Raw genomic sequence first — 115,343 nt, forward strand, 5'->3', positions numbered from 1 at the left:
GGGGGGGGGGGTGCGGCTGCCCCCCCCCCCCCCCCCCGCGCCGCCCCCCCCCCCCCCCCCCCCCCCCCCCCGCGCCGCAAACCTTGCTCGCTTGCCGCGATCTCACGCGCGAATGATGCGCAACCATCCCGCCGCGCTTGCCGGTACGCCAGGCGATAGGCTGTCGCTATGGCTTACCTGGTAACGGGGGCGACTGGGTGGATCGGGCGGTTTCTCATCCCCGAGTTGCTGAAGCGTAGCGGCGATATCCACGTGCTGGTGCGACCCGGGGCCGATTCGGCGTATCGGTTCGACCGGTGTGTGCGGGAATGGGCCGGCGGGGATCGGGTGCGTGCGGTGCGCGGGGATATGCGGGCGCCCGGACTCGGTATCGACCCGGATTGGCTTGGCCGCCATCGTGGTTCGATCGACCACATCTTCCATCTGGCGGCCGGATACGATGCGGGCGCGCTGGGCGGGGACACCTCGAATCTGATCGAGGTTGCCGAGCGGCTGGAAGTGGGTGCGCTGCACCATGTTTCGACCGTCGAGGTGGCGGGTTCGGCCGAGGGGCTCTACACCGAGGATATGTTCGACGTGGGCCAGGTGCTGCTCACGCCCTATCAGCGGGCCTCCTTCGAGGCCGAGCGGGCGATCCGCGACCAGGATCGGGTGCCGTGGCGAATCTATCGGCCCTCCATCGTGATCGGCCATTCCCGCACCGGCGAGATCGACCGCATCACCGGGCCGTACTACTTCTTCCGCCTGCTGCGCATGGCCGCCCAGCTGCCGCGGCTGCTGCCGCTGGTGGTTCCCAAACTCGGCGAAACCAATATGGTCCCGGTCGATTTCGTGACCCGCGCCCTGGACCATATCGCCCATCTGCCCGACGCCCGGTCCGCCACTTATCATCTGGTCGATCCGCGCCGCCAGACCGCGGCCGATGTGCTCAACCTGTTCGCCGATCAGGCCGGGGCGCCGCATCTGGTGGAGGTGATGCCCAAGGAGACCCTGGATGTGCTCATGCGTGTGCCGGGTGTGAGCTGGGTGCTGCCCCGCCTCGGCGTGCCGCGGGATGTGCTGGAGCACAGCGAATTCGGCTGCTGGTTCGACTGCCGCAACACCACGACCGCCCTGACCGGCACCGATATCAGCGTGCCGCCGTTAGCGGCCTATGCCCCGATCGTCTGGAAGTACTGGATCGAGAACTGGGTCTGACGGCGTGTATTCATAACCCACCCAACGATTCCGATGCGTCCAGCCCACCAGATCGAACCGCCAGCGGAACGGCCAGGTGCGCGCCACTGTCAGGAACAGCACCGCCCCCAGCGCCGCATAGTCGTCGTGCGCGGACAGCAGCGCGCGCTGCTGCCGGGGTGAGGCGGTGAAGAACGCGTCGAACATCGTCGTCGCCTGGGCTGTGGTGAGCCGGCCCAGTCCGAACATCCCGCGCTCGCGCATCCAGTACACCAGCCGCGCCCGCGCCGGCCACAGCTCGCGAATCGGATCCGTCCCCGCGCGCACCGCCTCGATCGCGGTGTCCACCAGGGTCAGCGACGCGGCCACGCTGTAGCCGGTGCACGGATGCATCATCCCGCCCCGCGCGCCGAACGGGATCACCGGCGCGGCGCCGGGCCGCGGCGGCGGCTGATCCAGCGGATAGTGCGCGGCCTCGGTCCGCTCGTCGCCGCGCAGCCGAATGCCGTGTGCGGCAAGCCGATTCAGCGTCCGGCGGCGCAGCTCGCGCTGTGGCATCCCGCCGCGCAGGCCCAGGCTGGTCTCCTCGAAGATGACCGTGCCGTCGCCCAGGGGCACCGCGTACAGGAACGATGGCGGCTCACCGGGTCCCGCGCCGTTCTCGGCACGCCAGTCCAGCAGCAGCCCCTCGCCCTCGCTGATCATGGGCGCGGCCCGCTCGGCGTCGACGAAGATGCCGTGCGCGCTGGCGCTGCGCCGCGTGCCGGGCAGGGGGAGACCGCGGGTGTCGAAGACCGTAGCGGCCGTGATGACCGTATCGTCGTCCAGCTCGACCCGATGCGCCCCGACCGCCGTGGCCCGCCCGCGCAGCACCGTGGCATCGTCGAGCGGCAGCGCCTCGCGCAGACCCCGTTTCGACAGCACGCAGTAGGGCCGTTGAATTCGATGCTCGGCATTGGTCCATACCGTCGGCGCCGCGATCCGCGAGGCGATGGCCGTCCGGGGCACCCAGCCGGGCAATTCGTCGGCCCAGCAGGAGTACGTCGGCACCCACGGACGCTCGGGTCGCGGATCCACGGCCGCCACCTCGAATCCGGCCAGCATCGCCCGATGCGCCAGCGCCCGGCCGGTGGGCCCGAGCCCTACCACGCATACATCCACCCGGACCTGCCGCCCTGTCATGCGTCACATTCAATCAAGAACTGGTGATCGGGTCGGTACCGCCTCGCGTTACGCCCCGAAAGATCCTGTCCCAGCAAATCCTGTCGTGAAATCCCTTGGGCACGTTCATAACCTGATTCGGGACGCCGAGTAGGCGTCGTGGACGAGTATGGGCACGCCCGGGAGAGTGGATATGCACAAGACTCGGTACGGGCGCCGGCGGTATCGGTCCGCTCGGCTGGGGGCCGTGGCCGCGGTGATCGCGGCCGCCGGGGTGATGACGGCGCCGGTGGGATCCGCCGAACCGGGCGAATCCTCGATCGTCGAGGTGCGAACCGATGATTCGAGACATCAGACGCTGACCGTGCATTCCGCGGCAATGGATGCCGATATCCCGGTCCAGGTGCAGCGCGCCCCCGATCAGGGCGCGCCGCGCCCGGTGCTCTACCTGCTGCTCGGCGCGGGCGGCGGTGCGGACGGCGCGACCTGGGCGACCAAAACCGATGCCTGGCAATTCCTTTCCGACAAGAACGTGAACGTCGTCACACCCATCGGCGGCATGTTCAGTTATTACGCCGACTGGGAGCGCGACGATCCGCGGCTCGGCCGCAACAAATGGCGCACCTTCCTGACCCAGGAATTGCCGCCGCTGGTGAATGGATATCTGAACGCCAACGGCCGCAACGGCATCGCGGGCTATTCCATGTCGGCGACGACCACCCTCGCGCTGGCGGCCACCACGGCGAATCTGTATCAGGCGGTCGCCTCCTACAGCGGCTGCGCGCAGACCAGCGATCCGATCGGCCACGAATTCGTCCGGCTCACCGTCGAGGAGTGGGGCCTGTCGAACGTGGCGAACATGTGGGGTCCGCCGAACGATCCGAACTGGGCCCGCAACGATCCGTACGTGCGGGCGGAGGGCCTGCGCGGCAAGGCGATCTACATCTCCAACGGCAGCGGGCTGCCCGGGGTCTACGACGTCTACAACGGTAAGTATTCGCTGCCGGGTCCGTGGGGGTTCGCCAATCAGATCGTGCTCGGCGGCATCATCGAGGCCGGGACGGACTACTGCGCGCACAACATGCGACAGCGGCTCGACGACCTCGGTATCCCGGCCACCTACAACTTCCGGCCCACCGGCACCCACTCCTGGGGCTACTGGGAGCAGGACCTGAAGAACTCCTGGCCCGTGCTGGCCGCGGGCCTGGGGGTCTAGGCATGGACCCCACCGTCCGACGGCTCCTCGCCGTGCTGTCGATCCTGACAGCGGCGATACTCGCCCTGGCCTCGACCGCGACCGCGCGGCCCGTGGAGATACCCGACCTGCCGGGCGCCAACGACTTCGCCTGCCGCCCCGCGCCGGATAAACCGGATCCCGTTGTCCTGGTGCATGGTTCGGCCACCGACGCGGTGCGCAGTTTCGCGGTGCTGGCACCCACGCTGCGGGAGCGGGGCTACTGCGTCTTCGCCGCCGATCTCGGCAACGCGCCGGTGCTGACGACCAGTGCGAGCGCGACCCCGAATCCGGCCTGGCCCGGCCTCGGGCCGATCGGCGCCGCACTGTCGGGCCAGACGCTCTACGGCGTCGCCGATATCGCCACCTCGGCCGCCGAACTGGCCGCCTTCGTGACGACCGTGCGCGCCGCGACCGGGGCCGAACACGTTGCGCTGGTGGGCCATTCGACCGGCGGTACCGTCATCCGGGCCTATCTGAAGGCGCATCCGACCGCGGCCACCACGGTCGTCACCCTCGGAACGCCCTATCGCGGTTCGACATTCGCCGAACTGCCCGCGAAGTATCCGGACCTGGCGGCGCTGGGCCTGGACGGTCCGCATATCGCGGCCCAGGTGTTCGGCAATGCCGGAATACAGCAGACCGTCGGCTCGCCGGTTCTGGCACAGCTCAATCGGCCCGCCGAGACGGTGCCCGGCATCCGCTACACGGCCATCGCCAGCCGCGACGACGAGGTGATCACCCCGCCCGAGACCGCCCTGCTGGCCGCGCCGATCGGCCCGGACCGCGATATCTGGGTCCAGGACGGCTGCCCCGCCCGCACGGTCGACCACAGCTACCTGCTGGCCGATCCGCACGCCATGGCCCTGGTCGCCGCGGCCCTCGCCGACGCCCCGCCGCCGCCCTGCTGACGAGCGCGACCCCTACTTCGGCGTCACCCAGGTGGTGATGTCGGCGTGGACCACCTCGCGGCCCGTCTTGTCGTAGACCGACACCGGAACGGTCAGATCCCGCCCCTCGGTGATCGTGGCGAAATCCGGCACCTCGGGCAGCTGGGCGACCGCCCGCAGGCCCGTCTCGGCCTTGGTCAGGTACTGCACGTTCATCGACTTGGGGATCCAGCGATGGCTGGTGGGAACCGTTGCCTCACTGAGCATTCCCATCGCCGCCTCGGCCAGATTGCAGGCCGCGATGGCGTGGAAGGTGCCCAGATGATTGTGGATGCCGAACCACTTCGGCGCGGTCACCTCGCACAGCCCGGGTTCCAGGCGCACGACGGTCGGCAGCACGGTGCCGAAGTAGGGCACCCGGGCGACCATGGCCAGCGAGAACAGCGTATGTCCCAGCCGGTTGTCGGGCAGCTTCCGCCAGCCGCGGAGGGTGGTGGTCTCATTCGTCATGAGCGCATCTTACTGCGGAGTAAGTTCGGTGGCGATCTCCCGGGCATCCCGCAGGTCCCGGCGCGCTTTTCGCCCGGATCGTTGCTACGTTGAGCGCGCACGTCGTGCAGGCGTCGCCGGGGGCCGACGCCGTACGGTCGGGGTGTTCGGGGAATTGGAGTTCGAGTTCTCATGCGTATCCGTACTGTGGCCGCGACGCTCGGAACGGCGGTGGTCGGCGGCGCGATCGCCGCAACCGTCACCGCGGGTCCGGCCGCGGCATTCAAGCCGGTCATCAACGATCCGAGCGGGATCATCGTCGGCATCGGGCTGGACCACAACGAAACCGTCGCGGTCGCGGGCGGTCCGATTCCCGAGCTCCTGCAGCGGGTCTTCCCGTCCACCCAGTACTGGGTGGATCCGCATTCGCAGCTGCCGCAGGATGATCACTACGTCTACGCGGATCTGCCCGCGGTCTTCACGGAAGCCGCCCGCGCCCCGCGCGGCCAGATCGGCTTCGCCCTGGTGAATCCGGGGATGTACCAGGGGCACAACACGATCATCGTGCAGGGCCTGGGCTGATATCCGGAGTTACCCCGAATTCCCCCGAGGGAGAATCACTCTCGCGGGGGAGTCGGAATCACCTCGCGGTGTGATGTTTTCGCGGTCCGATCGTTTCTAGGATGAGCCCGTGACCGCAGCCAGACGAATCGTCCGATGCGGCCTTCTCGTTGTCGCCGGACTCCTGCCGGCCCTGACCGTCATGCCCGTCGCGGCGGCCGATTCGCCCTCGTTCGGTGGCGATATCTCGGTCGCGCAGACCCTCGGCGATCGCGAACTCACCGTCATGCTGCGCCGGATCACCTCGATTCCCGGGCCGCTGCGCGTCGACGTCGTCACCCATACCGGAACCGCGGCCGGGCGGCTCGCCGTGACCGCGATCCCCTACGGCGCGGCGAAGAATCTGCCCGCCCCCGGCGCCGCGACGGCCCACGGTGATATCGAACTCGCCGCGACCGCGGGCATGTACTCCACCGACCTCGCCGTGGACCGCGCGGGCCCCTGGGAACTCACCATCGACGACGGCGTCCGCGTCGCGCGCATCCCGTTCGCGGTGCCCGCCCAGGTCACCTCGCCGCCGGAGCGACTGGTCTACGGCGGTTTCCTGATCGCCGGTGTGCTGCTGCCGATTTCGGTGCTGATCGCGGTCCGGGCGCGCCGGACGGCCTGGGCGCTGATCCCCGTCGGCGGCATGGTCGCCGGTGTCGCGGTGGCGATCACGGCGGCCCTGCTCTCCTCGACACTGCCCCTGCCACCGCAGCCGGGCGTGCAACTCGATCCGAGCACCGACAATCTGACCAACCCCTACGACCTCGGCCAACCCCAGCTGTCGGACTACTCCCGCCAGCCGGTCCTGCTGACCGTCGGCAACGATCCCCTGACCGCCGGGCGTCCCGGCGACCTGCGCCTCGAACTCACCGATGCCGCCACCGGTGCGGCCGTGGACGATCTGATGATCCACGACAGCGCCCTGATGCATCTGCTGGTGATCGGCCCGGGCGGCGATCTGCGTCATCTGCACCCCATCCGCATCGCGCCCGGCCGCTACGAGGCGCATCTGATCCCGCCGGCCCCGGGCCGCTACGCCCTGTCGGCGGAACTGGCCCGGCGCGGCGGCGGGGTCCAATTGGTCCGCGCGGTAACGGGTTTCACGGTCGGCGCCGGATCCGTCGGCGCACCGGTGAATCCCGTTCGGCTGGGCGGGAATACGACGGCCTCGACCGTTCTCGGCGATACGCCGGTCACCGTCACCGCGACTGCGGCCCGTGCGGGTGCGCCGACCACCCTGTCCGCGCGCTTCGGCGACCGGTCCGATCTGCAGCCGTGGCTCGGCATGGTGGGCCATATGATCGTCGCCGGACCGATCACCGACGACTCCGATATTGCTGCGGCGGTGCAGAATTCGCCCATCTGGGGTCATGCGCATTCGATGGGCGGAATGCCCCCGATGCCGGGCGGCCACGATATGGCCGCCATGGGGGATATGCCGGGCATGTCCGGGCATTCGTCCGAGGGCGCCATGCTGATGCCGCCCGTCAACGGCGACAGCGCCCCCGACGAGACGGTCGCCGCCTACGGCCCGGATGTGCCGTTCACCTACACCTTTCCGGCTCCCGGACACTATCGCGTCTGGATCCAGGCCGAGCGGAACTACACCGTCCTCACCGTGCCGATCGTGCTGGAGGTTTCGCGATGACCACGGCCACCGAATCCTCGCGCGGCACACCATCGTTGCGCGTCGCCATGGTCGTCGCCGTGGTGGCCCTCGTCCTCGCGCTGGCCGGATGGCTGCTGTGGCCCAGCCCGCCCTGCCCGCTCACCCTGCGCTCGGGCACCGCGCGGCACCTGGTCACGGTCATCGTCGCCCACCCCCGCCTCGGCGACAGTGCGGTGGATATCGAGGTCACCGACCGCGACGGCCGCAGCGCCGACCCCATGGTGCATCTCGAGGCGATCGAGCCGCGCATGGGTTACGCCGCACCGCTGGTCATGGCGATGCCCGTGCGCCCCGGCCGTTTTCACGCCCCGGCGGTGTCGTTCATGTCGACCGGCCCCTGGGAGCTGCGGCTGTCGCTGAGCACCGCCGACGGCGAGGATCGAATCAGTCTGCCCCTGTGGATATCCGGCTGAACCGGATGCGCGAACACTGGAAGGAAAGCACCGCATGAGTACCTCCGTTCCATTCGACGCGACCGCGGCCCGCGCGAGCGCCCCGACGACCGCCGCCGTGCCGATCACCGTGGCCGAGACCACCGGAACCGCCGCCCGCCTCGGCGCATGGATCGTCCTGCTCGGCACCGTCATCACCACGGTGGGGGTGAGCTGGGATATCCAATGGCACGACGAGGTCGGCCCGGACACCTTCTTCACCCTGCCGCATCTGTTCCTGTATTCCGGCAGCGCGGTCAGCGGATTCGCGAGCCTGGCCATGGTGATCATGGCGACCGCGGCCCAACGCGCCGGGCGGCCCGTGCCGCGCGCGGGCGGCGCTCCCGTGCGGGTGTTCGGCGGTGCGCTGACCGTGCCGCTGGGCTTCATGATCTCCGGCGCGGGCGCGGCGTCGTTCCTGCTCTACGGCCTGATGGACCTGGAGTGGCATTCCATCTACGGCTTCGACGCGGTGCTGTACACGCCCTCGCATGTGGCGCTGTTCCTGTCGATGACCATCACGATGATCGGCGGCGTCATCGTCTTCGCCGCGCATCGCGACGAGCTGTGGGGGCGAATCGGTCTCGTCGCCGCCCTCGCGGTGCTGGTGTCGCATATGCCGATTCCGTTCGTCGCGCTGGCGCAGCTGCAACTGCCCGTCGATCCGATGTTCTGCGGCATCGTGCTGTGTTCGACGATGCTGCTGCTGATCGGCGCGCTCGTGCTGGGCCGCCCGGGTTCGGCGCTCGTCGTCGCCGCCGCGGTCGGGGTACTGCAGGCGGTGCTGTGGTGGTTCTCGCCCTGGGCCGCGGAGGCCTACGCCTCGGCGATCGGGCTGCCGCTGCGCGACGGGCTGCAGCCGGGGCCGCCCGCCTTCCCGGGCCTGATGCCGATGTTCCTGGGCGTGGCGGCGCTCGTGGTGGAGGCCGTGTTCTGGTGGGCGCGGACCCGCGGGCTGGATGCTCGGAAGGTGTTGCCGCTCACCGGCATGGTCCTCGGCGTCATCGTGGCGGTGAGTCTGCCGCTGCAATTCCTGCTCACCCAGGCCCAGGCGCATTTCCAGACCACCGAGGTCGTCCTGACCGCCGCGATCGGCATACCGCTCGGACTGCTCGCCGGCTTCCTCGCCGGTCGCTTCGCCACCATGCTGCGTACCCTCGCCCCCGCCAAGGAGATTCGCTGATGTTGCGCCGAGCCGTCCTCGCGATCCTGACCCTGACGGTGCTCTCGCTGTTCACCGCGGGCCCGGCCGCCGCCTATACCCCGGTCGACATCGTGCACACCGAACGCGTGCAGGCGGGTCCGTACGCCGTGACCGTCGGCTTCTCCACCTGGCCGATCCGGGCCATGCACTCACTGGATTTCGTCTTCATGCCCGACGGCGGCATCGCGGGCAAATCCGGCGAGCTGACGGTGAAGGGCCCGGGCGTGCGCCACGGCGAGCGCAGCACACCGCTCGTACGCCACCCGCGCAAGCTCGACTCGTGGGGCCTGGACGTGAAGGCCTACGACGATCCGGGCGCCTACAGCTTCGGCTTCGCCATCGACGGACCGCAGGGCCACGGCGAGGGCGTCCTCGACAACGTCCGGATCCTCGACCAGCCCGGCCCGCCCCTGCCCCTGAGCTGGACCATCGGCTCGCTGCCACTCATCGGGCTGCTCGTATTCCTCGCGGTAGTGTGGCGACGGATGCGCCCGGGGCGCGCGGCGCCGGCCCTCTGAAAAGCGGACCCTGCGTGCTGTTCGCAGCGTCACAGCACCCCCGATTTGGTGCGGCATGAGGCCGTCGGGCATACTGTTCGGGTTGCCTGCACCGGGTGGCGTATGTCCAATGGATATACGGCCTGATCGGAGCGGGCGAGCAGTACCCACTTTGTATCCCGTCGAGTCCGGCGCGGGTACGTCCGGGACGATGTTCCGAGGCTCATGGAGGTATTCCGGGGCCGGAGAATGAGCGGCGAGGCGACACGCCCGACCGCGTGGACCGGAAGAACCATGACAGATGAACAGCGGCGATGGATCGGGTCGGTAGTTCCCCGGTCGTTGGTTAGAGACGGATTGCGTCTGCTGTGACTTCTTCGGGTTCGGGCATGCAAATGAGGGTGCTTCGGGAGGTAACTCCCGGAACACGACGAAAGCGGAGAAAAGGACACTCAGCGTGGCGGGACAGAAGATCCGCATCAGGCTCAAGGCCTACGACCATGAGGCGATCGACGCATCTGCGCGCAAGATCGTCGAGACGGTGACCCGCACCGGTGCCCGCGTCGTCGGGCCGGTGCCGTTGCCGACCGAGAAGAACATCTACTGCGTCATCCGTTCGCCGCACAAGTACAAGGACTCGCGCGAACACTTCGAGATGCGCACGCACAAGCGGCTGATCGACATCCTCGACCCGACGCCGAAGACGGTCGATGCCCTCATGCGCATCGATCTGCCGGCCAGTGTCGACGTCAACATTCAGTGACGGGGACTTCGAATATGACTGACAACAAGAGTCGTCCGGCCGCGGGCATCCTGGGCACCAAGCTCGGCATGACCCAGGTCTTCGACGATAAGAACCGCGTCGTTCCCGTGACCGTCGTCAAGGCCGGTCCGAACGTCGTGACCCAGATCCGCACGATCGAGCGCGACGGCTACTCCGCCGTCCAGGTCGCCTTCGGTGCCATCGACCCGCGCAAGGTGACCAAGCCGGTCACCGGCCAGTTCGCCAAGGCGGGCGTCACCCCCCGTCGGCACGTCGCCGAGCTCCGCGTCGCCGACGCCTCGCAGTTCGAGGTCGGCCAGGAGATCAGCGCCGACGCCTTCGAAGAGGGTGGCTACGTCGACGTCACCGGTACCTCCAAGGGCAAGGGCTTCGCGGGCACCATGAAGCGTCACGGCTTCAAGGGCCAGGGCGCCTCGCACGGTGCGCAGGCCGTGCACCGTCGCCCGGGTTCGATCGGTGGTTGCTCCACCCCGGGTCGCGTGTTCAAGGGCATGCGCATGTCCGGCCGGATGGGTAACGACCGCGTCACCACGCAGAACCTCTCGGTCCACAAGGTGGACGCCGAGAACGGCCTGCTGCTGATCAAGGGCGCGATCCCGGGTCGCAAGGGCGGCATCGTGATCGTCAAGAGTGCAGTGAAGGGTGGTGCCCGGGCATGAGCACCGAGACCAAGACCAACCTGACGCTTACGGTCAAAGAGCCGGGCGGCAAGACCAACGGCACCGTCGAGCTCCCCGCGGAGATCTTCGACGTGACCGCCAACATCGCGCTGATGCACCAGGTCGTCGTGGCCCAGCAGGCCGCGGCTCGCCAGGGCACGCACTCCACCAAGACCCGTGGCGAGGTGTCCGGCGGCGGCAAGAAGCCGTACCGCCAGAAGGGCACCGGTCGCGCCCGTCAGGGCTCGACCCGCTCGCCGCAGTTCGCCGGTGGTGGCATCTCGCACGGCCCGAAGCCGCGCGACTACTCGCAGCGTCTGCCGAAGAAGATGAAGGCCGCCGCTCTGCGTGGCGCCCTCTCGGATCGTGCGCGCAGCGAGCGGATCCACGTGATCACCGAACTGGTTGCGGGACAGGCTCCCTCGACCAAGGCCGCGAAGAACTTCCTGGCCGAGCTGACCGACCGCAAGAAGCTGCTCGTCGTGGTGGGCCGCGAGGACCTCGCCGCGTGGAAGAGCGTCGCGAACCTGCAGAACGTGCACCCGATCGCGCCGGACCAGCTCAACACGTACGACGTGCTGAACAGCGACGACGTCGTGTTCAGCGTGGAGGCCCTGAACACCTTCGTGCACGGGCCCGCTGAGGCTGCACAGGAGGAGAGCAAGTGACCACCATCGCCGACCCCCGCGACATTCTGCTGGCGCCGGTCATCTCGGAGAAGTCCTACGGACTGATCGAGGAAGGCACCTACACCTTCCTGGTGCACCCGGACGCGAACAAGACGCAGATCAAGATCGCCGTCGAGAAGGTCTTCGGCGTGAAGGTGACCAGCGTCAACACCGCCAACCGTCAGGGCAAGCGCAAGCGGACCCGCTTCGGTTACGGCAAGCGCAAGGACACCAAGCGCGCGCTCGTGACCCTCTCGGCCGACAGCAAGCCCATCGAGATCTTCGGAGGCCCGGTCGCGTAAGCGCCTGGGAATCCAGAAAGTAGAGAAGAACTCATGGCTATCCGTAAGTACAAGCCGACTACGCCGGGCCGTCGTGGCGCCAGCGTCTCGGACTTCGCCGAGATCACCCGGTCGACCCCCGAGAAGTCGCTGCTGCGCCCGATCACCAAGTCCGGTGGTCGTAACGCGCACGGTCGCATCACGACTCGTCACCGCGGTGGCGGTCACAAGCGTGCCTTCCGCATCATCGACTTCCGTCGTCTGGACAAGGACGGCATCCCCGCCAAGGTCGCGCACATCGAGTACGACCCGAACCGGACCGCGAACATCGCGCTGCTGCACTTCAGGGACGGCGAGAAGCGCTACATCATCGCGCCGAAGGGCATCAAGCAGGGCACGGTCATCGAGTCCGGCCCCGCGGCCGACATCAAGCCGGGCAACAACCTGCCGCTGCGCTCGATCCCGACCGGTACCACCATCCACGCGGTCGAGCTGCGTCCGGGTGGCGGCGCCAAGATGGCCCGTGCCGCCGGCATGAGCATCCAGCTGCTGGGTAAGGAAGGCGCCTACGCCGTCCTGCGTATGCCCTCCGGTGAGATCCGTCGCGTCGACGTGCGCTGCCGCGCCACCGTCGGCGAGGTCGGCAACGCCGAGCAGTCGAACATCAACTGGGGCAAGGCCGGCCGTATGCGCTGGAAGGGTCGCCGCCCCACGGTCCGTGGTGTCGTGATGAACCCCGTCGACCACCCGCATGGTGGTGGTGAGGGCAAGACCTCCGGTGGTCGCCACCCGGTCTCGCCGTGGGGTCAGCCTGAGGGCCGCACTCGTAAACCCAACCGTCCGAGCGACAAGCTCATCGTCCGCCGCCGCGGCAAGAAGCGTTAAGGAGGAGGTTAAAGATGCCACGCAGCCTCAAGAAGGGCCCGTTCGTCGACGAACACCTCCTCAAGAAGGTGGACGTCCAGAACGAGAAGAACACGAAGCAGGTCATCAAGACCTGGTCGCGTCGTTCGACCATCATCCCCGATTTCATCGGGCACACGTTCTCGGTGCACGACGGCCGCAAGCACGTGCCGGTGTTCGTGTCGGAGAACATGGTCGGCCACAAGCTCGGTGAGTTCGCGCCGACCAGGACGTTCAAGAGCCACGTCAAGGAAGATCGGAAGAGCAAGCGGCGATGAGCACTGACACTCAGATCACGACCGCGCGCGCGACCGCGAAGTTCGTTCGCGTGACGCCGATGAAGGCTCGTCGAGTCGTGGACATGGTCCGCGGCAAACGAGTCGAGGACGCACTGAACATCCTGAAGTTCGCGCCGCAGGCCGCGAGCGAGCCGGTCGCGAAGGTCGTGGCCTCGGCCGCGGCCAACGCCCAGAACAACTTCGGCCTGAACCCGGACACCCTGGTGATCTCGACGGCCTACGTCGACGAGGGCGCCACCCTGAAGCGGTTCCAGCCGCGTGCTCAGGGCCGGGCATTCCGGATTCGCAAGCGCACCAGCCATATCACTATCGAGGTCGAGAGCGTCGCCAGCGCCGCCCCGGCTCGCAGCCGCCGGAAGGGAGGGGCTGAGTAAATGGGACAGAAGATTAATCCCCATGGCTTCCGCCTCGGTATCACCACCGACTGGAAGTCGCGTTGGTACGCCGACAAGCAGTACAAGGAATACGTCGGGGAAGACGTCAAGATCCGCAAGCTCCTCGCCACGGGCATGGAGCGGGCCGGCATCTCGAAGGTCGAGATCGAGCGCACCCGTGATCGCGTCCGTGTGGATATCCACACCGCGCGTCCGGGCATCGTGATCGGCCGTCGTGGCGCCGAGGCCGATCGGATCCGTGCCGAGCTGGAGAAGCTCACCAAGAAGCAGGTTCAGCTGAACATCCTCGAGGTCAAGAACCCCGAGTCGGATGCGCAGCTGGTTGCTCAGGGTGTGGCCGAGCAGCTGTCGAACCGTGTGGCGTTCCGTCGCGCGATGCGTAAGGCCATCCAGTCGGCCATGCGTTCGCCGAACGTCAAGGGCATCCGTGTGCAGTGCTCGGGCCGCCTCGGCGGCGCCGAAATGTCGCGCTCGGAGTTCTACCGTGAGGGTCGGGTGCCGCTGCACACGCTGCGCGCCGACATCGATTACGGCCTGTACGAGGCGAAGACCACCTTCGGTCGCATCGGCGTGAAGGTCTGGATCTACAAGGGCGACATCGTCGGTGGCAAGCGTGAGGTCACCGCGACCGCTGCCCCGGCCGGTGACCGTCGCGAGCGTCGTGAGCGGCCGAGCCGTCCCCGTCGTTCGGGTGCCCAGGGCACCACGGCGACCAGCACTGAGGCCGGGCGTTCGGGTGCCGCGACTGCGGTCGCCGACGCTCCGGCAGAGAACCAGGAGGGCTGACCCATGCTGATGCCCCGCAAGGTCAAGCACCGCAAACAGCATCACCCCGGTCGTTCCGGTATGGCCAAGGGCGGCACCGCGGTGTCGTTCGGCGAGTACGGCATCCAGGCTCTGGAGCCGGCCTACGTCACCAACCGCCAGATCGAGTCGGCTCGTATCGCGATGACCCGCCACATCAAGCGTGGCGGCAAGATCTGGATCAACATCTACCCGGATCGCCCGCTCACCAAGAAGCCCGCCGAGACCCGCATGGGTTCCGGTAAGGGTTCGCCGGAGTGGTGGATCGCGAACGTGAAGCCCGGTCGGGTGATGTTCGAGATGAGTTACCCGAACGAGGAGACCGCTCGTGAGGCCCTGCGCCGCGCGATGCACAAGCTCCCGATGAAGTGCAGGATCGTGACGAGGGAGGAGCAGTTCTGATGGCTACCGGAACTCCGGCCGCAGACCTGCGCGAGCTCACCGAAGAAGAGCTCGTCGCCCGCCTGCGCGAATCGAAGGAAGAGCTGTTCAATCTGCGCTTCCAGATGGCGACCGGTCAGTTGCAGAACAACCGTCGCCTGCGCGTCGTCCGTCACGAGATCGCGCGCATCTACACGGTCATGCGCGAGCGCGAGCTCGGCCTGGCCTCGGCCCCGGCGGACAAGGGAGATGCGGCATGAGTGATGCCAAGGGTCCGGCCAAGACGCCGGCCAAGGTTGAGGAGCGGGGCCAGCGCAAGGTGCGCATCGGCTACGTTGTCTCCGACAAGATGACCAAGACCATCGTGGTCGAGCTGGAAGATCGCGTGAAGCACAAGCTTTACGGCAAGATCATCCGCACCACCTCGAAGGTCAAGGCCCACGACGAGAACGAGATCGCCGGCATCGGCGACCGCGTCCAGCTGATGGAAACCCGCCCCCTGTCCGCCACCAAGCGCTGGCGCCTGGTGGAGGTCCTGGAGCGGGCGAAGTAAGCCCCATCCACGGCTGACAAGTCGAATAACGAAGGCCCGCTTCCCGATTGGGAGGCGGGCCTTCATCGTTGTCGCGAGTTCCGCACCATGCACCGAGTCGCGATCGAGTAACCATCGTGATCGACGACACGATACCTACTGCGTATTGGCGCGCAGGGTGTCCGATTCGCTAACGTAGTCGGGCTATGAGTGGGGCAGCAACGATGACTTCCGGGGCCTGGCAGGCGAGCGATGGGACAGTGGTGTCCTTTCGGGATGCGACCGTGGCGTGGGCCTTGGCCGCGCACGAGGCGCTTGTCGAGATCGCAAGGGATTACGGGCATTTCGTGACCGTCAACGAGTTGGCGGCACAGGTTCAGGAGATGTCGGGGGTGCGCACGAGCGCGCCGACCCGGACGTGGGTCGATGCCGTGCTGCGCAAGGTCGCGCGCCGGTGTCATTCCGCGGGCGAGCCGCCGCTGACGGCGCTGTGCGTGCGGCCGAACCACACCGTCACCGAGAGCTACAAGTACGTACTCGAACTCGCGGCGCTACCGGTTCCGGACGATATCGAACTGCATGCCGCCTATGCGCGGTGGCAGTGTTATGCCACGCACGGCACCGATGTGCCCGCCGGCATCCCGCCGCTCACCCCGAAGGTCGCCGCCCGCCGCGGTCAGACCCCGGCCCGTCCCGAACCGAAGCCCGAACCCGTCCGCGCCCGGATGTGCGAGGAATGCTTCGTCCAGCTGCCGTCCAGCGGAATCTGTGGATTCTGCAATCCCTCTCGGTAGGCGCTGCGCCGCCGCCGTTCATCACCCCGCTCTGACCGGAGCCGTTGGTTCTATCTCTGCCTCGATGCCCGTTCCCATACCAACTCGCCTGCTTCGGCGGATGGTTGGTAACGGAGAAATTCCGTGCCTGTTTCGAGGCTGTCGGCGAGGTCGGTGAGCATCGCGGCGAGCGAGATCCACAGCGGCCCTTCGTCGTCGGCGCCTTCGTCGGTGTATTCGGTGACGCAGCCGAAGAGTTCACCTGGGCGGGTGTCGATGAACAGTGTTGTTGCGGCGAGATCGGCGATCGGTACGAACTGGGGCAGGAAAATACCCGCCGGTGTACCGGCCGGCATCGCTGCCGATACCTCAGGATTGAACGCGGCAGCCATTTCGGGGTGCCGTTCCCGCAGATCGGTCATGGTGTCGAGCCAGAGGCGCCGGATGTCGTTGCTGCCGTCCAGTGGCAGCAGATCGTGGACCGGCAGGATCTGCAGCTGCGAACCATCCGCGTGGGTGAACAGCTCCAGCAGCTCCTGTGGCCACAGCTTTCCCCATTGTTGTGCTGCTGCCACCGCAGTGGCGTCGGCTGCGGGTAAGAACGCCGCACGACCCAGGTGTGTCTGTGTCCAGGCGGTGATGCGGTCGAGTTGCCCGCGGACCCCGCCGGATCCCGGGCGGGTGCTGAGCCGGGCGCGTGCGGTGGCAGGAGTGCGGCTGGTCTCGGCTGGCGTTTCGGCGCGGCGCTTGGCGTCCGCCAACGCGGAAAGTGTCTGAGCGACCAGCGAATCGGCGGACACGGGGCATCGGTGAGGCCGACGATTTCGAGCTGGAAGACAGCGTCGATGAGCACGATCGATAGATCTCCATATTCTTCTGCTCGCCCATGCAGGAACTCCCGGGCTGCGTCGACGAGCTCGCGTGCCGCTTGCTCCGGTGAATCGGCCTTCCCCGCAGGCCTCTCGACTCGGCTGAATTTCTGCGTTGGAGCCCGACTTCCCATCGCACCATTGCTGTCTCCTCTCATTGTTCCTGACCGGACAAGGGTGCTGCGGGGTGTTGTGGTACCCCGCAGCACCCTCGAGTTTCACTGCTGACAGTTGGTGGCGGCTGGGCTCATGGTGCCGGGAGGGATCCGTTGAGTGCCCTGAGGGCAATTCGACAAATCAGGCCCAGGCGTTACCTGTTGCAACACAGGATCCAGATTCGGAAGGATATTCTTTCAGCTGTGGCTAATAGTTGTAACGGCCATCGCCCGGGGTCGTTCCCGGAAAACCCAATTCATGGTGAACCGAATTAGACTGTGCCGGAGAGGGAGCGGATATGGCAGGTTCGAAAACCGTTATCGCACAGTAGACGCCGCAACTGCGCAAGGCGGGAGGTTCTTCTTCCAAGATCGGTGAGCAACTCGGTGTTTCCGAGGCTCGTGCCTACGATCTGGTGACCAGCGCGCTGCGGGTGCGGGTCCGCGCCAAGATTGCCGCGCTCGCCTCGGCCGCAGCCGCTCGTGTCGCGCCGCGCAATGGTCGGGATTAGGATCGGGCCTTGTCCGGGTCGAAATTCGAAGGGATATCGAAATGCGTGCGCTATGGACAATGGTTGTGGCCGCGGCGGCCGCATTGATCGCCCTCTCCTCGGGAACCGCCACTGCGGATACTGGAAGTAGCGATGCCGATGGGCACTGTGTGATCGACCCGTCGAATCCGGCGATCACCGTCGACTCATTGCGCTTCCACTGCACCTCCGAGCAGGCCGATCGACTGTTCCTGGACGCCGCGCCCGGCCCGGCTCCCGAGGGGCATCAGCGGTTCTGGGTGCTGCCGCATGTGCGGGTGGCGGGGGAGCGGCTGGACTACGGTCTCGGCCGTGCCTGGGCGGCGACCGAGGGCCTGCTCGGAAATGGCCTGACCTTCGTCCCGGGGCCGGACGGCACGATCGTGCACAAGAACTATCAGATCGGCTCCTCGCCCGGCGGTCCGCTGCGCTCCGGCGTTTCCTACGGTGACGGAAAACCGGCCTGGACCGTCGATTTCTCGCGCGATTCGGCCGGAATTCCGGTGAGCTACCATGAGTTTCGGGAAATCGCGCCGGGTGTCTGGTTGGGCTGGTCGTATTTCCTGCAGCAGTGGAATCCGATGCCGTCGCGCCCGGTCCACGGTAGCTATGTGATCACCCGATAGCCCGATCGATCTGCGCACGCACCGCGGGCCAGGCCGGGGAATCGGGATCGGTCAACTGGAAATGATCGATACCCTTCAGCTCGACCAGGTCGGCATCGGTTTTCGCGCAGTATTCCCGCGACAGGTGGATCGGCACCCGCTGATCCCGATCGCCGTGCACGACGACAACGGGAATCGGCAAGCGCCCCAGGGTGATCGGATCGCCGAAGGCATAACGTTCGGCGAACTGATCCGGGCCGCCGCCGAGGAATTCCGCCACCGCATTCTCGCCACTGCCGAGCCGATAGGCCTCGGCGAGATCGGTGACCGGGGCGAGGGCGACGACACTCGAGATCCGCGGCGGCTCATCCCGATACCAGGAATGGGTGGTTGGCAAGCGATCCCGCAGCATTGCCCAGAGCGCGAGCTGGCCGCCCGCGGAATGCCCGACCGAAATGACGCGGTCCCGGTCGATTCGCCCGGGTTCGGCGCGATCGATGAGATCGGGCAGCTCGTCCACGGCCAGGGCGATGTCGGTGAATGTCAGCGGCCACCCACCGCCCCCGCCCATGCGCCGATATTCCACATTGGCCACCGCATATCCGGCCTCGGCGAGCACCTGCGCGATGCCCGTCGTATAGTCCCGCCCGACCCGTTCCCGCCAGAATCCCCCGTGCAGCAACAGAATCAAGGGCGCGGGCCCGCTTCCGGGCAGATACAGATCGGCCACCTGATCGGGATGGGACCCGTAGGCAAGGGTTGTCATCGTCACGCCCTATAGACTGCCCGAGTTCTCTCTCGGTAATGCGCTTTCGGAATACCTGTAACCCCCCGACTGAACGGATGGCGATGGTATGGCTGATGGATTAGTGCTGGTGACCGGCGGTACGGGCTTTCTGGCCACGCGATGCATAGCCCAGGCCCTGAGTGAGGGTTACCGGGTCCGGACCACCGTGCGCGATAGTGATGCGGTCGAACGGATTCGGGAACAACTCACCGAGGCGGGCGCGCCGGATGCGGCCGGACTCGAGGTGGTGATCGCCGATCTGACCGCCGATGCGGGCTGGCCGGACGCGGTGGCCGGTTGCAGCTGGGTGCTGCATCTTGCCTCGCCGATGCCGGCGGCGCAGCCCGAGGACGAGAACGAGGTGATCGTCCCGGCCCGCGACGGCACGATCCGCGTACTGCGCGCCGCGCGCGACGCCGGGGTGCGCCGCGTGGTCGTCACCTCCTCCTTCGGCGCCGTCGCCTACGGCCACAAGGAGACCAAACGTCCCTTCACCGAACAGGATTGGACCAACCTCGGCGATTCGACCATCCCGCCCTCCATCAAGGCGAAAACCCTTGCCGAACAGGCGGCCTGGGACTTCGTCACGCGCGAGGGCGGCGATCTGGAGCTGACGGTGGTGAATCCGGTCGGCCTCTTCGGTCCGGTGCTCGGCCCGGCCTATTCGAGCGCAATCCCGCTGATCCTCAAGCTGATCGACGGCACGGCGCCCGCCGTGCTGCCCCTGTCGTTCGCGGTCGTCGACGTGCGCGACGCCGCGGATCTGCATCTGCGCGCGATGACCCACCCGGCCGCGGCCGGTCAGCGTTTCATCGCGGCCGCGGACGACGCGGTCGGGATGAACGAGGTGGCGGAGATGCTGCGTGCCGCGCTCGGACCCGACGGCGAACGTGTGCCGACCAAACAGGTGCCGCTGTGGATGGTCAAGGCGGCGGCCAAGCTCGTGCCCGGAATGGGCGAGGTCAGCGCCAACCTCGGCAGGGTCCGGCATGTGAGCAGCGCCAAGGCCGGCGAAACCCTCGGCTGGACACCGCGTTCCACCGAGGAGACCGTCATCGCCACGGCGCGCAGCCTGTTCGATCGGGGTCTGGTCGGGGTCGCCGCAATCATGGGATAAATCCGTGGCGCCGCGGCCGGTGACCTGCCACGCTCCCAGGTGTGCGGTCCTATCGGGAGGTTCTCAGTGCCGCGGCGGTGCGCAATGTGCTGCTGCTGGGGGCGCTGGTACGCATCCCGTTCTTCGCCGGCGCCGTCCTGCTGGCCGTGCATGTGGTGCAGACGCTGCACGGCTCCTATGCGCAGGCCGGGGTGTTGAGCACGGCCGTCACCCTGTGCACGGCCGTGAGCGGGCCCTGGCGTGGGCGACTGCTGGACCGGTTCGGGCTGCGGCGCACGATCGTGCCGTCGATCGTCGTCGGCGCGGTCTGCTGGTCGATCGCGCCGTTCGTCTCCTATGTCCCGTTGCTCGTACTCGCCGCTGTCGCAGGGCTTTTCGATATTCCGATCTTCACCGTGGTGCGGCAGGCGGTGATCGCGGCGACCTCGGAGCACACCCGGCAGTCGGCGCTGGCCCTGGAGTCGGTATCGGTGGAGGCGGCGTTCATGGTCGGTCCGGTCGTGGGCGTCGCCGCGACCACGATCGGATCGACCTCGACGGTGCTGTTCGCCGCGCAGTGGGCCCACATCCTGGCGGGAGTGCTGGTGTGGGTGCTGAATCCGCCGCTGCGCTCGGACGCCGAGCGGGCCGCACCAGCGGTGCCGCGCCGAGAATGGTTCCGGATCGAATTCGTCGCGCTATGTCTGGGCGCCAGCGCGGCGGTCGCGGTGGTCGCCGGCTCCGAGCTCACTTTCGTCTCGGCCGTGCGGGAATTCGGGGCGGCGCAGTGGCTCGGCGTGGTGATGGCGGTTTGTGGCCTCGGCTCGGCGGTGGGCGGGCTCGTCTACGGCGCCATGCGGCGATCCGTATCGACCTTCCTGCTGCTCGCCGGGCTGGGCGCGGTCACGCTCCCGATGGCCTTCACGGCCGGGCCGCTCGCGCTCGGGATCACCGGCTTCGTGGCGGGGCTGCTGTGCGCGCCAACGATTACCGCCTCCGTCGACCAGATGAGCCGGATCGTTCCCGACGGCGGGCGCGGGGAGGCGTTCGGCTGGCACGGCGCCGCGCTGACGCTGGGCAACGGCATCGGCAGCTCCATCGCGGGGGTGGCCATCGACGCCGGTGGATTCGCGGCCGGATTCGGGGCGGCGGCCGCCCTCGGAATCGGCGCGGGCGGCGGGTTGGCCGCGGTGGTCGCGCTGGTCGCGCGGTCACGGGCGCGAGAGTACGTGTCCGCATAGTGAATTACGTGGGCGGCGATTTGTTTCGATCGGCAATTGCCGGGGTATAGGGGAGTCGACGCGCGGATACCGGATCGTCGGATGCGGTTCACAGGGCGTTAAGATGGCCCGACTCGAGTTCGGCCGAGATCGAATCGAGATCTGTCCGATCCGGGCTGTGTCGTTTTGTCCAAGTTTCCGGCGCGTCGACCGCGCGTAGCGGTAGCAGGATGCCACTGCGTCGAATACGCTTCGCGCGGAGAAATCGCCTATTGGAGGGACATTGACCACCACCCCGAGCACGCTCGAGCGCGGCGACGGGGGAACCGATGGCCGGCGAACGGTGCCCCTGACGCAGCTGATCCGTCTCATGGCCGAGTACGAGAAGCTGGGCGCACACCGGCAGACGTTCCCGCCGACGCCGATCAGCAACGACACGGTCGTGCGTGGCTGTGCCCTGGTGGCGGGCGGGCTGCTGATCGTCGGTGTCATCTGCGCCGCAGCGGGTTCGCTCGTCGGCAGCGCGGCCGTCGGCGCCCTCGCCCTGGCCCCGTTGGCGGTCATGGCCCTGCGTGGCCAGCACAATCGGCGTAGCCGCGGGGCCCGGCTGGACCTGTTCGATCACGGCATGACGGTGTTCCACGTCGGTCAGGAGATCGTCGCATTCCGTTGGGACAGTGTCGAAGTCCGGCAGCTGGTGGTCCCCTTCCGCCTCGCCGACGCCGCGGCGACCGACTATTCCTTCGCGGTCAGCGGGCCCGGTGGTATGGCGACCGAATTCGACGAACATCTGTTCGCCGATGCCCGTGAATGGGGTCCGCACATCCAATCCGCCGTGACCGCAACGCAATTACCGAACGTGGTCGCCACCATCGATGCCGAACAGACGGTGAATTTCGGCGAAATCGCTGTATGCCTGGACGATCTCAGATATCAGGATGCCTCCTATGCGTGGGAACACGTGCAGACCATCGACTCCCGCGACGGCATGGTCCGCATCAAGGTCGACGGCCGGTGGGTCTCGCTGGCCCCGGTGGGCACCATCCCCAACTTCTACATCTTCAACGAGGTCGCCGAGCGGCTGCGCATCGCGGCGGCCATGGATCAGGTGCCGCTCGAGGCGGTGGTCTACGAGGACGAGCCCGACGATCCCGCCGCGGAGGCCGACGAGCCCCCGGCGGCCCGCGAGGTGTCCTGAACCGCGGTGCGGCTCAGCGTAAAACGGGGAGGACCGGCTCGGTGGATCGCCCGGTCGCTGACTGGATGAAGGCCACGGGATCCGGTACCGCCGAGAGGATTTCGGCCGTACGGCGCAGCGCCGCATCCGGGACCGGTCCGCCGCCGACGGCCGCGATCAGGTCGAGCAGATGGACCGTCGCCTCGACCACGATGACCTGGACCAGGGCCCCGAAGCTGACCGTGCCGATCGCCGGATGCGGATGGGCGACACCGACATTCGGGTCGGTGCTCCGGAATTCGGCGATCACCTCGGGCCCGTCGTCGGTGAAGTAGGCGATCAGCGTCCGCGGCCCAGCCGTCGCCGCATCCCGCGCCGATTCGGCGTTCTGTTCGGCCGCGGCATGGGCGACCCCGCCCGGCAGGTTGTAGATCCGCAGCATCTGCGCCCCACTGGTCACCGCGGGCGTCTCGACCCGCGGCGACCGCAACAACTCCAAAACCCGCTTGTCCGGGGCCAAATGCGCCACCAGATCCTGTACGGTCCAGCCCGGCAACCGCGTCGGCGCGCCCCACTGCTCCGGCGTCAGGGCCGAAACCCGCTCGCTCCAAGCCGTGAATATCTCCGCCAAAATCACGCTGTCCATCCCCGTCCCCTCCCGCTATCCGGAATCTGCCGTACCTCCATGTCAGCATCCATCCGGGCACCACGCAACGAGTCGATGGGCGACGCGCCGTTATGAGTTGAAAACCGATATCGGAGTCGCATCATCCGTCCGGAAATCGCTATTCGAATCCAATATGGCTGCTTCCTATTAAATGGTCTTCCGTACGGCAATAGCGGCCAAGCAATTCAGCCGTCGATCAGAAGCCAGCCTCGTCCCGGCGCAACGGATCCGGACACCAATGCAGGCTGATGATCCCATTCCAGGCGGCCATACGAACGGTCGGCTCGCACCCGGCGTGCGGGTGTCCACCGTAGTCCGGAGTCCTAGGCGGTTTGGCCTGAGTGCGCTGTATCCACCTCAATGACGCGCACATCTTCCGCACCCTGGACGAGGCTGCGGCCGCCCTCGAGCTGATCGGCTAGGCTGCCGGATCCGGAGATTCGAGGGTGGCGAGATAGGTGGTGGCGGCATCGGTTTCGGGTGCGCCGAGGTGGCGGTAGATGGCTATGGCTTCGCGCAGGTGGGTGGTGGCAGTGTGGGTGTCGCCGAGGGCGGCGTGGCAGTGGGCGGCGCCTTCCAGGGCGCGGGCCTGCTCGAGTGGACTGTCGATGTCACGGGCCACTGTGTACGCGTCGGTGAACATGGTCAATGCCTCACCCGGCGTGCTGGTTTCGAACAGGAACTTCCCGGTGTCGTTGAGTGTCTCGGCTTCGCCGAGGCGATTGCCCAGCTCCCGGAACAGGTTCAGCGCGTGCTGGTACAGATCGGCGGCCTGCTCATAGGCCCCGGTCTCCCGAGGCACGAGGCCGAGGCTGCCGAGGGCGATAGTTTCGCCTACGCGGTGGCCGATTTCCCGGAACAAGGTATGAGCACGTTGCTGGAGGTGGGCGGCCTGCTCATAGTTCCCGATGTGCCACTGCACGATGCCGAGATTGGTCAGCGTGCTGGCTTCGCCGAGACGGTTGCCGAATTCCCGATGCAGGTTCAAGGCTCGCTGCTGCAACTCGATGGCCTGTTCATAGTCTCCGGTCTCTCGACGTACGGTGCCGAGGCCGTTGAGGGCGGTGGCTTCGCCGAGGAGGTTGCCGAGTTCCCGATATCGGGTGAGGGCTTGTTGTAGTAGGGCGGTGGCCTGTTCGTAGTCCCCGGTCTCCCGGTATACGAGGCCGAGGTTGGCGAGGGCGGTGGCCTGGCCGAGGCGGTTGTCGAGTTCCCGATATCGGGTGAGGGCTTGTTGTAGTAGGGCGGTGGCCTGTTCGTAGTCCCCGGTCTCGCGGTGCATGAAGCCGAGGTTGGTAAGGGCGGTGGCCTGGCCGAGGAGGTTGCCGAGTTCCTGGTACTGGGTGAGGGCTTGTTGCTGCAGTCCAATGGCGTGTTCGTAAATCCCGGTGCGCCACTGCACGATGCTGAGGTTGGTGAGGGCGGTGGTCTGGCCGAGGCGATTGTCGAGGTGGTCGGCGGCTTCAGCGGCGCGCCGATGCAGTTGTAGGGCCAGTTGCCACGGCCCGTCGCGCTCGAGCATTTCCGCCAATACTTTGGTCAGCCGGACCATCCGTGCGTGGTCATGCTCGGCCGTGTACTCCAGACAGGCAAGCAGGTTGGTTCGTTCGATGCGCATCCAGGCCAGCGCCCGCATCGCATTCTCGAATTCCCGTGCCACCGCACCGGTTGTGACGGCGGTGTGCTGATCATCGGTGGGGAGGGGGTAACTCGCCAGCCACCGATCCGCAGCCGCCCCGGTGTGCTGGTAGTAGTCCAGCAATCGCTCCACTGCTCGCCGGTTGTCGCCGGACGAGTCGGTGGCGGCGAGGGTGCGTGCGAATTCCCGTAGGAGGTCGTGCAGCCGGTAGCGACCGGGGGCGGTCTCGTCGATGAGGTGGTCGGTGTAGAGGGCATCGAGTTCGTATCGGGCCGTGGTGAGTGGGATGTCGTTCAACGCGGCGACGGCGTGGGCGTCGAAGTCGGAGCCCGGGTGCAGGCCCAGTCGACGGAACACCCATTGTCGGTCGGCTGGTAGATCCTCGTAGGAGGCGGTGAAGGCGGCGTGGACCGCGCGTTGCCCGGTATCGAGCTCGTCGAGCCGATTCTGGGTGGTGGCGAATTCCGCGGCCAGGCCGGTCAGGGTCCAGGCCGGATGGTGGGCCAGGCGACCGGCCAGCAGCACGATCGCCAACGGGAGATATCCGCATAATCGGACGAGCTCGGCGGCCGCGGTGGCGTCGTCGTTGTTCGGGCCGCGGTTCGCCAGACGGTAGAACAAGTCGATGGCGCTATCGGGATCGAGGGTCGCCAGTGTCATCGGGAGCGCGCCGTCCAGGGCGATGAGCCGGCGGCGGCTGGTGATCAAGGTGAGACATTCGGGTCCGGTCGGGAGCAGCGGTTCGATCTGGGTGTGGTCGCGCGCGTCGTCGAGCACCACCAGCGCGCGCTTGGCGGACAGGCGATCTCGCCACAGGTCACGCCGCGCGTCGAGGGAGTCGGGGATATGGCTCGGTGCGATCCCGAGGTGGGTGAGCAGTGTGGCCAGTACGTCGGCCGGGTCTGTGGGAACTTGTCCGGGGGTGTGAGTATTCAGCTCGACGAAGAACCGGCCATCGGGAAATCGGTCGGCCAGCAGATGTGCCGCGCGGGTGACCAGGGCCGTCTTACCGATACCCGGCATGCCGTCGACGGTGTGGATGGATACCACCCGTCCCGGCCCTGCCGCATCCAGGATCCGTTGCACCTCGCTGTCGCGGCCGACGAACGTGTGGATGTCGCGGCGCAGCGCGGTCGTCACTGCCGGTCGTACCGATTCCGCGCTCGCGGCCTTCCATAAACGTTGCCAGGCAGACGAATTCGACAAGTTCGATGGGACCGGACCGGATGTCTGTCGGGCCAGCGAGATCAGGGTCACCAACACCGGTTCCAACGATTCGAACCGAGAGGGCACGTTACGGCCGGCTCGCCAATCGCTGATGCGCTGCATCAACGAACCGCGGCCGCGACCCGGCGCCTGAGTGGGTCGCATCCGAGCCTCGGTGGCCGCCGCGACTCGCTGCAGTGTGGGATTGCCCGCGGCTTCCCACAATTCCGCCAGACTGGTTGCGAAAAGTGCTCGTGACGAGGAGCTTTCACCGATGCCAACGGGCTGACTCGTATCGCTCATCACGACACAGGTTACCGGCGATCCGACTGTTGAGCAGTTCGCTGGCCGAGCCCGGACAACGGTAGAGAAGCGCCGCCGATCCCCCTTCCATCGGCGGCACCTCTCGCGCCTGCCCGGCCCCGGACCAGCGCCTCATTGCGCAGGTCCCGCGATCAGCCGGTGCGTCGCCAATCATCACGCGAGGTGTGGTGTGCGGCCGAGCCGAATCTGTTCTCCGTGCTGAAAAACTGCAGTACAGAGGGCATTTCGGGGAATTCCGGTCCGGAAACGGCCCTCGGCCGGAGGGCGTTGCCGCTGCCGTTCGCCGATCAGTTGCCGGACTCTATGGACGGTTAGCTGGGGATGGCGTAGGGGCGGCGGATTCGGCGGGCGGCCTCGAGGATGCCGAGGATTCGCGAGCCGGGGAGGCCGATGGAGGCGCCGATGGCCGCGGGGGTCCAGGATTCGTCGGCGAGGGTGAGGACCTCGGCGAGTTGTTCGACGGGGAGTCTGGACAGGCGGCGTTCGGAGATTTCGCGGGCTACGGCCCAGACCTCTACATCGTCGATTTCGGCGGCGATATCGTCGCTGTCGTCGATCGGGGGCTCGGGGTCGATCTCGTCGGTGATGTCGGCGGCGTCGGGGATCGGCGCGGCGGTGGGGTACGTGCGGCGGGTCGGCGGGGTGTCGACCGGTGCGTCGTCGAGGACCAGTTGGGTCGCGCGCTCGATCGCCTCGTGGGTGCGGGATTTGGCCGCGGGCTGCTCGGCGGGCGCGGTAGGGCGGCGAGTGAAGGGATGTTCTGCGCCGGCTTTCCGGTTACTCGAAGGGCGGATCTCCTGGGGCGCCGGTGCTTTTCCCGCGCCGCCCAAGTCGGGTGTCGAATCGGCGGGGGGATGGGTATCGGTGGGCTGCTCGGTGCGGGAAACATCATCCGGCGCATCGGAATACGCGTGGCCACTATCGACTGTGGGCTCTGCCGAGCCCGTCGCGGCAACGTACGCATGGCCGTCGCGCATGGCGGGCTCTGTCTCGGCGGGATGCGGGTTGCCCTTGCGTGTGCCCGATTCCGTTGTGGCGGGATAGGCATGGTCGGCGTGGGTAGCGGGCACTTCACCAGCGGCATGTGAGTGACCGTTGCGCGCGGCAGGTTCCGTCGCGGCGGGATAGGCATGGCCGTTGCGTGTGGTGGGCTCTCCGGTGCCCGATTCCGTCGCCGACGGGTATGTGTGACTGTTGTTCGTGGCCGGATTTCCGGCAGCGGGATATATGTGACCGTTACGCGTAGCGGGTTCTTCGGCGGGATATGTGTGGCCATTGCGTGTGGCCGGTACTTCAGAGGTGGGATACGGGTAGCCGTTGTGCGCGGTCGGTTCCGCCGCGCCCGGATATGGGTGGCCGTTGTGAGTGACGGGCTCTGCGTGGGGGCGGGAGGATTCGGCGGGCGGCGTTCCGGTCGGGAATGCCAGCGGATAGCCGTATCCGTTATGGGTGGCCGCCGAGGACAGCGCCTCCAGGGATTGGGTCGCAAGGTCGGTGGGAAGCGCCGGTGAATCGGTTGTCCCGATGGGGAGTTCGGTGATATGGCTCGGATCGGCGGGCAGATCGGCGCGCTCGCTGGACACCAGCGTTGCGGGGGGCGTCTCGCGATCCTCGACCGGCACGCCGTCGATCAGCTGCGCGTATCGAGCGGAAACCCAGGCGTGCAACCAGATCACGACACCGACCATCACCGGAGCCACGGCGGCCTCGGCCGCTCGGGCGGGCGCGTGAGACACCAGATGCGGTCCGGCATTCAGTGCGATGGTCACCCCGAGCAGTGCCGTCTCGAGGAAAACGACCTTGCCCCGGGCGATTTCGCGGCCCCAGCGCGCGGCCGTCGTGGCCACCACCATGATGGCGATGATCGGGATCGAGATCATCGCCTCGAAGCCGTAACTGAGCCAATACAGCGGATCGCGCATATCGCCGCTGGGCACCAGATTGTGCTGGACGTTGACCCCGGCCCACAGCATGCCCAGCACCACGACGCCGATCAGCGCCCGCGAGGTCCATTCGGCCCGCCGATACAACTGGGCAAGGCGGGCATCGGGATTGGATACCCGCCGCCGGGCCGCCAGGGCGCGGCGATGCCAGCGCACATCGGCGTCGTCGGCGCGCCGCACGGCCAGTGCGACGCGGCGGTCCCGCTTCTCGGCGGACAGCTCGGCGACGACGGCGTGGCGCCGCTGCCGGCGCCGCTGGGCCCGAATCCATTCGGCCAGTTCGCGTTCGGCGGCGATTTCCGCTTCGGACAGCTCCTCGAACAGCGCCGGATCGGTCTGCAGCGGCAGCTTGCCGCGCGCGGTCGCGACCCGCTGCGCCAGCACTTCGATCTCGGAATTGCCGGACTCGTGTTTCATGGCCTCGCTCCGCTCGGCGGGGTGGGTGCGTTTCCGCGTTGCAATGCCTGAGAGTGATTACTCGAACGTATGTGTGATCGAAGTGAGAGTAATCCGAGACCTACCGGTGGTCAATGCTCCAACCGAACATCAGTTCGGTGTCGCGCCCGAAAACGCCCCGCTACCGGCCATTTTCGATTTCAGTGCACGGCGGTGTGCCACGCCAGCGCGGCGGCCAGCGCGCCCGCGCCGTTCAGCGACCAATGCAGTGCGATCGGCGCCAGCAGGCTGCCGCTGCGCCGCCGCAGCCAGGTGAATACCGCGCCCGCGGCCGCGGTCGCCAACACGGCCAGCGCGATTCCGAGGATCTGCCCGGCGACACCGCCGCCGAGAATGCTGCTCAATCCGCGATTGCCGCTGGTCAAACCGAGCGATGAGGCGATATGCCAGAGCCCGAAAAGCAGTGATCCGGCCGCGAATACGCCTCGTACGCCGGACGCGCGATCGAGTGCGCCGTGCAACACGCCGCGAAATGCCAGTTCCTCGGGAATGGCGGTCTGCAGCGGAATGACGATCATCGAGGCGACCAGCGCGCCGGAAATGGTGGCATAGCGATCGGCCAGAAAGAACGGCCGCGTGATCGGCAGTATCGCGCCGATCGCGACCGCCGCCAGCACGATGCCCACCGACCCGAGCGCATACAGCGTCCCGCGCCGCCACTGCCGCGGCGACAACCCGAGCTCGCCCCAGCCGAGGCCGCGCCGCCGCATCATCGCCACCAGCGTGACCGCCGCGAGCGGGACCGTCACGATGTTGGCCCACGCGGAGGTGAAGTGGGCGATCAGGTTCGTGCAGGCCAGGACGACGATAACGACCGTGACGTCGATCCAGGCATGCAACCGGCGCGGCGTGTCGCCGTTATCGGTTCGAGACATCGGCGCCAGTCTACGTTCATTCGCTCGAAGTGTGCGGGCTCGATCGATCACACCCCCGGAAACTAGGGCTTGCTCTATATGTATACGTCTACGTATAGTCGTCGACGGAACGAGATGACAGCCCAACGACGGGTCGCCCTCGAAGTCGCGGGCGGTTCACCGGCGTTCCGGGGCACGGAATCCGCGTGCCCGATCGATCAATGAATGCGCACCTGCGCAGCCATGCATGAATGGAGCAGTCATGACCACCGAACCGCAGCAGCCGGCCGTACTCGACGCCCCGAATGACGAGGGCCTCGGCGAGATCATCGTGAAAGACGGCCCGGGTGGCCTGCGCGCCAAGCGCTTCGTCGGCCGCTTCCTGTGCGAGGCCAAGGACTACGGCAAGACCGGCGTCGAGGTGAGCAAGGTGTACCGCAGTCGCACGGGCAAGTTCGTCGTGCAGCATCAGGTGGCCGAATGGACCGAATTTCAGAATCGGTCGGATCTGATGACGGAATTGAAGTTGGATTGGCGGAATTGGCGCAATCTGCTGGGCATCGGCTCCGACGAGCCGGACTGGGGCGATTACACCGTCGATATCGTCGACTCGATCGATGAACTGCGCGAGAAGGTTTCGCCGAAGCTGTATCGCCGAGTCGTCGCCGCGGTGGAAACCCCGCATACCGAGGATCTGGATATCTGAGCCGGATTCGCGCGGAAGGGCAGTCCGGGATGTTCGCAGGCTTGGGCCGCCGAGGTGTGGTAGGTCGGGATGCGGGTCGCCCTCGGCGGGCGGCCCGCATCGTCATGCGTGGGGTCCGGCCGCCCAGCCGTCCGGGTCGGTCCACGCCTGCAGCGTTCGGGTGGTGCGGAAGATGCGCGGTTCGCGGGTGATCGGATCGGTGAATTCCACCGCGGCGGCGAGTAATTGGAGTGGGCGGGTGTAATCGTCGACCGGGCGGTCGGTGATCTCGGGGTAGAAATCGTCGCCGAGGATGGGGACGCCGAGGCCGTTCATGTGCAGGCGCAGCTGATGGGTGCGGCCGGTATGCGGGAGCAGTCGATACCGGGCCAGATCGCCGCGCCGCTCGAGCAGTTCCACCCGGGTTTCGGCATTGGGTTCGCCGTCGATTTCGAAGGCGCGAAGGATATTGCGCTCCTTGATAATTCGGCTGCGCACCGTGCGGGGGAGATCGAGTTCGGGATCGTAGCGCGCGATCGCCTCGTATTCCTTATGGACGAGGCGCTTGTGGAACAGCGTCTGATAGGCGCCGCGCCGGGCCGGAGTGATCACGAACAGCACCAGTCCGGCGGTCGCGCGGTCGAGGCGGTGCGCGGGGATCAGGTCGGGCAGGTCCAGATCGCGGCGCAGCCGCACCAGCGCGGTCTGCAGAATGTGCTGACCGCGGGGGATGGTGGACAGGAAGTGCGGTTTGTCGACGACGAGCAGATCGTCGTCGCGGTGCACGATCGTGATCGGAAAGGGCACCTCGGTTTCCACCGGGAGGTCGCGGTGGAACCAGACCGCGCCGCCCGGGGCGTAGGGCGCGTCGGGTGCGATCGGGCCGTCGAGATCGACGATCGCGCCCTCGGCGAGCATCTGGTCGATCCGTTCCGCCGGGACGCGCGGCAGTCGTTCCACCAGGTGGTCGCGGATGGTCGCCCAGTCGCCGTCCTCCGGAAGCCGGAGCCGCGCGGGGTCCAATCCGTGCCGTTTACCCAGTGGCGGCTGCTGCCTGCGTCTCATCGCCTATGACAGTAGCCGGGCGGTAGCGCGGGAGCGGCTCCCGCCTCGGACCCTCATTCCCCGCATCCGGCACCCGGCGCCGGATGCGGGGATGGCGAATTCTGTTCCGCCGAAGCCGATTACACCGTGCAAGGCAGGGCCGCGATGCTGGCGACCGTGCACTCCGCCTCGCGGGTCAGTTTCCAGGTGCCGTCGATCTGGCGCCAGGTGAGGGTGAAATGCCAGGGCTCCCAGCCGTCGACGGAGGTCTGCAGGGTGGCGGTGAGGGTGTCGCCGGAGACGTTGACCGGGCCCTGCAGTTCCCAGCGGAAGCTCGGCGGGGTGGCGGCCATGACCGTTCCGACCTGGTCGACCAAGGACAGACCGGCCTCGCCCGCCTCGAGCTCGTTGGCGCGCTGGGCGCGGGATGCGCCGGTGTTCAGGACCAGCTGGAGCTTGGCGGTCAGCTCGCCGAGGCCGGGGGCGGTGGCGTCGGAGCGCACCGGCGCCATGATCGGGGCGGCCAGGGCCGGCACAGCGGTGGCGGCGATACCGGCGAAAAGCGCTGCGACCAAAGAGAATGCCGCGGCGGCGGCGCGTAACTTGCTCGACTTCATAGCCATATCCATTCCGTTGCGGGCGTGGTGAGCACCACCCGATTGTGCGTATCCATCGGCTGGCACCCTCCTGCAATATAAGGTAAGCCTATGCAAATGTAGGTAACGCTTACTCATTATCGGTGGCTGGAATCACAGAGGAGAACACTCGTGGACACACTTCTCGTGGTCGGTGCCGGGCCGAAGGCCATGGCGGTCGCGGCGAAGGCGCAGGTGCTGCGAGAACTCGGTCTGCCCGCTCCGCGCGTGATCATCGTGGAAAGCCATGCGGTCGGCGGCAATTGGCTGCCCAGCGGCGGCTGGACCGACGGTCGGCACCGATTGGGTACCAGTCCGGAGAAGGACGTCGGCTTCCCGTACCGATCCACCTGGGCGCGCGGCCACAATCGTGCGATCGATGCGGCGATGACGGCCTACGGCTGGACCTCGTTCCTGGTCGAGCACGGCACCTACGCCGAGTGGATCGACCGCGGCCGACCGAATCCGCAGCATCATGTGTGGGCCCGATATCTGCAGTGGGTCGCGGCCAAATCCGGTGCGGAGATCGTCACCGGCACCGTGCGCCGCATCGCCCCGGCCGCCGACGGCTGGCTGGTCTCGGTGGAGGAGTCCGGCGGCGGTAGCGCCGAGATCGACGCCGACGGCCTGATGGTCACCGGTCCCGGCAACAGCCGCCGCGCCCTCGCCGACCACCCGAGGGTGCTGAGCATCGCCGAGTTCTGGGATCTCGCGGGTAAGCGCGCCCTGCTCGCCTCCTCGCGCGCGGCGGTGATCGGCGGCGGCGAGACCGCGGGTTCGGCGATGGACGAGCTCGTTCGACACGATGTGCTCACGGTCTCGGTCATCTCCCCGAACGCCACCATCTACACCCGCGGCGAAAGCTACTTCGAGAACGCCCTGTTCAGCGATCCCACCACCTGGGCCGGGCTCAGCGAGCGGGAGCGCCGCGATGTGATCCGCCGTGCCGACCGCGGTGTGTTCTCGGTCCGGGTGCAGGAAACTCTGATGAGCGACAGTCGAGTTCACCACGTGCGCGGCCGCGTGATCCGCGTCCACGAACGCGGCGACGCGGTGGCGCTCACCCTGCGGACGGATCCGGAGGGGACCGGGCGAGCGGATCAGATCCACACCTTCGATCTGGTGATCGATGCCACCGGCGGCCAACCACTGTGGTTCCTGGAGCTTTTCGATTCCGACGCCAACGATTTGCTGGAGCTGGCCATCGGGGGTCCGCTCACCCAGCAGCGGCTGGAATCGGCCATCGCCTACGACCTGTCGGTCAGGGGTCTGGACGCCCGCCTCTACCTGCCGAATCTCGCTGCGCTGGCCCAGGGTCCGGGCTTCCCGAACCTCAGCTGCCTGGGCGAATTGTCCGATCGTGTCCTGCAGCCCGCCCCGAAGGGCGCTTCGCGTCCGGTGCGGAGTTCCGGGGGGAGGGTTGCCGTCGATGGGTATAGATAGGTTAGGCTCAGCTTAGTTAACTGGAGGTTGTATGCGTATCGTGTCGTTCGGCTACCAGACCTGGGGCCACAAAACCCTGCAGGCCCTTATCGATTCGGATCACGAGGTGGTCCTCTCCGTCACCCATCCGACGAGTGAGCAGTCCTACAAGGCGATCTGGAACGACTCGGTCGAAGAGCTGGCACGCGAGCACGGCATCCCGGTCCATCTCACCGAGCGGGCCGACGCCGAAACCATCGATCTGGTCAAGCGCGCCGAGCCCGCTCTCATCGTCGTCGGCACCTGGTACACCTGGATGCCCGCGGAGCTGTACAACCTGCCCACGCACGGCACGCTGAACCTGCACGATTCGCTGCTGCCGAAGTTCACCGGCTTCTCGCCGGTGCTGTGGGCGCTGATCAGCGGCGAATCGGAGATCGGCCTCACCATCCACCGCATGGATGAGGGCCTCGACACCGGCGACATCCTGGTCCAGCACGCACTTCCCGTGGGGCCCAAGGCAACCGGCACGGAACTCGTCGAGGCCGGTATCGAACTCATCCCGGGCGCGCTGCACGAGGCGTTGACCGCGATCGAATCCGGCACCGCGCGGTGGCGGCCGCAGAACAAGGCCGAGCGCACCTACTTCCATAAGCGTTCCGCCCGCGACAGCCGCATCGACTGGTCGTGGACCGCGGGGGATCTGGAGCGTTTCGTGCGCGCGCTGTCGGAGCCCTATCCGCGTGCGTACGCCTACTACCGCGGTGAGTGCGTCGAGGTGCTCGAGGCCGCGGTATCGGAGGCCCGCTACGGCGGCACTCCCGGCCGCGTGATCGTGCAGGAGGGCGGCGGCGCCGTCGTCTGCGGTCCTGACGCGCATCGGGGTGGCAACCACGGCCTGCTGATCCTGCGCGTGCGCACCGCGGATGGGCGCGAGCACCGTGCCGCCGAATTCTTCGCTCGCGGTGGCTATCTCACCGACGCGGCCGACTGATCACACCGACGTACCGCAGGAGTTACCCGTTATGCCAGCATCACTCGGCTGGGTCCGGCAGTTCCACAAGCCGGCGTCCGCCGATCTTCCGCCCCTGTTGATCTGCCCGCATGCCGGGGCCGGGGCCTCGGCCTATCGCACGTTCTCCAAGGCATTCAGTGAGCACTTCGATGTCGTGATCTTCCAGTATCCGGGTCGTCAGGATCGTGCCCGCGAGCAGGCCTGCGCCACGATCGGGGAGATCGCGCGGGGCGCGCTCGCCGATTTCGTTGCCTCCCAGCATCATCGGGGTCGCCCGCTGACCGTTTTCGGGCACAGCATGGGCGCGATGGTCGGCTTCGAGCTGGTCCGGGCCGCCGAGGCCGCGGGCATCGAGGTGCGGCTGTTGGCCGCCTCGGCCGCGGTGGCCCCGGTGCGGGCGGTGGATCTGCCGTCGCTGCCGACCGAGGACGAGCAGATCCTCGATCATCTGGGCCGGTTGGAGGGCACCGGTGCGAACGTGCTGGCCAGTCGGGAGGTGATGCGGATGGCGCTGCCGGTGTTCAAGGCCGACCACCGCGCCTTCGATGCCTATACCTGTCCGCCGGACGTCAAGGTGCGCAGCATGATTCATGTGCTCGGCGGGACCGAGGATCCGATCATCACGCTGCGTGATCTGTACGCGTGGGCCGGGCACAGCCGGCGGGACATCGAGGTGACCGTCTTCGACGGCGGACACTTCTACCTCAACGACAACGTGGCGAGCGTCGTCGAACTGGTTGCGCCCGAGCTGAATACCGTCCGATGAACACCACCGAGCACGATCCGATCGTGGTGTCGGGCATGGCGATCGAGGCGCCCGGCGGCATCGAGACGCCGGAGCGGTTCTGGTCGGCGCTGTCGAGGGGGCACGAGCTGATCGGGCCGTTCCCGCGTGATCGTGAGTGGCCGATCGACCAGCTGCTGTCGTTGCATCGGCTCGACGGCTGGAGCCGGGTCCGCGATGCGGGCGGATTCCTCGACGGGGCAACGGAATTCGACCCCAGTTTCTTCGGCATCACCCCGCGCGAGGCGGTGGCGATGGATCCGCAGCAGCGGGTCGGCATGCGGGTGGCGTGGCGCGCCCTCGAACACGCCGGAATCAATCCGGGCGCGCTGGACGGTGCGGAGGCCGGCTGCTACATGGGCGTGTCGATCGCCGAATACGGACCGCGCGCCGCGGCCGTCACCGAGCACAGCGGTTACCGGGCCACCGGTTCGGCGCTGGGTGCGGTGGCCGGGCGAATCTCGCACGGGCTCGGACTGATCGGGCCCTCGCTCAGCGTCGACACCGCCTGTGCGTCGGCGCTGTCGGCGGTGCATCTGGCCGCGGGCGCGATCCGTGGCGGGGAATGCGATTGGGCGCTCGCGGGTGGGGTCTGCGTGATGGGTTCGCCCGCAGCGTTTTTCGAGTTCTCCAAGAACAACGCACTGGCCACCGACGGCCACTGCCGACCCTATGCCGCCGACGCGACCGGAACACTGTGGGGCGAGGGCGCGGGAGTCGTTGTGCTGGAGCGGGAATCGCGTGCCCGCGAGCTCGGGCACCGCATCTACGGCCGCCTGCTGGCCACCGGCATCAACCACAACGGCAGGGGTGCCCCGCTGGCTGTGCCCAGTGCGGGCGCACAGCGGCGGCTGATCGAGAAAACACTTGCCGTCGCGGGTATTCCGGCCGATGCGATCGGCCTGATCGAGGGGCACGGCACCGGCACGCCGGTCGGCGATCCGCTCGAGCTGATCGCCTTGTCTCAGGTCTACGGCGCGCCGGAGCGCGCGCACGGCGCGCTGCTGGGGTCGGTGAAATCCAATGCCGGACATGCTCAGGCCGCGTCTGGCCTGCTGGGCCTGATCAAGGTGCTGCTGTGCGGTGCGCGCGGGTGGATCGCGCCGAGCCTGTTCGCCGGCAACCCCACCGATGCGGTCGATTGGGATGCCACCAGCCTGCGCCTGGCCACCGAACTGACGGAATGGGAGCCGATCGACGGCGTGCGCTACGGCGCGGTCTCCTCGTTCGGCGTCGCCGGAACCAATGCGCACGCCATCGTCGCCATGCCCGTCCTGGAGGATCAGTATGTGTGAGTACCGGCTCCCGGACGGCACAGTTCCGGTGCTGCTGAGCTCCGACAGCACCGCCGGGCGCAGTGCCGAGGCCGCGGCGCTGTCGGACTATCTGCGGTCCCACGAATGGGTGACGCCGAATCAGGTGGCGGACATGATCTTCCACACCCGCGTCGTGCGTCGGCAGCGCGCGCTGGTGCTGGCCGAGGGGCGCGAGGATCTGCTCGCCGCTCTGACCGCCATCGCCGCCGGTGCGGAACATCCGGCGGTGGTTACCGGCACGGCCACCGCGCGGCGCATCGGATTCGTCTTCCCCGGCCAGGGCAGTCAGCGACCGGGGATGGGCAAGCTGTATTACGAACTGTCCCAGGCATATCGGGACGAGGTCCAGGCCTGCTCCGCCCTGCACGTGGAGCGCTTCGGGCATGCCCAGCCGCTGCACTATCTGCTCGGTGACGAGGGTGGCTATCAGGACACCGTGTGGGAAGTGCAGCCCGCCTTGATGTTCCATATGTCCGGCCTGGCCGCCATGTGGCGGGATGCCGGGGTGCGGCCGGCCGCGACCATCGGTCACAGCCAGGGTGAGCTGGCGGCCGGGCATATAGCCGGGGTGATGACCCGCGGGGATGCCGTCTTCGTCGTGACGCATCGGTCGAAGCTGGTCGATCAGCTCTCTCCGCGCGGCATGTCGATGGCCGTGCTCGGCATGGACCGGGAGACCTGTGAGGCGCTGCTGGCCCGCCGGTCGGGCTGGGTGGAGCTGGCCGTGGTCAATTCCCCGCACATTCTGGCCGTCGCCGGGGATCGCGACACGATCGTCGAGATCGTCGCCGAGGCCACCGCGAGTGGGCAGTTCGCCAAGGAGATCCGGGTCGCCTATCCGGCGCACACCTCGCTGGTCGCCGAGTTACGGCGCACCTTCCAGTCGCTGCTCGGCGAGAACATGAGCGGACCGACCTTTGCCGACGGTGAGATCCCTTGTTACGGCGCCACTCTGGGCGAGCGCATCACCCCCGAGCTCGAGCATGAGGAGTACTGGTACTGGAACCTGCGCAACCGCGTCCGCTTCGACCGCGCGATCGTCGCCGCCGCATCCGACGGCATCGATACCTTCGTCGAGGTCGCCGAACATCCGCTGCTGCAGCTGGCGGTGCAGGAGAATCTGGCCCTGGTCCCGCGGGATCCGGCCGGGGCGCCCCGCGATTTCCGCGTGCTGGGCACCTCGCTGCGCACGGCGGAGAGCCTGCGGGAGTTCACCCGCAATCTGGCCGCCGTGGCCGTCGAGGACCTCGGCTACGACTGGCAGGCGCTGCGGATCGAGACCTCGGTGCGGCCGCCGCTGCCGGATTTCCCGCATACGGTCATGAATCCGAGACGGTTGTGGGCCGCGGCGGGAACCATTGCCGCCGAAGAGATTCCGGCGCCCGCGGGCCCGCGGGCGGAGCGGCTCGTCGAGATCTGGATGCGCCTGGAGCGACGCTCCCTGGTGCCGCCGCGCGAGCTGCTCGTGGTCGACCATACCGGGCGCTGCGCCCAACTCGCGGCCGCGCTGTGCACCGCCGCCTACAACCACGGCGGTTCGGCACGAGTGCATTCCGGCGGTGACACAGGCGATTTCGATACCGTGATCGTGCTGCTGCCGCCCTCGCCGGATATCGACGCGTCCGCCGCCGTCGACGAGATCGCCGAATTCTTCGGCGCGCCGACGTGGTTGCCCGACCTCGACGGTGTGCGGGACTGCTGGCTGGTGACCGTCGGCGGTGAGGCCGTGATCGACGAGGACCCCGTCCCGCATCCGTTCCACGCCGCGGTCGCCGCCGGATTCCGTTGCCTGGCAGCCGAACATCTGCAGGTCGCGTTCCGGCATATCGATCTCGCCGCCGCACAGGCCGATGCCGGCGTGGCGGCCGCTCTCGTGCGCGCTCTGCACACCAAGGGTGAGCCGCAGCTGGCTCTGCGCGGCACCGGCGTGTACGTCAAACGCCTGGATGTCGACACCGCACCGCCCCCCGCGTCCGGTGCGCAGAATCTGGATCACGTTGTGATCATCGGCGGCACCGGGACATTGGGTCTCGAGTTCTGCGAACACTACGCACGGCACGGGGCGCAGCGGATCACCCTGCTCAGCCGGTCGGGCGAGACGCCTGCGGCGACCCGGCGGCTGCGCACGATCCGCGCCGCCGCCCCGGCCGCCGAGATCGTCATCGCCGCCTGCGATATCACCGATACGACGGCCGTGGCCGGTGTGACCGATCGGCCCGCGAGCCTGATCGTGCATTCGGCCATGAACTACGTGCGCGCGGAGCTGGCCGAGGTCACCGCGGCGAAGACGCGGGAGATGGCCGGTGCCAAGATCTTCGGCACCGAAGTGGTCCTGCGCGCGCTACCGCGCACCCCGGACTGCCGGATCGTGCTGTGCTCCTCCTTCACGGCCTCCCTCGGCGGGCACGGCCAGGTGCTGTACGCCGCGATGAACCGCATGCAGGACGTGCTGGCCCGTCGGCTGCGGGCGCAGGGTATCGACGCGGTGGCCGTGCAGTGGGGACTGTGGGAAGCGACGGGACCGCAGCAGACCTTCGATGCTGTCGCAGTCGAGGCCTCAGGCGCGGTTCCGATGGCGGCCGAGGATGCGCTGACCGTCGGTATGGCCGAACATGCCGATCGGCCGGGTGCGGGTAACCGCAGCGTCGTCGCGGCGGACTGGACCACGGTGCATGCCCTGGCGGCGGCTGCGGGTTTCGGGCCGCTGCTCGAGCGGCTGCTGCGGGCTCCGGATCCGGTGGCGGTCGAGCCTATCCGAACGCCTTCGGCGCTGGAACAAGGAGTGGGAGGGGCGCTGGAACAAGGAGTGGGAGGGGCGCAGGAACAAGGGGTGGGAACGGCGCTGGAACAAGGGGTGGGAACGGCGCAGGAACAAGGGGCAGGGGTGGTGCCGGGGGTAGCCGAAAAGCCTTCCGGGGCAACGCTGTCCGAACAGGTGCGGCGTGAGTTGGGTGCGGTGATCGGCGCCGACGGCCTGGATGCGTTGGATGGTTCGGTGCCCCTGGTGGCGCTGGGTCTGGATTCGCTGCAGGCCTTGGACTTTCGCAAGCGGGTGCGGGCCGAACTGAATCGGGATCTGCCCGTCGCGGCGATCCTGGGGGGCGCGTCGCTGGACGACGTCGTGCGTTTGATGGCGACCGAGCAGGCGTGAGTCGATGAGAAACTCAGGGAGCGAGATGTCCGACCAATTGTCATCCCCACATGCTGTCGGCGGGGACCTTCTCGAACGCCGCCGGGAGCTGTTGCGGCGGCGCATGGCCGAAAGCGGTGTCACCGCTGCGGCAGAGCCGGTCTCGCCCGCGCGTAGCCACGTCGGCGAGCGGTTGCCGCTGTCGGCGGGGCAGCGTCGGCTGTGGTTCCTGCAGACTCGCGATCCACAGGACACCACGCTCAACATCTGTGTCGGCTACCGGCTGACCGGCGCCCTGGACCCGGGGCGGCTGCGGCGAGCGGTCGAGGTCGTGGTCGAGCGGCACGAGATCCTGCGCACCACTTATGGTTTGGGCGAGGACGGCGAGCCGTATCAGATCGCACACGCCGCGCTCGCCCCGCTGTGGCAGGACCACGATCTGTGCGAGCTGCCGGAGACCAGCCGGGCCTTGCGAGTGGAGGTGCTGGCACGTCGGGAGTTCGGCCGCCCGTTCGATCTCGAGACCGAATCGCCCGTGCGAATCCTGCTGGCCCGCACCGGATCCGACGAGTACGCGCTCGTCATAGTCGTACACCACATCTGCTGGGACGACGACTCCTGGGCGGTATTCTTCCGCGAGCTCAATGCCGCCTACGGCGAGCGCGACCTTCCCGCGCTGCGTGGTCAGTTCGTCGATGTCGACGACATCGCCGGTGATGCGGCCGATCTCGACTTCTGGCGCCGCACCCTGCGCCCGCTGCCGGAACCGCTCGGACTGCCCGGCGGCCGTGCCACCGCGACGACGGACAAGGCGGCCGCCCATCACCTGCGCTCCGTACCCGCAGAACTGGTCGAGCGGGTCGAGGTCTTCGCGCGCGAACAGTCCGCCACCCCGTTCATGGTGCTGCTCGCGGCCTGGGACGCGGTGGTCCACCGCTACACCGCGGCCACGGACTTCCTGGTATCGGTGCCGATCACCGTGCGCCGCACCGCCGTTGCCGAGGCAGCCGTCGGCTACTTCGGCAATACCCTGCTGCTGCGGGCCCAGCCCACCACCGCCGACAGCTTCGCCGCACTGGTGGCCCGGGTGCGCGAGACCTGCCTGGACGCCTTCGCCCACGACGGCGTCGGCATCGATCGCATGGTGCGCGAGGCGAATCCGGAACGTCACGGCGGCCGTGACGGTCTGGAACAGCTGGTGCGTCTCGGCTTCAGCGTCCGCAAGGCCGCCGACGGCTTCGCCCTGCCCGGCGTCGACTCCGCCCTGCTCGATGTGCGCGGCCTTGTCGCCCAGGTGCCGCTCGGCCTGACCGTTGCCCTCGAATCCGATGGCGCGCAACTGGATCTCGAATATCGCACCGGCGTCATGGACGCCGAACTCGTCGAGCAGCTCGCCGAGCACTATGTGCGGCTGCTGGACAATGCCCTGTCCGATCCGGATCGGCGTCTGGGCGATATCGATATGCTCGGCGCCGAGTGCCGTGAGCGCATCTTGGCCCTGTCGCACGGGGAACTCGTCGACTCGCCGCGCAACACCATGGTGTCGCTGTTCGAGAGTCGTGTCGCCGCGGATCCTGCCGCAATCGCGGTGGTGGCCCCCGATACCGATATCGAACTGAGTTACGGCGCGCTCAACGCACGTTCGAACAGGTTGGCGCACTGGCTGATCCAGCGAGGCATCGGAGCCGAGGACATCGTCGGGCTACGGATGTCGAATTCGGTGGAGTTCGTGGTGGCGGCGCTGGCCGTACTCAAGTCGGGCGCCGCGTATCTGCCGATCGATCCGGCCTATCCGGACGAACGCATCGACTACCTGGTCGCCGACGCGCGTCCACGGCTGGTGCTCGGCCGCGTCGAGCTGGCCACGGCCGAGGAGTCCGCCGAGGGCCTGTCCGAGGTCGATCCCACCGACACCGATCGCCCGCGGCCGCTGCGGCCGGGCAATCTGGCCTACGTCATCTACACCTCCGGTTCCACCGGCAAGCCGAAGGGTGTTCCGGTGCCGCACAACGCGATCGCCGACCATCTCGAGGGTTTCGTCGCCCACTGGGGGATGACCGCCCAGGACCGGCTGCTGCAGTCGTCGTCGGTGAGCTTCGACGCGTCACTGCTCGACATCTTCGCCACCCTCACTGTGGGCGCGCGGCTCGTCGTGCCGAAACCCGATGCCTTCCAGGACATTCCGTACGTCGCCGAGGTGATCACGCGCTGCGGCGTGACCGTGCTGCACATGGTGCCGTCCATGCTGAGCACCTTCCTGCTGCTGCCGGAGATCAACCAGTGGCGGGCGCTGCGGCACGTGCCGGTCGGCGGCGAGGCGTTGCCGGGCGAGATCGCCGACAAGTTCGCGAGCGTGTTCGACGCCCGGCTGCGCAACCACTACGGTCCTACCGAGGCCGTGGTGTGTTCGACGGTGATGACCGTCGACGGCCCGCAGGGCGCACGCACCGTCCCGATCGGCCTGCCGAACCCCAACGTGTACGCCTATCTGCTCGACGAGGCGCTGCAGCTGGTGCCGACGGGCGTGGTCGGCGAGATCTACCTGGGCGGTGAGCAACTCGCGCGCGGATACCTGGATCGGCCCGGCCTCACCGCGGAGCGATTCGTCGCCGACCCCTTCGGGGTACATGGGGGGACCTCCGGTGACGTACATGAGGGGACCTCCGGTGACGTACACGAGGGGACTTCCGGTGGCGTGCACGGGGTGACCTCCGGTGGGCGGCTGTACCGGACCGGCGATCTGGCGTGGCGCAATGCCAACGGCGAACTCGAATTCGTCGGCCGCGCGGACGAACAGGTGAAGGTGCGCGGCTTCCGCGTCGAACTGGGCGAGGTCGAGACCGTGATCGCCGCGCATCCGGACGTCGCGCACTGCGTGGTGGTCGCCGTGCGAGACGATGCCGTGGGTACGATGCTGGCCGCGTACGTGGTGCCCGAGTCCGGACACGCCCTCGACCTCGAGCCGGTGCGTGTGCACGCCGCGGCGGCACTGCCCGAATACATGGTCCCCGCGGCCTTCGCGGCCATCGATGAGATCCCATTGACCGTGCACGGCAAGCTGGACCGTCGCGCGCTGCCGCGACCGGAGCACATCGTCGACCATCGGCACCGAGACCCGGCCACTGTCACCGAGACCCGGCTCGCGAGACTGTTCGGCCGCATCTTCGACCGCGACCGCATCGGCGCCGACGACTCGTTCTTCGAACTCGGCGGTCACTCGCTGCTGGCTACCCGGCTGATCGTGTTGATCCGGGCCGAATTCGGTGTGCGACTGGATGTCCGGGCCCCGTTCGACACCCCGACCGTCGCCGGTCTGGCCGCGCTGATCGAAGCCACACCGGCCGCTTCGGCGCCCGCCGTGCCCGCCCTGGCGAAACGGCCGCGGCCCGAATACATTCCGACATCGCATTCGCAGCTGGCGATGTGGTTCCACCGCCGCCTGGAGGGTCCGACGCCGATCGGCAACATCCCGTTCGCGGTGCGGATCGATGGTCCGCTGGACGTACCCGCGCTCACCGCTGCCCTCGGCGACGTGATCGCGCGGCACGAGGCCCTGCGGACGGTATTCCCCGAGGCGAACGGACTGCCATACCAGTCGATTCGGCCGATCGAGCCGATCGACGTCCCGGTCGCGAGGCTCGATGATCCCGCCCACCTGCGCGACGAACTGGCCGCCGAATCGCGGTACTGCTTCGCAGTGGAGTCCGAACTGCTCATCCGGCCGCGAATCCTGGTGGTGAACAACCGATCCCATGTGCTGTCGCTGCTGGTGCACCACCTGGTGGCCGATCACTGGTCGTTCCGAACCATCCTGAGTGACCTGTGCGCGGCTTATGCCGCACGTGTGACCGGCGTGCCTCCGCAGTGGTCGCCGCCGCCGGTCGATTATGCGGATTACGCGCTGTGGCAACGAGATATGGTAGAGGCCGAGCCCGCCCTGCTCGACTACTGGCGTACCCGGCTGAGCGGGCTGCCCGACGAGATCACCGTCGCCGCCGACCGGCCGCGGCCCGCGGTGATCGGCAAGGACGGGTATGTGGCGCCGTTCAAGGTGTCCGCGTCGTTGCGCGCGCGGCTGCGGGAGGTGGCCGAACGGGCCGGTGCGTCGGAGTTCATGCTGTACCAGGCCGCGGTCGTCACCCTGCTGCACAAACTCGGTGCGGGCGTGGACATTCCGCTGGGCACCCCGGTGGCCAACCGGATCGATCCGGCCACCGCGGATCTGGTCGGCCTGCTGGCGAATATGGTCGTGCTGCGTAACGACCTGTCGGGCAACCCGACACTGACCACGGTGCTCGAACGGGCCCGGGCGGTCGCGCTCGACGCCTACAACCATCAGAGCGTGCCGATCGAGCGGGTCGTGGAGGCACTGAATCCGCCGCGCTCGCGGTCGCGAAATCCGTTGTTCCAGACCATGATGCACTTCCGTGAGGAGGGCTGGGCCGCAGCCGCCGATCTCCGCCTCGGCGAGGCCGCGGTACGGGTGCTGCCGCTGGACTTCGACACCTCGCTGCTGGATCTGTCGATCAACTTCTTCGCCGAGGGCGATGGCGGGCTGGACGCCGGTGTCATCGTGAATGCCGACCTCTACGACGCCCGGACGGCGGAGACGTTCGCGCAGCGCATGATTCGGGTGCTCGAGGCCTTCGCCGACCGTCCGGAGCTGCCGCTGGCCGAGCTGGACGTGCTCGCGCCGGAGGAGCGTCATCGGCTCACCGGGGAGTGGGCCACCGGCGTGGAGCCCGCCGATGTGCTCGGGGTGGCGCGGTTGCTGCGCCGTGGCCGCGAGGTGCCGCCGGTGCGGACCGCGGTGCGCTGCGGCGACACGATGCTCACCTATCACGGCCTGTTCACCGGCGGCGCCGTCACCGAGAAGGCCTCGGCGGACGGGCTGAAGGCGATCGTGCGCCGGCTCGAACAGGCCTGCGCGAGCGGCGATCGGATCTGTCACACCGACGGTGACGTGCGATTCGACGATGCGGCGCTGGCTGCCGCGGTGGCCGATCGCCGCGCCCTGGCCGCCGATCGGCGCACGACCCGCATCGATCCGGCGTTCGGATCGGCCGATGTCCGGCTGATCGCCGCGCCCTGGGGTGGCGTCGAGATCACCGTGGAACTGCTCGCTGCCATCGCCGACGGGGCCACGCTGATCGTGGCCACCGAGGCACAGCGCGAGGATCCGGTCGCACTGGTGGAGCTGGTGTGCGCACATGCCGTGACACATGTGGTGGCCGATCCGGCCATCCTGGCCCGGATCGTGCAGACCGGAGTGTCGGTGCTGCCGTCGGTGCTGCGCTGGGACGTGCTCGGAACGGATTGGCCCGCAGCGCTTCCCGATCTGCTGCCCGCGTTGTCGGCCGGGTCGCTGGCCACCTTCTCCTATCGGCTGCCCGGCTATGCGGGCGCGGTGGCGCGCGGCCCGCTGGACAGCGGCGGCCTGGCGCGGCCGATTCCCGGTGCGCGCGTGCTCATTCTGGACGAGAACCGGCGACCGGTGCCGCCGGGTGTGGTCGGTGAGGTGTATGCGGGCGGCGGTGCGTTGGCCTTCGACGGTTTGGGCGAGCGTCTCGTCCCCGATCCGGTCACGCCGTCGAATCGCCTGTGCCGCACCGGCGATCGTGCGCGATGGACGCTCGACGGCCGGATCGCACTGATCTCCGACGAGCCTGCGACCGCGTCGCGTCGCGAGTCCGCCGGAGCGCCCGGCGGCGAGACCGAGCGTCGCCTGATCGCCATCCTCGAGGAGCTGCTGGAGATCGAGGACGTCCAGGCCGAGGACAACTTCTTCGCGCTGGGCGGTGACAGCGTCATCTCCATCCAATGGTCGGTGCGCGCCAACGAGATCGGCCTGCCGCTGTCGCCGCAGATGGTGTTCGAATGCATGACCGTCACCGAGCTGGCCGAGGCGGTCGACGCGACGGTGGCCGAACGCATTCCGTCGCGGCGTCCCGAAACATCCGTCGCCGCACCCGATCCCGTGACATCGATACCTGCCGCCCCGGCGAACCTGTCGGGCCTGGATGACGGTGCCCTGGCGGCGCTGGGCGCGGCCTGGAAGGCCTCGCGATGACCGTGGTGGATCGTTCGGCACCGCCCGAGATCGAGGATGTGCTCACGCTCAGCCCGTTGCAGGAGGGCCTGTTCTCCCTGGCACGGCTGGCCGCGGACGGTGTCGACCTGTATTCGATGCAGTTCGTCGTCGACATCGGCGGTCCGGTCGATATCGCCCGGTTGCGTCGCAGTGTCGAGGCCATTCTGGTGCGGCACCCGAATCTGCGGGCCGCGTTCTGGGATCGCGATCTGCCCAAGCCGGTGCAGATCGTGCCTACCTGGGTGGACCTGCCGTGGGCCGAGATCGACGCGCTCCCCGAGGATTTCGACGCCATCGCCGAGGCCGATCGGCAACGCAACTTCGATCTGGGCCAGGGGCCCGTGCTGCGGGTGACAGTGGTCGCGCTGCCCGAGGGGCGGCGGCGCATGATCGTCACCGCTCATCACATCCTGCTGGACGGTTGGGCGATCGCGGTGTTCTTCCAGGAGCTGATCGCGATCTACGAGACCGGGGGGACGGCGGAGTCGCTGCCCCCGGCCCGCCCTTATCGCGATTACATCGCCTGGTTGGCCGCGCAGGACGCGGCGGCCGCCGAGCAGGCGTGGCGGGACTATCTGGCACCGCTCTCGGGTCCGCTGATGGTGGCCGAGGCGAGCGTCGACATGGGCGGGGCGATTCCACGGCGCACCCGGCTCGGCCTGGACGCCGCGGACACCGATCGACTCGTGCGCTGGGCGCGCGCCAATGGCCTGACCATCGGCACCGTCGTGCAATTCGCCTGGGCAGCTGTGCTTTCCCGGCTCAGTGGCCGTTCCGATGTGGTGTTCGGCACCACGATCTCCGGCCGTCCGGATTCACTGCCGGGCGTGGAATCGATGATCGGGCTGTTCATCAACACCGTGCCCGCTCTGCTCGTAGTGGACCGCGACGCGTCGGTGGTCGAGCAGTGCCGCCGCGCGCAGCGTGAGCAGGCGGCCATGCGCGACTCCGGATACCTGAGCCTGTCCGCCATCGCGCGGGCAGTCGGCCGAGGTGCGCTGTTCGATGTGCTGTTCGTCTTCGAGAATGCCCCGATCGGTGCGGCCACCGACCCGGTCGTCACCGGCGACGGTGCGCGATTCCTGCCGGTGGCCATGGAAAGTCTGGCGCACTACCCGCTGTCGGTGGTGTCGCATCTGCACGATGGCGAACTGGTGGTGATGCTCGAGGTGATCACCGAGGCGCTGCCGCATTTCGCGCCCGCCGATATCGGGGCGCGCATGCTCTCGGTGTTGCGGCAGCTGCCCGACCATGGTGAGAACGCCCCCGACACGCTCGAGGTGCTGCTGCCGCGGGAGCGGGATGTGCTGCGGCCGCGGGCCGGTGGGCCGGTCGAGGCCGGGAACATCGTGGAGCTGTTCTTGCGGCAGGTGGCGGCGACACCCGCGGCAGTGGCGCTGTCCACCGCGGCGGAGCGTTATACGTATCGAGAGTTGTGCGAGGCCTCCGGACGGCTGGCCGCGGAACTCGCCGATCGGGGGATCGGTCCCGAAACCGTTGTGGCGCTGGCATTACCGCGCTCGGCCCGATCGATCGTCGCGATCCTCGCGGTACTGCGGGCGGGTGGCGCCTACGTGCCGGTGGATATCGCGGCTCCGACGTCTCGGGTGGAATCCATTGTCCGGCAGGCCGATCCGGCGATCGTTCTCACCGACATCGAGCACGTCGACCTGATGACCGCTGCGGGTGCGGGTGGTGAGTGCGTCCTCGTGCTCGACGATCCGGATACCGAGCGGCGAATCACGAGCCGCACCGAGGCCGATCTCCGGGCCGTTGACGCTCATGCGGCCGCCTACCTCATCTTCACCTCGGGTTCGACCGGAGAGCCCAAGGGTGTCATCGGAACTCACACCGCGCTGGCGAGCTACTTCACCGACCACCGTGACCGCGTCTACCGCCCGGCCGAGCGTCGACTGGGCCGCAAGCTGCGGATCGCGCACGCCTGGTCGCTCGGCTTCGACGCGTCCTGGCAGCCGCTGGTCGGGCTGCTCGTCGGGCATTCGCTGCATCTGTTCGACGAGGTCGAAATGCGCGATGCCCAGGGCATTGTCGACGGCATCGTGCGGCACCGGGTGGACATGATCGACACGTCGCCGTCGATGTTCACCCAGCTGTCCGCGGCGGGGCTTGTCGACGGTGATCACCTGACGGTCCTCGCGTTGGGTGGTGAGGCGATCGGCCCGGTCATGTGGGATCGGTTGCGATCGCTGCCCGATACCGCCGTGTACAACTGCTACGGTCCCACCGAGACCACCGTCGAGGCGGTCGTCGCCACGGTGAACACCGGTGCGGGGCGGTCGGATTCGTCGCTGACGCCGGTGATCGGGCGACCGGTGGACCGGATGTCGGGCTATGTGCTCGATGCGCTGCTGCGGCCGGTGCCGCACGGCGTGATCGGCGAGCTGTATCTGTCCGGTGACCAGGTGACCCGCGGTTACGTGGGCAAGCCGGCCCTCACCGCGGACCGCTTCGTGGCCGACCCCTTCGGGGTCCGAGAAGAGGACGAAGAAGTAGTCTCCGGCAGAGGTTCGCGCATGTACCGCACCGGCGACCTGGTCCGCCGCCTGCCATCGGGCGAGCTGTCCTATATCGGGCGTGCCGACGATCAGGTCAAGATCCGCGGTTACCGTATCGAACTGGGCGATATCGAATCCGCGCTACTGCGCCTGCCCGGCGTGCGCGGGGCAGCGGTGGTCGTCGTGCGCCGCGACAGCGGACCGTGCCTGGTCGGATTCGTGGTGGCCGAGGACGGTACCGACGGCTGGTCCCTGCGCGGTCGACTGTCGGAACACCTTCCCGGCTATATGGTTCCCATCCGGTTGGTCGTACTCCCCGCACTGCCGCTGAACCCCAACGGGAAACTGGATGTCCGCGCCCTCGGCGAGATCGGGCTGCGGGAGATGACGGCCGACGGTGCCGGGACCGCACCGCGAACCGAGACCGAACGCGCCCTGTGCCAGGCATTCTCGGAGGCGCTGGGCGGCCGCGCACTCGGTATCGACGACGATTTCCTGGATCTGGGCATCGACAGCATCGTGGCCATCTCGCTGGTCGGCCGGGCGCGCCGGGCCGGGCTGTCGGTGAGTCCTGCGATGGTGCTGGCCACGCCGACCGTTCGCGATCTGGCCGTTGCCGTCGATAGCCGTGCGGCCCAGGCGATCTCGGCCGGGCCAGTGGAATACGGCGAGGTTGTTCCGCTGCCGATCGTGTCGTGGACCTATCGGCACGGCAGCTTCCGCCGGTTCGTCCAGGACATCCTGATCAGCCTGCCGGAGGGGATGTCGCGCGCCGATCTCGAGACCACGCTGCAAGCGGTGCTCGATACGCACGACATGCTCCGCGCGCGCCTGGTCGACACCCCGAACGGGATACGGCTGCGGACACGAGTTCCGGGAGTCGTGGCCGCGAGTGACATCCTGTCCGAGGTCGAGATCGCCGGCTCGGTCCCGGTTCGCGGCGCGCATCTGGCGCCGTTCACGCGTGCCGCCATCGATGAGATCGATCCGCGTACCGGCGATATGGTGCGCGCGGTCTGGTTCCGGTCGCCGCAACGCGGTGACATCCTGTTCCTGGCCATCCACCATCTGGTCGTGGACGTGGTGTCGTGGCACATCCTGTTGGCGGCGTTGGCGCATGCCTGGGAACAGGTGAAAGCCGGGACGGCACCGAAGTCGACGACCGAGGCTACGTCGTATCGCGCCTGGTCCGAGTTGGTGCGGCAGCGGGCCGACGAGCCGGCGGCGCTGGCGCAGCGGCTGTATTGGGCCGCGCAGGTCCGCGGCTCGGATCCGGCCATCGGACGGCGCAAGCCCGACCCGGCGTCCGATACCTGGTCCTCCTTGCGGGTGAGCGAGGTTCGGACGCCCGTCGAGTCGACGGCACGCATTCTGAGTGCGTTGAGCGAGGAACGTGGTGTCCGAGAGTTCCTGCTGACCGCCTTGGCGATGACCTTGGCATCCTGGAGGTGGGAGCGCGAGCAGGACCACACCGCAGGGGCGCTGATCGCACTGGAGAGCCACGGCCGCGCCGATGCGGTTGTCGGCGCGGATACCTCCGGCACGGTGGGTTGGTTCACCACCGTATTCCCGATCCGGCTCGGCCACGGCGCGGCAGCGCTCACGGTGACCGGGGCCGAGGAGGATCCGCGAGCGGCGCGGGCACTGCTGGATTCGGTTGCGGTGCAGGTGGGTTCACTCCCCGGATTCGGGCTGGACTTCGGTGTGTTGCAAGAGATGACCGAAGTGGCGGATCTGGTCGACGCGAACGAGCCACAGGTCGAATTCAACTATCTGGGCCGCGCCGATCTGGTCGGCCACGACCGGCCGTCCTGGTCGATGATCACCGATCCGGATCTGGCGGAGGCGATTCCGCTGGTGCCGGAGCCCGACCTGCCCCTGCGCTACACCCTCGACGTCATCTCGGCGGTGGCCGTCACCGCGGACGGTCCGCAGTTGCGAACCAGTTGGCGATGGAGCTCGACGCTGTTGACCGCCGCCGAGGCGGACCAGCTCACCCGATTGTGGGAACGCGGCATCGATGCGCTGGTAGCAGCGCTCGAGGACGGGGTCGAGCGGTGACTCGCGAATGAAAACCACAGTGAGGACGGAGAACCCGGTGTCGGAAACCACGGATTCGGCGATCGTCGTCGAATCGGTCGAGAAAGCGTTCGGCGAGGTACGCGCCCTGCGGGGCATCAGTTTCACCGTCCCGGCGGGCAGTGTGCTCGGCGTGCTGGGACCCAACGGCGCCGGTAAGACCACCATGGTCTCGGTGCTGTCCACCCTCGTTCGCCCCGATGCCGGGCGAGCGCTGGTGGCGGGGCACGACGTGGTGCGTGCGGCCGCCCAGGTGCGCGCGTCGATCATGCTCACCGGCCAGTACGCCGCACTCGACGAGGTGTTGACCGGTAGGGAGAACCTCGTTCTGTTCGGCCGGCTCATGGGTCTGCGGCCCAAACAGGCGAAAGAGCGTGCGGCGCAACTGCTCGACCAGTTCGAACTCGTCGAGGCCGCCGATCGCCGGGTGGGCCGATACTCCGGCGGGATGCGTCGGCGCATCGATATCGCTTGTGGTCTGGTGCGTTTGCCCAAGGTGGTCTTCCTCGACGAGCCGACCACCGGACTGGACCCGGTCAGCCGCCAGCAGCTGTGGGCGTTGATTCGCGAGCTCAAACGGCAGGGCGTGACAATCCTGCTGACCACTCAGTATCTGGAGGAGGCGGACGCGCTCAGCGACAACATCATCGTGATCGATCAGGGCAGGGTGATCGCCGAGGGCACCGCCGATCAGCTCAAGGCTCGGTCGGGCGCCAGCTACTGCGAGGTCGTTCCGGTCGATGCGGGCGAGGTCGCCCGGGTGGTCTCGGTGCTCGAGGGCCTGGGCGAGCTGACCGTTGCCGAATCCGCCGACCGGGTCTCGCTACCCGCGCCCGGCGGCGCGGCCACCCTCGCCGAGGTACTCGGCCGGGTGAACGAGGCCGGTATCGAGCTGATCGATATCGCGCTGCGCCGACCCTCGCTCGACGAGGTGTTCATCAAGCTGACCCGCCCGCAGGACGACGCGGTGGGCGCCGAGGCATGAGTGCGGAAACTATGGCGGAACTTCGGGTTCCGGCCTCGCTGCAGTGGCAGGCGTTGAGCGGGCGGACCATTCGGGCGGCGGTCCGTGAGGGAGACCTGCTGTTCGGATTCTTGGCGCCGACCGTCTTCTTCATCTGTTTCTATGTGCCGCTGCGGCATTCGATGGAACTGGGCGGCGGTAAGTACGCGCAGTACCTGCTGCCGGTGATCGTGCTGCAGGCCATGTTCTTCACCGCCATGTCGGCCGGTGACCGAGCCGCCCGCGACACCTTCAGTGGGATGGGGACGCGGCTGCGGTCCATGCCGGTACGGTCGTGGCTGCCGCTGGCGGCGCGGATGTCGGCCAATCTGATGCGCGCGCTGGCCGCGATCGCCGGTGCGCTGCTGATCGGCAGTGCTTTCGGTTTCCGATTCCACGACATCGGCGGCGCCGTCGTTTTCCTCGCGCTGGTGCTCGCGTTCGGAGTGGCGCTGGTGATCGGCGCCGACGCACTCGGCGTGATCGTCGGCAAACCGGAGGCGGGTGCCTCGATACTGCTGGTCCCGCAGCTGCTTTTGGTCATGACGTCCACCGGATTCGTTCCCGCGCAGGCGTTTCCGGGCTGGATTCAGCCGTTCGTGCGCAATCAGCCCGTCTCCCGGGCCGCAGCGGCCCTGCGCGATCTGACCGACGGGAAATACACGGTGGCGCTCGGTATTTCGGCGGTGTGGGTGGTGGGGATGATCGTGACGTTCACCGCGGTGTCGGTGGCTGTGGAGAGGCGGCGCGCGTGAGGACGCTCGTGGATCAGAGCATGATCGAGGCGGGACGGCTGATGCGGCGCTGGCCGCGCGAGCACGATGTCATCAGCTCTACGCTGGTGCAGCCGATTCTGCTGCTGCTCATGTATCAGCTGGTGCTGAACAAGGTGCTGACCCTGTCGTCGGGCACCGACGCCATCTACGGCTTCGTTCCGATGATCGCGGTCAGCGGGGCGATGTACGGCGCGATGGGTACCGGATTGTCGCTGCACGCGGAGGCGGAAAGTGGTCTGCTGCGGCGCTTCTGGGTGTTGCCGGTGCATCGCAGTGCGGGTCTGATCGGGCGGCTGATCGCCGAATGCGGACGCACCCTGGTTGTCACGGTGCTCGTGGTCGTGCTCGGGGTCGTGCTGGGCCTGCGCTTCCACGCGGGCTGGTCGGGGCTGCTCGGCGTCCTGTTGGTCCCGGTCGTTTTGATCCCCGGCTTCGCGACCATGGTCATCACCGTCGGCGTCGGCAAGGCCGGCGCGAAGGTCGTCCAGCTGTTCGCGGCGATCATCCTGCTGGGCATGTTCTTCAACTCCGGCTTCGTCCCTGTGGACAACTACCCCGCCTGGCTCCAGCCGGTGGTCCGCGCCCAGCCCATGAGCTGCGCCATCGAAGCCATGCGCAACTCCCTGCTCGGCGGCCCGATCGCCGTCCCATTCCTGCAAACCCTCGCCTGGTCCGCGGGCCTGGCCGCGGTCTTCGGCGCACTGGCGGTCCGCGGCTACCGCAAGGCCGCTCAGGGCTGAGACGGACCGAGCCCCGCCGCGAGCACCGGCCAGGAATCGTGGAGTGGCTGTTGCCAATACGGCCAGGAGTGGGTGCCGATCGGGTAGTACTTCATCGTTGCCGGGAGGTGCTGGAGGCGGAGTTCGGCGTCGAAGGCGATGGTGCAGTCGTGGGCGGCCTGTTCGATGACCACGGCCTCGGTTTCGGTGGCGGGCCAGCTGTAGAGCGGGTCGAAGCTCAGGTCCGGGGGGCCGGGGATGCCGGAGCCCACCGAGATGAACAGGGGTTTGCCGCGGAGGCCGTCGGTATGGAGTACCACGTCGTGTGCCGCCCATTGCGAGTTCAGCGCGCCGCCCCACATGTTGTCGGCATCGCCGCCGCGGGCGGCCACGGCGGCGCGGACGTAGGCCTGGCCGAGGGAGGCGGTGAACAGGCAGCCGCTGTAGGACCCGACCGATCGGTACAGCGCGGGATTGCGGAAGGCCAGCGCCATCGCCGCCTGCCCGCCCATCGACACCCCGGCCACCGCATTCCGGCCGTTGCCGTGGAAGGTCGCGTCGATCAGCGGCGGAAGTTCCTGGGTGAGAAAGGTTTCCCACTGGTTGTGCCCGAGCCCCTGATCATCGCGCAGCCAATCGGTATAGAAGGTGCCGCCACCGCCGACCGGCAGCACCACGTTCACCGGCTTATCGGCGAAGAAACGCACCGCATCGGTGCGCAGCGTCCAGGTGCTCTGGCCCTCGGACGCGTCGGCACCGTTGCCGTCGAGCAGATACAGCGTCGGATGCGGGGTGCTCGCCTGCGCCGGAACCAGCACGTCGACCTGCACGATGCGCCGCATCGCCGGTGATTGGACGAAGACCTGCAGCCACCGATCGGTGCGCTGGACGATGTGATCGATCCGGCCCTGCGCCGACGCCATCGGGGGCGCCGCGAGCGGGCCGATCAGCATCGCGCCGATGAGGGTGAACAGCGTCGTGATTCGGCGGAGCGGCATACTGCGTCCCTTGCCTCGAAAACATAAGGAGGCGAAGGACTTTACCGATACCGACCCGTTCGCAACGCCGGATTCGGGCCGACCCCCAGTCGCGAGCGCGCGCTATTTCGCGGCGTTCGGCAGGGCCGGGGCGATCTTGTCGAGCATATAGGGCAGTGACAGGACGGTCGGCTGGTTGATCGCGCTGATCTCCTGGACGGTCAGGAAGACCACCGCGCCCTTGCGCACCGCGGGAAGTTCGCTGTAACCCGGTAGCTGGCGGTACTTTTCGTCCATACCGGGGGAGTAGCCCGCGACCAGCAGATCGGCACCCAATTCGTTCAGCCGCTCGGTGGACAGCTGGGCGCGGCCCTGATTGGCGGGCAGCGCGGCGATGTTATCCGGAATCCGCAGGCCGAGACTGCCGAACATCTGGGAGGAACCGTCGTTGCGGTCGGTCAGCACCATCAGCTGGGCCGGGCTCGCGAGCCAGGTGCTGACGAACGTCTTCCCCCGCAATCCGGGATTCCGCGCGGCCAATCCGTCGATCTTCCCGTTCACCTGCGCGATCACCTGGTTCGCGGCATCGGTGCGGTGCAACACCTTTCCGAGTGCGGTCACCTCGTCCTGCCACGGCGTGATGACGGCAGATCCGAGCGCCGGAATGGTCGGCGCGATCTTGGAGAGGGTGTCGTAGGTCTTCTGGTCGCCCGCGAAACCGTCCACCAGGATCAGATCCGGATTCAGCGCAGCGACCTGCTCGTCCAGCTTGCCGGTGGTCTCCAGCTTCTTCGCCGCGCCAAGGGAATTGGGCAGCCACGGCGATGGAGTGCGCGCCATCGCCGCGACATTGTCGATATACCCGACAGGTGTCACGCCAAGCGCTACAGTGGTGTCGAGCCACTGGCTGCCCAGTGCGACGATGCGCTTAGGGGTGCCGTGGACCGTGGTGGCGCCACGCGCATGGTTGATCATCACGGCATCGTTGCCGGAGCCGGATTCCGAGGAACCCGAATCACAACCGGCCAAGGTCACGGCGAGTGCGCCGGCCAGGGTGAGGATCGCCGCGCGCGCCCAGCGGGACCGAGACGTCCGGGCAGGCTTCATTGTCGAACTCTCCTTCGTCGAGGGCCTTTCCGTCTGCAGGGCCACCACAGAAGTAGGTCAGCCTAGCCTAACCTACTACCTTGAAGAACTCGATCTTCCGATAGGACGCGACGGTCACCAGTAACAGCACTTCGAAACATCGGAGTGCTGCCGGTTTGTGTCCCAGGAGGCAAGGGTCATGAGCGCAGAGTTATCGGCGCGTATCCCATCCATTTCAGCGGCGGCCCGCGGTGGCGAGCAGTTCCGCATCGCGATGATCGTTCCACCGTATTTCGACGTCCCACCCAAGGCCTACGGCGGCGTCGAGGCCGTCGTCGCCGATCTGGTCGACGCACTGGTGGATCGCGGTCATCACGTCACCCTGCTCGGCGCGGGCGTGCCCGGCACGCGGGCGCAGCGGTTCGTTCCGGTATGGGACGAGATCCAGGCCGACCGGTTGGGCGATCCGTTCCCGGAGGTCGTGCACGCGTTGAAAGTTCGGCGCGCGCTCGAACAGCTCCTGATCCTCGATGGTATCGATCTGGTCCACGATCACACCTTCGCCGGTCCGCTCAACGCACCCTTCTATCGGGATCTCGGCCTGCCCACGGTGGTCACCGTGCACGGACCGGTCGACGGCGATCCGTACATGTACTACAGCGCGCTCGGCGACGACGTCGCACTCGTCGCCATCAGCGATCGGCAGCAGTCGCTGGCGCCGGACCTGAATTGGGCCGGGCGGGTACACAACTGCCTACGCGTGCAGGATTGGCCCCTGCGAACCGAGAAGAGCGACTACGCTCTGTTCCTGGGCCGGTTCACCGAATGCAAGGCGCCACACCTGGCGCTGGAGGCGGCGCACGCGGCCGACCTGCCGCTGGTGCTTGCCGGAAAGTGCAGCGAACCACCTGAGAAGGCGTATTTCGATCGGGCGGTGCGGCCGCTGCTGACCGAACGGGACCAACTGTTCGGCATGGCGGATTCCGTCGCCAAGCGAAAACTGTTGTCCGAAGCCAAATGTCTGCTGTTCCCGGTCCAGTGGGAGGAACCGTTCGGAATGGTGATGATCGAGGCGATGGTGTGCGGCACGCCGGTGGTGGCGTTGCGCGGCGGCGCCGTCGCCGAGGTGATCGTCGACGGGGTCACCGGTCGTATCTGTGAGGATCCGGCCGAATTGCCCGTCGCCATCAAGGAAGTCCAGGACTACGACCCGCAGGCGTGCCGCGACCATGTGGCCCGCAACTTCGGCGCCGACACCCTGGGCCGCGGCTACGAGGGCGTCTACCGGCGGGTGCTGCACAAGGCCCACCCCGTCCGCGGCGCCACCACGATCCGCACCAGGAACATCCCGAGTGGTCGCGCCGCGGCGAGCGCTGTTGCGGCCGGGCACGTTCCGCCGATAGTCCCGGAAACGACACCGGCTCGACCGCTGGCCGCGACGCGGCGAGTGGCCGGGGTGGCGACAGCAGACACCTCCGATGCCATGGAAGGGGATAGTGCGTGAATGGAGCGCCCGCCGCGCTGAACGCCGGAGAGCCGTCCACTGTGGTCGGCCCCGGCGGGGCGGTCACTCTGGTGGAGGGGAGCACCTTCTGCCTATCGGACCGTGTGGGAGATGTGGAACCGGGAACGGCCCATGGGCTGTTCTATCGCGACGCGCGGGTGGTGTCGCGATGGGAACTGCGCGTGGATGGGCAGCGGCCGGAGCCGCTGTCGGTATTGAGCCCGGAGGCGTTCACCGCGCGGTTCATCGGGCGCCGGCCCCCGCGGGCCGGCGCCGCCGATAGCACCTTGCTGGTGGTTCGTGAGCGGCTGGTCGCCGATGGGCTGCGCGAGACGGTCACACTCGAGAATCTGGGCCGCGAGGCCACGGCCGTCGCGCTGGAACTGCATGCCGATGCCGATTTCGTCGATCTGTTCGCGGTCAAGGAGGGCCGTGCCGGGCACGGGCGGGCCGAGGTGCTGGTCACCGATAACGAGTTGCTGCTCAACGACCGCTCCGATCGTGCTCGGGGACTGGCGGTTTCGTCGTCGGAGTTGCCGGTGGTGATGCCGGGATCGCTGTCGTGGCGGGTGGTGGTCCCGGCCGGCGGCCGCTGGCAGACCGAGGTCCTGGCGCAGCCGACCATGGCCAACCAGCGCGTCCATCTGCCGCTGCGCCCGGGCGAGCGCTACGAATCCAGTGAGCCCGGCCGCAAGATCGAGGCCTGGCGCGATACGGCCACCAAGCTCACCACCGGTGATCCGCTGCTCACGGGCGTGCTGCAGCGCACCGAAAGCGATCTGGGCGCACTGCAGATCCACGACGCCGAGCGCGAGGGTCGCACCTTCGTCGCGGCCGGTGCGCCGTGGTTCATGACCCTGTTCGGCCGCGACAGCCTGCTCACCGCCTGGATGGCGCTGCCGCTGGATGTGGGCCTGGCACTGGGCACCATGCAGCAGCTGGCCGAGATGCAGGGCCAGCGGATGGATCCGCTCACCGAGGAGGAGCCCGGGCGGATCATGCACGAGATCCGGCGCGGTCCCTCCAGCAGTCTGGTGTTGGGCGGGGAGATCTATTACGGAACCGTCGACGCGACACCGCTTTTCGTGATGTTGCTGGCCGAGGCGCGGCGCTGGGGCGCGTCGAGGGAGGCGGTGCACGCACTGCTGCCCGCGGCCGATGCGGCGCTGGATTGGATGTCGCACTTCGGCGATCGCGACGGCGACGGCTTCCTCGAATATCAGCGCGCCACCGATCGCGGCCTGATCAATCAGGGCTGGAAGGACAGCTTCGACGGAATCAACGACTCCTCCGGCCATTTGGCGGAGACACCGATCGCGCTGTGCGAGGTGCAGGGTTATCGGTACGCGGCGCTGCTGGCGCGGGCCGATCTGGCCGACGAATTCGGTGAGGGCGACCTCGCCACGACGCTGCGCGACCAGGCCTCGGCGCTGCGCACCAAGTTCGTCGAGGCTTTCTGGCTGCCCGAAAAGGGTTGGTATGCCGTGGCATTGGATCGCAACAAGCGCCGCGTCGACGCGTTGACCAGCAATATGGGGCATTGCCTGTGGTCGGGCATCGTGCCCGACGACCATGCCGCGCAGCTGATCCGGCGGATGTCCACGGCCGAGATGGATTCCGGATTCGGCCTGCGCACCTTGTCCTCCGGCATGGGCGCCTTCAATCCGATGAGCTACCACAATGGTTCGGTGTGGCCGCACGACACCGCCATCGCGGTGGCCGGCCTGCTGCGTTATCGGCATATCCCCGGTGCGGTCGAATTGGCTACCCGGCTGTCCGACGGATTGCTCGACGCCGCCGCGGCCTTCGGTGGCCGGTTACCCGAATTGTTCTGCGGTTTCCCCAGATCCCGGTTCTCCGCGCCGGTGCCGTATCCGACCTCGTGTTCCCCACAGGCCTGGGCCAGCGCCGCGCCGCTGCTGCTGGTGCGGTCGTTCCTCGGACTGGATCCCGATGTCCCGCACCGCTCGCTGACCGTGCTGCCGCATCTGCCGAGCCGCTGGGGCCGGGTGGAACTGACCGATCTGCGCCTCGGCGGCACGGTGCTCGACCTGGCTGTCGACGGCGATCATGTGGTGGCATCCACGCTGCCCGACGATTGGCGGCTGATCACGCACTGAGATCGTGTCCTCGACGGCCCGCCGCCGCGGCGGGCCGTCGAGACCGGGGACCGCTCGGGCCTCGTTGATCAGGGGCCGGTAATCACCTGCAACGCACTGTCTTTCGCGGCCTGCTCGACCGTGCCGAGCCGGAAATCGCGGTCCTGGATATGGCGCACCAGATCCGGTTCCGGGGCCAGACTGTGTTTGCGCAGGTAGTGAGGGACCGAACCGGACCAGATCCAGGCCCCGTCGGTGCGGTAGTCGAGGGGGACGTCGCGGTCGGTGGGTGCGAACTCGTCGACCTCGCGGCTGCGGGCGGACAGGATGACCGGGGCGGACTCCAGATAGCTCAGCAGCCGCTCGTGCAGGGCCGGATCCACGGTCGGGCGGTCGGCCACGGGTCGACCTGCGGATCACGGCCGTCGTAGACATGGGCCAGGCGTGGGGCCCCGCCGTCGTGTGCCGTGGCGCCGCTCATATCGAACTCCCGGAATCTCAACGATTTTCGCGGTCCGATCGTATACGGAAACCTCCGAACGCGAACGGCTCCGGATCCGGTGGGCCAAGATCGCGATCACAGTCGGGAAATCGCATAAAACGCGCGGAATTCTCGACTCGAGGCCTAAATCACATATCGGGCGCGCGACCGTCACATCCGCTCGTCATCGGCGGTGCGGCCGACGCTCCCATGCGCAACTATCTACCGACCGGTTTGCACACACTCGTGATCGGCGTTCGACTGGAGTGCATGGTTGGCGAGATTTCGACGATGGGCAGGCGTCGGAGTTTCCTGCCCAGACTGCGGCGCCGCAATCTCGGCGGTTACGAGATCGTCGTCTCGCCGCCGGAGCGGCCGACCCATGACGAGTCGGCGCAGGCGCATCACAATGTACTGATCGTGGCGCTGTTCGCCGCGCTCGGCGGCATGCTCTACGGCTACGACACCGGCATCATCTCCGGCGCGCTGCCGAAGATGTCGGCGCAGTGGGGAATCGGTCATCGCTGGCAGGAGATCGTCACCGCCGCGATCCTCGCCGGCGCGGTGATCGGCGCGCTCGTGGGTGGCACGCTGTCGAAGCGGCTGGGCCGCCGCAAGACCATCTTCATCATCGCCTGCGTCTTCGCCCTCGGCGTAGTCGCCTGCTCGCTGGCGGTGAACCAATGGATGATGGTCGCCTGCCGACTGTTCCTGGGCCTGGCGGTCGGCGGCTGTTCGCAGATCGTGCCGACCTATATCGCCGAACTCGCGCCGCCGCGGCGCCGGGGCGCGATGGTCACCTTCTTCAATATCGCCATCGGCGTGGGCATCTTCCTGGCGAATCTGGTCAGCGTGCTCGCCGGGGACGCGTTCGCGGCCGGTGACGACTGGCGATGGATGATCGGCATCGCGGTGTTCCCGGCGCTGGTGCTGGCCGCGGCCATGCTGCGGCTGCCCGAGACGCCGCGCTGGCTGATCGAGCACGGCACCGTGGGCAAGGCCCGGGTGGTGCTGCGCAGGCTGAGGCCCAATCGCTCGATCGCGGTCCGCGAGACCCTGGAGATCTGGGCCGTCACCCAGCAGGAACGCAACGACTCCCGCGGCGGCTGGGCGAATCTGCGGCAGCCCTGGGTGCGCCCGGCCCTGCTCGCCGGCCTGGGCATCGCGGCGTTCACCCAGCTGTCCGGGCTGGAGATGATGATCTACTACTCGCACACCATCCTCGGCGACGCGGGTTTCGACGCCCCTCTGGTCACCTGGTCCGGGCTGGGCATCGCGGCGGTCTATCTGATCTGCACCGCGGTCGGTGAGCGCCTGGTCGACGTGGTCGGCCGCCGCCGCCTGATGCTGATCCTCATCCCCGGCGCGACGCTGTTCCTCTTCGGTTTCGGGGCGCTGTTCGTGGTCACCGATCACCCCGGCCGCTTCCTCACCCTGGCCCTCATGCTGGCCTATATGGCCTGTAACGCCGCCGGACTGCAGGCCGTCGGCTGGCTGCTCGGCTCGGAGCTCTACCCCCTGAGCATCCGCGACCGAGCCACCAGCCTGCACGCCGTCGCCCTCTGGGGCTCCAACCTGGTCCTCACCCTGACGGCCCTGACCACCATCGACACCCTGGGCGTCGGCCCCGCCTTCATCCTCTACGCGGCCTTCAACCTGCTGTCGTTCGTCTTCGTCCTGTTCCTGGTCCCCGAAACCAAGGGCCACTCCCTCGAAGAGATCGAACAGTCCCTCCGCGAGGGCACCTTCCTCCCATTACGCGGCAACATCGCCAGCCACGTTTCGCAGTAACGACGCGAACACGGGTGCTTACCAGGCGCTGTCGACGTCCAACAGTTCCGCGGGATCGATGCCGATCGGGAACGGAGAATCGACACTGAGCACATCGCCCGCGTGAACCGTTGTCGGTGAACCGTATTCACCGTCGACGAGGGTGTGCACCTCGATCCGGGGGTGCGGTTCCAGGTCGATGATCCAGTACTGCGGAATTCCAGCGTTCGCGTAGTCGTAGAGCTTGTCGACACGGTCCACATGTTCACTACCGCTGCGCCGCGAGACCACCTCGGCGACCAGGAGCAGATCGCGGCCGTAGAACGTGCGGGTGTTGGCCTCGTGCGCCGTCCGTGCCGCATCGCGATCGATGAGGCCCACATCGGGCTTGCGGACGCCTGCCGGGGTGGAGATGTCCATCGGTGCCTGCACATAGACCTTCGCGTCCGCTGCACGGGCGGCGGAACGGAAACGGTCTCGCAGGATGTCGGCAGCCATATCGTGGCGCTGGCTGGGAGACAACGGGATCAGCCACCCATCGGCGAGCTCGTAACCCTTGCCTTCGTCCGGTAGCGCATCCAGGTCGTAGATCGTGTACGGCCCGAAGGCGTGGTCGTGGGCGACACTCACGGCATCCTTCCTTCCCGACCGACTCGATGACACCCGCAGACCAGCCGGTCACGGGGCTCAGAGGCTGACTCGCTGGTTCTCCGGCAGGAACAGCTTGTCGGACTCCTTGACGGCGAAGGTGGCGTAGAACTCCGGGAGATTGCGGACGACCTGGTTGGCGCGGAATTCGCCGGGGGAGTGGGGGTCGTTGGCGATCTGCTGTTCGAGGTTTTGTTTGGTCTGCTTTTCGCGCCAGTTGCGGCCCCAGGCCTGGAACATGGGGGTGTAGTCGGGGGTGTCGCGGCCGTTCTTCTTCTGCTCGAGGCGGAAGGCGGCCAGCGAGATCAGCAGGCCGCGCAGGTCGGCGAGGTTCTCACCGACGGTGAGGTCGCCGTTGACGTGCTGGCTGGGGTCCAGGCCCTCGGGGACCAGCGCGCTGTACTGCTCGATGAGCTGCTTGGTCTTGGCCTCGAATGCCGTGCGGTCCTGCGGGGTCCACCAGTCGCGGCGGTTGCCGTCGCCGTCGTATTTCGATCCCTGATCGTCGAAACCGTGGCCGATCTCGTGCCCGATCACCGCGCCGATGGCGCCGTAGTTCACGGCGGGCTCGGCGTCCTTGTCGAAGAACGGCGACTGCAGGATCGCGGCGGGGAAGTTGATCGAATTCGAGGTCGCCTCGTAGTAGGCGTTGACCGTCTGCGGCGACATGCCCCATTCGCTCTTGTCGACCGGCGTGCCCAGCTTGTTCATCGCGCGCTGCGATTCGAAAGTCGCGATGGCCAACAGCGATTCGACGAGCTTGCCGCGGGTGATCTTGACCTTCGAGTAGTCCACCCACTTGTCCGGGTAGCCGATCTTCACCGTGATCTTGTTCAGCTTGGCGATCGCCGCATCCCGGGTGGGCGGCGACATCCAGCTGGAGTTGCGGAAGTTGTCGCGGTAGGCGGCCATCAGATTGTCCACCAGCTCCTTGGCGCGATCCTTCGCCTCGGGCGGGAAGTACTTGTCCACGTAGAGCTTTCCGAGCGGCTCGCCGAGACTGGCATTCACGACGCCGATCGCCGACTTCCACAGATCCGGCCGCTGCTGAATTCCGCTGGTGGCCTTCAGATATTCGAAGTTGGCGTCGGACAGGGCCTTGTTCATGTACTTGGCGAACTTGCGAAGCAGGCTGAGCTTCAGATAATCCCGCCAGATCGCGATGTCCACCTGGGCCCACAGCCCGCCGGCGGCGGTGACGAACGACGGCTCCTCGACCACCATCGACGCGAACAGATCCTTGGGTCGGCTGGTGCTGCCCGCCAGCCACGGATCCCAGTCGAAAGTCGGTGCGAGCGCGACCAAATCGTTCCAGGACGTCAGGTTGTAGGTGGCGTCGGCGTCCCGGGTCTTCACGTTGTCCCAGAAGCCCGCCGCGATCCGCGTCTCGAGGTCGAGCACCCGCTGCGCCGTACCCGTCGGATCGGGGAATCCCGCTCCGGCCCAGAGCTTTTCGAGCAGCGTGTGATAGGCCGAAAGGTACTGTGCGAATTCGGGTTTGTGGTAGTACTGCTCGCTCATCCCCAGGCCGGACTGGCCCACCGAGGGCAGATAGGCGTTGGAGTTGTTGCGATCGATGCTGATGCCCAGCCCGATCAGCCCGCCCAGCGGCAGCGCGCCCATCACCTTCGCCAGATCCGGTTTCGTTGCGGCGCCGTCGATCTGGGCGAACAGCCCCTGCAGCGGCGACATGCCCAGCTTCTCGAGCGTGTCGACATCCATACGCGCGTCGTAGATATCGCGGATCTGCTGTTCGGTGCTGCCGTCCTTGGGATTCTTGATCCCGTCGATCACCGTGCGCAGCTGCTCCTCGACCCGGTCGCTGACCTCGTCGAAGGTGCTGAAGCTGGTCTTGTCCGGCGGCAGCTGATAGTCCTTCAGCCATTTACCGTTCATATGGCGGAAGAGGTCGTCCTGAATCCGGACGGCGTCGTCCACACCCGACAGATCCGGGCCGTGCAACTGCGCGGGCGCGGATTGCTTCGAACAGGCCACCAACGCGGTGGCCACGGGCACCGCGCCGAGGGCGAGCAGGAACGAGCGGCGGTTCACCGCGACGGGGCGACTGGACGGCGTCACAGACAATCCTCTCCCTGAAACTGGGCGATCTTGCTCTGGCATTGCCGCATCGAGGCTACTGCACGGCACGCCCGGTCTCCGGCGGATACACTCCGGGACGCGGCCCATATTTCTTCACCATCATGGGAATTCGCATGCCTACATCCAGGGACTGGGGGGATGAGCTCGTCGCTTCGCTGAAGTGGCTGCTCATCGCGTACTCGATCACCGTGGTCGCCTTCGTGCTGATCGCCGCGCTGCTGTTCACCACGACCCGATGGGGACGGCAGTTCTGGCGATTGAGCAGCGCCTACTTCACCGGCCCGGGCGCCTGGCGGACGCTGGGATTCGTTGCCGCACTGCTGTTCACGGCGGTCGGCTCGGTCCGTGTGACGGTCCTGCTGTCATATCAGTCCAACGACACGTACACGGCTCTGCAGGACGCCGCCGAGGCCTTCGCCGGCGGTAAGCGGGCCGCCCTGTCCGCCGCCGAACACGCATTCTGGTTCTCGGTCTTTATCTTCGCGGTGGTCGTGACCGTGCATGTGGTGCGCACGCTGGTGGACTACTACATCGGCCAGATCTTCGAAATCCATTGGCGCCGCTGGATCACCGACCGGGTCACCACGAACTGGCTGGACGGGCACGCGCAGTACCGGGAACGGTTCATCGACGCCACCATCGACAATCCCGATCAGCGAATCCAGGAGGACATCACGACCTTCGTCGAGAATTCGCGGGACCTGTCGACGGGCGCCGTGGCCGCGGTGGTCACGGTGGTGTCGTTCACCTCGATCCTGTGGAATCTGTCCGGCCCGCTGACGCTGTTCGGGGCCGATATCCCGCGGGCGATGACCTTCGTGGTCCTTATCTATGTCCTGCTCGTCTCGGTCATCGCGTTCTGGATCGGTCGTCCACTGATCCGGTTGAACTTCCGGTACCAGCGCAGCTCCGCGAACTTCCGCTACTCCCTGGTGCGGGTGCGCGACAACGCCGAGGGGGTGGCCTTCTACCGTGGCGAGAAAAACGAGCTCCGGGGCCTGTTGTCCCGATTCGGCGTGGTCCTCGAGGTCTACCGGCGCCTGGTTTATCGGACCGTCGGATTCAGCGGCTGGAATCTCGGAGTCAGCCAGGTTTCGGTCGTCCTACCGTTGATCGCGCAGGCGCCCAGGTTCTTTCAGGGCACGATCACCCTGGGCGGATTGCAGCAGACCGCCACCGCATTCGGTCAGATTCACGATTCGCTGTCGTTCTTCCGGGAGAATTACGCGACCTTCACCGGGTATCGGGCCGCGCTGATCCGGCTCGACGGACTGCTGAGCGCCGGTGAGCAGTCCCGGGCGTTGCCCGCGGTGCGGGCCGAGGAGCTCGCCTCGGCGCTCGAGCTCGATCACATCAGCGTCAGCCGCCCCGACGGCGGGCTGCTCATCTCGGAGCTCGATTTGCGGCTGAACCCCGGCGACGCCCTCGTGATCAAAGGGGCCTCGGGCAGCGGCAAGACGACGCTGCTGCGCACCCTCGCCGGAATCTGGCCCTACGGAACCGGATCGGTCCGGTATCCGGACGGCAACGCCACGATGTTCCTGTCGCAGGTGCCCTATCTGCCGCTCGGGGATCTGCGTGCCGTCGTGAGTTATCCGGCCGAGCCCGGCGATATCCCCGACGATCGCCTGCGCGAGGCGCTGACCAAGGTGCATCTGGGTCATATCGCCGATCGACTCGCCGAACAGGCCGATTGGGCCGCGATCCTCTCGCCCGGGGAACAGCAGCGGCTGGCCTTCGCGCGCGTGTTGCTGACCGGGCCCCGGGTCGTGCTGCTGGACGAGGCGACCTCGGCGGTCGACGAGGGGCTCGAGCATGCGCTCTACAGCCTGCTGCGGGCCGAGGCGCCCGAGGCCGTGGTGGTCAGCGTCGCGCATCGCAGTACGGTCGATCGGTTCCATCGCGAACGGCTGGAACTGGGTGGTGACGGCTCGTGGGCCTTGGTCCGGTCGGCCTAGGGCCCGATTTGGGTACGACCTGCGCGTTCGCTACACTGGCCAGGTTGCCTGCGGGACAGTTGTGCCCGCACTCAGGCCGTGAACCCCCTGTGGTTGATCGCTTCGATCATGCAAAACCGCTGGCAGGCGCGCGTTCGGAGGGCAGCTGACCATGCCCGTCGGGTCGGTAATCCGGCGCGCATATCGTCCAGGTCCAGGAGGAGAGCTGAAGTGATTCAGCAAGAGTCGCGACTGCGCGTCGCCGACAACACGGGTGCCAAGGAGATTCTCTGCATCCGCGTGCTCGGCGGTTCGTCGCGTCGCTATGCAGGTATCGGCGACGTGATCGTCGCCACCGTCAAGGACGCCATCCCCGGCGGCAACGTCAAGAAGGGCGAAGTCGTCAAGGCCGTCATCGTGCGCACCACCAAGGAGCGTCGCCGTCCGGATGGCAGCTACATCCGTTTCGACGAGAACGCCGCGGTGCTGATCAAGCCGGACAACGATCCGCGCGGCACCCGCATCTTCGGCCCCGTCGGCCGTGAGCTGCGCGAAAAGCGTTTCATGAAGATCGTTTCGCTGGCCCCGGAGGTGCTCTGACATGAAGGTGCACAAGGGCGATACCGTGATCGTCGTCTCGGGCAAGGACAAGGGCGCTAAGGGCAAGGTCATCCAGGCCTACCCGCAGGCCGAGAAGGTCCTGGTCGAGGGCGTGAACCGGATCAAGAAGCATGTCGCGAACTCCGCGAACCAGCGCGGTGCCAGCTCGGGCGGCATCGTGACCCAGGAGGCGCCCATCCACGTCTCGAACGTGATGGTTGTCGACTCCGACGGCAAGCCGACTCGCGTGGGTTACCGCACCGACGAGAACGGCAAGCGGGTGCGTATCTCCCGTCGCAACGGGAAGGACATCTGATGACCACCGTGGAAAACACAGAGAAGATCGCTCCGCGTCTGAAGCTGCGCTATCGCGCGGAGATCAAGGACGCGCTGAACAGCGAATTCAACTACGCCAACGTGATGCAGATCCCGGGCGTGGTGAAGGTCGTCGTGAACATGGGTGTCGGCGACGCCGCCCGCGACGCGAAGCTGATCAACGGCGCCGTGGCCGATCTGGCCCTGATCACCGGTCAGAAGCCGGAGATCCGCAAGGCCCGCAAGTCCATCGCGCAGTTCAAGCTGCGTGAGGGCATGCCGATCGGCGCCCGCGTCACCCTGCGTGGCGACCGCATGTGGGAGTTCCTGGACCGCCTGGTGTCCATCGCCCTCCCGCGTATCCGCGACTTCCGCGGTCTGTCGCCGAAGCAGTTCGACGGCAATGGCAACTACACGTTCGGCCTGTCCGAGCAGTCGATGTTCCACGAGATCGACGTGGACCGGATCGACCGTCCGCGCGGTATGGACATCACCGTCGTGACCACCGCGACCAACGACGAAGAGGGCCGTGCCCTGCTGCGTCACCTCGGCTTCCCGTTCAAGGAGAACTGAGCACATGGCTAAGAAAGCTCTGATCAACAAGGCGAACGCGAAGCCGAAGTTCGCCGTCCGCGCCTACACCCGCTGCCAGCGTTGCGGCCGTCCGCACGCGGTCTACCGCAAGTTCGGCCTGTGCCGCGTGTGCCTGCGCGAGATGGCTCACCGCGGTGAGCTGCCGGGCGTGCACAAGGCTTCCTGGTAAGTCTGCATATTCGACGGTGACCCGGCACAGCTTCGGCTGTGCCGGGTTCTCGTCGTTGTAGGGCTGCTAGCCTGCGATGGTGAGTGAGAGTGGGGGGAGCCCAGCGCTTGTCGTCGTTCCGGATGATGTGTCGGCACTGGGTAAGTACGCCTACGATCTCGCCGACATTCTCCGCGCATCGCTGACGAACGCTGGTCGTGACGTGGAGTCGCTGACCAAGGGCGGCTGGACGGGATCGGCGGCGGACAGCTTCGCCGCGGGCTGGTCGGAATGCCGGGACGGCGGGCAGAAGATCATCGACGCGCTGGCCACACTCGCATCCACCCTCGGCGTGACCGCCGAATCCTATGGCGCCCACGACAACCAATTCGCCGCCGAGATCCCGAAGCTGAACATGTCATGACCGACGAATTCAGCGTCGACCTCGAGCAGCTCGACAATGTCGTGACGCGCCTGTCGAGCCTGACCGCATTCATCTCCGATCACCTGACGACACTCGACCAGAAGGTGGCGGCGGTCCACGCCGGATCATGGAGCGGCGCCGCCGCCGCGGCGCATCAACAGGCACACAGCGAATGGTCCGCTGCCGCAGCGGAATTCGTCGACGGGGTTGCGGAGATGAGCTCCGCTGCGCGTAATGCGCACGGGCAGTACACGTCATCGGTGAACGCGAACACTCGCATGTTCGGCCGCAGGTAAGTCCGATGGGGCTCGATATCAATCCCCAGACCTACTACGACGGGGCCAAGAAGCTCACCGATATCGGCGACGGCATCGACACCGTCACAACGAAACTCGTCAGCGCGCTCTACGACGGCACCGGATCGATGGCCGGAAGCAGCGAGTCCGCCTGGACCACGTCTTCGTGCCGAAGCACAAGCTGGACGAGTTCGTCGAGTCGTGCGGTGGGCAGGATGGCGCGATGGATCAGATTGTCGAGAGCGTCCACGACGTTCCCAACGGGATCTATGGGAAGGCGAACCCGCTCGTTCGAACGATCAACGGACACACGATTACGATTCGTGGAGCGATGATCGACGGTGTATTCAAGATCAGCACGGCGTTCATTCCCTGATTCTCGAACTAAGGAAAGGTGAGCTGAGTTGGGTGTCGTACCGGTGGATCCTCGCCCGTTGACCGAGCGTGAAGCTGAGGTGCTCAACGAGCTGCTCTCGGCGGATTTCGTTGGGGCGCAGCAGCTCAAGGCCCAGCTACCCCTCACCCGTGTGGTCGCTACCTGGGGAGAGGGATCACCCAGCGTCGATCTCGAGGTTGAGCGGGAGGCCGAGCGCGCCGACATCGCCGACGGCGAGATACCCGTGGACGCGCAGGTTCGCGACGTCGACGGCAACTACACAGGTGAGATCACCGTCTGGACCAACGGTGGCTACCTGTCCGCCATCGAGTACGGGTGGGTAACCGATGATCGCCCGGACAGCCTGCCGGCTCCTTCATTGTTGACGCTGGTCGTCTAGATCGGTGGCGGGTGGCGTTCGAGAGTCTGCCTCACCGGGGTCGAACGGGATGAGGCGCGCACAAGGCTTTCTGGTAAGTCGTACATCTCTACCGTGAGACCCGGTGCAGACGTCGAGCCGAGGATGCGTTCTCGAAGGATGTGGATCTCGGGGCATTGGCTGAGGCAGTCCGGGACGTGGAAGCTCGGGGGCCGAACAGCTACGGGAACTCCGAGCCCGAGGTCGATGCTGGTCGCGACATCGGCAATAGATCAATAGATAACGGTGGGCAACCGACGAGGCGGTACAAGGTGATCACCGACCGCTGGGGGACCATCGTCAACATGTACCCGATCCAGGAGGATCCGTGGGTATCGGCGTCATAGTTCAAGCCATTAATCATAAAGAGGTCGAACACATTTCCGGTCCGCTTGCGCAGTGGCTTACCGATTCGGTCCTGGATGCTCCGTTGGGGTCGATGATGAGAGGCATCCACCAATACGCGGATACGATGTTCAATTCGTATCAGCTCACATTCTTCCTGGACGAACTGGCGGGCATGACGCCGAAGGGCGACAGTGACGCGGAAATGATCGCCGAGCTCCGAGCGGCCGCGGAGAAGGCCATCCGCCTCCATGGCTACCTCTGGTTCAGCGGTGACTGACCAGGTGCGGGCGCAGTGCCCAGCCGCGGTGGGCCTTAGGATGTCTGTGCCATGAGTGACAAGTTTCGGATGGACCTGGACGGGTTCGCGCGCCCGGCCCCCACATTCGCCGAGGCGTCGAACGATGTGCGTACGGCAATTGCGCACCTGCAGCAGGTGATTCAGGCGGAGGGACAGTGCTGGGGGGACGATGATCCCGGCAAGGCCTTCGCGCATGGCACGAACAACGACGGTTACACGAGCGACCTGCAGGAGGGGCTGCAGCATCTGTCGGCATTGCCCGACATACTCGAGCAGGTCGGTTCGAAGATCATTGCCGCCGCGAATGCGGTCCAGCGCCAGGATGAGGGCGGCGCTCAGGGGTTGCGGCAGGCTTCGCAGTTCTAGATCTGGGGGGATTCTTCGATGGGGATGACCATCCCGAGCTGGCTCGAGCCGGTGATGGGGATCGTGGCGGGTCCATGGCCGCACGGCGACGAAACCGCGATGCGCCGATTGGGCGATGCCTGGTCGGCGACGGCGAATGCGCTCGAGGAGATTTCCGAGCCCACCGACGCCGCCATGCGCGATGCGCTGTCGGCCGTCGACGGCGATATCCACGAACATCTGGATCAGTTCTGGGACAAGGTCGGCCGGGACAAGGGCGCGCTGCCCGGGCTGGCGCAGTGGTGTGACCACAAGGCGAAACAGCTCTACGACGGCGCCAACGATATCGAGCTGACCAAGTACGTCATCATCGGTTCGCTGGTCACCCTGGCCGCGCAGCTGGCGTTCGACATCTTCGTCCCGCTGGCTGGGGAAGTAGAGGCGGCGCTCGCGGTCGCGGCCACGCGGGTGACCGTGCGGATGGTGATCAAACAGCTGATCGAGAAGCTGATGGCGAAGGGCCTTGCCGGCGCCGCCGCGCAGATCGCTCGGCGGGCGGCGATCGAGGGAGCGATCGGCGCGGGTCTCAATGCCGGGGTGAACGTTTCGGCGCAGGCGCTGCAATACGGCCAGGGCAACCGTCACGACATGGATTGGGGCAGCCTCGGCGAGACCGCCGGAATGGGCGCGCTCGCAGGGGCCCCGGCTGGCCTCGCCGGTCGGGCCGTGGGGTCGGTCCTGCGTGACACCGTCGAGTCCGCCGCGGGTCGCCTCGGCACCAATATGGTCGCCAGTTCGGTCGGCGGCGGGGTCGGTGCGGTGGCGGGCGGGGTCGCTCCGGCCGCGTGGAACGGCGGGCATGTCGATCTGAACGCGAGGTCGGTGTTCGAGGCGGCCGTCGTTGGTGGTGGTACCGCAGGGGCCGGGCATGGCGGGCGTGCGGGCGCTGAATCCGTTCGTAGCGAATCAGGCGGTGCGCCAACCACATCCGCCCACGTGAGCGATGCTCAGGCGAATGCGCCGCAGGCCGTCTCGCAAACGCCCGCCAGCGCGGTGCATCCGGTCGATGTCCCGCCGAATCAGGTTCGCGCCGAATCCGTTGCACCACCGGATCATTCGGCTGATCGGGTGTATTCCGCAAGCGTTGATGCGGTCCCTGCCCGGCTCGAGGCTCCGACCGTCGCCAGTTCGACATCGGGTTCGGCGCATGCGCCGGTGTCCGGTTCTGGGGGCGCGTCCGATCTTCAGGATGTGGGGTTGCGCTCCGGTGCACCGGGTTCCGGTCCGGAGCCGCGATTCGACCCGTCCGCGCAGCAGGCCCCGGTCTCGTCCTCGGCACCGCAACGTCCGATGTGGCCGGGGCGTCCGGACGGCGGCCCGATGCCGGTGCGCTCGGATTTCCCGTATCGGCCGGACGTTCCGGCGTCCGGGGGGCGTCATGATTCGGGCGGGGCGCAGTCGTTCGGGGGTGGGCGGTCCGACGGTGTGAGGCAGGGTAATTCGGCTGCTGACCACGCTGGGCATGGGGGTTCGCGGTGGGATGGTGGCGGACGGCCGGACGGGCCTGCGGACGCTACCCGAATGAGTGCTGGTCGGCCGGATGGCGCGCATCCGGACGCGTTCCGACCGAATGGTATGCGGCCGGATGACGTTCGCCCTGATGCGGTGCACGGGCCTGCGGACGCCGCTCGTGTGCATCCGGATTCCATACGGCCGGAGGCTGTTTCACCGCCTCGGCGTGATCCCTACGGACAGGGTCACCCCGCACACGGCGAGCCGATACCTCCGCATCGCGCGGATCCGTTCCGCCCCATGGAATCTGCGCCGCATCCTCAGGACAGGATGGTGGGCCCGCGCTCGGACGGCGTTGTGCGCGCCCCGGGACCGCATGACCCGTATGAGCCGCCGACCCACCAGACGGGCACGCCGCCGCGCGCTGCCGTCGGCGGGCCTCCGATGCCACCTTGGCTCCGCGATCCTCGTGAGCCCGTTTCTCCGGCTGGGCATGTATCCGGCTGGGACGGTGGGGGTTTGAATCCGCCGGTCTCGCATCCGGCAGCGCGGCCGGGGGTGGAGCATCATCGGCCGCCGGAGACCCGCATCGAGTCGCCGCGTAGGCCGGATACTCCTTCGTATCCGGGGGAAGGCCGACGGCCGACCGAATACGAGGATCCGCGTGGGCCGGAGAGGGCCCGACCGGAGCGTGGGCCGGTCGAGCGACCTGACCGTGAGCATGTCAGTCCGGAGCGGACGGAATCTTCGGGATCGGCGGCTGGGCATGGTGATTCGCCGAGTCATCCGATCGAGCCTAAGCCGAATCTCGGGGATATGTTTCCGCCGGAGGGGTTAAAGGTCGACCAGGCGCGGTTATTGCCGCAGCTTCAGCGGGCTATCGATGGTGAGTACGGCGGGCTGCGGGCTAGGGTCGAGGAGGTCTCCGGCCACTCGCAAACGTTGCATACGGTAGTAAGATTCTACGACGCAAACGGAGTACAGGTTGGGCATGCCACGCGGACTTATTACAACGACGGGGTCCGTATCCTTGCCGATCATACCTACTTCAGGCTGCAAGAACATGTGCGTGGTCAAGGGTGTGCCGCTGATCTGAACAAAGCCATGTTCGAGTGGTACCGGCAGTCGGGGGTAGACCAAGTGGTATTGCGTGCCAATATCGACGTCGGAAGTTACGCCTGGGCGCGACAAGGATTCGAATTCGCCAATCAGCAGCAAGCCGTCGACCAGATCCGGCCTCGGCTGTTCAATGAACTCAAGAAGGCAAGCGAGGAAGCCGAACTGCTGATGCGAGAGCGGGATTCGCTTCCGGAGGGGCCGGAAAGGTCGTATCGAGAAGCTCGGTTGAAAGACCTCGAGCCTGCGATCGATAGGGCCAAGGAGATGCTCGAGGAGTTCCAGGTCGGTTCGTCCAAATTCCCTAAACCGCAGGAGATTTCGCAGCTCGGTAGGCCGGACGGTCTTCTTCCTGGACAGTCGCGCGAGCTGTCGTGGCTGGGAAAGCGTGTATTTATGGAGCCCGGGTTGAGGATCTCCTGGGCGGCCGTGAAGAGTCTCAAGGAGGAGTGACCGTGAGGGATCCCCGGATCGCCCCGAAGGGCTGGTCGACCAAGGAGCAGGGCAGGCGAGGTCTCAAGATCGGGTTCTGGCACGACGACTGGTCGAAGAGGTGGCGGCATCGTACGGAATTCCGACCGGAAAGCCGGATGGTAGAGGGCAGCGATTACAACCTGCATTACGTCGATGTCGAGGCATCGCTGGAAGCCGAGCTGGACTACAGCTCCAGATCGGATGAAATCACCGGTAATCGCCCAGGGGCCGTGGGTCAGCTCGCGGTACCCACTGGGGCCGAGCGACTGCGTGGGGCAATGGTGTCCGCCGCTGTTGGTGATGCATTTGCGAGATCGCGCAACCTCGGTGGGTTGAAGGCGTATCCCTGGTATGCCGGTGGTGCGGTGGAAGTGGAAGAGAAGCTGGTCGACTATCTACCCGATGAGGACATGAGGTCGTCCTGGGGCGCACAGCTTATGGGATATGCCGCCGAGGGGCTGATGCGTGCATTGAGCGGACGTCGTATAGGGCACGAGGTCGATCCGGTGTCGACCGTGCAGCACGGATATCAGCGCTGGCTCTACCACATGAAGTCAAGCGTGGAGAAAGTCAACGAGTGGTCCGTCTACGGTGGTGTCTATGCGCGCGATGCCGGTGAGCACGATCGGCCCGACGGCTTTGTCGCGAAGGAAACCGAGTTCAGAGTCCATCGCGAACCGGACCCCACGGTCATCGAAGCCCTGATCGCCTTCGCCACCACCGGAATTCGTTCGACCCCCACAAACCCCCGCAGTAACGCCCGCGGCGCCGACGTACTGGTCCGCGCCGCCCTCGCCGCAGTATGGTCCGAAGACCTCTCCGAGACTTTCGATCTCGCCGTCGCCCTCGCCGCCCTCACCCATCCCCACCCCGACGACTACTTGCCCGCAGCCACTTTGGCCGTAGTCCTGCACCAACAGATCCGCGACCAGCCATTCCTGGACTGCCTCGCCGCAGGCTACGGCCAATTGGCGCTTCGCCCCGGTCACGAAAAGACCCTCGCGATAATCGACAACACGGTCGCTCTGGTTCGCAACGAGTGGGCCCCCACCCAGGCCGACAACCTGCGCCAGTACTTCCCGAACGGCGGCGCCGACGGCGCCGAAGCACTCGGCATAGCCCTCTACTCCGCCATGGTCAGCGACTATGTCCGCGAAGCACTCCTACTGGCCCTGAACTACGCCACCCACCGCCCCCAGGTGGCCGCCACAACAGGACTGCTGATCGGCGCTGAATACGGAATCCAAGCCGTCCCCCGAGTCCTCCGCGACCCGGTCAAATCAACCGAAACCCTCGACACCCTCGCCCATGACCTAGCCACCGAACTCCGCGACACCCTCACCGACACAGAATGGCAACGCCGCTACCCACCTACTTGATCACTCTTGGAGACATTCCGGCGTATCGGGAAGGAGGAGGGCTGAGCCCTGCTCGAGCAACTCGGCTTCCTGTTCGGGGAGAACTGAGCACATGGCTGAGAAAGCTCTGATCAACAAGGCGAACGCGAAGCCGAAGTTCGCCTGGAGACCGGCACGCCCTTCTATCGAACAGACTGCTGGAGTTGCCCGCGCAGCCTCGATGGGTCAAGCTACTCAACCACTTTCGAGAGTGTGTCGAGACCGGACCGCTCGGTTCGGCCGATGATTTCCTCGGCATCTGCCCGATGTCCATGATGGCGGATGTGGGACAGTCATCGTCGTGAGCAAGCGCACGCCACCCGCGAAGCGACCGGAAAATCATTGGCCCACGCCCCTATTCGACGTGACAGGTCAATCATGCGACGACTCGCTCGACGAGACCGGCGACCCAGTCGATCCGAAGGTCGTGACGGAGGCGATTCTTACAGGGTTGGCCGAGGTCACCGATCCGATCCAAGCGGAAGTCCTCGGCTCGATGCTTCTGGGTGCCATCGGCTTGCTCGGCACGGATCTGGAGGATGCCGCAGCGGCCGAACTTCTCCAGGCCATCGAGGTGGTGGGCGACCACCGGGCGGCCGGGATGCTCGCCGTGCTCGGCACGATCGGTGGAGAGCGAGTCGGAGGGGCCGCCGCCGCAGGGCTGAACCGACTGCGGGCACGTGATGTCGCGACCCCCGAGTGGACGATGGCGCTCTCGGCCCCGGTTACCGCGCGTGACTGCGTCGAAGTGGGCGAGGGCGGCGAGGCGCTGGTGCTTGCCGCGCGCTTCGACCGTGCGGGGGCGGCACATGGCGTGATGATTCTGCTCGACCCGGACGAGTGCGGGGAAGCCGCTGAGATCATGCTGTTGGACTCCGCCGATCTCACCGAGGCGCTCGCCGAGTTGTGTCACAACGCCCGACGTGACGGGGTCCGGCTCACCACAACGACCTTGGACCCTGCAGAGTTTCGGTGGCGGGTCGAGGTCGCGATGGATATACGTGACGATCATGACCGCGACGACGATCCGTCCGATCCCGATGACATCGAGGGCTTCGACGATGTCATGGAGGCCGCGGATCTGTTCGACGAGGACGACTTCGAAGAGGAGGACGGTCCGGGGTACCACGTTCTCGCGCCACTGCTGCGCGCCCGGCTGCGAGCGCTGCCGCTGTCGGCGAAACCCAAGCCGCCGCACGTTGTCCCGGGCGAAATCGACAGAACCACCCTGTTGGCGGCACTCGATCGGGTTGCCGCGCTGCCCGGCGGCCGGGCAGCGGCCACCCCGGCGAAGTCGACCCCGAAACTGCCCGCCAAGCGCAAGACGAGAGACGGGCAGGCGCCTGTGCTCCAGCTACGCGTCGACCTGCGTGGAGCCAAACCACCGATCTGGCGGCGCCTGCAGGTCCCCGGCGATATCCCGCTATGCGAACTGCACGAGTTGTTGCAGATTGCGTTCGACTGGGATTCGGCACATATGTACGTCTTCGACACCGCCTACGGCCAATTCGGTGTCGCCAATCCCGAATTGGGATTCCGATCCGATACGAAGGTCACTCTCGAACAGGTCGCCTCCGCGCCCGGGGCAAAACTCACCTACACCTACGACTTCGGCGACAGCTGGGAACACGCGATCGCCGTCGAGGACTCCTCGCCGTGCGAGGAAGGCGCCACCTACCCGCGTTGCGTCGGCGGCCGCCGGATGGCTCCCCCCGAGGACTGCGGCGGTATCTGGGGGTACTCGGAGCTGCTGGAGATCCTCGACGACCCCGACCACGAAGAGCACGCCGAGCGGCTCGACTGGCTCGGCGTCGACCGACCCGACCAATTCGACCCGGCGCACTTCGGCGTGAACGAGATCAACGACGCGTTGGCCGGCCTTCGACGGAATACGAGACGCCGGAAGTAGTGCCGGCTCGGCAGCGGTCCTGCTACTACGGGCCGAGCAATGCCGCGGGCACCACGGCGACTCCGTCGGGTCGGCGGTATGCGTATCGGCCAGTGGTGATCACGACAGCGTCGGCGAGCAGATCGCCCACCTTGGTGCCCAACCATCGCAGGTGGGCGACGTCTTGTTCGTCGACGGTCGCAGCGAGCTTTGTTTCAACGGCAACGATCCGGCCGCCTGGCCCGGTGATGATGAAGTCGATTTCGTGGTCACCGTTTCGAGTGCGCAGGTGCCGCACCCTGGCCTCGTTGTCCTGCGCGTAGACCTGAATACACAGCGCGACCAGAGCCTCGAATAGCTGGCCGAGCGTATTGGTGCTGTAGGAAACTCGTACGCCGGACCCGGTTCCGGAAAGCAGTGCGGTTGGGGTCAGGTCGAGTAGGCGCGCCGACAACGCGGGGTCGACGAGAAAGTGCTTGGGTGCTTGGGCCAACCGGGCGAAGGCATTGTCCACAGGGAGCCAGCCGGGAATCGGATCCAGTAGCCATAATTGCGACAGAACGTCCCGGTAGGTGATCGTCGTCGTCTTCGCCGGTTTGTCGCTTTCGCCCGAGGTCGCCGCATCCAGGATCGTGTTATAGGACGCGGTGGTCGCGGTTGCCGCGGCGTAGGCGGTCAGCCACGCCCGCAGGGTCGCCGGTCGCCGGATGGGATGTCCCTGCTCGGGGAAGTCGCGTTCGACGATCCGGGCGATGTAGCCGTCGAGCTGCGCGCGACGGGCCCGGGCAGGTAAGGGGCGAATTCCCGGGAAACCCGAGCCGACGATCTCCTCGACATACCCCGGCAGATCGACCGGGGATTCGCCCTCGAGGGGTTGCCGCCGACCGGACAGCAGTGCTCGCAGGCTGACCGTCGGCTCGCAGATTCCCCGCTCGGCCAGGCTCATCGGGCGCATTCGCACTTGCACGATCCGTCCGGCTCCCGAGTGCATCGGCGTCTCGGCGGGTATTGCGCTGCCGGTGAGGAGGAACCGACCTGCGTGCGGATCACGATCCACGCTGCGGCGCACCTGGTCCCATACCGTCGGATAGCGCTGCCATTCGTCGATCAGCACCGTGCCGCGACCTCGATCGAGCCGGCCGGGGTCCGCTGCGAGCAACTCACGCTGCTGTTCGTCGTCGAGGGCATACACGATGTCAGCTCTACGCTGTGCTGTCGCTGTCTTGCCGACCCCCTTGGCACCTTCGATCGCCACGGCTGCCAGGCCAGTCAGCAGCTCGTCCAACTCGGTGTCGACTACCCGCCTCCGGTATGGATCCATAGATCTAAGCTACCATTAGCATGGTATATAGACTACCAATAGCAGGTGTTGTGCACTACCGATAGCATGGTGAGATCGCCTGACCTCGACCGTATTGCCACGCATCCCCGGTTCGGCGGATTACCGTCGAAGGAGCGTCCGCGCCCGCAGGCCACCGCGGTCCGAGGCGGGCCTGGCGGTCGTCCGAGTGCCGGGCCCGCTGCTGCACCACATGCTGCCCGGGGCACGGCTTTGTCCGCGCTCGGGTGCTACGGGCGAGGGTCGACCATGCGCAGTAAGCCCAGCAGGCCGTTGATTGCCTGCTCCTTGCTTTCGGACAGCGGGTCCGGGGAGAAATGCATAAGCTCGTTGCGAGTTCCGTGGGCGATTCTCAAGAGTTCCATGAACTGGTCATGATCCAGTCGCCAGCCGACCATGGCCCAGTGTTCATCCTCGGCAAGCCAGTGGACATAGTTTCCGAATGTCATGTCCGCGATCGACTTGGCGCGCTTGCGGAGGTACGGAGGAAGCGTCGGTTTGATTTGGTCCCAGAACGGTTCGAGACAGCGGCGCAGGCGGTTCTCGGCCTCCTCGATGAGGATGAAGGGTCGGGCCAGCATGCCGGACTGTTCGGTGAGGTCGGTCGCCGTCAGGATGCCGGTGACGCGCTGGCGGTCCGGGCCATAGACGAAGACGAAACCGTTGTCGTAGATGGTGCGGATCTGGTCGAGCAGCAGTGCGTCGTGGTCGATGACCGGTACGCGCACGATCGCGTCGCTCAGTGTCGGGCGGTCCTTCGCCACGTGCGCCTTGCCGATCGACTCCCAGGTGACCGCGCCGTGGTAGGCGCCGTTGTCGTCGATGACGGCGACCTGAGAGAAGTTATTGCGCGCCATGATCGTGATCGCGCGGGTCAGGTCGTCGATCGACGAGACGTATTGCAACCTCGATGGCAGGTTGTCCAGGCGGCGCGTGACCGGAACGGGTTCGGAGACGTCTTCGACCCCGCGGGTTGGGACGGCCGCGACGGTGGCCTCGTTCGGTTCTATGCCGAGCGGGACGAGCGCTACGGTGTCGCTGAGCTGTCCCTCGGTGAACGGCGGGCGAGTGGTCAGACCCTTACTGGCCAGGTCCGCCTTGATCGCCGAAACCACTGCGGCGGTCCGCCGCTCCGTGCCCCAATGTTCGAGGAAGCTGCGGATGGATAACTCGCGCGGGCTGCCCGGCGCGCGGTCGGCGGCGTCCTCGAGCAGTTCCGTTGAACTGGTCACCTCTTCGTCGTCGCCGAAGCCCGGATCCTTGTCGCCTTCGGCGAGCCGCGTGATTCGCTCGACCGCGCTGTGCCGCGCCAGCTCACACACCGTGAGCAGCGAGCCGAGGCTGGCACGCAAGTCTGACCGGATCGACTCCCACGGTACGTCGGTGCGAAGCCAGTCGACCCTGCGGACCTGACGAAAATCCTCGGGGGCGTCGGCGCGAAACTCGTACAGGCCACTCACCCGGCCGACTGCCACAAAACCCGGCCGCGTCTTGAGTCGCATCACAATCAGGTCGCCGATTGCGATTTCGTCACCGAACTTCCAGAGCTGACCGGCCCAGTTACCGACGACTGCCCGACTCTGGTCCGGATACGCATCCTTCACGGCGTCGATCAAAGCTGACCAGCTTCGGTACCGGTTGAGGTCACCCATTTCGTGCCAGCCGATTATTGCCAATCCCTCGCCGAGCGCGCGGCTTTCACGCTCACCGTTGCTACCTGCACGGACGAGCCACGCTCGAGTCTCACGTACCGATTGCACTTCTGCCGTCATGCTGCCGCGCCTCCCCACCCATGCGATTAGCGAACAGCGCTGTTTGTACCGCATGCAGGATCGGGGTGCAAGAAGCTGTGCGACAGCCACATTCGGTGACCGGCTCCGTTCTGACCGGTTCTCTGCCCTCGGTGATCGGTAGCTCGGTTGTAGAGGAGGTGGTGGCTGTAGGCCTTATCCCGCAACAGGACTGTCGTGACTCAGGTAAGCCAGCACCGTACGGGCGAATTCAGCCGAATCGTCGGCCAGATGACAGCCGCGCGTGCTTGGTTGCCGTTGCAGCAATTCGAGTCGATCGAACAGGTCGAATATCGGTTCGGTGGCGAGGTGGGCGATGTGCACCGGGTCGTGAGGGTGGCAGTCCCAGGGAGCGCGGGACGAGGTGCGCGGAGCGCCCGCGTCTCGTGGCGGCGGGATGCACGGTGTCGGTGGCGCTGCGGCATGAAATTCACAGTGCTACCGAACTGTTCGGCCGACCCGGGTGAGCTGACAGTCGAACAGGCGCATCGCTGCGCGAAGTTGCATTCGACGTGCGGGGTGGGCGAGTGTCTGGTTCGTCGGAGGACGCCGTATTCCGCGGCGCGGTTCGTATCCGATACGCCCGTTCGGGCGCGATAGTCGAGGGGCGACGATGCGTGTGGAAAGGCTTGCGTCACCTCAGGATTGGGCCTGTGCGTACCGGTCGTTGTTCGGGCTGCCTCTGATCGGGTCGATGGCGGCGGTGAATACGCCGGAGCCGTTGGGGGCGTTGGTCCTCGGCGAGTTGACGATCCGTGGTATTCCCGGGCCGGTTTTGGTGCGGGAGCGGCCGCCGCGATGCACATTTCTGGTGGTTTTCGACGGCAGGCCGGATGCGGAGTGCAGTGCTCGATTGGAGCGCAACGGTGTCAGCCTCGGTCCGAGCGGTAGCAACGTGATCCTGCCGACCGGATTCGGATGGCATACCCGGGAGGGGCGTAGGTGGGTTCGGGCGCCTCAGCTTGATCAGTCGCTGCCGTTGCTGTCGGAGGTCATTGCGGCGATCGAAGTTCTTTGATTTGGATCACCTGAACCGCTCGCGATCACGCCGACACGATGAATGGGCTGGTTCCGTCGGCCGAAGGCTGATCGCTGGTGCGATCTTGGAGCATTCCTATGGCGGTCGAACCGCGGATACAGTCGGCGGGGCGCTGCTCAAGGGGTCAGATCGTCGGGTAGCACCCTGAATGCTTTGTGCTCTGTCAGTGGGGTGACGGCCCGGAAATCTCTGCGATCGAGCGTGAGTACGCGGAGTTGCGTCAGTTGCCGAGTGGGGATGGGGACGATGCGGTCACGACGGCGCGGCTCACGTGGGATGGGCGGCAATTGCGCGCTGCAGAGTAACTGGTCAAGTCAACGGCGGTGGAGTTCGGGCCCGCCGGTGTGGCGGATACCATCCCACCCCGATTTTGCCCAGCTGACGGCCCTGTCTACACTAGACCGGTTGCCTGGGGAGCTCTGTGTCCGCACACGACCTCCGGCGACATGTACTCAACCGATCGGCCAAAGCCGGTCGGACCAGCCGAATTGCTGTAGGCCCACGATTCGCGTGTCGCAAGACAGGCGGGTGCTGCATGGGAACCGCGGCGAGAAAGGTGAGTGGTCTACCCATGACCATGACTGATCCGATCGCAGACTTTCTTACCCGTCTGCGCAACGCCAACTCGGCGTACCACGATCAGGTGAAGGCGCCGCACTCCAAGCTCAAGGCGAACATCGCCGAGATCCTGAAGCGTGAGGGCTACATCGCCGACTTCCGCGTCGAAGAGGCGCCCGTCGGCAAGACCCTGATCGTCGACCTGAAGTACGGCCAGAGCCGCGAGCGTTCGCTCGCCGGTGTGCGCCGGGTGTCCAAGCCCGGCCTTCGGGTGTACGCGAAATCCACCAACCTGCCCAAGGTGCTGGGCGGCCTCGGCGTGGCGATCATCTCCACGTCGCAGGGCCTGCTCACCGACCGTCAGGCCAAGCAGCAAGGTGTAGGCGGGGAAGTCCTCGCCTACGTCTGGTAAAGGGAGGTAGGACAATGTCGCGTATCGGCAAGAAGCCGATCCCGGTTCCCACCGGTGTCGAGGTGAGCATCGACGGCCAGAACGTCGCGGTGAAGGGCTCCAAGGGCGCCCTCGCGCACGTGGTGGCCGAGCCGATCACCGTCGCCAAGGGTGAGGACGGCCAGATCGAGGTCGTACGTCCGAACGACGAGCGCCAGAACCGCTCGCTGCACGGTCTGACCCGGACCCTGATCGCCAACATGATCCAAGGCGTGACCCAGGGTTACGAGAAGAAGATGGAAATCTTCGGCGTCGGTTACCGCGTGCAGCAGAAGGGCTCGAATCTCGAGTTCGCGCTGGGCTACAGCCACCCGGTTCCGGTCGAGGCCCCCGAGGGCATCACCTTCAAGGTCGAGACCCCCACCAAGTTCTCGGTGTCGGGTATCGACAAGCAGAAGGTCGGCCAGATCGCCGCGGTCATCCACGGCCTGCGCAAGCCCGACCCGTACAAGGGCAAGGGCATCCGGTACGAAGGCGAAGTGGTTCGCCGCAAGGTCGGAAAGACGGGTAAGTAAGCCATGGCACAAACCGAAACTCAGAAGGCCGCGCGCAAGCCGCTCGGCAAGGACGCGTCGACTCGGCGTCGTATTGCCAAGGCTCACCGGCACTTCCGTCTGCGCAAGAAGGTCGCCGGCACCGCCGAGCGTCCGCGTCTGGTCGTGTTCCGCTCCGCGCGGCACCTGCACGTCCAGCTGGTCGACGACTCGCAGGGCAAGACCCTCGCCCACGCCTCCTCGATCGAGCCCGATGTCCGGGCCGTCGACGGCGACAAGAGCGCCAAGGGCAAGAAGGTCGGCGAACTGATCGCCGCCCGCGCGAAGGCCGCCGGCGTGGAGACCGTGGTGTTCGACCGCGGTGGCCACGACTACCACGGCCGCATCGCCGCCCTGGCGGACGCTGCTCGGGAAGGCGGGTTGAAGTTCTGATGACCAACACCATGCGTATGAACGGAAGGAACGTCTGATGCCCCCGGGACGTCAACGGCACGGCGGCGGCGGCAACGGACCCGCCGGACAGAACGGAAACAGCAACAGCAACGACGGCGGTCGTGGCGAGCGTCGCGGTCGCCGCGACGATCGTCGCGAGCAGACTCAGGCCGAGAAGAATCAGCTCGAGCGCGTTGTCGCGATCAACCGCGTGTCCAAGGTCGTCAAGGGTGGTCGGCGCTTCAGCTTCACCGCCCTGGTGATCGTGGGCGACGGCAACGGTCTGGTCGGCGTCGGCTACGGCAAGGCCAAGGAAGTTCCCGCGGCCATCCAGAAGGGCGTCGAAGAGGCTCGCAAGAACTTCTTCCGCGTTCCGATGATCGGCAGCACCGTGGTCCACCCGGTTCAGGGTGAGGCCGCGGCCGGTGTGGTCATGCTGCGTCCGGCCTCGCCGGGTACCGGTGTGATCGCCGGTGGTGCCGCGCGCGCCGTGCTGGAGTGCGCCGGTATCCACGACATCCTGGCCAAGTCGCTCGGTAGCGACAACGCCATCAATGTCGTGCACGCGACGGTGGCGGCACTCAAGATGCTGCAGCGTCCGGAAGAGGTGGCCGCTCGCCGCGGTCTGCCGATCGAGGACGTTGCCCCGGCGGGCATGCTGCGTGCGCGTGCCGGACAGGGAGCCTGATATGGCACAGCTGAAGGTGACTCAGATCAAGTCCACGATCGGCGCCAAGAAGAATCAGCGGGAGTCGCTTCGCACCCTCGGCCTGCGCGGTATCCGCCAGACCGTGGTTCGCGAGGACAACTCCCAGAACCGCGGGCTGATCAACGTCGTGCGCCACCTCGTTATCGTTGAGGAGGTCAACGCATGACCATCAAGTTGCATCACCTGCGTCCGGCCCCTGGCTCCAAGACCGAGAAGACCCGTGTGGGTCGCGGTGAGGGATCCAAGGGTAAGACCGCGGGCCGCGGTACCAAGGGTACGAAGGCTCGCAAGAATGTTCCCGCCCGCTTCGAGGGTGGCCAGATGCCGATCCACATGCGGCTGCCGAAGCTGAAGGGGTTCACCAACCCCTTCCGCGTCGAGTATCAGGTCGTGAATGTGGGCGACATCGCCCGGCTGTTCCCGCAGGGCGGCACCGTCGGTAAGAACGAGCTGGTCGCGGCCGGCGCGGTGCGTAAGAACGAGTTGGTCAAGGTGCTCGGCACCGGGGAAATCGGTGTGGCCGTTCAGGTTAGCGCCGACAAGTTCTCCGGCTCCGCCAAGGAGAAGATCACCGCGGCCGGTGGCACCGCCACCGAGCTGGGCTGACACAGACCGAAGAGATAGTGATCGCCGGACGGGTGAGAGCCCGTCCGGCGTCGCTGTTAGAGTTCAATTGTTGTCTGCCACCGCCCCATGTCGTTAGCCAGGAGGATCTGTGCTTTCCGCCTTCGTGTCGGCTTTCCGGACCCCGGACTTACGGCGGAAGATTCTCTTCACGCTGGGCCTGATCGTGCTGTACCGGATCGGCGCGACGCTGCCGTCTCCCGGTGTGGATTACAAGGCGGTCCGTCACTGCATCGACGTCGTCTCCGGCGGTGATTCGGCGGGTATCTACCAGCTGATCAACCTGTTCTCCGGTGGCGCACTGCTCCAGCTGTCGGTATTCGCGATCGGCATCATGCCCTACATCACCGCGAGCATCATCATTCAGTTGCTCACGGTGGTCATCCCGCGCTTCGAGGAGCTGCGCAAGGAAGGCCAATCGGGCCAGAACAAGATGACGCAGTACACGCGTTATCTCGCTGTCGCCCTTGCGATTCTGCAGGCCACCGGCCTGGTGGCGCTGGCCGCCCGCAAGCAGCTGATGCGCGGCTGCCCCCAGGACATCCTCGCTGACACAAGCATTTTCGGCATGATCATCATCGTGCTGGTGATGACCGCCGGTGCGGCGCTGGTGATGTGGTTCGGCGAGCAGATCACCGAGCGTGGTGTCGGCAACGGCATGTCGCTGCTGATCTTCGCCGGTATCGCGGCGCGAATCCCCGGTGAGGGCAAGCAGATTCTGGACAGCAAGGGCGGATTGATCTTCGGCCTGGTCTGTTTCGCGGCCTTGCTGGTGATCGGCGCGGTGATCTTCGTCGAACAGGGCCAGCGCCGGATTCCGGTGCAGTACGCCAAGCGCGTGGTCGGCCGCAAGATGTACGGCGGCTCCTCGACCTATCTACCGTTGAAGGTCAACCAGGCCGGTGTCATCCCGGTGATCTTCGCCTCCTCGCTGTTGTATCTGCCGAATCTGGTCGCGCAGCTGACCCAGTCGAATTCGGGCTCCGGTAGCTGGTGGCAGGAGATCATCCAGAAATACCTGGTCAATCCCGGTAACCCGGCGTATATGGCGATCTACTTCGCGTTGATCGTGTTCTTCACCTACTTCTACGTCGCGATCACCTTCAATCCGGAGGAACGCGCGGACGAGATGAAGAAGTTCGGTGGTTTCATTCCGGGGTATCGTCCCGGTAAGCCGACCGCCGATTATCTCCAGTACGTCCTGAGCCGAATCACTCTGCCTGGTTCGATCTATCTGGGTCTGGTGGCCGTGCTGCCGAACCTGCTTCTGCACATCGGGGCGGCCGGCGGATCGAGCTTCCTGCCGTTCGGTGGTACGTCGGTGCTGATCGTGGTGAGTGTGGGCCTCGATACGGTCAAACAGATCGAGAGCCAATTGATGAACAGAAATTACGAAGGGTTCCTCAGGTGAGACTCGTACTGCTCGGACCGCCGGGTGCCGGCAAGGGCACGCAGGCTGAACTGCTGTCGGACAAGCTGGGTGTTCCGCACATCTCCACCGGGAACCTCTTCCGTGCGAATATCTCTCAGCAGACCCCGCTGGGCCGCGAGGCGCAGAAGTACCTGGATGCGGGCAATCTGGTGCCCAGCGATGTGACCAACCGGATGGTGGAGTCGCGCATCGCCGAGCCGGACGCCGCCAACGGTTTCGTCCTCGACGGCTATCCCCGCACGGTCGATCAGGCCGAGGCGCTGGAGACGATGCTCAAGGAGTCCAGTCTCGAACTCGCCGGCGTCGTGAGCATCACCGTGCCCGAGGACGTCGTGGTCGAGCGCATGCTGGGCCGTGGCCGCGCCGACGACAGCGAGGACGTGATCCGCAACCGCATGCGCGTCTACCGCGACGAGACCGAGCCGCTGCTCGAGCACTACGACGGCCAGGTCGTCTCGGTGGACGGCGTGGGCTCGGTCGAGGAAGTGAACGAGCGCATCCTTCGGGCGCTGGGTCGCTGACGGGAATGGTCTTCGGTCGCAAGAACAAGAAGGTCGTGCCGTTCCGCACCGCCGGTGAGCTCGACGCCATGGCCGCCGCCGGCGCGATCGTCGGCCGGACGCTGGTCGCGGTGCGTGCCGCGGCCAAGCCGGGCGTATCGACGCTGGAGCTGGACGAGGTCGCCGAGCAGACGATCCGTGAGGCCGGGGCGGTGCCCTCCTTCAAGGGGTATCACGGCTTTCCGGGGTCGATCTGCTCATCGGTGAACGACCGTGTGGTGCACGGGATTCCGTCGAAGGACGACGTCCTCGTCGAGGGCGATCTGGTCTCGATCGACTGCGGCGCGATCCTGGACGGCTGGCACGGCGATTCGGCGTGGACGTTCGGCGTCGGAACCATCATCGAGGCCGATCGGCTGCTGAGCGAGGCCACCCGGCTCTCGATGGAGGCCGGAATCGCGGCCATGCTGCCCGGTGGCCGGCTCACCGACGTCTCGCATGCGATCGAATTGGGCACGCGGGCGGCCGAGAAGGCGCACGGCCGGACCTACGGCATCGTCGACGGCTACGGCGGGCACGGGATCGGTCGGCAGATGCATATGGATCCGTTCCTGGCCAATGAGGGCGACCCCGGCCGCGGACCGAAACTGGTGGTCGGCTCGGTGCTGGCCATCGAACCGATGCTGACCCTGGGTACCACGCAGTCCCATATTCTCGACGACGACTGGACCGTGGTCACCGACGACGGCACCCGGGCCGCGCATTGGGAACATACGGTCGCGGTCACCGAGGACGGGCCGCGGATCTTGACGCTCCGCCCCGAGTAGGTCAACCCCTAGCCTGCATCACCCCTGTTCGCCCGCACCCCTTCCGGAACTCGGAAGGGGTGCGTTCGCATCTGTGGGCGCGGCGCATCGATTGTGTCAAGGGGGTTTTGGCACCTGGGGCAGATGGGCATGATTCGGGAATGACGACGGCTACGCGGGATGTGGAGACCGCCGTCCTCGACGAGGCGGCGGCACGGGAACGATTGGGACGGCATGGTGCGGCGTATCTGCCCGTGCCGCCGGATGCCCGGCGCCACATCGTGATCGCCATCGTCGCGGCGGTCGGCGCCTTCGCCGCGGCGCTCGGATTCACGTTCGGCGCGACCGTACTGGGGATCGTGGGGCTTACCGTCGCGGTGGTCTGCGGGGTTCGGGGACTGGCCGGGTGGGGCTGGTCGGGTCTGATCACGGCCCGGAACAGCGGGACTCGGCTGGATCTGTACGAGCAGGGGCTCGTCCTCACCTATCGGGGGCGGGTGCGGGTGATTCGATACGACACGACCCGGGTTCGCCGCAAGATCCTGCAGCTGACGAAGAATCCTGGGCCCGGGCAGATTTCGTACACCTATACGGTCACCGACGTCACGGGCGTGCCGGTGGTGCTGCGGCACGGGTTCGAGCGGCCGCAGCAGTGGGGTCCGGCCATCGAGCGGGCCGTGACCGAGGCGCAACTGCCGGGGATGAGTGCGGCGCTGGATGCGGGCGCACGCCTGGACTTCGACCGGTTCTGGTTGACCAGGGATGAGATCGGGGCCGGGCGGGACGCCGTGTCGTGGTCGCGGGTCGAGGAGCTCGAGGTGATCGGAGGCTGGTTGAGCGTGCAGGTCGTGGGGCGTTCGCAACCGCTGGAATCGTTGCCGGTCAGCCTGATTCCGAACTATCCGATCTTCCGTGCGCTCGTCGATCGGATGCGGATGTCGCGTCAGGAAATCGTCAACGAGGCGTGACATCGATGGATCGATCCCGGGTGCCCGACCGGCTTCGATGCGCGGCAGTGAGATCCGGTGTGGCACAAGGGATGTCGGGAAGTCGTCAAATCGGACTCCGACCCCTTCTGTCAGAGGTTCGGGGCGTGTGATCGTCGTAGCCGGTCTGGATGGAAGGGGACGGTGGTGGTGACCAAGGTCGGGGTCTCTGCGGTCGCCCCGGGTGCTGCGGCGTATCCGGCGGAGTCGCGGGTGTTGGTGCGGGCGTTGGCAGGGTTCGGGGATCTCGCGGAATTGGATTGTGGGAGTGGGCATATTCGGACGGTGGCGGCCGATGCCGGTGCGGTGGTGGGTGGGGTGTTCGGGAGCGTGGGGGATACCGCGATGGTGTTCTATCGGGAGCGGGGGAGGTTGATGTTGCGGGTGGGTGAGTCGGTGGTCGGGCTCGATGAGCCTGGGACGGAGGTGGATTGGCGAGCGGGTGCGGAGGGTGCGGCGTGGTTCCGGATTCGGCTGGGCGGCCACACGATATGGGAGCGGTCCTACGCCGGTGTCCCGGCCGACGGTGATATCGGCCGGTTCGTGTCCGAGGTATTGGGCAACGAGGTGCGGCGGGCTCGGCTGTTCGCCGGGGGACGTCGCTGATCGACGCCGGTCAGAGGCCGCTTGGGAGATTTCGCCACGAAGCGGCGTTCGCTCGGAGCGCAGCGCCCTCACGCCTCCAGAAGCAGCGTCACCGGTCCGTCGTTGATCAGGCTGATCCGCATATGCGCGCCGAAGCGTCCGGTGGCGACGGTGGCGCCCAGTTCGCGCAGCGTGGCGGCGAAACGGTCGACCAGCGGCTCGGCGATCGGGCCCGGCGCCGCCGCGGACCAGGAGGGCCGCCGCCCCTTGGCGGTGTCGGCGTAGAGGGTGAACTGGCTGACCACCAGGATGGGTGCGTTCAGATCGGCGGCGGAGCGTTCACCGTCGAGGATCCGCAGCCGGAACAGCTTGTCGGCCAAGGACTTCGCGATCGACTCCGTATCGTCGTGAGTGACGCCGACCAGGGCGAGCAGGCCGTGCGGCGCCCCCGCCACGGCCGGATCGATACTGCCGACGACCTCGTCGCCGACGCTCACCCGCGCCGACAGCACCCGCTGCACCAGTACTCGCACGATTGCCCATCCTGTCAGCTCCGCGGAAGATCATCCACCGTGCACGCCGGATGGACTGGTCACCACCAGGAGCGTGGGCGCAGCGAATTGGCCAGGTCGACAAGGGCGTAGCGCTGCAGGCGGTGGGGGCTGGTGCGGGCGATGATGCGCAGCACCGATTCCAGTCCCTCGCGCAGTCCGGCCTCGGTGTAGGGCGAGCCGAGGATCGTCGCGGCCGGATGGTCGGGGCGGCCCCCGCCGCGCAGCCAGGCCAGGGCCGCGCCCAGGACGATGGCCCGCAGCTGGAACAGTCTCGGCTCGTCGGGCAGGGTTTGTAGCCGATCGGCCGCCTCGTCCAGGTCGGCCTGGGTCATCTCGTTCGCCGGGCGTGATACCCGCAGCAGGCAGCCGGTCAGCACCGCCGCGTTGTGATGTCGCGAGGTCTCCGGGACCTGTCGCAGCGTGGCGACCGCGGCGGCGGTGTCGCCGTCGGCGGCCAGCCGTCGTGCCAGGCCGAAGGCCGCGCTGGTCACACCGCGATTGGTGCGCCATACGGCCCGGTAGTACTGCGTCGCGGCCGCGCACCAGCGTTCGAGATCCGCGGGCTCGTCGAGGGTTTGCAGCAGTAGCTCCGCGGTGGCCGCGAGCGCGAGTTGCGGCGCGATCTCGCCCGGAACCCGCGAATGGACGAGATCGAAGCGCGCATAGGCCTTGTCGAAGTTCCCGCTCACCAGCTCCGCGATCCCCGAATACCATTCGATGCGCCAATCGGTGGGGAACTCGTCGGCCAGGGCGGCCAGCCGCTCGCGGGCGGTGCCGGTCTCGCGCAGATCGAGATGCGCGCGGACCGCGGTCAGCCCGCCCTCGAGGGCGAAGGTCTCCGGTTGTTCGAGGGTGCCCGCCCGCATACCCTCGGTGCTCTGCCGCAGGGCGTCCAGGGCCAGCCGCGGATCGCCGTGCAGCAGCGGGGACAGCAGCTCCGCACTGGGATCGTCTCCGTCGATCGAGGGAACCGGAAGGGCGGCAACCACACTCGTCGCATCCAGCGCGAGCTGGCGATGCCGCCCGTCGACCAGGCCGTCGGTCTGCCGGACCAGCGTATCGACCCCGAATTCGCCGCGCGGTGCGCCGAAGGCCGAGGACACCTGCGGATATTCGCGCCCCGTCTCCTCGGCCAGCACCGCGCGCAGCACCCCGGCCAGCTGCCGGTACATCGCATACGCCGACGGAAACCGTTGCGCCGGATCGGGATCGGTCGCGCGCAGCAGCAACCGTCGATAGGCCGGATATCGCCGCAGGACGGGTTCGTCCTCGGGCAGGCCCGGCAGCTTGTGGCCGTCGCGATCGGCGGGCAGCTGCAGGGTCAGCGCCGCGAGCGTGCGGCCGACGGTATGGATATCCGAGGCCACGGTCGGTCCGGTGCGGGTGAACTCCGGCGCCTGATATCCGGGTGTGCCGTAGAGATTGCCGCCGGATTCGCGGGCCGCGACCGCGCCGAGATCGATGAGCTTGACCTCGTCCTGGCCGATCATGATGTTATCGGGTTTGAGATCGTTGTAGGCCAGCCCGAAGGAGTGTAGATAGTCCAGCGCGGGCAGTACCTCCATGATGTAGGTGATCGCCTCGGATACCGAAAGCCGTTGGGGCGCACTCAGATCCAGCATCGTCTTGAGCGATCGGCCGCCCACGTACTCCATCACGATGTACCCGGTCCGCATGCCGTCGGCGGGACGGTGCTTGACGAAGTTGAAGATGTTCACGATGCCGGGATGGGCCATCTCCGAAAGGAATTGGCGTTCGGCCAGCGCCACGATGTGAGCCTCGAAATCCATCGGATTCTGCAGACCCTTCAGCACCACCCAGCGGTCGCTGACATTGCGGTCGCGGGCCAGATAGATCCAGCCCATTCCGCCGTAGGCCAGGCAGCCCCGCACCTCGTACTGTCCGGCGACCAGATCGCCGTTGTCGAGCAGGGGCCGGAAGTTGAAGGGGGAGTCGCATTTCGCGCAGTGCCCGGAGGTCGGACCGGGCGTGCCCGCCACCGAACGGCCGACGGGTTCGAGGCATTTCCAGCAGAATCGTTTGGCCTCGGGCACCAGCGGATCGGACAGTACGGCCTCGGCCGGATCGACCGGCGCCACCCGCGGCAGTGTGACCAATCCCGCGCCGAGCCGGCGCACACTGGGCCGGGAGCGGACGCTGCTGCCCGAGCCCGGATCGCCGTCGGGGACGGTCGTCTCGCTCGGCTCCGGCGCCCAGGGCCGGTCGGAGACCGCGCGGCGGGTGGCCCAGGCCGGCGGATTACCGTTCGGCTCCGGCTCCCGCATCCGTCGAGTCGCCCAGGGCTGCGGGCGCGGGGGGTCGGATGCACTGGAGTTTTCCATCGCATCCCTCTCAGCCCCACGGTCCGGTCCGGGCCCGCATTCTCGAACCGCTCCGCGGCACGGGTGGGTGTCCGTGCCGCGGAGCGAGAAGCATCCGGCCCGGGGTACCGGGCCGGATGGGCCTTATCGCGATTCTGCCTCATCGCCCGGGCCGGACGCGGCCGGATCCGCCCGGTGCTCGTCGCGGTGCTCCATCGGACGTTCGGCGACGACCGGGAACTGGCCGGTGTAGCCCTCGCGGACCGTGGCCAGGTGCAGCACCCGGCGACGAGCCAGGAACCAGCCGCCGACCAGGGCCGGAAGCATGATCACGACCATCGCGATGACCGCGCCGCGCTGGACTTCGCTGTTGCTGAACAGCATGAGCAGGACCACTGCGGCCAGGAAGATCAGCGTCGCGATGCCGGTGTAGGGCGCGCCGATCAACCGGAACGAGGGGCGCTCGACCTTGCCGTCGCGGGCCCACTGCCAGAGCTTGAGCTGGCAGAGCACGATTCCGGCCCAGGCCGTGATGGTGCCCAGCGCCGACATGTTCAGCACGATCTCGAACGCCTTCTCCGGCACGATCGCGTTGAGGCCGACGCCGACGAGCGCGATGGTGGCGGTGGCGAGGATGCCCACATAGGGCACGCCCCGGCGGGACATCCGGGAGGCGAGGATCGGGGCGCTGCCGTTCATCGACATCGAGCGCAGGATGCGACCGGTGGAGTACAGCCCGGCGTTGAGGCTGGAGAACGCCGCGGTGAGCACGACCAGGTTCATGATCGTGCCGGCACCCTCGATGCCGAGCTTGGAGAAGAACGTGACGAACGGGCTCTCGCCGGACTTGAAGGCGGTGAAGGGCAGCAGCAGCGCGAGCAGCACCAGCGAGCCGACGTAGAACAGCGCGATGCGGGCGATGACCGAGTTGATCGCGCGCGGCATGATCTTGGCCGGATTCTCGGCCTCACCGGCGGCGGTGCCGATCAATTCGACCGCGGCGTAGGCGAAGACGACGCCCGTGGTGGACAGCACGAGCGGAACGGCGCCGTTGGGCAGCAATCCGCCATGCTCGCTGATGACGCTGAGTCCGGTGCTGGCGCCCTGAATGGTGAAGCGCCCGGCCAGGAAGATCGTGCCGATGACCAGGAAGCCGACCAGCGCGACCACCTTGATGATGGCCGCCCAGAACTCCATCTCGCCGAACCACTTGACCGACACCATGTTGATGGCCACCACCAACACCAGCGCGATCAGGGCGATGACCCACTGCGGAATGACCTGCAGTGAGCCCCAATAGTGCACGTAGGCGGCGATCGCCGTGATGTCGACGATGCCGGTCATACACCAGTGGAAGAAGTACATCCAGCCGACGCCGAAGGCCAGCTTCTCGCCGTAGAACTCGCGAGCGTAGGACACGAACGAGCCCGACGACGGGCGGTGCAGGATCAGCTCGCCCAGCGCCCGCAGGATGAAGAAGACGAACACGCCGCACACGGCGTACGCCAGGAACAGGCCGGCGCCGGCATCGTGTAGCCGACCGCCCGCGCCCAGGAACAGTCCGGTGCCGATCGCGCCGCCGATGGCGATCATCTGCAGCTGCCGGGGGCGGAGCGCCTTGTGATAGCCCGCATCCTCAGCGTGCAGGGCGTGCGCCGCGGCGTGCTCCTTTGCCGCCGGCGGTCGAACTGTCGTCATGACGATGGCCTTTCATGTGATGGCGATCATATCGACGATTAACGTACCGCTACTTAACGGTACGTTCAACACTCGTACATGGTTGTCATCTCATTTTTCCGCGATCGTCATGGCGCGCGCGGACCGGCCCCGCCCATGTTGCGGTGTGGTTTCCTTGAGATATGTCAGCGGGTGCGGAGTTCACGATCGACGAGCTGGCACGTGAGGCCGGAACCACCGTGCGCAGCGTGCGGGTCTACCACGAGCGCGGGGTGCTGCCGCCGCCACAGGTCAAGGGGCGCACCGGGTTCTACGGTCCGGAGCATCTGAATCGGGTGCGGACCATCAGCCGGCTGCTCGATCGTGGCATCAAGCTGAACGGGATCCGGGAGTTGCTGGAGGCCTGGGATCGCGGCGACGATCTGGGTGACATCCTCGGCGTGAGCGAACATGACGACGTCGCCGCGGCAGGCGTCTCCGAGCGGCCCGATATCGCCTTCCCGTCCGAGGCGCATCCCGGCGGCGACGAAATCGCCGTTGCCGCAACCGAACTCGCGCAGATCTATCACGAGGTGCCGAACGGGCTGGCGCGGGTGATCGCCGCGGGAATGTACGAACCGGTCGACGCGGCCACCTATCGGGTGGTGGATCCGCAGATCGTGCGGGTGGCCGATCAGCTCGCTGCCGCGGGTTTGCCGCAGACGCAGGTGCTCGACGAGCTCGAGCGTCTGGTCGCCGATTGCGATCGCATCGCGCGGCGGTTCGTGGATCTGTTCGAGCGCACCGCATGGCAGTCGTTCCAGCAGTCCGGCCGCACGACCGAGGATGTGGCCGAGCTGGCGTCGCGGCTGACCGAGGCGCGGGTCGCGCCCGGCCGGGTGGCCGCCGAGCTGGTCGATCGGTATGTGGGGCGCTATCTCGAGCGCGATACCGCGGAGCTGTCGGAGATTCTGCCGGAGCGGTGAGGGCCGCGGCGCGCCGGTCGGCGCGGCGAAACGGGCGAATCATCCACGCGCCCAGCACTCTTAACAGTCCCTTAGGGCATTGCCTGTCGAGAGGTATTACGAAACGAGTTTTCGCCGTGCAGGATTCGGCAGCGATGAGGAACGAGTTCGGCGATCGGGACCCGGGGGGCCGGGGATGTGCCGAACCGCCGGAATGCCACTGCAGGGAGGCATTCACGTGACGGTGGTTCGGCACATCCCCGACCGGGCCGATCGGGTCTGGGACACAAGGTTTGCCAGGGCTTCGCCATAGTGCCGGGAACGGTGGATTCCGGGCGGCCTTCGACCCTGCTGGGACCCGGGCCCCGAGTTCCGGCGGCTTGCGTATTCGTCTCCGTCGGGGGGACGGTGGACAGCAATGGTTCGGACAGTTGCCAACCGAAGCGGGCACAAGCGAATCCACGGCCCGGGGTGCAGGAGAGGGATGGGTGATGGGGACCCAGAAGTGGGAGATCGACCCGGAGTCGTTCACGAAATCCGCTGGGAAGACGCAACATGTCGCCGACCGAATCGGTGAGATCTGGCAGACGCTGGATACCGGCCTCTCGGCGCTCGGTGAGCCGTGGGGGACCGATAGGACCGGCAGCCAATTCGCGAATGGCGACGGCGACAACGGTTATGTGAAGACCAAGGCCAATGTCGAACAGGGCCTCACCGGTCCGCAGGGCATGATCACGAACATCGAAAACCTCGCCGACGGTCAGCGCCGGACCGGCGAGAAGGTGCGCAGCGAACTCGAGGAGCGCAATCGCCAAAGCTTCGAAACGCGAGGGTAGTTCGCCATGGCGGGAGGATTCGGTCCGGACAGTCATCCGGATCTGATGGAGGATATCCAGTCCACGCTGGAGACGATTTCACGATTGCAGCGCGAGCGCACCACACTGCTCGGGCGGGCGTCGGTGCGGCGCGGCCGGGTGACCGCGGTCGTCAATGCCGACAGCGTGCTGGTCGATCTGAAATTCGGCCGCGATGTCGAGGATCTCGAGTATTCGGAACTCGCCCGCGCGGTCATCGAGGCGGTGCAGCAGGCCTCGGCCGATGTCGCGCGGAAGTCGAAGGAATTGATGGCGCCGCTGGATGAGCAGCGGGCGCGACTGCCGAAGCTGTCGGACCTGGTTCCGGGCATGCCGGATCTGCGCGATCGGGTCCCGAAGCCCGAGCGGGCGCCGGTGACCAAGCCGGTGACGCAGGAGATCTTCGGCGATGCGGATAAGTACGATTCCAGAGAGCCGGGTGTCACCGATTCCGGTTGGTAATCGGGGATCGACAGCTTATGGATCTCATGGATGCCCTCGGCTGGGTGGCCGGGTCCGAGTGGCCGAACGGCGACCCGGGCCGGATGCGCGCGCTGGCGGGTTTGTGGCGCGCGGCGTCGGGGGATTTCACGGCGCTGGAAAACGATATCGATGCCGCCAAGCGGGCGGCGTTGGACGCCTATCCGTCCGGACAGGCGCGCGACGAAATCGCCGCGGCCTTCGATTCGCTGCGCGACGGCGCCGGTAAGGCCATCGACGATCCGACCAATGGATCGGTGCATCGGCTCGCGCACGATTTCGGCAGCATCGCCGACGGTGCGGACAGTACGGCCGATGAGATCGAATCCGGCCAGTGGATGGTCGAATCCTCGCTGGGATTGCTGGCGATCGAAATCGCTGCCGCATGGGCCTTTCCGCCGACCGCGCCCACCGAGGAGGCATTGGCGGTCGCCTTCACCAGGCTGTCGATTCGCATGTTCATCTCTCAGGTGCGCGCGCGGATCGCCCGGTGGGTGGAGACCAAGATCGGCAATATCGTGCTGCGCTTCCTGCTCCGGCACGTTCTGATCAATACCCTGATCGGCGCGGGGCAGGATGCGGCCATTCAGCTCATCCAGATCGGGGAGGGGCATCGCAAGGGCGGATTCGATGTCGATCGATTCCTGGTGACCACGGTCTCCTCCGCGGTCGGCGGTATCGGCGGCGCGCGGGCCGGTGAGTTCGCCGGGCATCTGCTCGCGGATGTCGGGATTCGCCCGTTCTTCAAGGACATCATCGCCGCGAAGGTGGGCGGCCTCGCCGGTGGCGCGGCGGGGTGGGCGGCCGGGCTGGCGACCCAGTTCGGTTTGGATGTCGCTCAGAAGGATTGGAATACGGCGGTCGGGAATCTGGAGAAGGGGATCACCGAATTCGATCCCCGGATGCTGACCGGCGGTGCGGCCAGCGGTGCGATCACCGGCATGTTCAAGGGTCCGCTCACCCGGCGTTACGAGATGTCGCAGACCGGGGGGCGTGGGGTGGCCGCCGGGGTGGATCCGCAGGCGGCGCGGGTGGGTGGCGTCGGGTCGATTGATCCCGAGTTCGATGCGAATCATGGTGGTACGGCGGCGGATTCGCCGGTGGGCGGTGGTGGCGGGGTGTCGGGCGGGCCGCGTGCCGGGCTGGCGGGGGATGGGTCGGCGGTACGTCCGGCGAGTGACGGTTCGGCGCCGCGTGGGGGTGGATCCGACGGTGCGGATTCGAGCGGTCAAAGCCATTCCAGTGCAACCGAATCCGGTGTCACGCGACCGCAGTCCGGGGTCGGTGGCGACGGGGCCGCCGGTGACAGCTCGCGAGCGGCGGCGCAGGTTCCCGCATCCGATCGCGGCGCGAGCGCCTCACCGATCCGCACCGAGACCGCGGGTGGTACGGACTCGGCCCGTCCGGGTGGTGACACGCGTGCGGCGGCGCAGTCGGGAACCGATCGAGCAGCAAGTGGCCTGGCCTCCGATCGCGGCGCGAGTCCGGCGAGGGCCGGTGCCTCCGAGACGAATTCGCCGCGCGGACAATCCGATTCCGGCCCACGTGTGCGTGCCGAGTCCACCGGGTCCGAGGCGCGTGGCTCCAGCCGACCCGGCGGTGAGGCCGGTGAGCGGGTCACCGCCCGTTCGCCCGAGGGTACGAGCGGCGGCGAAAAGCCCTCCGGCGCGGGTGATCGTGCAGGTCACTCGGGTGAGCGGCCGACGGCCGGTAGTGATCGCGCCGCGGGTATGCCCGAGAAAACCGCCGGTGCAGGTGATCGCGGTGCGGGGGTTTCCGAGAAGCCGTCTGGTGTGGGTGATCGCGCCGGTGTCTCGGAGAAGCCCTCCGGTGCGGGTGATCGCTCGGCGCGGGCTCGCGAGGGAGCGGGTGAAGACCGTGAGCCGCAACGGCATTCGGAGCCTGAGCGGGAGCATTCCGGCAGGCCCGGCGAGTATCGGGGGCGGAGGCATGACGACGAGCCGATTCCGCCGTTGGTCGGCGCTGGACATGGTGAGCCGGGGGCGCGGCCCGAATCGGCCGCGCATGCTCGACCGGGCGCTGCCGATGCGGGGGACGGATCGTCGCGGCCGCGCGATCCGGGGGAGTCGCAGCGGACACCGTCGCGGTCGGAGGCCGATCGGGGGCAGTGCGGTCCGGGTGCGCTGCGCAAGCTGATCGACAGATTCGGCGACAAGTTCGTGCGGCTGCCTGAGCGTACGGTCGGCGCGGAGGGGATGAGCGTCGGTGAACTGGTCGGGGCCACCGGCGGTCGGTTGCGCGACATCGTGGGCGGCCATGCCGAACTCGCGGAGACACTCCGCAAGATGAAAGACGGTGCCGCGGCGCTGGTGGTCGACCATTACACCGGTGGGCGGGATCGCCACGGCGTGGGCGCGCACGCGTATCTGATGGTCAACGAGCGTGGCCGGATCGTCATTCACGAACTCGACGGTGAGCACGGTTATCCGCCACGGGTCACCCGCGAGCTCGGCAGGACGCAGGCGGTCCTGTTCGACGGCAAGGGCCGCCCGGTCGACCGCATCAGCAACCGCGCCCGCACCTGGCTGATGGCGGAGGGCGAGACGGACGCCGCCGCGGCCGCCGAGCGCGCGACCACATTCGGTGCATATGCCGACGCCATCCGAGATGCGCTCTCGCGCATGCCCGACGGCCGGGCGGTGCTGCACGCCCTGGGACCCGACGGCGATCCGGCACAATTGCATCAGGTGCGCGAGCTGCTCTCGGAATCCGAAGCGGGACAGCACATCCTGGCCGTGCTCGATGAGCATCCGAACCGGTTCGCGGCCGATCGCGAGCCCGACGGTCGCTGTGGTCAGCTGTCGCTGCGCGAGTTGTCGCGGATGTTCGGCGACGACTCCGGGATCCGGGAGCCCGGGCGCGCCGTCGGGCCCGAGGGGATGGCGCGCGAGGAGCTGATGGCCGCGGCGGGCGGTCGGCTCGCGGAGTTCGGCGATCACTCCGAGATCGCGAATCGCCTGCGGGACTTGGGTGATGGGGCCGCGGCGCTGGTAGTGGACACCTACCACGGTCCGGCCGATCGCGACGGCGTCGGCGGACATGCGTATCTGCTGGTGAACGAGGATGGGCGGATCGTGGTGCGCGATCCGGCGGGGGGGATCGAGCGCGGCGATCCGTCGGGGTTGGGCCGCGATGTGCGCGGCACCGAGGCGGTGCTGTTCGATCGGGACGGGCGGCCGATCGACGAGCTCGACGAGGCGATGCGGGACCGGTTCGAGCAGGGGGCCGCCGAGCGGCTGGGCACCGAGCAGTGGGTGGGTTTCGGACGTCTGCTCGGGGCGTATCCGGATCAGGCGCGGGAGTTGTTGCGCAGCACCGATATCGGGCGCGAACTCCTCGATCGGCTGGCGACGATGCCGGTGCACGAGGTCTTCGAATCGCTGCCCGAACGCGGTACGGCCGCCGGTCTCTGGCACGACCATCTACATGCCGCCCGGGTGTTCACCTCCGGGCGCACACTCGTCGATCAGGCCTTCACGCTGCTGCATGAGCTGACCCACGGTGAGATGTTCGTGGCGGGGCGGCGGATTCCGAGTCCCATCACCGATATCTCGCGGGCGGAGTACATCCGGCTCAAGGTGACCGAGGAGACCGACTGCTTCCTGCGGGAGGCGGTGCTGGCGAAGGAGTTGCGCGCCAAGGGTGTCCGGGTGGATGTCGGCGGGATCGAACATACCTATGACACGGCCTATCAGAAGGCGGTCGCCCGGCGCGGGCGCGATATCACCCTGTCTCCCGAGCAGATTCACGAGCGGGCACACGAATCGGCCTGGGAGGCGGCCTATCACGAGATCCGTGACTTCCGGTGGCGTGACGGCGGGAGCTACGCGAAGGCCTACGGCGGGGAGTGGGACAAGACCGCCGACCATCTGGCCGCCCATCCCCAGCAACCGCCGCCACCGCATGCGGCGCCCGCCCGGCATCCGCGCGACTACGACCTGACGCCCGAGGGCATCGCGCGCATGCGTGCGGTGGATCTGCATCGCAGTCATGACGATGTGCGGCTGCGGGAACTGGACGCCACGCTGTCGGATCTGGCGATCGAGCGGGGCATCGCCGCACGCGATACCGCCGACCTGCGCCACCGGGTGGCCCGCGAATTGGCCGCGCGGGAGCGCGAATTGGCCACCGCGCCCCCGGAGCGCACGCCCGATCTGCTGCGCGATCAGCACCGGCTCCGCGAGCTGTCCGATCTGACCGACGAACGCGATCTGCGCTCGCACACCCGCACTTGGGATCGGCTGCGGCAGCAGCACGCGGTCGTCGCCGCCGACGTCATCGATCGAATGGTGCGGGATAATCCTGGGGCACAACGCATCGCGGAGCATGCGGTGCTGCTGCCCGGCGATCCGAAGCGGCTGGTGATCGCGGCGCAGCCCGGTCGTCACCACGATGTGCTCGACGATCCCCGGGTGATCGAGGCGGGCCGCGACGCCCAGGTCGAGTATCGGGCAGTGGTGCTGCAGGCCGGTGGTGCGATCCATATGTGGGAGCCGCCGCGGCTGATCGAACGCCCGGCGGAACCGTCGTTACATCCGCAGCGGTTGGTGGAGACGGCGACACGCGAGCGCCTGGCGCCGCTGTTGGAACGGCTGCGCGGTACTAAGGCCGGTGAGTGGGCCGAGGGCGTGCTGCGCGATGTCGAGATCGTCCATACCGCCGATCCCGCCGAACACGGTTACGACTCGGTGGGTAGGCGGCTGGTGCTCGACGTCGGCATGTCCGACGAGCAGCATCTCGGCGAGCTGGTGCACGGTGCGATCCACAGCGAGATCAGCGCGAGCCGCGATCGGGTCGAGGCGCTGCTCGAGCCGGCGAGATTGCCGCGCGACGCCTTCATCGAGCGGATGATCGGTGAGGAAACCCGCGCGCACGCGATGGAAATCGTTGCGGCGCTGCAGCTTCGGGCCGGTGGAATCGCGGTGCCGGAGCCGGTCGGTACGCACGCCTATACCGAGGCGTACTACCGCGCCCGGGCGCGGTTGGTCGACAGCATGGGCCTGGACGGCCGGCCCGTGCCCGAGCGGTTGGCGCCGGTGCTGGATCGGATGGCCAACGAGGCCGGTCTGCTGGCGTTGCGGTCCGAGGTGCGGGAGCACCGGATCGGCGACGAATCGTATCGCGACCATTACGGCGAGATCTGGGATCGTGCCAATGGCGTGCAGCCCTGGGACGAGCGGGTGCTGGCCGCGCGAGCGAGCGGCGTGCGGACGGTCGAGCCGCTCGGCGAGCACACCACCGTGATCGGGGTGCGCAAGGTCGAGCTGGTCACCCATAACACCGGCGACGTGTACATCCGCAAGACGATGCTCAACTCGCGCTTCGCGGCCGCCGACGAACTGTCGGCACATCTGGCGCGGGCACTCGGCGTGCCGGCGCCGCGGGCGAAGGCCGTCGGGCGCGAGGTCTACTACGAGGGCGTCGATCCCGCCCTGGCCGAGCAGCTCGCGCGGGAGGGATACGGCCGGGTCGGCATCGGCCTGCACGACGCCCTGGTCGGGCTGCCGCGCGGCGTCGACCGACTGGTGATCGAGCCGGACGGACGGCATGCCTGGGTCGATACCCATCGGGCCTTCGAGACCCCGAACCTGACCGCCGAACATGTGACCCGCTATGCCGAACGCTTCGTCCGGGCGCGCCCCGACGGCCGCGTCGAATTCGTGGATCACAACCTCACCCAGCCGGAGCTGGCGGTCATCCGCGATCGGGTGCGGCGGACGCGCCCGGAATTCGTGGCGCTGGACCGCGAACACTGGCACGACCTCGTCCTCGAGCGCCTGACCGAGATCGAATCCCACGCCCGCCCGGATCCCGTCCGCACCCGCGACGAGACCGATCCGCGCGAGGAGCCGGATCCGCCCACCCGCCCGACCAGGCGGCGTACGGATGAGGTGAGCGATGAGTCGCAGACGCGGCGCGACGGTGTGGACGATGAACCGCCGACTCGGCCCACTCGGCGGGGCGGACCGGTGGAGACTGAAACATCATCGGGCCCTGAGACTTCCGGTCCCCGGGGCGAGACGACGACTCGGCCGCACCAGGTTTCGGCTCCGAATGACGGATCGACGCCGCATCCGGGTGGCAACGGAATCGACGGGGATCCCCCGATCCGGCCTGTCCGTCGTCTGTCGGATCAGCAGCCGCCGCTGCCCAGGGTCGTGGATCGGCCGGGTGAGACAGTGTTCCCCGACTCGGGTCCGGCCCGGGTACGACCGGAACATGCTGTACCGCTGAGTGGTTCGCATGACCGGTTGACGTGGTCCTATGACGAGCTCGAGTCGCATGCGCGGACAGATTCCGAGCCGCGCATCGGGCGGGCCTTGGACGCCGTCCCTGATCAGCTGCGAGATCTGTTGTCGCAGACCGACAGTGGTCGTGACTTGCTGCGCACCCTCGACGAGGGGCTGATCCGCGAACAGCTGGACACCGATACGCCCGCCGGTGCGCACGGCGAATTCACCGTGGGCGATATGACCGCACTGGTGGCCACGGCCGGGCGGGCCTGGGACGCCGCGCGCGCGGCGGAGCCGGGCGAATCCGCGCGCCCCGATCCGGGCGACGGCAGCCGCGATCCCGGCGAACACGCGGTGCGTAAACTCGCCCTCGCACCCGAGCGGACCGCTGCCGGGAACCACGTCGACCGCGAGCTCCGGGTTCTGCTCGACGATGCGAATCGCGGCCGCTGCGGCGAGTTGTCACTGCGGGAACTGTTGAACCGATTCGGCGACGAATCCGGGATCCGCCTGCTGGAGCGGGTCGTCGGCGCGGAGGGGATGACCCGCGGAGAGTTGATCGCCGCGGCGGGTGGGCGACTGCACGAGTTCGCCGATCATGCGTCCGTGGCGAATCGGTTGCGGGAGTTGGGCGATGGCGCGGCCGCGCTCGTGGTGGATATGTACCGGGGGCCCGCGGATCGGCACGGCGTCGGTGGACATGCGTATCTGCTGGTGAACGAGGACGGCCGCATCATCGTGCGCGATCCGGCCACCGGCGCCGAGCATGCGGATCCGGCGCGGCTGTCCAGGGATGTGCACAGCACCGAGGCAGTGCTGTTCGATCGCGAGGGCCACCCGATCGATCGGGTCGACGAGCCCACCCGGGAGCGACTGCTGCGCGAGGCGCAGCGGGATTCGGCCGCGCGCGAGCGTGATTCGGTCGGGCAGAGCCGGGAGACGCCCGAGGAGCGCGCCGCGCGCGAGGCCGCGGAGCGGGCCGAGCAGATGCGGCGCGAGGCGGATGCCGATCCGGGGAGCTGGCTGAAGGAACAGCTGGCCCGGCAGGCGGAATGGTCGGCGGAGCGTAACGCCGAGCTGGCGGATTGGGTGCGGGAGTTGACCTCTCGCCCCGAGAAGTCGACCGGCGACGGCGGCGAGCAGCTGCCGCCCGGGACTGTCGCGGAGCCGCCCGCGACTGTCGCGGAGCCGCTGGGGAACGGCGCGGAGCCGCCGGGGAACGGCGAGGAGCCCGAGGCGCATCGTCGCCGCCCGCTCGATCAGGTCCGCAAGTTTCTCATCGCCGACGCCGCGGCGCGGATCGACGATCCGCCGCCGAACCGGCCCGAGGCCGAGATCGCGCACGCGCGTGATCTGGTGGAGGCATTACGCCTCGCCGAGGCGCTGGGCGATCATCCGGATCCGCTGGCCGCGCTCCAGGATCTCGCCGAAATGGCCAGGGTCCGGGGCTTCTTCGACCCCGAGGGCGGGCCACGGACGATGCGCTATCCGGAGGATATGGGCCCGCTGGACCTCGAGGAGGTCTACGCCGGGGAGGAGTATTGGCGCTTCGAGGGCGACGAGCAGGCGCCCAAGGAGCTGGGTTCGGGCCCCGGACACCGTGCGCTGGAAGGTGATTCCGGAACCTCTGCGGGCCACCACCGTTCGGAATCGTCCGAACCGCGGATCCGGTCCGAGGGGGAGTTCCTGCGGCGGCTGCGGGAGCGGCTGGGCCTCGACGATCGGATCGAGACCGAGCGTGATCGAGTCCTGCAGGAGCTGCGGTATCGAATCGCATTGCGTGCCGGTGCGATCGAGGCGCTGGCCGAGCAGATCGTCCGGCACGAGGAGGCGACCGATCCCGAGCACGCCGCACAGATCGCCGCCGTACGCGACGGCTGGGCCCGGCTGCTCGGGGTCGATCCGGCCACCCTGGAGGCGGGCGCCCGCCGACTGGCCGAACTGCGCGAAGACATTCGGCGCGAGGCCTACGATATCGCCGATCTGGCAGCCCTCACCGATCCCGATCGCCTGCCCGCGCCGCCCGGCGTCCACGATCTGATCGTCGAGGTCGGCGGGGAGCGGGCGCGGTTGCGCGCCGAGCCCGACGGCGAAGGCGGTTGGCGCATCAGCGAATACGAGCCGCCGCGCCCCGCGGGGACCGAGGAGCCGACCGAGGCGACCGCGGCGGAGAAGAAGTCGTGGCTGCGCAGGCTGTGGGAGCAGATCCTCGCGCCGCCGGTCGAACCCGCCCCGGGCGCGCCGTCCGGATCCGGTGGGGCGCTGCAGACCGCGACCGAGCCCAAACATGAGCACACCGGCGGTGGCGCGCCCGATGCGGCGGCGCCGGTGCCCGTGCCGCCGCATCCGGTCCACTCCGATGTGACCGCCACGATCGACGCGCTGAGCGGGGCCGACGCCCTCATCAAGAAGCTGCCCCTGGGCCTGGCCACCGAGCTGATCACGTTCTGGAAGCAACGCGAGCGCATCGGCGACTTCTTCCTGCGGCGCGGCCACGACCATTCGGCGCCGCCGTCGCGGCTGGCCGACGGATCCGAATACGAGCCGTGGTTCAGCGAGGCCGATCCGAATCTGGCCGCCCAGGTCGGCCTGCCCCGCGAGCAGCTCGAGCATTTCAACCGCCCCGACGAGCCGGACGAGGCCACGCCCGTCGAACCGGTCGAGCGGCGCCCTGAACTGCCGCCCGGCGACCATCCGGAGCATGAACAGGACTACCGCACCGGCACGGAAGGGCTTGCGGCACTGCAAGATCAGTTGCGCAGGGTCGACGATCTGGGCGCGGAGCGATCCGAAGCCGCCGAGCAGATCGTCGCACTGACCCGCGAGTACGGCGTCGACCTGCCCGATCTCACCCATGAATCGGTGCGCCGCGCGATCGATCATCTGGAGTATCAGATCGCCCGCCGCGCCGCGGTCGCGGAGGGGCTGCTCGACGCCACCCGCTGGTACAACGCCGCGGACGCGATCGTGCCTTACAGCCACGAGATCGATGCGGGCAGCGACGATCCCATGGCGCGGTTCCTGCAGGAGCTGGTGCGCGCCCACGACGCGGACACCTGGCTGCAGAAGTGGACCGGGATCAACAACAAGACCAGTTCGCCGCCGCCCAGCGCCGCCGAACTGTTCGACGAGCACGGCCGCCCGCGTGACAGCGGTCTGCGACTGTTCTTCGAGGAGGCGTTGCGCCGCGAGCAGATTCGCGAGCAGCGCGCCACCTGGGAGGACATGCTCTCCGGCGATGTGCCGCGCGATCCGCGACGGCTGGCGGAGATCCGGTCCGATCTGCGGGAGGGGACCGAGCGGCGCATCGAGGCGCTGGGGCGGCTGCGGGAGCTGGCCGAGCAGTATCGCAGCGTCGACGAGAGCTATCGGCACGCGGGCGAGGAACTGATCGAGCAGACCGGAACCGCCTGGCTCGAGCGCGATCTCGGGGGAACCAAACTGAATGACGGGGTCTGGCGTGTGCCGGGCGAGCCGGATGGGCTGGTCGTGCTCGCGACCGAGCCGCGGCACGAACAGCTGCTCGCCCGCTTCCTGCGCGACCATCCCGAGCAGGCGACCGCGGTGAACCGCGGGGAGCTCACGCCCGATTTCCGGCTCGGCTGGGTCGATCACGACGGCGCGGTGCGCATCGCGGGAATCGACACGCCGCAAGCACGTTTCGTCGATGCCGAGATCGACGGCCGTCCGGTGCGAGCGATGCTGGTGCGCGATGAGGGCGGCCGGTGGCGGCTGGTCGACGAAACGCCGGAACGTCCCGTCGAGGAACTCGAACACGCCGCCCCGCACGAGATTTCGATCGCACCGCAGCGTCCGGTGAACGAGATCGAACGGCAGGTGCGGGAACTGGCACAGCGGCTGGAGCTGCCGCCGCGAGAACTGCTGTCCGGGGCGGGATCGGATCTGGTCGGCGCCGAGCTGCTCCGAAATGCGGTGCGGGCGGTGCAGATCGAGGCGCTGGTCGACTACGTGCGCAGCGCCGACGCCATCGAGCGGTTCAACGATGCCGCGATGGTTCGCGCGGCGCTGGCCGATCGCGTCGGGGTGCGGCCGGGTGAGCTGACGCCCGAGCGGGTCGCGGACTGGCTCGCCGACCCCGAACGCAGTGCCACCTGGCGGAATCGGATTACCGAAACCCTCGCGCAGTATTCGCGTCAGATGCGGAAGGTCGATGGCGACGCCGTCAGCGCGGCGCAGGATCGGCTGGCGCGGCGGCTCGGGTTGGCGGCGGAGGATCTGCATCCGCACAAGGTCGGCGACGATCTGGTCTACAAGACTGACGCCGAGGATATCGACGGTAAGCGGCTGGCCCGGGAGATCGCCAATCTGGCTTATCGCCCGCACGAGCGGGGACGGCTCACCGACGCCCTCACCGAATACGTCCGCGGGCTCATGGAATTGGACGCTTCCGATCCGGTTTGGCACGGCGATGCGCGGGCCGATCCGCGCATCGCCGGGGCGGGAATGCCGGGGCATGAACCGATCGCGCATGAGCGCCTGCGCGAGCTGGTCACCGATTTGCTCGGCGCCCACGAGGCGACGCCGGAGCGGATCGCGCGGCTGCTGCTCGATCCCACGCTGGACCGCACGCAGCGCGATGGACTCGTGCGCGCGCTCGTCGACTGCGTGCGCGAGCTGAATTACGGTGCGCGCGGCGATATTCTGATCGCCCGCAACCGGCTGGCCCCCGGCCTCGGGCTCGAACCCCGCGATCTGTACGGGCACCGGACCGACGCGGACTTCCGGCAGCGACCCGATCCCACCGGCATCGGCGAACGCCGGTTGCGCCGGGCGCTGAACAAACTGGTGCGCCGCGGCCGGACCGACGAGGTGATCGATCCGCTGACCGAATTCGTGCGAACCGTGCTGGCCGCCGAACCGGCGGCCAGGCCCGGCGATGCGAATACCCGTAGTGAAATGCGGGTTTTCGATGACAGCGCGCCCGGACATCTGCACGAGGTACTCGGCGATCCGGTCGATTTCGCCGGACGGCTCGCGGGCAATGCCGGACTGGCCGAGCGCGGCGTACACCGCGATTGGGCCCGCATCACCGGGCTGGACGCCGATGGCGCCGGATTCGTCGAGAAGTACGAGGAATACGAGAGGTTCCGCAAGGACCTCGAGGATGCGCACGAGGCGGCGGGCGGAAAACCCAAGAAGCCGACCCTGACCGAGGAACAGCAGGCCCGCGATGCTGAGCTGCGCGCCGATCTGCAGGCGCGCCTGGACGAGTACGTCAAGGTCTACGACGCCTTCCGCGACGGCGTCATCGAGGCCCATGAGCGCCTGTCGGCGCAGGACCTGGCCACCGCGCATGCCGAGCTGCGCGCCGAAGTGAGTTCGCGCGCACGGGGTTTGCGGGAGTTGTCCGCGCTGCTGGACGAACATCGCCGCGCCCAGGACGAGGGGCCCGGTGAGGAGGACGGGGGCGCGGCGCGGACCGCGCCGGAGCCGACCCGCGACGACGACAGCGACGGTGGTGCGCAGCGGCGGCCGGCGGAGGCCGAGGATCAGTCCGGCGGGCGGGGTGAACCCGAGGGATCTCAGACAGCGCGGGAGAGTGATCCGGCCACACAGATCTCGGAAGACCAGGCAGGTCACAGTGATTCGGACACCACGGCGGCGGTCGAACAGCGCGAGGAGGCGGCCGCCGAGCGCCACGGCCTCATCGGGCCGGAGCCCGAGCCTCGCGAAGTGGCACCGGCAACGCCGAGGCGACCCGAGGGGACCGGACGGGTGTTCCTGTCGCGGATTCCGCATCCGCCGCATTTCTTCTCCGTTGATATGCCTGATGACGAGTGGGAGCCGCCGGAGCTCGAGGCGCCGGAGGTGGATCTGCCGCCCGAGCCACCGGAGCCGAAACCCCCTGTGCCGCTGGGATCGTCGGCCCCGCCCTTCCCGAGCGGGCCGAGTTCGCCGGAGCCACCGAGTATTCCCCCTGCGACCGGCGGTACACCTCCGACGGGGCAGCCGCCGATCCGGCCGCCGGATGGTGTGATCCCGCCGGACTGGCCGGTGCCGCAGCCGAATCCGACCGGTGGGCGCCTCCCTGTGCCTCCGGACATTCCAACTCCGCCGCAGCTACCGCCGATATCGTTGCCGCCGGGAATGACGGCCCCACAAGGGAATACAGGTGGTGCGGGGCGGGCGCGCGGTGGTACTCGGCGGTGGGAGCCTGAACGGCGGTCGGAGCCCGCGCGATTGGTGGTGCAACCAGCCGATGGGATGGGTGGTCCCGCGGCGTTCGATCCCGCGACCGGGGCGCTGCACGGGCTTTCGGCGACGATCGGGGCGACGGCCGGGATCTACGGGCGGTTCGGCGAGGCGCCGGGGGTGCTGTATCGGCGGGACGGGAGGTTGTGGTTGTGGGTCAACGGTGGGGCGGTCGATCTCGATGATGCCGCTGTGCGCGTCTATTGGGGGCGGTCGGATGCGACGCAGGCCTGGTTCCAGGTGGGTTCGGCGGGTGCGTGCGTCTTCGATGCGCGGTATCCGTTCCCGGGGGCGGATCTGGACTTCGGCCGGGTGATCGAGCAGATCGTGGCCGATCCGGCCCGGCGGGCGGGGATCTTCCGGTGACGTCATGAGGTATGCAGCGCGTCGTCCGATGACCGGAATACTGTCGTCTGGCGTCGGATATGCGCGCGCGGCAGGATTCGGATATCTCTGTTGTGCGCACGCACCGCAGTGATGAGAGAGGCTTAACGGTATGAACGATCGGCAGCAGGACAGGCCCGAGGGAATCGACGAGGCGCCGGATGTCATCTTCCGGATGCAGCCCGCCGATCCGGCGGGTCCCTCCGATGCGACGTCGCCGGACAGCCCGACATCGGACGTACCGCCCGCCGACTCCGGACCCGAACAGACCCCGCCCGCCGAACAGTCGGTCGAGGCGCAGTCGACCGAGCTCGTCCACACCATCGCGCGCGAGCTCGCGATCGCCGGCCCGGACGGCTGGCGCAGGCTGGAGGCGATCTTCTCGATCACCGTCGCGGGCGGGGTGATGTACGCGCTGTACTTCGACGAGGGCGATCGCGTCGTCCGGACCGAACCCGCCGACGAGATCGTGCAATTGGCCCGCACCCACCGCGAGGTATCGGCCCAATTGGGTGACGGCCCGTGGTTGCGGCTGGTGCTGCGGCTCGATGTCACCGGACATCTCGAGGCCGATTACGACTACGGCGACGAGCCGCTGCCCGACGATCAGTTGCTGATCCCCGAGGCGTATCGCGCGGATCTGGAGGCATATCCGCGCGACCGGCTGCCGGTCTGGCTGGCCGCCTATGTCGGCCATGACAATCGGCAGTGGCGTTCCCCGCAGCAGGCCGGTGAGCGGGCGCGCGCGGACCGCGACGCCGGGATCGCGCCGGTGCGTTCGACCGATGACTTCCCGGTGCTGCCGGTGCTGTGGGCGCGCTGGGCCACGATCGCGGCGGCCTTCGTCGCGGTCGGATCGGAATGGGGTCCGCGAATCCTGCCCGCGCTCGGCGTTTTCGAGGGTTCCGCGCGCAGTGGCGCCACGCTGTACGTGCTGCCCGGCGGTCGCGCGGTGCTGTCCGGCGGGGTGTGGAACGCCCCGGAGCTGGACGAGGCGTACAACGGCGGGGCCGAGCTGCCGAATCTGTATGCGGGCGCGCCGGAATGGGTTGCCAATCAGGTGCTGAACCCGCGCGCGGCGCGCGGTCTGCTCTCGTACTGCTACTGGTGGGATCGCGGTGGCTGGTATCGCGCCGAGGCGTCACCCGCCTCCGACCAGATCAGCGCGGCCGTGCCCGGAGTGTGGACCGCCGAGACCGTGACCGATGTGCTGTGCGGGGTGATCAGCGCCGATCCCACCGCTGAACAGCGTTCCGCCGCAGCCAATCTGGTGGCGGCCGCCGAGGCGGGCGTGGTCACCCGCAATACCCTGGCCGCGCTGTTCACCGATCCCGCCGACGATCTCGACGGCGCGCTCTATCAGCTGTCGCTGGCGGGCCTGGTGACCGCGGTCCCCGAGCCGATCACGCAGCAGCGCGCCATCGAGCGGGTGCGCGAGTACATCCTCGGCCTCGACATCGATATCTCGCGTTATCCGGTGGACGAGCTGGTCGCCGAGCGGCTCGCGGTCGGCTGGATGGTGTTCGTGCCCACCCGCCCGGGCGAAATCGCCATCGGCCGAGCCATTTTCTATATCGCCGACGACGGGGTGATCGAGCAGTCCTCCTCGTCGGTGGCGCCGTCGATCTATGCGGAGGGCTTCGAACAGCGCTTCCACCAGCGCCGGACGAGTGCGGCGGCGGACTTTCCGGTGCAATAAGGAGGGGTGAATCATGGGAGAGCCGTGGGAGAACCTGCGCGACAGCGCGAACAGCGGTAGCTATCGAATCCAGGTGCCGGACGGCATCATTCGATCGGCCGCGGTGTACGTCGCCGAGGCCATCACCGTGTTGCAGGCCGCGGCCGATCATCACGGGGGTGACTTCGGTGATATGACCAAGTTCACCGAGGGCACCGACCAGTCGACGGCCGGGTCCTTCTTCGGCACTCTCCCTTCGGGCATCCTGCTGGCCCAGGCGTTCACCGATAAGGCCGGTCACCTTCTGAACGACCTCGTTCCCGCCTATAAACAGGCCCTCGACGACCTCGGCGAGGCGCTGATCAAGGGCGGCCGTTTGATGCAGGACACCGATCAGTTCTCGGCCATCAAGACCGAGACCGCCAATGCCCCGCTGACCAAGGACAAACTCGATCAGATCACCCACAACCGCCAGCACCTGGAAACGGAGGGTGTGCACAAGGGGCAGTGGGTCGATGATTCTGTGCCGGTACCGAGTTGGGCGAACACCGATCCGACGAAACCGGCGAAGGTGGTTCCCGACTCCAAATACAAGCCGGGTGATCCGGGTACGGAGACGGTCGATGTCGTCGTGGAACCCCCGGACAGTCTGGACTATCCCACCGCGATGAAACTGGGCGACTCGTTGAAGGGTAAGCCGGTGTTCATCGCGGATATGGGTGGCGCCTGGATGCGGATGGCCACCGGTGTATCCATGGCCTTCACCGATCTGCAGAACAACGTCGCCTCCCTCAAAACCCTTGGTTGGGAAGGGAAAAGCGCGGACGCGGCGAATGCGGCAATCGGCACGCTGGTGGGGCGGGCGAGCCAATTGGCCGATGCGATGACCTATATCGGGCAGCTTCTGGTGGACGCGTCGGGCTGGACAGCGGGCACGGTGTACAAGATGCCGGACAATCCGAATCCCTCGGCCGATGAACGAACCCAGAAGACGAATCTGGCGAATGCCGCCTTCGATATATTCTATCGGCCGGGTGTCACGGAGGCGACCGTCCAGCCGCAACTGGTCCCGCCGACCGGTATCGCGGGTCTCCCCTCCAATGGGCCGTCACCCGGCGGGACATCCCCGGGCGGGGACTCGCCCGGCGGGACGTCTCCCGGTGGAAACTCGCCTGGCGGTAACTCTCCCGGCGGAACGTCCCCGGGGGGAAACTCGCCCGGCGGAAACTCTCCCGGAGGCTCCGGCAAGCCCGGTCCCGACGGCCTCACCCCCCAGCAGCGTAAGCAGCAGCAGGAACAGAACCAGCAGCAGGAGAAGGACCGCAAGGACGATATCGCGCGGCAGGACGAGCAGCGTAAGGAAGATCAGCAGCGGCAGGACCAACAGCGCAAGGACGATCAGCAGCGCCAGGACCAACAGCGCAAAGAAGATCAGCAGCGCCAGGACCAGCAGCAGCAACAACAGCAACAACAGCAGAGCACGTCGCAGATGCAGCAGATGCTGCAACAGGGCATGCAATTCGCGCAGCAGGCAGTTCAACAGGGCCTGCAACTCGCCCAGCAGGTCGATCCGAACAAGTTCGCCACGGCCGCCGGGCTGCCGCCGCTGCCCGATCTCGACGAGGCATTGGACGACGCCCTGGGCGGCAGTGGCTCCGGCGGCGGGGGCGGCGGCGGAATCGGCGGCGTGAAGGGCGGAATCGGCGTCGGCACAGGCAGTTCCGGACCGCGCGAGGTATTGCAGGCGTCGCGATTGTTCCCGCGGGCGTCGGTCACCGCCGAATCCGAGGGCATCGCCACCGGCCGCGCCGGCCTCGCCGCGACCACGGGCGGAATGGGCAGTCCGGGCGGTATGGGTCCCGCCGCACACGGCGCCGGAAATCAGAACAACAAGGATCGCAAACGCGCCGAATTCCTCGATTCCGTCGAATACCTGGAAGAGGCGCTCGGCATACCGCCGGTCGTCGCGAAACCCGTTGTGGAGAAATGAATCGAACCTGGAAGCTCAGCGGCTTCGAGTTCTACATCCTCTGGCGCGACGCCACCGGCGAGCGTCTGCCGTGGCCGTTCTTCTATACGAACAGAATGCCCACGGAGGTCGAATTCGAGCGGCTGCGGTCAGAAGCGCGTGCGCGACTTCGGAATACGCTCGATCCCGATTTCGGTCACGTCATGGCGGCGCTGACCGAACCGGATCTGTGGATTGCGGTCAATGGCTGGGACGACCGGAATCCGGAGGGGCCGCAGGGATTGGTGCGGTTGTTCGCGGCCCGGCGCGACGACCGCGGCTATCTGGTCACGCAATGGACCGGTGAAACCTATTACGACGCGGCCGGTTTCACTATTGTCGAGGGTGATGCGGTAGCGCTGGCCGATGCGGTCGCCGCCGCGTTACCGGAGGAGAGGCCGGGGCGGCTGCCGGATGTGATGCTGCCGGAGCGGGACGGTTCGGCCGAACTGGACTACTCGGTCGGTCTGTCGACGGTGCACGACTCCTTCGACGAGACGGTCGCCGAACGCGCGGGGCATTTCCTGGACGCGGTCGCGGCGTGCACGGGCAGCATCGACATCGTCCAGGGCCGTTCGGTATTCGGTCCGCGCGGGCTGACCCGGCACCGGCTGCACTGGCGCGATCTGGTCGACGACGGCCGGTACCTGATCGACGATCAGCATCCGCCGGTGGCGACCTCGGCCGACCGGCGGCGGACGACCGCGCTGATCAACGCCCGAGTCGCCGAGGTCGTGCGCGCCATCAAGGACGAACGCCGATGAGTACGTGCCGAGTACTCTGACCGATACTGCGCACGCCGTTGGAGAAGGGGAGCCGGATGAATCAGGAACCGATCGCGCCGGCCGAATGGACCGCCAGTTCACGCAGCGGCGCCATCACGGTGCGCACCACGGAACAGGGTCTGCCCCTCGGGATTTCGGTCGAGCCCGGGGAGTTGCGGCGCGATCCGTGGGAGCTGGCGGCCGATATCGTGCGGCTGTGTAAACAGTCCGCCAATCGCGCCGCGCTGGCGCGGCGCGCGGAGTTCGAGCAGGCCGGGGTGGACCCGCGCACGCTGCGGCTGATGGGCCTGCCGACCATCGACGAGGTGGCCCGGCAGGAGGAGCTCGAGCAGGAGGAATACGAGACCGAGCCGGAGAGCTGGCTGCGCTCGGTGTGAAAGGGGCCCGCCGTGTACGAAACGATGGACGAGCTGGAGGACAGCGTCCGCCGACGGCTGTATCGAATGCGCGATCTCGGCGATCGGATGGCCGGGGTCCGCGCGCGCGAGACCTCGCCCGACGAGATGATCACCGTTGAAGTGGATGGGAACGGTGCGTTACTGAGTCTCGAACTCTCCGAGTCGATTTCCCGTTTGTCGCCGGGGGAATTCGAAAGTGTCCTGGTAGCTACCACCATGGCCGCGGCCCGCCGGGCCTTCACCGAACGCGCCGACCTGATCAACGAGTTCAACGACGAGATGCGCGAAGCATAACTCCGGCATAACTTTACATGCACTTAGGCATTGCCCACCGATCCTGGGGCTCGGTATCCGTAGCGCGATCGCGGGATGTCTGCCTACGATGAGTCCGGATCAATTGCCTTAATGGATCGGGGTTTTCGATGGACGTCGTAGCCGCTACGCCTGATGCGATTCGTCAATACGGGAACGCCGCGGCGGCCATGGCCTCGACCGTGGCCACCGTGGGCAGTGTGGATCAGGGCGCGACCATGGCCGCGGCGGTGCCGGTCTTCGGGCTCATCGGCCAGGACTTCCTGCTGTCGTTCGCCGGTGCGCAGGCCAACCACCTGTCCTCGGTGGCCGAACTGGCGGCCGTGCACGCCGGTACGGCGCTGACCGCCTATGAGGGCGCCGCGACCTATCAGTCGGCCGATGACGCCTCCGCGGCGAATCTGGGTGCGGCGATCACCGACGAACGATGAACGCGCCGCTGGATCCGTCGATCATGGATCTGCTGCGCGGCAGTTCCATGGCGCCGATGTTGGATCAACCGATCGATCAGGTGCTGCGCAGTCTGGGACTGCCTGCCCTGCCGCAGATTCCGCCCGCGCCGCCGCTGCCCGGTATGCCGGTCATGCCGGTCATCGATATCGGCGTACTGGCCAAACCGTTGACCGATCTGGCCTCCGCCTTCGGCACGGGCCAGTTCCCCGGCGCGCACGCGCCTGCCCCGGCACCCGCGCCCGCCCCCGCACCGCCGGGTCCCGGCGCACCGAAAGTGCAAGGCGCCCCGGTCAATTCACAGGCCGCCGCGGCACCCGCGCCGGCGCCGGGATCCCCGCCGGTTGTGGATCCGACTCAGGCTCTGCAGGCCATCTCCACCGGCCTGCAGACCGCGATGCAGCTCGGTATGTCCGCGCTGCAGATGGTCATGCAGCTGTGGCAGGGCCAGGGCGCGCAGGAGGCCTCCGCCAAAGCGGGTCAGGCACAAGGGGATGCGGGTAATCTGGTCACCCAGAGTGCGCAGCAGAAGATGATCCTCGGCGAGGGCGCCACCTCGGTGGCGACCGGCGGCGTCCTGATGACCGGCGTAATCGGCAAGTTCACCACCACCGCCGCGCTCACCGCGCCGTTCCTCGGCACGCCGCCCGGCGCGGCCTTCATGGTGGAGTCGGCGATCGAGAGCATCACCGAGGGGCTGGCCGTGATCGGCAAGACCCGCGGTGAGATGACCGTGCACTCGGGCAATATGACCCGCGCGGGCACCAAGGTGAAGGTGACCGACGCGCCCAGCGGTGTGAAGCAGATGGATCTGCAGCAGCTGATGCAGATGATCCAGCCGCTGGCCCAGGCCGCCACGTCCGGTGCCCAGTCCACGGCGAAGCTGGCCCCGTCGAACACCTGGCTGAGCGCGCCGACACCGACGGCCGAATCCACCGGTAACGACGCTATTCTCGATCGCCAGTCGGCCACTCACGGTGGCGGCGTGGGAGTTTCGGGCGGCGGTGGCGGCACAGATGCGGTCGGCGGCGGATTCACGCCTACCGCAACGCCGTTGAGCCCGTTCACCGGCACCCGGGTCGCGAGCGGCACCGGTGTGCTGTCCAGCGTCCCGGGCGGTGCGCCCGGAAACGTCACTGCCACAGGCGGTCCCATCTCGGTGACGCCCACCTCGGCGGCCTCGACCGCCGCCACGAGTCCGGGCGGCATGATGCCGCCGATGGGCGCGGCACTGAGCGGCGCGCGCTCGGCGAGCGACTCCGGCGATAACACTCCGAATCTGGTCACCGATTCCCATGGTGACGAGGTCATCGGCACGATCGAGGGCGTCTCGGTGCCCGTGGTCGGTGCGGCCGGGCGGGTGAACGAGATACCGCCCGATAAGGAATTGACGCTATAGCTGAGCGATAGCTCTATCCAAGGGATTGTGAGGTTGTCATGGCCGAGACTGCGAACTTCGCGGGTGTGTACTTCGACCCGGCGGCGGCCACCGACGCGGCGACGCGTCTGGATGCCCTGGCCCAGCGTCTGGAAGACGAACTGCGCCGAAACCACTCGACATTGACCGTCCCGGCGGCCGGCGCCGATGAGGTGTCCGGGCGCGCGGCGCAGACGATGAACGGCGTGGCGGACTCGTTCGTCGAGAGCGTGGGCGCGGGCATCCTCGAGCTGCGTAAGCTGGCGGCCTCGCTGCGTGCCCAGGTGAATCACGTCGGTCGCGTCGAGAGTGAAACCGCGGCCTCGCTCGGCGGCGGCGCGGTCTGAGCGAGCATTCGGGAACTACGGATATCGGCATGATCGAACCACCGCAGGCCGGATTCACCGGCGTCGTCTGGGAGGCGCGCGAGCCCGATAAGCTCGCCCGCGACCTCACCACCGGCGCCGGTTCGGTCGCCATGGCCGAAGCGGGCGGCGCATGGGCACGCCTGGCCGCGGGTCTCGGCGCGGCGGCGGTCGAATACGAGATCGTCCTCACCCAGCTGCGCGGGGCCTGGCAGTCCGGCGCGAGCGAGGACGTGCACGAGCGGATCACCGTCCTGCGGGATTGGTTGTCCGACACCGCCGGTGCGGCCGCGAACAACGCGGCGCGGGCCGAGGCGCAGGCCGCGGCCTACGAACTGGCCCGGATGACCATGCCCAATATCGCGGAAATCGTTGCGCTCCAAGATATTCAGCGCTCGATCGAGCAGTTCGGCGCGATGCTGGGCGCGCCCATCCGGGCCGTGGCCGCGGTGACCGATACCGATACCGATGCGGCCAAGGCCACCGCCTCCCGGGTCATGCGGACCTATGAGGCGGCGACCGAACCGCTCGCCCTGCCCTGGGCGCACGCCGACCCGCCGGTGCTGACCGCCGGGACCTCGCTGGCCGCCGAACAGACCGGCGGACCCGCGATCGAACCCGCAGCCGCGGCGACCGGCCTGCTCCCGATGCCGTTGCTGCCCAGCGGATTTCCGCCGGGCGGCTTCCCGATGCCCGCACCGGTCAAGACGGCCTACCGCGCCTCGCTCCCGGTGCAGACCACCCAGACCACCGAAGTGCCTGTCACCCAAC

Annotated in this window: 97 protein-coding genes (1 of these 97 only partly in view); 77 read left to right on the top strand and 20 right to left on the bottom strand. The window is 67.4% G+C overall.

Translation table 11 applies throughout. The features are described 5' to 3' along the window. The first annotated feature begins 168 nt into the window (after positions 1-168). On the top strand, positions 169-1,197 hold the full coding sequence (locus ACIA76_RS07995; RefSeq protein ID WP_397149826.1) for an SDR family oxidoreductase: 1,029 nt from the start codon (positions 169-171) through the stop codon (positions 1,195-1,197). On the opposite strand, the gene ACIA76_RS08000 is transcribed toward ACIA76_RS07995, so the two are convergent. Next, entirely contained in the window at positions 1,144-2,358 is a 1,215-nt protein-coding gene (locus ACIA76_RS08000) for a lycopene cyclase family protein (RefSeq protein ID WP_397149828.1), read from the bottom strand. The genes ACIA76_RS07995 and ACIA76_RS08000 overlap by 54 nt on opposite strands. 172 nt (positions 2,359-2,530) lie before the next feature. Here ACIA76_RS08000 and ACIA76_RS08005 point away from each other — a divergent pair, with 172 nt between their 5' ends. Continuing rightward, positions 2,531-3,553: an alpha/beta hydrolase gene (locus tag ACIA76_RS08005; RefSeq protein ID WP_397149830.1), complete on the top strand. Its 1,023-nt coding sequence runs from the start codon at positions 2,531-2,533 to the stop codon at positions 3,551-3,553. Between the two features lie 2 nt (positions 3,554-3,555). After that, entirely contained in the window at positions 3,556-4,482 is a 927-nt protein-coding gene (locus tag ACIA76_RS08010; RefSeq protein WP_397149832.1) for an esterase/lipase family protein, read from the top strand. Between the two features lie 12 nt (positions 4,483-4,494). Here the strand turns inward: ACIA76_RS08010 and ACIA76_RS08015 are convergent, their stop codons facing one another. Then, positions 4,495-4,971, bottom strand: a complete 477-nt coding sequence (locus tag ACIA76_RS08015; protein ID WP_397149834.1) for a hotdog fold domain-containing protein — start codon at positions 4,969-4,971, stop codon at positions 4,495-4,497. 171 nt (positions 4,972-5,142) lie between these two features. Between ACIA76_RS08015 and ACIA76_RS08020 the strand changes: the two genes are divergently transcribed. The 17 genes from ACIA76_RS08020 (at position 5,143) to ACIA76_RS08100 (ending at position 15,860) form a co-directional block, all read left to right on the top strand. After that, positions 5,143-5,532 carry a hypothetical protein gene (locus ACIA76_RS08020; RefSeq protein WP_397149836.1) on the top strand — a complete coding sequence of 130 codons (390 nt, stop codon included), beginning with the start codon at positions 5,143-5,145 and terminating at the stop codon, positions 5,530-5,532. Between the two features lie 109 nt (positions 5,533-5,641). Beyond that, positions 5,642-7,207, top strand: a complete 1,566-nt coding sequence (locus ACIA76_RS08025; RefSeq protein WP_397149838.1) for a hypothetical protein — start codon at positions 5,642-5,644, stop codon at positions 7,205-7,207. Next, positions 7,204-7,641 carry a hypothetical protein gene (locus ACIA76_RS08030; protein WP_397149840.1) on the top strand — a complete coding sequence of 146 codons (438 nt, stop codon included), beginning with the start codon at positions 7,204-7,206 and terminating at the stop codon, positions 7,639-7,641. Before ACIA76_RS08025 ends, ACIA76_RS08030 begins: the two co-directional genes overlap by 4 nt. A 34-nt stretch (positions 7,642-7,675) precedes the next feature. Further along, on the top strand, positions 7,676-8,842 hold the full coding sequence (locus ACIA76_RS08035) for a hypothetical protein (protein WP_397149842.1): 1,167 nt from the start codon (positions 7,676-7,678) through the stop codon (positions 8,840-8,842). Then, positions 8,842-9,381 (top strand): hypothetical protein, encoded by a 540-nt coding sequence (locus tag ACIA76_RS08040; RefSeq protein ID WP_397149844.1) that lies wholly within the window; start codon positions 8,842-8,844, stop codon positions 9,379-9,381. Before ACIA76_RS08035 ends, ACIA76_RS08040 begins: the two co-directional genes overlap by 1 nt. Positions 9,382-9,817: 436 nt before the next feature. Beyond that, positions 9,818-10,123 (top strand): 30S ribosomal protein S10, encoded by a 306-nt coding sequence (gene rpsJ, locus ACIA76_RS08045; protein WP_040804197.1) that lies wholly within the window; start codon positions 9,818-9,820, stop codon positions 10,121-10,123. Between the two features lie 14 nt (positions 10,124-10,137). Beyond that, the gene (gene rplC, locus ACIA76_RS08050; RefSeq protein WP_397149846.1) at positions 10,138-10,803 is read left to right on the top strand and encodes a 50S ribosomal protein L3; all 666 of its coding nucleotides are present in this window, start codon (positions 10,138-10,140) and stop codon (positions 10,801-10,803) included. Then, positions 10,800-11,471: a 50S ribosomal protein L4 gene (gene rplD, locus ACIA76_RS08055; RefSeq protein WP_397149848.1), complete on the top strand. Its 672-nt coding sequence runs from the start codon at positions 10,800-10,802 to the stop codon at positions 11,469-11,471. The genes rplC and rplD overlap by 4 nt, the downstream gene beginning before the upstream one ends. Further along, a complete protein-coding gene (gene rplW / locus ACIA76_RS08060; RefSeq protein ID WP_251914318.1) occupies positions 11,468-11,773 on the top strand; it encodes a 50S ribosomal protein L23 in 306 nt (101 codons plus the stop codon). Before rplD ends, rplW begins: the two co-directional genes overlap by 4 nt. Positions 11,774-11,806: 33 nt before the next feature. Beyond that, a complete protein-coding gene (rplB, locus tag ACIA76_RS08065) occupies positions 11,807-12,637 on the top strand; it encodes a 50S ribosomal protein L2 (RefSeq protein ID WP_397149851.1) in 831 nt (276 codons plus the stop codon). Between the two features lie 14 nt (positions 12,638-12,651). Continuing rightward, entirely contained in the window at positions 12,652-12,933 is a 282-nt protein-coding gene (gene rpsS, locus ACIA76_RS08070) for a 30S ribosomal protein S19 (RefSeq protein ID WP_067712162.1), read from the top strand. After that, complete coding sequence (rplV, locus tag ACIA76_RS08075) at positions 12,930-13,328, top strand: 50S ribosomal protein L22 (protein WP_397149854.1); 399 nt, start codon at positions 12,930-12,932, stop codon at positions 13,326-13,328. The genes rpsS and rplV overlap by 4 nt, the downstream gene beginning before the upstream one ends. Next, the gene (gene rpsC, locus ACIA76_RS08080) at positions 13,329-14,135 is read left to right on the top strand and encodes a 30S ribosomal protein S3 (RefSeq protein ID WP_397149856.1); all 807 of its coding nucleotides are present in this window, start codon (positions 13,329-13,331) and stop codon (positions 14,133-14,135) included. It begins immediately after the preceding gene. A 3-nt stretch (positions 14,136-14,138) separates the two neighbouring features. Next, complete coding sequence (gene rplP, locus ACIA76_RS08085; RefSeq protein ID WP_067819402.1) at positions 14,139-14,555, top strand: 50S ribosomal protein L16; 417 nt, start codon at positions 14,139-14,141, stop codon at positions 14,553-14,555. After that, a complete protein-coding gene (gene rpmC, locus ACIA76_RS08090; protein ID WP_062507077.1) occupies positions 14,555-14,794 on the top strand; it encodes a 50S ribosomal protein L29 in 240 nt (79 codons plus the stop codon). The genes rplP and rpmC overlap by 1 nt, the downstream gene beginning before the upstream one ends. Next, positions 14,791-15,087 (top strand): 30S ribosomal protein S17, encoded by a 297-nt coding sequence (rpsQ, locus tag ACIA76_RS08095; protein ID WP_397149859.1) that lies wholly within the window; start codon positions 14,791-14,793, stop codon positions 15,085-15,087. The genes rpmC and rpsQ overlap by 4 nt, the downstream gene beginning before the upstream one ends. A gap of 203 nt (positions 15,088-15,290) precedes the next feature. Then, the gene (locus ACIA76_RS08100; RefSeq protein WP_397149861.1) at positions 15,291-15,860 is read left to right on the top strand and encodes a hypothetical protein; all 570 of its coding nucleotides are present in this window, start codon (positions 15,291-15,293) and stop codon (positions 15,858-15,860) included. Between the two features lie 50 nt (positions 15,861-15,910). Here the strand turns inward: ACIA76_RS08100 and ACIA76_RS08105 are convergent, their stop codons facing one another. Next, on the bottom strand, positions 15,911-16,639 hold the full coding sequence (locus ACIA76_RS08105) for a hypothetical protein (RefSeq protein WP_397149863.1): 729 nt from the start codon (positions 16,637-16,639) through the stop codon (positions 15,911-15,913). 777 nt (positions 16,640-17,416) lie between these two features. Between ACIA76_RS08105 and ACIA76_RS08110 the strand changes: the two genes are divergently transcribed. Next, complete coding sequence (locus ACIA76_RS08110; RefSeq protein ID WP_397149865.1) at positions 17,417-18,019, top strand: hypothetical protein; 603 nt, start codon at positions 17,417-17,419, stop codon at positions 18,017-18,019. Here the strand turns inward: ACIA76_RS08110 and ACIA76_RS08115 are convergent. Next, positions 18,009-18,764 carry an alpha/beta hydrolase family protein gene (locus tag ACIA76_RS08115; RefSeq protein WP_397150685.1) on the bottom strand — a complete coding sequence of 252 codons (756 nt, stop codon included), beginning with the start codon at positions 18,762-18,764 and terminating at the stop codon, positions 18,009-18,011. The two genes, ACIA76_RS08110 and ACIA76_RS08115, sit on opposite strands and share 11 nt — an antisense overlap. Before the next feature lie 88 nt (positions 18,765-18,852). Between ACIA76_RS08115 and ACIA76_RS08120 the strand changes: the two genes are divergently transcribed. The 3 genes from ACIA76_RS08120 to ACIA76_RS08130 all read left to right on the top strand — a co-directional run bounded on the left by ACIA76_RS08120 (position 18,853) and on the right by ACIA76_RS08130 (position 22,299). Beyond that, a complete protein-coding gene (locus ACIA76_RS08120) occupies positions 18,853-19,902 on the top strand; it encodes an SDR family oxidoreductase (protein WP_397149867.1) in 1,050 nt (349 codons plus the stop codon). A gap of 41 nt (positions 19,903-19,943) precedes the next feature. Further along, positions 19,944-21,122, top strand: coding sequence for an MFS transporter (locus tag ACIA76_RS08125; RefSeq protein ID WP_397149869.1), 1,179 nt, complete (start codon positions 19,944-19,946; stop codon positions 21,120-21,122). Positions 21,123-21,384: 262 nt separating this feature from the next. Beyond that, positions 21,385-22,299, top strand: a complete 915-nt coding sequence (locus ACIA76_RS08130) for a DUF6585 family protein (RefSeq protein ID WP_397149871.1) — start codon at positions 21,385-21,387, stop codon at positions 22,297-22,299. A 13-nt stretch (positions 22,300-22,312) separates the two neighbouring features. Here the strand turns inward: ACIA76_RS08130 and ACIA76_RS08135 are convergent, their stop codons facing one another. The 4 genes from ACIA76_RS08135 to ACIA76_RS08150 form a co-directional block, all read right to left on the bottom strand. Continuing rightward, positions 22,313-22,924 carry a maleylpyruvate isomerase N-terminal domain-containing protein gene (locus ACIA76_RS08135; protein WP_397149873.1) on the bottom strand — a complete coding sequence of 204 codons (612 nt, stop codon included), beginning with the start codon at positions 22,922-22,924 and terminating at the stop codon, positions 22,313-22,315. Positions 22,925-23,363: 439 nt separating this feature from the next. Then, positions 23,364-25,724, bottom strand: coding sequence for an ATP-binding protein (locus ACIA76_RS08140; RefSeq protein ID WP_397149875.1), 2,361 nt, complete (start codon positions 25,722-25,724; stop codon positions 23,364-23,366). A gap of 701 nt (positions 25,725-26,425) precedes the next feature. Beyond that, the gene (locus ACIA76_RS08145) at positions 26,426-28,474 is read right to left on the bottom strand and encodes a hypothetical protein (protein WP_397149877.1); all 2,049 of its coding nucleotides are present in this window, start codon (positions 28,472-28,474) and stop codon (positions 26,426-26,428) included. A gap of 179 nt (positions 28,475-28,653) precedes the next feature. Next, positions 28,654-29,388, bottom strand: coding sequence for a lysostaphin resistance A-like protein (locus ACIA76_RS08150; RefSeq protein WP_397149879.1), 735 nt, complete (start codon positions 29,386-29,388; stop codon positions 28,654-28,656). 241 nt (positions 29,389-29,629) lie between these two features. On the opposite strand from ACIA76_RS08150, the gene ACIA76_RS08155 reads away from it, so the two are divergent. Then, complete coding sequence (locus tag ACIA76_RS08155) at positions 29,630-30,073, top strand: EXLDI protein (protein ID WP_397149881.1); 444 nt, start codon at positions 29,630-29,632, stop codon at positions 30,071-30,073. A 102-nt stretch (positions 30,074-30,175) separates the two neighbouring features. Here ACIA76_RS08155 and ACIA76_RS08160 read toward each other — a convergent pair whose 3' ends face one another. Next, positions 30,176-31,117, bottom strand: a complete 942-nt coding sequence (locus tag ACIA76_RS08160) for an RluA family pseudouridine synthase (RefSeq protein WP_397149883.1) — start codon at positions 31,115-31,117, stop codon at positions 30,176-30,178. A 119-nt stretch (positions 31,118-31,236) separates the two neighbouring features. Further along, entirely contained in the window at positions 31,237-31,713 is a 477-nt protein-coding gene (locus ACIA76_RS08165) for a hypothetical protein (RefSeq protein ID WP_397149885.1), read from the bottom strand. A gap of 150 nt (positions 31,714-31,863) precedes the next feature. On the opposite strand from ACIA76_RS08165, the gene ACIA76_RS08170 reads away from it, so the two are divergent. From ACIA76_RS08170 to ACIA76_RS08215, 10 genes are read left to right on the top strand one after another with little or no spacing between them, the layout of a single operon-like run. Next, positions 31,864-33,174, top strand: a complete 1,311-nt coding sequence (locus tag ACIA76_RS08170; RefSeq protein ID WP_397149887.1) for a SidA/IucD/PvdA family monooxygenase — start codon at positions 31,864-31,866, stop codon at positions 33,172-33,174. 31 nt (positions 33,175-33,205) lie between these two features. Continuing rightward, the gene (locus ACIA76_RS08175; RefSeq protein WP_397149889.1) at positions 33,206-34,147 is read left to right on the top strand and encodes a methionyl-tRNA formyltransferase; all 942 of its coding nucleotides are present in this window, start codon (positions 33,206-33,208) and stop codon (positions 34,145-34,147) included. Positions 34,148-34,178: 31 nt separating this feature from the next. Continuing rightward, positions 34,179-34,934, top strand: a complete 756-nt coding sequence (locus ACIA76_RS08180) for a thioesterase II family protein (protein ID WP_397149891.1) — start codon at positions 34,179-34,181, stop codon at positions 34,932-34,934. Beyond that, complete coding sequence (locus tag ACIA76_RS08185) at positions 34,931-36,247, top strand: polyketide synthase (RefSeq protein ID WP_397149893.1); 1,317 nt, start codon at positions 34,931-34,933, stop codon at positions 36,245-36,247. Before ACIA76_RS08180 ends, ACIA76_RS08185 begins: the two co-directional genes overlap by 4 nt. Beyond that, positions 36,240-39,419, top strand: a complete 3,180-nt coding sequence (gene nbtC / locus ACIA76_RS08190; RefSeq protein ID WP_397149895.1) for a nocobactin polyketide synthase NbtC — start codon at positions 36,240-36,242, stop codon at positions 39,417-39,419. Before ACIA76_RS08185 ends, nbtC begins: the two co-directional genes overlap by 8 nt. Positions 39,420-39,444: 25 nt before the next feature. Next, complete coding sequence (locus tag ACIA76_RS08195) at positions 39,445-45,468, top strand: amino acid adenylation domain-containing protein (RefSeq protein WP_397149897.1); 6,024 nt, start codon at positions 39,445-39,447, stop codon at positions 45,466-45,468. Positions 45,469-45,470: 2 nt separating this feature from the next. Then, positions 45,471-50,066 carry an amino acid adenylation domain-containing protein gene (locus ACIA76_RS08200; RefSeq protein WP_397150687.1) on the top strand — a complete coding sequence of 1,532 codons (4,596 nt, stop codon included), beginning with the start codon at positions 45,471-45,473 and terminating at the stop codon, positions 50,064-50,066. Positions 50,067-50,103: 37 nt separating this feature from the next. Further along, complete coding sequence (locus tag ACIA76_RS08205; protein ID WP_397149899.1) at positions 50,104-51,069, top strand: ATP-binding cassette domain-containing protein; 966 nt, start codon at positions 50,104-50,106, stop codon at positions 51,067-51,069. Beyond that, a complete protein-coding gene (locus ACIA76_RS08210) occupies positions 51,066-51,842 on the top strand; it encodes an ABC transporter permease (protein WP_397149901.1) in 777 nt (258 codons plus the stop codon). The genes ACIA76_RS08205 and ACIA76_RS08210 overlap by 4 nt, the downstream gene beginning before the upstream one ends. Further along, positions 51,839-52,603: an ABC transporter permease gene (locus ACIA76_RS08215; protein WP_397149903.1), complete on the top strand. Its 765-nt coding sequence runs from the start codon at positions 51,839-51,841 to the stop codon at positions 52,601-52,603. The genes ACIA76_RS08210 and ACIA76_RS08215 overlap by 4 nt, the downstream gene beginning before the upstream one ends. Here ACIA76_RS08215 and ACIA76_RS08220 read toward each other — a convergent pair. Together ACIA76_RS08220 and ACIA76_RS08225 are read right to left on the bottom strand one after the other, a co-directional pair. Next, entirely contained in the window at positions 52,594-53,580 is a 987-nt protein-coding gene (locus ACIA76_RS08220) for an alpha/beta hydrolase (protein WP_397149905.1), read from the bottom strand. The genes ACIA76_RS08215 and ACIA76_RS08220 overlap by 10 nt on opposite strands. 102 nt (positions 53,581-53,682) lie before the next feature. Further along, positions 53,683-54,666: an ABC transporter substrate-binding protein gene (locus tag ACIA76_RS08225; protein ID WP_397149907.1), complete on the bottom strand. Its 984-nt coding sequence runs from the start codon at positions 54,664-54,666 to the stop codon at positions 53,683-53,685. Between the two features lie 178 nt (positions 54,667-54,844). Here ACIA76_RS08225 and ACIA76_RS08230 point away from each other — a divergent pair, with 178 nt between their 5' ends. Then, positions 54,845-56,149 (top strand): glycosyltransferase family 4 protein, encoded by a 1,305-nt coding sequence (locus ACIA76_RS08230; RefSeq protein ID WP_397149909.1) that lies wholly within the window; start codon positions 54,845-54,847, stop codon positions 56,147-56,149. Beyond that, entirely contained in the window at positions 56,146-58,269 is a 2,124-nt protein-coding gene (locus ACIA76_RS08235; protein WP_397149911.1) for a glycogen debranching N-terminal domain-containing protein, read from the top strand. Before ACIA76_RS08230 ends, ACIA76_RS08235 begins: the two co-directional genes overlap by 4 nt. 68 nt (positions 58,270-58,337) lie before the next feature. On the opposite strand, the gene ACIA76_RS08240 is transcribed toward ACIA76_RS08235, so the two are convergent. Further along, positions 58,338-58,649: a hypothetical protein gene (locus ACIA76_RS08240; protein ID WP_397149913.1), complete on the bottom strand. Its 312-nt coding sequence runs from the start codon at positions 58,647-58,649 to the stop codon at positions 58,338-58,340. A gap of 371 nt (positions 58,650-59,020) precedes the next feature. Between ACIA76_RS08240 and ACIA76_RS08245 the strand changes: the two genes are divergently transcribed. Then, entirely contained in the window at positions 59,021-60,520 is a 1,500-nt protein-coding gene (locus ACIA76_RS08245) for a sugar porter family MFS transporter (RefSeq protein WP_397149915.1), read from the top strand. 18 nt (positions 60,521-60,538) lie between these two features. On the opposite strand, the gene ACIA76_RS08250 is transcribed toward ACIA76_RS08245, so the two are convergent. Both ACIA76_RS08250 and ACIA76_RS08255 read right to left on the bottom strand, forming a co-directional pair. Beyond that, entirely contained in the window at positions 60,539-61,129 is a 591-nt protein-coding gene (locus ACIA76_RS08250) for a Uma2 family endonuclease (protein WP_397149917.1), read from the bottom strand. A gap of 57 nt (positions 61,130-61,186) precedes the next feature. Beyond that, entirely contained in the window at positions 61,187-63,226 is a 2,040-nt protein-coding gene (locus tag ACIA76_RS08255; RefSeq protein ID WP_397149919.1) for a M13 family metallopeptidase, read from the bottom strand. Between the two features lie 134 nt (positions 63,227-63,360). Here ACIA76_RS08255 and ACIA76_RS08260 point away from each other — a divergent pair, with 134 nt between their 5' ends. The 14 genes from ACIA76_RS08260 to ACIA76_RS08325 all read left to right on the top strand — a co-directional run bounded on the left by ACIA76_RS08260 (position 63,361) and on the right by ACIA76_RS08325 (position 75,754). Beyond that, positions 63,361-65,205 (top strand): ABC transporter ATP-binding protein/permease, encoded by a 1,845-nt coding sequence (locus ACIA76_RS08260; RefSeq protein ID WP_397149921.1) that lies wholly within the window; start codon positions 63,361-63,363, stop codon positions 65,203-65,205. Positions 65,206-65,415: 210 nt separating this feature from the next. Further along, on the top strand, positions 65,416-65,784 hold the full coding sequence (rplN, locus tag ACIA76_RS08265; RefSeq protein WP_397149923.1) for a 50S ribosomal protein L14: 369 nt from the start codon (positions 65,416-65,418) through the stop codon (positions 65,782-65,784). Position 65,785: 1 nt separating this feature from the next. Then, positions 65,786-66,100, top strand: coding sequence for a 50S ribosomal protein L24 (gene rplX / locus ACIA76_RS08270; RefSeq protein ID WP_397149925.1), 315 nt, complete (start codon positions 65,786-65,788; stop codon positions 66,098-66,100). Further along, on the top strand, positions 66,100-66,672 hold the full coding sequence (gene rplE / locus ACIA76_RS08275; RefSeq protein WP_397149927.1) for a 50S ribosomal protein L5: 573 nt from the start codon (positions 66,100-66,102) through the stop codon (positions 66,670-66,672). The genes rplX and rplE overlap by 1 nt, the downstream gene beginning before the upstream one ends. Positions 66,673-66,676: 4 nt before the next feature. Beyond that, on the top strand, positions 66,677-66,862 hold the full coding sequence (locus ACIA76_RS08280; RefSeq protein ID WP_062507012.1) for a type Z 30S ribosomal protein S14: 186 nt from the start codon (positions 66,677-66,679) through the stop codon (positions 66,860-66,862). 79 nt (positions 66,863-66,941) lie between these two features. After that, a complete protein-coding gene (locus tag ACIA76_RS08285; RefSeq protein ID WP_397149930.1) occupies positions 66,942-67,265 on the top strand; it encodes a WXG100 family type VII secretion target in 324 nt (107 codons plus the stop codon). Further along, positions 67,262-67,561: a WXG100 family type VII secretion target gene (locus tag ACIA76_RS08290; RefSeq protein ID WP_397149932.1), complete on the top strand. Its 300-nt coding sequence runs from the start codon at positions 67,262-67,264 to the stop codon at positions 67,559-67,561. The genes ACIA76_RS08285 and ACIA76_RS08290 overlap by 4 nt, the downstream gene beginning before the upstream one ends. 166 nt (positions 67,562-67,727) lie before the next feature. After that, positions 67,728-67,937: a hypothetical protein gene (locus ACIA76_RS08295; RefSeq protein WP_397149934.1), complete on the top strand. Its 210-nt coding sequence runs from the start codon at positions 67,728-67,730 to the stop codon at positions 67,935-67,937. Positions 67,938-67,995: 58 nt separating this feature from the next. Beyond that, positions 67,996-68,337: a hypothetical protein gene (locus tag ACIA76_RS08300; protein WP_397149936.1), complete on the top strand. Its 342-nt coding sequence runs from the start codon at positions 67,996-67,998 to the stop codon at positions 68,335-68,337. Between the two features lie 346 nt (positions 68,338-68,683). Continuing rightward, on the top strand, positions 68,684-68,980 hold the full coding sequence (locus ACIA76_RS08305; RefSeq protein ID WP_397149938.1) for a hypothetical protein: 297 nt from the start codon (positions 68,684-68,686) through the stop codon (positions 68,978-68,980). Between the two features lie 51 nt (positions 68,981-69,031). Next, positions 69,032-69,367 (top strand): hypothetical protein, encoded by a 336-nt coding sequence (locus tag ACIA76_RS08310; protein ID WP_397149940.1) that lies wholly within the window; start codon positions 69,032-69,034, stop codon positions 69,365-69,367. Between the two features lie 18 nt (positions 69,368-69,385). Beyond that, positions 69,386-72,427 (top strand): hypothetical protein, encoded by a 3,042-nt coding sequence (locus ACIA76_RS08315; protein WP_397149942.1) that lies wholly within the window; start codon positions 69,386-69,388, stop codon positions 72,425-72,427. Then, positions 72,349-73,827 carry an ADP-ribosylglycohydrolase family protein gene (locus ACIA76_RS08320; RefSeq protein ID WP_397149944.1) on the top strand — a complete coding sequence of 493 codons (1,479 nt, stop codon included), beginning with the start codon at positions 72,349-72,351 and terminating at the stop codon, positions 73,825-73,827. The genes ACIA76_RS08315 and ACIA76_RS08320 overlap by 79 nt, the downstream gene beginning before the upstream one ends. 382 nt (positions 73,828-74,209) lie before the next feature. Further along, a complete protein-coding gene (locus ACIA76_RS08325) occupies positions 74,210-75,754 on the top strand; it encodes a plasmid pRiA4b ORF-3 family protein (protein WP_397149946.1) in 1,545 nt (514 codons plus the stop codon). A gap of 25 nt (positions 75,755-75,779) precedes the next feature. On the opposite strand, the gene ACIA76_RS08330 is transcribed toward ACIA76_RS08325, so the two are convergent. Then, on the bottom strand, positions 75,780-77,054 hold the full coding sequence (locus ACIA76_RS08330; RefSeq protein ID WP_397149948.1) for an ATP-binding protein: 1,275 nt from the start codon (positions 77,052-77,054) through the stop codon (positions 75,780-75,782). A 248-nt stretch (positions 77,055-77,302) separates the two neighbouring features. Further along, on the bottom strand, positions 77,303-78,844 hold the full coding sequence (locus tag ACIA76_RS08335; protein ID WP_397149950.1) for a CBS domain-containing protein: 1,542 nt from the start codon (positions 78,842-78,844) through the stop codon (positions 77,303-77,305). A 712-nt stretch (positions 78,845-79,556) separates the two neighbouring features. Here ACIA76_RS08335 and ACIA76_RS08340 point away from each other — a divergent pair. The 12 genes from ACIA76_RS08340 to ACIA76_RS08395 all read left to right on the top strand — a co-directional run bounded on the left by ACIA76_RS08340 (position 79,557) and on the right by ACIA76_RS08395 (position 87,499). After that, positions 79,557-79,880 (top strand): hypothetical protein, encoded by a 324-nt coding sequence (locus tag ACIA76_RS08340; RefSeq protein WP_397149952.1) that lies wholly within the window; start codon positions 79,557-79,559, stop codon positions 79,878-79,880. A 592-nt stretch (positions 79,881-80,472) separates the two neighbouring features. After that, entirely contained in the window at positions 80,473-80,871 is a 399-nt protein-coding gene (rpsH, locus tag ACIA76_RS08345) for a 30S ribosomal protein S8 (RefSeq protein WP_397149954.1), read from the top strand. Positions 80,872-80,885: 14 nt separating this feature from the next. After that, on the top strand, positions 80,886-81,425 hold the full coding sequence (rplF, locus tag ACIA76_RS08350) for a 50S ribosomal protein L6 (protein WP_397149956.1): 540 nt from the start codon (positions 80,886-80,888) through the stop codon (positions 81,423-81,425). Between the two features lie 3 nt (positions 81,426-81,428). After that, positions 81,429-81,836 carry a 50S ribosomal protein L18 gene (gene rplR, locus ACIA76_RS08355; RefSeq protein WP_397149958.1) on the top strand — a complete coding sequence of 136 codons (408 nt, stop codon included), beginning with the start codon at positions 81,429-81,431 and terminating at the stop codon, positions 81,834-81,836. A gap of 37 nt (positions 81,837-81,873) precedes the next feature. Further along, positions 81,874-82,524: a 30S ribosomal protein S5 gene (gene rpsE / locus ACIA76_RS08360; RefSeq protein ID WP_397149960.1), complete on the top strand. Its 651-nt coding sequence runs from the start codon at positions 81,874-81,876 to the stop codon at positions 82,522-82,524. A gap of 1 nt (position 82,525) precedes the next feature. Then, positions 82,526-82,711 carry a 50S ribosomal protein L30 gene (rpmD, locus tag ACIA76_RS08365; RefSeq protein WP_397149962.1) on the top strand — a complete coding sequence of 62 codons (186 nt, stop codon included), beginning with the start codon at positions 82,526-82,528 and terminating at the stop codon, positions 82,709-82,711. Beyond that, positions 82,708-83,151, top strand: a complete 444-nt coding sequence (gene rplO, locus ACIA76_RS08370; protein ID WP_397149964.1) for a 50S ribosomal protein L15 — start codon at positions 82,708-82,710, stop codon at positions 83,149-83,151. The genes rpmD and rplO overlap by 4 nt, the downstream gene beginning before the upstream one ends. Before the next feature lie 109 nt (positions 83,152-83,260). Then, on the top strand, positions 83,261-84,580 hold the full coding sequence (gene secY, locus ACIA76_RS08375; RefSeq protein ID WP_397149967.1) for a preprotein translocase subunit SecY: 1,320 nt from the start codon (positions 83,261-83,263) through the stop codon (positions 84,578-84,580). Then, positions 84,577-85,122 carry an adenylate kinase gene (locus ACIA76_RS08380; RefSeq protein WP_397149969.1) on the top strand — a complete coding sequence of 182 codons (546 nt, stop codon included), beginning with the start codon at positions 84,577-84,579 and terminating at the stop codon, positions 85,120-85,122. The genes secY and ACIA76_RS08380 overlap by 4 nt, the downstream gene beginning before the upstream one ends. 5 nt (positions 85,123-85,127) lie before the next feature. After that, positions 85,128-85,928 carry a type I methionyl aminopeptidase gene (gene map / locus ACIA76_RS08385; RefSeq protein ID WP_397149971.1) on the top strand — a complete coding sequence of 267 codons (801 nt, stop codon included), beginning with the start codon at positions 85,128-85,130 and terminating at the stop codon, positions 85,926-85,928. Between the two features lie 140 nt (positions 85,929-86,068). Then, positions 86,069-86,875, top strand: a complete 807-nt coding sequence (locus ACIA76_RS08390) for a DUF6585 family protein (RefSeq protein ID WP_397149973.1) — start codon at positions 86,069-86,071, stop codon at positions 86,873-86,875. A gap of 165 nt (positions 86,876-87,040) precedes the next feature. Continuing rightward, positions 87,041-87,499, top strand: coding sequence for a hypothetical protein (locus ACIA76_RS08395; protein ID WP_397149975.1), 459 nt, complete (start codon positions 87,041-87,043; stop codon positions 87,497-87,499). Between the two features lie 68 nt (positions 87,500-87,567). On the opposite strand, the gene dtd is transcribed toward ACIA76_RS08395, so the two are convergent. From dtd to ACIA76_RS08410, 3 genes are all read right to left on the bottom strand, one after another. Beyond that, on the bottom strand, positions 87,568-88,011 hold the full coding sequence (gene dtd, locus ACIA76_RS08400) for a D-aminoacyl-tRNA deacylase (protein WP_397149977.1): 444 nt from the start codon (positions 88,009-88,011) through the stop codon (positions 87,568-87,570). Positions 88,012-88,070: 59 nt separating this feature from the next. Next, complete coding sequence (locus tag ACIA76_RS08405) at positions 88,071-90,317, bottom strand: tetratricopeptide repeat protein (protein WP_397149979.1); 2,247 nt, start codon at positions 90,315-90,317, stop codon at positions 88,071-88,073. Between the two features lie 180 nt (positions 90,318-90,497). Then, the gene (locus tag ACIA76_RS08410) at positions 90,498-92,051 is read right to left on the bottom strand and encodes an amino acid permease (RefSeq protein WP_397149981.1); all 1,554 of its coding nucleotides are present in this window, start codon (positions 92,049-92,051) and stop codon (positions 90,498-90,500) included. Between the two features lie 161 nt (positions 92,052-92,212). Between ACIA76_RS08410 and ACIA76_RS08415 the strand changes: the two genes are divergently transcribed. The 13 genes from ACIA76_RS08415 to ACIA76_RS08475 all read left to right on the top strand — a co-directional run. Further along, positions 92,213-92,995 carry a MerR family transcriptional regulator gene (locus ACIA76_RS08415; RefSeq protein ID WP_397149984.1) on the top strand — a complete coding sequence of 261 codons (783 nt, stop codon included), beginning with the start codon at positions 92,213-92,215 and terminating at the stop codon, positions 92,993-92,995. Positions 92,996-93,465: 470 nt separating this feature from the next. Continuing rightward, positions 93,466-93,810 (top strand): hypothetical protein, encoded by a 345-nt coding sequence (locus ACIA76_RS08420; RefSeq protein ID WP_397149986.1) that lies wholly within the window; start codon positions 93,466-93,468, stop codon positions 93,808-93,810. Positions 93,811-93,816: 6 nt separating this feature from the next. Then, positions 93,817-94,290, top strand: coding sequence for a YbaB/EbfC family nucleoid-associated protein (locus ACIA76_RS08425; RefSeq protein ID WP_397149988.1), 474 nt, complete (start codon positions 93,817-93,819; stop codon positions 94,288-94,290). Positions 94,291-94,307: 17 nt separating this feature from the next. Further along, complete coding sequence (locus ACIA76_RS08430; RefSeq protein ID WP_397149990.1) at positions 94,308-107,141, top strand: hypothetical protein; 12,834 nt, start codon at positions 94,308-94,310, stop codon at positions 107,139-107,141. 130 nt (positions 107,142-107,271) lie between these two features. Then, on the top strand, positions 107,272-108,858 hold the full coding sequence (locus ACIA76_RS08435; protein ID WP_397149992.1) for a hypothetical protein: 1,587 nt from the start codon (positions 107,272-107,274) through the stop codon (positions 108,856-108,858). Between the two features lie 13 nt (positions 108,859-108,871). Next, a complete protein-coding gene (locus tag ACIA76_RS08440) occupies positions 108,872-110,827 on the top strand; it encodes a hypothetical protein (protein ID WP_397149994.1) in 1,956 nt (651 codons plus the stop codon). Then, positions 110,824-111,609, top strand: a complete 786-nt coding sequence (locus ACIA76_RS08445; RefSeq protein ID WP_397149996.1) for an ESX secretion-associated protein EspG — start codon at positions 110,824-110,826, stop codon at positions 111,607-111,609. Before ACIA76_RS08440 ends, ACIA76_RS08445 begins: the two co-directional genes overlap by 4 nt. Before the next feature lie 56 nt (positions 111,610-111,665). Next, on the top strand, positions 111,666-112,007 hold the full coding sequence (locus tag ACIA76_RS08450) for a hypothetical protein (RefSeq protein WP_397149998.1): 342 nt from the start codon (positions 111,666-111,668) through the stop codon (positions 112,005-112,007). A 12-nt stretch (positions 112,008-112,019) separates the two neighbouring features. Beyond that, entirely contained in the window at positions 112,020-112,322 is a 303-nt protein-coding gene (locus tag ACIA76_RS08455) for a YbaB/EbfC family nucleoid-associated protein (RefSeq protein ID WP_397150000.1), read from the top strand. A gap of 128 nt (positions 112,323-112,450) precedes the next feature. Further along, positions 112,451-112,771: a type VII secretion target gene (locus tag ACIA76_RS08460; protein ID WP_397150002.1), complete on the top strand. Its 321-nt coding sequence runs from the start codon at positions 112,451-112,453 to the stop codon at positions 112,769-112,771. After that, complete coding sequence (locus ACIA76_RS08465; protein WP_397150004.1) at positions 112,768-114,189, top strand: hypothetical protein; 1,422 nt, start codon at positions 112,768-112,770, stop codon at positions 114,187-114,189. Before ACIA76_RS08460 ends, ACIA76_RS08465 begins: the two co-directional genes overlap by 4 nt. 38 nt (positions 114,190-114,227) lie before the next feature. Next, positions 114,228-114,554 (top strand): PE domain-containing protein, encoded by a 327-nt coding sequence (locus tag ACIA76_RS08470; RefSeq protein WP_397150006.1) that lies wholly within the window; start codon positions 114,228-114,230, stop codon positions 114,552-114,554. 29 nt (positions 114,555-114,583) lie between these two features. Continuing rightward, positions 114,584-115,343: the 5' portion of a PPE domain-containing protein gene (locus tag ACIA76_RS08475; RefSeq protein ID WP_397150008.1), read on the top strand. The gene runs 233 nt beyond the window's last position; only the first 760 of its 993 coding nucleotides appear in the window; its start codon is at positions 114,584-114,586; its stop codon lies beyond the right edge, outside the window.

It is taken from the genome of Nocardia sp. NPDC051570 (assembly GCF_044454005.1).
In the GTDB taxonomy this organism is placed as follows: domain Bacteria; phylum Actinomycetota; class Actinomycetes; order Mycobacteriales; family Mycobacteriaceae; genus Nocardia.

Excerpts from the sequence above, each read along its gene's own strand:
- ACIA76_RS08000 (WP_397149828.1), bottom strand. The coding sequence starts at position 2,358 with ATGACAGGGCGGCAGGTCCGGGTGGATGTATGCGTGGTAGGGCTCGGG.
- rplX (WP_397149925.1), top strand. The coding sequence starts at position 65,786 with ATGAAGGTGCACAAGGGCGATACCGTGATCGTCGTCTCGGGCAAGGAC.
- ACIA76_RS08420 (WP_397149986.1), top strand. The coding sequence starts at position 93,466 with ATGGGGACCCAGAAGTGGGAGATCGACCCGGAGTCGTTCACGAAATCC.
- rpsE (WP_397149960.1), top strand. The coding sequence starts at position 81,874 with ATGCCCCCGGGACGTCAACGGCACGGCGGCGGCGGCAACGGACCCGCC.
- ACIA76_RS08425 (WP_397149988.1), top strand. The coding sequence starts at position 93,817 with ATGGCGGGAGGATTCGGTCCGGACAGTCATCCGGATCTGATGGAGGAT.
- nbtC (WP_397149895.1), top strand. The coding sequence starts at position 36,240 with ATGTGTGAGTACCGGCTCCCGGACGGCACAGTTCCGGTGCTGCTGAGC.
- rpmC (WP_062507077.1), top strand. The coding sequence starts at position 14,555 with ATGGCTACCGGAACTCCGGCCGCAGACCTGCGCGAGCTCACCGAAGAA.
- rplB (WP_397149851.1), top strand. The coding sequence starts at position 11,807 with ATGGCTATCCGTAAGTACAAGCCGACTACGCCGGGCCGTCGTGGCGCC.
- ACIA76_RS08450 (WP_397149998.1), top strand. The coding sequence starts at position 111,666 with ATGAATCAGGAACCGATCGCGCCGGCCGAATGGACCGCCAGTTCACGC.
- ACIA76_RS08230 (WP_397149909.1), top strand. The coding sequence starts at position 54,845 with ATGAGCGCAGAGTTATCGGCGCGTATCCCATCCATTTCAGCGGCGGCC.
- ACIA76_RS08310 (WP_397149940.1), top strand. The coding sequence starts at position 69,032 with ATGAGTGACAAGTTTCGGATGGACCTGGACGGGTTCGCGCGCCCGGCC.
- ACIA76_RS08155 (WP_397149881.1), top strand. The coding sequence starts at position 29,630 with ATGACCACCGAACCGCAGCAGCCGGCCGTACTCGACGCCCCGAATGAC.
- rplP (WP_067819402.1), top strand. The coding sequence starts at position 14,139 with ATGCTGATGCCCCGCAAGGTCAAGCACCGCAAACAGCATCACCCCGGT.
- ACIA76_RS08150 (WP_397149879.1), bottom strand. The coding sequence starts at position 29,388 with ATGTCTCGAACCGATAACGGCGACACGCCGCGCCGGTTGCATGCCTGG.
- rpsQ (WP_397149859.1), top strand. The coding sequence starts at position 14,791 with ATGAGTGATGCCAAGGGTCCGGCCAAGACGCCGGCCAAGGTTGAGGAG.
- ACIA76_RS08335 (WP_397149950.1), bottom strand. The coding sequence starts at position 78,844 with ATGACGGCAGAAGTGCAATCGGTACGTGAGACTCGAGCGTGGCTCGTC.
- ACIA76_RS08165 (WP_397149885.1), bottom strand. The coding sequence starts at position 31,713 with ATGAAGTCGAGCAAGTTACGCGCCGCCGCCGCGGCATTCTCTTTGGTC.
- ACIA76_RS07995 (WP_397149826.1), top strand. The coding sequence starts at position 169 with ATGGCTTACCTGGTAACGGGGGCGACTGGGTGGATCGGGCGGTTTCTC.
- rplC (WP_397149846.1), top strand. The coding sequence starts at position 10,138 with ATGACTGACAACAAGAGTCGTCCGGCCGCGGGCATCCTGGGCACCAAG.
- ACIA76_RS08410 (WP_397149981.1), bottom strand. The coding sequence starts at position 92,051 with ATGACGACAGTTCGACCGCCGGCGGCAAAGGAGCACGCCGCGGCGCAC.
- rplF (WP_397149956.1), top strand. The coding sequence starts at position 80,886 with ATGTCGCGTATCGGCAAGAAGCCGATCCCGGTTCCCACCGGTGTCGAG.
- ACIA76_RS08030 (WP_397149840.1), top strand. The coding sequence starts at position 7,204 with ATGACCACGGCCACCGAATCCTCGCGCGGCACACCATCGTTGCGCGTC.
- ACIA76_RS08210 (WP_397149901.1), top strand. The coding sequence starts at position 51,066 with ATGAGTGCGGAAACTATGGCGGAACTTCGGGTTCCGGCCTCGCTGCAG.
- ACIA76_RS08470 (WP_397150006.1), top strand. The coding sequence starts at position 114,228 with ATGGCCGAGACTGCGAACTTCGCGGGTGTGTACTTCGACCCGGCGGCG.
- rpsC (WP_397149856.1), top strand. The coding sequence starts at position 13,329 with ATGGGACAGAAGATTAATCCCCATGGCTTCCGCCTCGGTATCACCACC.
- rpsS (WP_067712162.1), top strand. The coding sequence starts at position 12,652 with ATGCCACGCAGCCTCAAGAAGGGCCCGTTCGTCGACGAACACCTCCTC.
- ACIA76_RS08115 (WP_397150685.1), bottom strand. The coding sequence starts at position 18,764 with ATGACAACCCTTGCCTACGGGTCCCATCCCGATCAGGTGGCCGATCTG.
- ACIA76_RS08035 (WP_397149842.1), top strand. The coding sequence starts at position 7,676 with ATGAGTACCTCCGTTCCATTCGACGCGACCGCGGCCCGCGCGAGCGCC.
- ACIA76_RS08005 (WP_397149830.1), top strand. The coding sequence starts at position 2,531 with ATGCACAAGACTCGGTACGGGCGCCGGCGGTATCGGTCCGCTCGGCTG.
- ACIA76_RS08390 (WP_397149973.1), top strand. The coding sequence starts at position 86,069 with ATGACGACGGCTACGCGGGATGTGGAGACCGCCGTCCTCGACGAGGCG.
- rplR (WP_397149958.1), top strand. The coding sequence starts at position 81,429 with ATGGCACAAACCGAAACTCAGAAGGCCGCGCGCAAGCCGCTCGGCAAG.
- ACIA76_RS08435 (WP_397149992.1), top strand. The coding sequence starts at position 107,272 with ATGAACGATCGGCAGCAGGACAGGCCCGAGGGAATCGACGAGGCGCCG.
- ACIA76_RS08315 (WP_397149942.1), top strand. The coding sequence starts at position 69,386 with ATGGGGATGACCATCCCGAGCTGGCTCGAGCCGGTGATGGGGATCGTG.
- map (WP_397149971.1), top strand. The coding sequence starts at position 85,128 with ATGGTCTTCGGTCGCAAGAACAAGAAGGTCGTGCCGTTCCGCACCGCC.
- ACIA76_RS08010 (WP_397149832.1), top strand. The coding sequence starts at position 3,556 with ATGGACCCCACCGTCCGACGGCTCCTCGCCGTGCTGTCGATCCTGACA.
- ACIA76_RS08445 (WP_397149996.1), top strand. The coding sequence starts at position 110,824 with ATGAATCGAACCTGGAAGCTCAGCGGCTTCGAGTTCTACATCCTCTGG.
- ACIA76_RS08225 (WP_397149907.1), bottom strand. The coding sequence starts at position 54,666 with ATGAAGCCTGCCCGGACGTCTCGGTCCCGCTGGGCGCGCGCGGCGATC.
- rplV (WP_397149854.1), top strand. The coding sequence starts at position 12,930 with ATGAGCACTGACACTCAGATCACGACCGCGCGCGCGACCGCGAAGTTC.
- ACIA76_RS08180 (WP_397149891.1), top strand. The coding sequence starts at position 34,179 with ATGCCAGCATCACTCGGCTGGGTCCGGCAGTTCCACAAGCCGGCGTCC.
- ACIA76_RS08160 (WP_397149883.1), bottom strand. The coding sequence starts at position 31,117 with ATGAGACGCAGGCAGCAGCCGCCACTGGGTAAACGGCACGGATTGGAC.
- ACIA76_RS08430 (WP_397149990.1), top strand. The coding sequence starts at position 94,308 with ATGGATCTCATGGATGCCCTCGGCTGGGTGGCCGGGTCCGAGTGGCCG.
- ACIA76_RS08015 (WP_397149834.1), bottom strand. The coding sequence starts at position 4,971 with ATGACGAATGAGACCACCACCCTCCGCGGCTGGCGGAAGCTGCCCGAC.
- ACIA76_RS08290 (WP_397149932.1), top strand. The coding sequence starts at position 67,262 with ATGACCGACGAATTCAGCGTCGACCTCGAGCAGCTCGACAATGTCGTG.
- ACIA76_RS08020 (WP_397149836.1), top strand. The coding sequence starts at position 5,143 with ATGCGTATCCGTACTGTGGCCGCGACGCTCGGAACGGCGGTGGTCGGC.
- ACIA76_RS08460 (WP_397150002.1), top strand. The coding sequence starts at position 112,451 with ATGGACGTCGTAGCCGCTACGCCTGATGCGATTCGTCAATACGGGAAC.
- ACIA76_RS08260 (WP_397149921.1), top strand. The coding sequence starts at position 63,361 with ATGCCTACATCCAGGGACTGGGGGGATGAGCTCGTCGCTTCGCTGAAG.
- rpmD (WP_397149962.1), top strand. The coding sequence starts at position 82,526 with ATGGCACAGCTGAAGGTGACTCAGATCAAGTCCACGATCGGCGCCAAG.
- ACIA76_RS08465 (WP_397150004.1), top strand. The coding sequence starts at position 112,768 with ATGAACGCGCCGCTGGATCCGTCGATCATGGATCTGCTGCGCGGCAGT.
- ACIA76_RS08120 (WP_397149867.1), top strand. The coding sequence starts at position 18,853 with ATGGCTGATGGATTAGTGCTGGTGACCGGCGGTACGGGCTTTCTGGCC.
- ACIA76_RS08195 (WP_397149897.1), top strand. The coding sequence starts at position 39,445 with ATGTCCGACCAATTGTCATCCCCACATGCTGTCGGCGGGGACCTTCTC.
- rplE (WP_397149927.1), top strand. The coding sequence starts at position 66,100 with ATGACCACCGTGGAAAACACAGAGAAGATCGCTCCGCGTCTGAAGCTG.
- ACIA76_RS08135 (WP_397149873.1), bottom strand. The coding sequence starts at position 22,924 with ATGGACAGCGTGATTTTGGCGGAGATATTCACGGCTTGGAGCGAGCGG.
- rplO (WP_397149964.1), top strand. The coding sequence starts at position 82,708 with ATGACCATCAAGTTGCATCACCTGCGTCCGGCCCCTGGCTCCAAGACC.
- ACIA76_RS08330 (WP_397149948.1), bottom strand. The coding sequence starts at position 77,054 with ATGGATCCATACCGGAGGCGGGTAGTCGACACCGAGTTGGACGAGCTG.
- ACIA76_RS08340 (WP_397149952.1), top strand. The coding sequence starts at position 79,557 with ATGGCGGCGGTGAATACGCCGGAGCCGTTGGGGGCGTTGGTCCTCGGC.
- ACIA76_RS08220 (WP_397149905.1), bottom strand. The coding sequence starts at position 53,580 with ATGCCGCTCCGCCGAATCACGACGCTGTTCACCCTCATCGGCGCGATG.
- ACIA76_RS08185 (WP_397149893.1), top strand. The coding sequence starts at position 34,931 with ATGAACACCACCGAGCACGATCCGATCGTGGTGTCGGGCATGGCGATC.
- ACIA76_RS08245 (WP_397149915.1), top strand. The coding sequence starts at position 59,021 with ATGGGCAGGCGTCGGAGTTTCCTGCCCAGACTGCGGCGCCGCAATCTC.
- ACIA76_RS08440 (WP_397149994.1), top strand. The coding sequence starts at position 108,872 with ATGGGAGAGCCGTGGGAGAACCTGCGCGACAGCGCGAACAGCGGTAGC.
- ACIA76_RS08100 (WP_397149861.1), top strand. The coding sequence starts at position 15,291 with ATGACTTCCGGGGCCTGGCAGGCGAGCGATGGGACAGTGGTGTCCTTT.
- ACIA76_RS08175 (WP_397149889.1), top strand. The coding sequence starts at position 33,206 with ATGCGTATCGTGTCGTTCGGCTACCAGACCTGGGGCCACAAAACCCTG.
- ACIA76_RS08145 (WP_397149877.1), bottom strand. The coding sequence starts at position 28,474 with ATGAAACACGAGTCCGGCAATTCCGAGATCGAAGTGCTGGCGCAGCGG.
- ACIA76_RS08280 (WP_062507012.1), top strand. The coding sequence starts at position 66,677 with ATGGCTAAGAAAGCTCTGATCAACAAGGCGAACGCGAAGCCGAAGTTC.
- rpsH (WP_397149954.1), top strand. The coding sequence starts at position 80,473 with ATGACCATGACTGATCCGATCGCAGACTTTCTTACCCGTCTGCGCAAC.
- ACIA76_RS08040 (WP_397149844.1), top strand. The coding sequence starts at position 8,842 with ATGTTGCGCCGAGCCGTCCTCGCGATCCTGACCCTGACGGTGCTCTCG.
- ACIA76_RS08415 (WP_397149984.1), top strand. The coding sequence starts at position 92,213 with ATGTCAGCGGGTGCGGAGTTCACGATCGACGAGCTGGCACGTGAGGCC.
- rplD (WP_397149848.1), top strand. The coding sequence starts at position 10,800 with ATGAGCACCGAGACCAAGACCAACCTGACGCTTACGGTCAAAGAGCCG.
- ACIA76_RS08405 (WP_397149979.1), bottom strand. The coding sequence starts at position 90,317 with ATGCGGGAGCCGGAGCCGAACGGTAATCCGCCGGCCTGGGCCACCCGC.
- ACIA76_RS08110 (WP_397149865.1), top strand. The coding sequence starts at position 17,417 with ATGCGTGCGCTATGGACAATGGTTGTGGCCGCGGCGGCCGCATTGATC.